91 protein-coding genes, 5 tRNA genes and 2 pseudogenes (1 of these 98 running past the window's edge) are annotated in these 115343 nt (G+C 64.6%); 64 read left to right on the plus strand and 34 right to left on the minus strand.

What is annotated here, in order from left to right:
* From F3J20_RS31795 to F3J20_RS06315, 7 genes and pseudogenes are all read right to left on the minus strand, one after another.
* A pseudogene (locus tag F3J20_RS31795) lies at positions 1 to 492 on the minus strand (hypothetical protein); the annotation flags it as partial.
* Between the two features lie 271 nt (positions 493 to 763).
* On the minus strand, positions 764 to 3658 hold the full coding sequence (locus F3J20_RS06290) for a bifunctional YncE family protein/alkaline phosphatase family protein (RefSeq protein WP_240162715.1): 2895 nt from the start codon (positions 3656 to 3658) through the stop codon (positions 764 to 766).
* A gap of 956 nt (positions 3659 to 4614) precedes the next feature.
* Positions 4615 to 5139 (minus strand): hypothetical protein, encoded by a 525-nt coding sequence (locus tag F3J20_RS06295; RefSeq protein WP_167282549.1) that lies wholly within the window; start codon positions 5137 to 5139, stop codon positions 4615 to 4617.
* Positions 5140 to 5518: 379 nt separating this feature from the next.
* Entirely contained in the window at positions 5519 to 6703 is a 1185-nt protein-coding gene (locus tag F3J20_RS06300) for a porin (protein ID WP_167282551.1), read from the minus strand.
* Positions 6704 to 6921: 218 nt separating this feature from the next.
* The gene (locus F3J20_RS06305; protein ID WP_167282553.1) at positions 6922 to 9354 is read right to left on the minus strand and encodes a glycoside hydrolase family 31 protein; all 2433 of its coding nucleotides are present in this window, start codon (positions 9352 to 9354) and stop codon (positions 6922 to 6924) included.
* 18 nt (positions 9355 to 9372) lie between these two features.
* Positions 9373 to 10659, minus strand: a complete 1287-nt coding sequence (locus F3J20_RS06310) for an MFS transporter (RefSeq protein ID WP_167045082.1) — start codon at positions 10657 to 10659, stop codon at positions 9373 to 9375.
* 212 nt (positions 10660 to 10871) lie between these two features.
* Positions 10872 to 11144, minus strand: a complete 273-nt coding sequence (locus F3J20_RS06315; RefSeq protein ID WP_167282555.1) for a hypothetical protein — start codon at positions 11142 to 11144, stop codon at positions 10872 to 10874.
* Here F3J20_RS06315 and F3J20_RS06320 point away from each other — a divergent pair.
* The 6 genes from F3J20_RS06320 (at position 11144) to F3J20_RS06345 (ending at position 18394) form a co-directional block, all read left to right on the plus strand.
* On the plus strand, positions 11144 to 11476 hold the full coding sequence (locus F3J20_RS06320; protein WP_167282557.1) for a hypothetical protein: 333 nt from the start codon (positions 11144 to 11146) through the stop codon (positions 11474 to 11476). The two genes, F3J20_RS06315 and F3J20_RS06320, sit on opposite strands and share 1 nt — an antisense overlap.
* 325 nt (positions 11477 to 11801) lie before the next feature.
* On the plus strand, positions 11802 to 13697 hold the full coding sequence (locus F3J20_RS06325) for an extracellular solute-binding protein (RefSeq protein ID WP_240162719.1): 1896 nt from the start codon (positions 11802 to 11804) through the stop codon (positions 13695 to 13697).
* A 110-nt stretch (positions 13698 to 13807) separates the two neighbouring features.
* Complete coding sequence (locus tag F3J20_RS06330; RefSeq protein WP_167045091.1) at positions 13808 to 14845, plus strand: ABC transporter permease subunit; 1038 nt, start codon at positions 13808 to 13810, stop codon at positions 14843 to 14845.
* On the plus strand, positions 14845 to 15951 hold the full coding sequence (locus tag F3J20_RS06335; protein WP_167282559.1) for an ABC transporter permease: 1107 nt from the start codon (positions 14845 to 14847) through the stop codon (positions 15949 to 15951). The genes F3J20_RS06330 and F3J20_RS06335 overlap by 1 nt, the downstream gene beginning before the upstream one ends.
* Positions 15948 to 17585 (plus strand): dipeptide ABC transporter ATP-binding protein, encoded by a 1638-nt coding sequence (locus F3J20_RS06340; RefSeq protein WP_167045097.1) that lies wholly within the window; start codon positions 15948 to 15950, stop codon positions 17583 to 17585. Before F3J20_RS06335 ends, F3J20_RS06340 begins: the two co-directional genes overlap by 4 nt.
* Before the next feature lie 137 nt (positions 17586 to 17722).
* Entirely contained in the window at positions 17723 to 18394 is a 672-nt protein-coding gene (locus F3J20_RS06345) for a C40 family peptidase (protein WP_167045100.1), read from the plus strand.
* A gap of 162 nt (positions 18395 to 18556) precedes the next feature.
* Here F3J20_RS06345 and F3J20_RS06350 read toward each other — a convergent pair whose 3' ends face one another.
* Entirely contained in the window at positions 18557 to 19501 is a 945-nt protein-coding gene (locus F3J20_RS06350) for a patatin-like phospholipase family protein (RefSeq protein WP_167045103.1), read from the minus strand.
* A gap of 680 nt (positions 19502 to 20181) precedes the next feature.
* Between F3J20_RS06350 and gltX the strand changes: the two genes are divergently transcribed.
* The 6 genes from gltX (at position 20182) to F3J20_RS06380 (ending at position 22518) form a co-directional block, all read left to right on the plus strand.
* Positions 20182 to 21591, plus strand: a complete 1410-nt coding sequence (gene gltX, locus F3J20_RS06355) for a glutamate--tRNA ligase (RefSeq protein WP_167282561.1) — start codon at positions 20182 to 20184, stop codon at positions 21589 to 21591.
* Positions 21592 to 21724: 133 nt separating this feature from the next.
* Positions 21725 to 21800, plus strand: a tRNA-Ala gene (locus F3J20_RS06360).
* A gap of 170 nt (positions 21801 to 21970) precedes the next feature.
* Positions 21971 to 22046 (plus strand) — tRNA-Glu (locus tag F3J20_RS06365).
* Between the two features lie 91 nt (positions 22047 to 22137).
* Positions 22138 to 22214 (plus strand) — tRNA-Asp (locus tag F3J20_RS06370).
* 60 nt (positions 22215 to 22274) lie between these two features.
* Positions 22275 to 22350: transfer RNA gene (locus F3J20_RS06375), tRNA-Glu, on the plus strand.
* A 91-nt stretch (positions 22351 to 22441) separates the two neighbouring features.
* Positions 22442 to 22518 (plus strand) — tRNA-Asp (locus F3J20_RS06380).
* A gap of 364 nt (positions 22519 to 22882) precedes the next feature.
* On the opposite strand, the gene F3J20_RS06385 is transcribed toward F3J20_RS06380, so the two are convergent.
* Positions 22883 to 23653, minus strand: a complete 771-nt coding sequence (locus tag F3J20_RS06385) for an alpha/beta hydrolase (RefSeq protein WP_167282563.1) — start codon at positions 23651 to 23653, stop codon at positions 22883 to 22885.
* 169 nt (positions 23654 to 23822) lie between these two features.
* On the opposite strand from F3J20_RS06385, the gene F3J20_RS06390 reads away from it, so the two are divergent.
* On the plus strand, positions 23823 to 24428 hold the full coding sequence (locus F3J20_RS06390) for a TetR/AcrR family transcriptional regulator (protein WP_167045374.1): 606 nt from the start codon (positions 23823 to 23825) through the stop codon (positions 24426 to 24428).
* 131 nt (positions 24429 to 24559) lie between these two features.
* On the opposite strand, the gene F3J20_RS06395 is transcribed toward F3J20_RS06390, so the two are convergent.
* Positions 24560 to 24835: a XapX domain-containing protein gene (locus F3J20_RS06395; protein WP_167282565.1), complete on the minus strand. Its 276-nt coding sequence runs from the start codon at positions 24833 to 24835 to the stop codon at positions 24560 to 24562.
* Between the two features lie 315 nt (positions 24836 to 25150).
* Here F3J20_RS06395 and F3J20_RS06400 point away from each other — a divergent pair, with 315 nt between their 5' ends.
* The 7 genes from F3J20_RS06400 (at position 25151) to F3J20_RS06430 (ending at position 31575) form a co-directional block, all read left to right on the plus strand.
* A complete protein-coding gene (locus tag F3J20_RS06400; protein ID WP_167045117.1) occupies positions 25151 to 25837 on the plus strand; it encodes a hydrolase in 687 nt (228 codons plus the stop codon).
* A 4-nt stretch (positions 25838 to 25841) separates the two neighbouring features.
* Complete coding sequence (locus tag F3J20_RS06405; protein ID WP_167045120.1) at positions 25842 to 26009, plus strand: DUF1427 family protein; 168 nt, start codon at positions 25842 to 25844, stop codon at positions 26007 to 26009.
* Between the two features lie 28 nt (positions 26010 to 26037).
* Entirely contained in the window at positions 26038 to 27927 is a 1890-nt protein-coding gene (locus F3J20_RS06410; protein WP_167282567.1) for an amidohydrolase, read from the plus strand.
* A gap of 1 nt (position 27928) precedes the next feature.
* On the plus strand, positions 27929 to 28372 hold the full coding sequence (locus tag F3J20_RS06415) for a DoxX family protein (RefSeq protein ID WP_167282569.1): 444 nt from the start codon (positions 27929 to 27931) through the stop codon (positions 28370 to 28372).
* Positions 28373 to 28412: 40 nt separating this feature from the next.
* Positions 28413 to 29327: a glyoxalase gene (locus F3J20_RS06420; protein ID WP_167282571.1), complete on the plus strand. Its 915-nt coding sequence runs from the start codon at positions 28413 to 28415 to the stop codon at positions 29325 to 29327.
* Complete coding sequence (locus F3J20_RS06425; RefSeq protein WP_167045133.1) at positions 29324 to 29983, plus strand: YoaK family protein; 660 nt, start codon at positions 29324 to 29326, stop codon at positions 29981 to 29983. The genes F3J20_RS06420 and F3J20_RS06425 overlap by 4 nt, the downstream gene beginning before the upstream one ends.
* Positions 29984 to 30126: 143 nt before the next feature.
* Positions 30127 to 31575: an alginate export family protein gene (locus tag F3J20_RS06430; RefSeq protein ID WP_167282711.1), complete on the plus strand. Its 1449-nt coding sequence runs from the start codon at positions 30127 to 30129 to the stop codon at positions 31573 to 31575.
* A gap of 34 nt (positions 31576 to 31609) precedes the next feature.
* Here F3J20_RS06430 and F3J20_RS06435 read toward each other — a convergent pair whose 3' ends face one another.
* A complete protein-coding gene (locus F3J20_RS06435) occupies positions 31610 to 32533 on the minus strand; it encodes a LysR family transcriptional regulator (protein WP_167282713.1) in 924 nt (307 codons plus the stop codon).
* A gap of 359 nt (positions 32534 to 32892) precedes the next feature.
* Between F3J20_RS06435 and F3J20_RS06440 the strand changes: the two genes are divergently transcribed.
* The gene (locus F3J20_RS06440; protein ID WP_167282715.1) at positions 32893 to 33795 is read left to right on the plus strand and encodes a LysR family transcriptional regulator; all 903 of its coding nucleotides are present in this window, start codon (positions 32893 to 32895) and stop codon (positions 33793 to 33795) included.
* A gap of 87 nt (positions 33796 to 33882) precedes the next feature.
* Here F3J20_RS06440 and F3J20_RS06445 read toward each other — a convergent pair whose 3' ends face one another.
* On the minus strand, positions 33883 to 35994 hold the full coding sequence (locus F3J20_RS06445; protein ID WP_240162720.1) for a TonB-dependent siderophore receptor: 2112 nt from the start codon (positions 35992 to 35994) through the stop codon (positions 33883 to 33885).
* Positions 35995 to 36952: 958 nt separating this feature from the next.
* Between F3J20_RS06445 and F3J20_RS06450 the strand changes: the two genes are divergently transcribed.
* The gene (locus F3J20_RS06450; RefSeq protein ID WP_167282575.1) at positions 36953 to 38095 is read left to right on the plus strand and encodes a PepSY-associated TM helix domain-containing protein; all 1143 of its coding nucleotides are present in this window, start codon (positions 36953 to 36955) and stop codon (positions 38093 to 38095) included.
* Between the two features lie 285 nt (positions 38096 to 38380).
* Positions 38381 to 38845, plus strand: a complete 465-nt coding sequence (locus tag F3J20_RS06455; protein ID WP_167045142.1) for a GNAT family N-acetyltransferase — start codon at positions 38381 to 38383, stop codon at positions 38843 to 38845.
* Between the two features lie 161 nt (positions 38846 to 39006).
* Here F3J20_RS06455 and F3J20_RS06460 read toward each other — a convergent pair whose 3' ends face one another.
* Positions 39007 to 39906, minus strand: coding sequence for a helix-turn-helix transcriptional regulator (locus F3J20_RS06460; RefSeq protein WP_167282577.1), 900 nt, complete (start codon positions 39904 to 39906; stop codon positions 39007 to 39009).
* A gap of 406 nt (positions 39907 to 40312) precedes the next feature.
* Between F3J20_RS06460 and F3J20_RS06465 the strand changes: the two genes are divergently transcribed.
* Positions 40313 to 40714, plus strand: a complete 402-nt coding sequence (locus tag F3J20_RS06465; RefSeq protein ID WP_167045146.1) for a gamma-glutamylcyclotransferase family protein — start codon at positions 40313 to 40315, stop codon at positions 40712 to 40714.
* Positions 40715 to 41040: 326 nt separating this feature from the next.
* Here the strand turns inward: F3J20_RS06465 and aceB are convergent, their stop codons facing one another.
* Positions 41041 to 42633 (minus strand): malate synthase A, encoded by a 1593-nt coding sequence (gene aceB, locus F3J20_RS06470; RefSeq protein ID WP_167282579.1) that lies wholly within the window; start codon positions 42631 to 42633, stop codon positions 41041 to 41043.
* Between the two features lie 105 nt (positions 42634 to 42738).
* A complete protein-coding gene (locus tag F3J20_RS06475) occupies positions 42739 to 43614 on the minus strand; it encodes a (S)-2-haloacid dehalogenase (protein ID WP_167282580.1) in 876 nt (291 codons plus the stop codon).
* 159 nt (positions 43615 to 43773) lie between these two features.
* Here F3J20_RS06475 and F3J20_RS06480 point away from each other — a divergent pair, with 159 nt between their 5' ends.
* Together F3J20_RS06480 and F3J20_RS06485 are read left to right on the plus strand one after the other, a co-directional pair.
* The gene (locus F3J20_RS06480; protein WP_167282582.1) at positions 43774 to 44676 is read left to right on the plus strand and encodes a LysR family transcriptional regulator; all 903 of its coding nucleotides are present in this window, start codon (positions 43774 to 43776) and stop codon (positions 44674 to 44676) included.
* A 203-nt stretch (positions 44677 to 44879) separates the two neighbouring features.
* Entirely contained in the window at positions 44880 to 45314 is a 435-nt protein-coding gene (locus F3J20_RS06485; protein WP_167282585.1) for a universal stress protein, read from the plus strand.
* Positions 45315 to 45679: 365 nt separating this feature from the next.
* Here the strand turns inward: F3J20_RS06485 and aceA are convergent, their stop codons facing one another.
* The 3 genes from aceA to F3J20_RS06500 all read right to left on the minus strand — a co-directional run bounded on the left by aceA (position 45680) and on the right by F3J20_RS06500 (position 49835).
* Complete coding sequence (gene aceA / locus F3J20_RS06490) at positions 45680 to 46984, minus strand: isocitrate lyase (RefSeq protein ID WP_205193076.1); 1305 nt, start codon at positions 46982 to 46984, stop codon at positions 45680 to 45682.
* A gap of 466 nt (positions 46985 to 47450) precedes the next feature.
* Positions 47451 to 49046 (minus strand): DEAD/DEAH box helicase, encoded by a 1596-nt coding sequence (locus F3J20_RS06495; protein ID WP_167282587.1) that lies wholly within the window; start codon positions 49044 to 49046, stop codon positions 47451 to 47453.
* A gap of 519 nt (positions 49047 to 49565) precedes the next feature.
* Complete coding sequence (locus tag F3J20_RS06500) at positions 49566 to 49835, minus strand: acyl-CoA-binding protein (protein ID WP_167045161.1); 270 nt, start codon at positions 49833 to 49835, stop codon at positions 49566 to 49568.
* Positions 49836 to 50121: 286 nt separating this feature from the next.
* Here F3J20_RS06500 and tsaB point away from each other — a divergent pair, with 286 nt between their 5' ends.
* The 4 genes from tsaB to F3J20_RS06520 all read left to right on the plus strand — a co-directional run bounded on the left by tsaB (position 50122) and on the right by F3J20_RS06520 (position 53915).
* Complete coding sequence (gene tsaB, locus F3J20_RS06505) at positions 50122 to 50961, plus strand: tRNA (adenosine(37)-N6)-threonylcarbamoyltransferase complex dimerization subunit type 1 TsaB (RefSeq protein ID WP_167282589.1); 840 nt, start codon at positions 50122 to 50124, stop codon at positions 50959 to 50961.
* Positions 50958 to 51452, plus strand: a complete 495-nt coding sequence (rimI, locus tag F3J20_RS06510) for a ribosomal protein S18-alanine N-acetyltransferase (RefSeq protein ID WP_167045167.1) — start codon at positions 50958 to 50960, stop codon at positions 51450 to 51452. Before tsaB ends, rimI begins: the two co-directional genes overlap by 4 nt.
* A complete protein-coding gene (locus tag F3J20_RS06515; protein ID WP_167282591.1) occupies positions 51439 to 52734 on the plus strand; it encodes a uracil-DNA glycosylase family protein in 1296 nt (431 codons plus the stop codon). Before rimI ends, F3J20_RS06515 begins: the two co-directional genes overlap by 14 nt.
* 215 nt (positions 52735 to 52949) lie before the next feature.
* Positions 52950 to 53915 (plus strand): DUF1853 family protein, encoded by a 966-nt coding sequence (locus tag F3J20_RS06520; RefSeq protein WP_167282718.1) that lies wholly within the window; start codon positions 52950 to 52952, stop codon positions 53913 to 53915.
* A gap of 123 nt (positions 53916 to 54038) precedes the next feature.
* Here F3J20_RS06520 and thiD read toward each other — a convergent pair whose 3' ends face one another.
* Together thiD and lplT are read right to left on the minus strand one after the other, a co-directional pair.
* Positions 54039 to 54845: a bifunctional hydroxymethylpyrimidine kinase/phosphomethylpyrimidine kinase gene (thiD, locus tag F3J20_RS06525; RefSeq protein WP_167045173.1), complete on the minus strand. Its 807-nt coding sequence runs from the start codon at positions 54843 to 54845 to the stop codon at positions 54039 to 54041.
* Positions 54846 to 54961: 116 nt separating this feature from the next.
* Positions 54962 to 56269 carry a lysophospholipid transporter LplT gene (gene lplT, locus F3J20_RS06530; RefSeq protein WP_167045176.1) on the minus strand — a complete coding sequence of 436 codons (1308 nt, stop codon included), beginning with the start codon at positions 56267 to 56269 and terminating at the stop codon, positions 54962 to 54964.
* Positions 56270 to 56487: 218 nt separating this feature from the next.
* On the opposite strand from lplT, the gene alr reads away from it, so the two are divergent.
* The 3 genes from alr to F3J20_RS06545 all read left to right on the plus strand — a co-directional run bounded on the left by alr (position 56488) and on the right by F3J20_RS06545 (position 59371).
* Positions 56488 to 57558 (plus strand): alanine racemase, encoded by a 1071-nt coding sequence (gene alr / locus F3J20_RS06535; RefSeq protein WP_167282593.1) that lies wholly within the window; start codon positions 56488 to 56490, stop codon positions 57556 to 57558.
* A 3-nt stretch (positions 57559 to 57561) separates the two neighbouring features.
* Complete coding sequence (gene radA, locus F3J20_RS06540) at positions 57562 to 58938, plus strand: DNA repair protein RadA (protein ID WP_167282595.1); 1377 nt, start codon at positions 57562 to 57564, stop codon at positions 58936 to 58938.
* A 154-nt stretch (positions 58939 to 59092) separates the two neighbouring features.
* Entirely contained in the window at positions 59093 to 59371 is a 279-nt protein-coding gene (locus F3J20_RS06545) for a DUF2866 domain-containing protein (protein WP_167045185.1), read from the plus strand.
* A gap of 189 nt (positions 59372 to 59560) precedes the next feature.
* On the opposite strand, the gene F3J20_RS06550 is transcribed toward F3J20_RS06545, so the two are convergent.
* Positions 59561 to 60622: a CaiB/BaiF CoA-transferase family protein gene (locus tag F3J20_RS06550; protein ID WP_167282720.1), complete on the minus strand. Its 1062-nt coding sequence runs from the start codon at positions 60620 to 60622 to the stop codon at positions 59561 to 59563.
* Positions 60623 to 60724: 102 nt separating this feature from the next.
* Entirely contained in the window at positions 60725 to 62683 is a 1959-nt protein-coding gene (locus tag F3J20_RS06555; RefSeq protein ID WP_167282597.1) for an ATP-binding cassette domain-containing protein, read from the minus strand.
* A gap of 280 nt (positions 62684 to 62963) precedes the next feature.
* Between F3J20_RS06555 and F3J20_RS06560 the strand changes: the two genes are divergently transcribed.
* Positions 62964 to 63443, plus strand: a complete 480-nt coding sequence (locus F3J20_RS06560) for a glutathione peroxidase (protein WP_167045191.1) — start codon at positions 62964 to 62966, stop codon at positions 63441 to 63443.
* Between the two features lie 110 nt (positions 63444 to 63553).
* Here F3J20_RS06560 and cls read toward each other — a convergent pair whose 3' ends face one another.
* The 6 genes from cls to dapC all read right to left on the minus strand — a co-directional run bounded on the left by cls (position 63554) and on the right by dapC (position 69976).
* Positions 63554 to 65044 (minus strand): cardiolipin synthase, encoded by a 1491-nt coding sequence (gene cls / locus F3J20_RS06565; protein ID WP_167282599.1) that lies wholly within the window; start codon positions 65042 to 65044, stop codon positions 63554 to 63556.
* 249 nt (positions 65045 to 65293) lie between these two features.
* Positions 65294 to 66178 (minus strand): 50S ribosomal protein L3 N(5)-glutamine methyltransferase, encoded by an 885-nt coding sequence (gene prmB, locus F3J20_RS06570; RefSeq protein WP_167045197.1) that lies wholly within the window; start codon positions 66176 to 66178, stop codon positions 65294 to 65296.
* A gap of 13 nt (positions 66179 to 66191) precedes the next feature.
* On the minus strand, positions 66192 to 67331 hold the full coding sequence (dapE, locus tag F3J20_RS06575) for a succinyl-diaminopimelate desuccinylase (protein WP_167045200.1): 1140 nt from the start codon (positions 67329 to 67331) through the stop codon (positions 66192 to 66194).
* Between the two features lie 174 nt (positions 67332 to 67505).
* A complete protein-coding gene (locus tag F3J20_RS06580; protein WP_167282601.1) occupies positions 67506 to 67871 on the minus strand; it encodes an ArsC family reductase in 366 nt (121 codons plus the stop codon).
* Entirely contained in the window at positions 67871 to 68698 is an 828-nt protein-coding gene (gene dapD, locus F3J20_RS06585) for a 2,3,4,5-tetrahydropyridine-2,6-dicarboxylate N-succinyltransferase (protein ID WP_167045225.1), read from the minus strand. Before dapD ends, F3J20_RS06580 begins: the two co-directional genes overlap by 1 nt.
* Positions 68699 to 68755: 57 nt before the next feature.
* Entirely contained in the window at positions 68756 to 69976 is a 1221-nt protein-coding gene (dapC, locus tag F3J20_RS06590; protein ID WP_167282602.1) for a succinyldiaminopimelate transaminase, read from the minus strand.
* Between the two features lie 369 nt (positions 69977 to 70345).
* Between dapC and F3J20_RS06595 the strand changes: the two genes are divergently transcribed.
* The 5 genes from F3J20_RS06595 (at position 70346) to def (ending at position 79351) form a co-directional block, all read left to right on the plus strand.
* Positions 70346 to 71281, plus strand: a complete 936-nt coding sequence (locus F3J20_RS06595; protein ID WP_167282604.1) for a DMT family transporter — start codon at positions 70346 to 70348, stop codon at positions 71279 to 71281.
* Positions 71282 to 71542: 261 nt separating this feature from the next.
* A complete protein-coding gene (smc, locus tag F3J20_RS06600; RefSeq protein WP_167282606.1) occupies positions 71543 to 75061 on the plus strand; it encodes a chromosome segregation protein SMC in 3519 nt (1172 codons plus the stop codon).
* 113 nt (positions 75062 to 75174) lie between these two features.
* Entirely contained in the window at positions 75175 to 76479 is a 1305-nt protein-coding gene (locus F3J20_RS06605; protein ID WP_167282608.1) for a cell division protein ZipA C-terminal FtsZ-binding domain-containing protein, read from the plus strand.
* 260 nt (positions 76480 to 76739) lie between these two features.
* Positions 76740 to 78818: an NAD-dependent DNA ligase LigA gene (ligA, locus tag F3J20_RS06610; protein ID WP_167282610.1), complete on the plus strand. Its 2079-nt coding sequence runs from the start codon at positions 76740 to 76742 to the stop codon at positions 78816 to 78818.
* Entirely contained in the window at positions 78818 to 79351 is a 534-nt protein-coding gene (def, locus tag F3J20_RS06615; RefSeq protein WP_167282612.1) for a peptide deformylase, read from the plus strand. Before ligA ends, def begins: the two co-directional genes overlap by 1 nt.
* Before the next feature lie 113 nt (positions 79352 to 79464).
* Here the strand turns inward: def and F3J20_RS32520 are convergent, their stop codons facing one another.
* The 3 genes from F3J20_RS32520 to map form a co-directional block, all read right to left on the minus strand.
* A complete protein-coding gene (locus F3J20_RS32520; protein ID WP_345889849.1) occupies positions 79465 to 80664 on the minus strand; it encodes a pseudouridine synthase in 1200 nt (399 codons plus the stop codon).
* Positions 80665 to 81678: 1014 nt separating this feature from the next.
* Positions 81679 to 84258, minus strand: coding sequence for a [protein-PII] uridylyltransferase (locus F3J20_RS06625; protein WP_167282616.1), 2580 nt, complete (start codon positions 84256 to 84258; stop codon positions 81679 to 81681).
* A gap of 28 nt (positions 84259 to 84286) precedes the next feature.
* The gene (gene map / locus F3J20_RS06630; RefSeq protein WP_167045252.1) at positions 84287 to 85096 is read right to left on the minus strand and encodes a type I methionyl aminopeptidase; all 810 of its coding nucleotides are present in this window, start codon (positions 85094 to 85096) and stop codon (positions 84287 to 84289) included.
* 441 nt (positions 85097 to 85537) lie between these two features.
* Between map and rpsB the strand changes: the two genes are divergently transcribed.
* From rpsB to F3J20_RS06710, 16 genes are all read left to right on the plus strand, one after another.
* On the plus strand, positions 85538 to 86290 hold the full coding sequence (rpsB, locus tag F3J20_RS06635; RefSeq protein WP_167045255.1) for a 30S ribosomal protein S2: 753 nt from the start codon (positions 85538 to 85540) through the stop codon (positions 86288 to 86290).
* Positions 86291 to 86507: 217 nt separating this feature from the next.
* Positions 86508 to 87389, plus strand: coding sequence for a translation elongation factor Ts (gene tsf / locus F3J20_RS06640; RefSeq protein WP_167282722.1), 882 nt, complete (start codon positions 86508 to 86510; stop codon positions 87387 to 87389).
* 221 nt (positions 87390 to 87610) lie between these two features.
* Entirely contained in the window at positions 87611 to 88324 is a 714-nt protein-coding gene (gene pyrH / locus F3J20_RS06645) for a UMP kinase (RefSeq protein WP_074764243.1), read from the plus strand.
* A gap of 98 nt (positions 88325 to 88422) precedes the next feature.
* The gene (frr, locus tag F3J20_RS06650) at positions 88423 to 88983 is read left to right on the plus strand and encodes a ribosome recycling factor (RefSeq protein ID WP_013089702.1); all 561 of its coding nucleotides are present in this window, start codon (positions 88423 to 88425) and stop codon (positions 88981 to 88983) included.
* A gap of 62 nt (positions 88984 to 89045) precedes the next feature.
* Positions 89046 to 89828, plus strand: coding sequence for a polyprenyl diphosphate synthase (gene uppS, locus F3J20_RS06655; RefSeq protein ID WP_167045258.1), 783 nt, complete (start codon positions 89046 to 89048; stop codon positions 89826 to 89828).
* Positions 89822 to 90643, plus strand: a complete 822-nt coding sequence (locus F3J20_RS06660) for a phosphatidate cytidylyltransferase (RefSeq protein WP_167045261.1) — start codon at positions 89822 to 89824, stop codon at positions 90641 to 90643. Before uppS ends, F3J20_RS06660 begins: the two co-directional genes overlap by 7 nt.
* Positions 90644 to 90653: 10 nt before the next feature.
* A complete protein-coding gene (locus F3J20_RS06665; protein ID WP_167282618.1) occupies positions 90654 to 91859 on the plus strand; it encodes a 1-deoxy-D-xylulose-5-phosphate reductoisomerase in 1206 nt (401 codons plus the stop codon).
* 7 nt (positions 91860 to 91866) lie between these two features.
* The gene (gene rseP / locus F3J20_RS06670) at positions 91867 to 93261 is read left to right on the plus strand and encodes an RIP metalloprotease RseP (protein ID WP_167282620.1); all 1395 of its coding nucleotides are present in this window, start codon (positions 91867 to 91869) and stop codon (positions 93259 to 93261) included.
* Between the two features lie 67 nt (positions 93262 to 93328).
* On the plus strand, positions 93329 to 95650 hold the full coding sequence (gene bamA / locus F3J20_RS06675; RefSeq protein WP_167045270.1) for an outer membrane protein assembly factor BamA: 2322 nt from the start codon (positions 93329 to 93331) through the stop codon (positions 95648 to 95650).
* 76 nt (positions 95651 to 95726) lie between these two features.
* Positions 95727 to 96248, plus strand: a complete 522-nt coding sequence (locus F3J20_RS06680) for an OmpH family outer membrane protein (protein WP_205193092.1) — start codon at positions 95727 to 95729, stop codon at positions 96246 to 96248.
* 87 nt (positions 96249 to 96335) lie between these two features.
* A complete protein-coding gene (lpxD, locus tag F3J20_RS06685; RefSeq protein ID WP_167282621.1) occupies positions 96336 to 97436 on the plus strand; it encodes a UDP-3-O-(3-hydroxymyristoyl)glucosamine N-acyltransferase in 1101 nt (366 codons plus the stop codon).
* A 197-nt stretch (positions 97437 to 97633) separates the two neighbouring features.
* Positions 97634 to 98098: a 3-hydroxyacyl-ACP dehydratase FabZ gene (fabZ, locus tag F3J20_RS06690; protein WP_006048683.1), complete on the plus strand. Its 465-nt coding sequence runs from the start codon at positions 97634 to 97636 to the stop codon at positions 98096 to 98098.
* Positions 98099 to 98189: 91 nt separating this feature from the next.
* Entirely contained in the window at positions 98190 to 98978 is a 789-nt protein-coding gene (gene lpxA, locus F3J20_RS06695) for an acyl-ACP--UDP-N-acetylglucosamine O-acyltransferase (protein ID WP_167045279.1), read from the plus strand.
* Positions 98979 to 98981: 3 nt separating this feature from the next.
* Positions 98982 to 100151 (plus strand): lipid-A-disaccharide synthase, encoded by a 1170-nt coding sequence (gene lpxB / locus F3J20_RS06700; RefSeq protein WP_167045282.1) that lies wholly within the window; start codon positions 98982 to 98984, stop codon positions 100149 to 100151.
* The gene (rnhB, locus tag F3J20_RS06705; protein ID WP_167045285.1) at positions 100148 to 100816 is read left to right on the plus strand and encodes a ribonuclease HII; all 669 of its coding nucleotides are present in this window, start codon (positions 100148 to 100150) and stop codon (positions 100814 to 100816) included. Before lpxB ends, rnhB begins: the two co-directional genes overlap by 4 nt.
* A 261-nt stretch (positions 100817 to 101077) precedes the next feature.
* Entirely contained in the window at positions 101078 to 101866 is a 789-nt protein-coding gene (locus F3J20_RS06710) for an RNA methyltransferase (RefSeq protein ID WP_167282623.1), read from the plus strand.
* A gap of 70 nt (positions 101867 to 101936) precedes the next feature.
* On the opposite strand, the gene F3J20_RS06715 is transcribed toward F3J20_RS06710, so the two are convergent.
* A complete protein-coding gene (locus F3J20_RS06715; RefSeq protein ID WP_167045291.1) occupies positions 101937 to 102752 on the minus strand; it encodes a pyruvate, water dikinase regulatory protein in 816 nt (271 codons plus the stop codon).
* 552 nt (positions 102753 to 103304) lie between these two features.
* Here F3J20_RS06715 and ppsA point away from each other — a divergent pair.
* The 3 genes from ppsA to F3J20_RS06730 all read left to right on the plus strand — a co-directional run bounded on the left by ppsA (position 103305) and on the right by F3J20_RS06730 (position 107415).
* Positions 103305 to 105707: a phosphoenolpyruvate synthase gene (gene ppsA, locus F3J20_RS06720; protein ID WP_167045294.1), complete on the plus strand. Its 2403-nt coding sequence runs from the start codon at positions 103305 to 103307 to the stop codon at positions 105705 to 105707.
* A gap of 184 nt (positions 105708 to 105891) precedes the next feature.
* The gene (locus F3J20_RS06725; RefSeq protein ID WP_167045297.1) at positions 105892 to 106347 is read left to right on the plus strand and encodes an NfeD family protein; all 456 of its coding nucleotides are present in this window, start codon (positions 105892 to 105894) and stop codon (positions 106345 to 106347) included.
* 135 nt (positions 106348 to 106482) lie between these two features.
* Complete coding sequence (locus tag F3J20_RS06730; RefSeq protein WP_167045299.1) at positions 106483 to 107415, plus strand: SPFH domain-containing protein; 933 nt, start codon at positions 106483 to 106485, stop codon at positions 107413 to 107415.
* A 265-nt stretch (positions 107416 to 107680) separates the two neighbouring features.
* On the opposite strand, the gene smpB is transcribed toward F3J20_RS06730, so the two are convergent.
* Entirely contained in the window at positions 107681 to 108121 is a 441-nt protein-coding gene (gene smpB, locus F3J20_RS06735; RefSeq protein ID WP_167045315.1) for an SsrA-binding protein SmpB, read from the minus strand.
* A gap of 100 nt (positions 108122 to 108221) precedes the next feature.
* On the opposite strand from smpB, the gene F3J20_RS06740 reads away from it, so the two are divergent.
* On the plus strand, positions 108222 to 108659 hold the full coding sequence (locus tag F3J20_RS06740; protein ID WP_167045318.1) for a type II toxin-antitoxin system RatA family toxin: 438 nt from the start codon (positions 108222 to 108224) through the stop codon (positions 108657 to 108659).
* Positions 108656 to 108988, plus strand: coding sequence for an RnfH family protein (locus tag F3J20_RS06745; RefSeq protein ID WP_167282625.1), 333 nt, complete (start codon positions 108656 to 108658; stop codon positions 108986 to 108988). The genes F3J20_RS06740 and F3J20_RS06745 overlap by 4 nt, the downstream gene beginning before the upstream one ends.
* A gap of 84 nt (positions 108989 to 109072) precedes the next feature.
* Here the strand turns inward: F3J20_RS06745 and F3J20_RS06750 are convergent, their stop codons facing one another.
* Positions 109073 to 110050: a DMT family transporter gene (locus F3J20_RS06750; protein WP_167282627.1), complete on the minus strand. Its 978-nt coding sequence runs from the start codon at positions 110048 to 110050 to the stop codon at positions 109073 to 109075.
* A gap of 406 nt (positions 110051 to 110456) precedes the next feature.
* Between F3J20_RS06750 and guaB the strand changes: the two genes are divergently transcribed.
* From guaB to F3J20_RS06770, 4 genes and pseudogenes are all read left to right on the plus strand, one after another.
* Entirely contained in the window at positions 110457 to 111917 is a 1461-nt protein-coding gene (gene guaB, locus F3J20_RS06755) for an IMP dehydrogenase (RefSeq protein WP_167045326.1), read from the plus strand.
* Between the two features lie 6 nt (positions 111918 to 111923).
* Complete coding sequence (locus F3J20_RS06760; protein ID WP_167282628.1) at positions 111924 to 112688, plus strand: hypothetical protein; 765 nt, start codon at positions 111924 to 111926, stop codon at positions 112686 to 112688.
* Positions 112689 to 112924: 236 nt separating this feature from the next.
* Entirely contained in the window at positions 112925 to 114508 is a 1584-nt protein-coding gene (gene guaA, locus F3J20_RS06765; RefSeq protein WP_167045332.1) for a glutamine-hydrolyzing GMP synthase, read from the plus strand.
* A 330-nt stretch (positions 114509 to 114838) separates the two neighbouring features.
* Positions 114839 to 115343: pseudogene (locus F3J20_RS06770) on the plus strand (Arm DNA-binding domain-containing protein) (its annotated part continues 97 nt past the right edge of the window); the annotation flags it as partial.

The raw sequence follows: 115343 nt of genomic DNA on the forward strand, positions 1-115343 counted from the left end.
GGCGGATGCCGCGGCGGCTGGGGTCGCGGCGGGCGATGGCGTGGCCGCGGCCGCTGTCGTCGCAGCGGGCTCGGCCGCGGCAAGCCTGCCTGGTGAGGGTGTCACGGGTTCATGCGTCGGCGTTGCCGGATGATTCGTTTTACTGATGGTTCTCGGGGTTATGGGCGGTGCCTTGGGCTTCGCCGTCTCGACGGGAACCGCACGCTGCGGGGGCGAGGCAGGGTGCGAAACAGGGGGCGGCTGCACGACCGCGGACGCGGTCATCGGCGCGGGCGGCAACAGTTCGGCGGTGATCGTGCGCGGCTCAGCCAACAACGGCATGGGTTCGTCGCGATGGTTCAGCACTGCCGCGAGCAGCACCACATGAATGCCGACAGCCACGACGACGGCGCTCGTTGCCCGGACGTTCAGCCGCCCGGGCAATGCCGGTGCGCGGACCGAATAAAGGGGATGCGAAATCTGCATGCTGTGGACCCGATTCAGGCGATTCATTCAGACGAACCTTCGCCCCGGCAATCCGGTGCGAACCCAGGCACATCGCTTGACGCAAATTCAAGGTACTCAGGATCAGGATCAGGAACAGCAGGAAGCGGGCATCGGTCATCGCCATGCGCCTATCGGCATGCCGGCTCGTGGCGAGGCGCCGATGGCAACGGGCGGCAGTCCCGAAAGACCGCCGCCCGCCGCTACCCGTTACCGCGTACCCGGCGCGTCGGGGTCATGCAACCCGTCTGCGCCAGAGGCGAACGACAGCGCGACCGACTTAATCGTCGTCGTCGTCCGAGGCGGCGACCGTCTTCGTACCGTCCGCCGCGACCTTCGAATAGATCGAATGCGGCGTCGGATACGGCTTGTCACCCATCACACCCTTCCACAGCACCTGGTTGAACAGCGCCGGCGGAATCAGGTCTTCCTTGGAGAAGTCGAAGTCCTTCGTTGCGTTCGCCCAGTAGGTCGCGCCGTGCAGCGGATGAATGTCCGGACCCTGCGCGTACTGGTTGCCGTCGTTACCGCCCGACGTCGGGCCGGTGGCCACGTTACCCACGTTCGTGCCCTTCAGGATCGTCGAGGCAACGGCCGTGTAGGTCCACGAACCATTCGAGTGCGTGTCGAAGAGGTCGGCCATCGGCTTCGCGTAGGCCGTGTTCAGGTCGATGTGCTGGGTGCCCAGTACATCTTCCATCGTACGGACGGCGCTAACCTGGCTGTACGGCGTGCTGACGATCGCCTGCTTCTTCACATACGCGCCGACGACATACGCCGGAGCGCGGTGCGAGTCGACGTGATCGGAGCCGGCCTGCGAGTCGTCCTCGACCACTACGATCAGCGTATTTTTCGCGTACGGGCTGTTCGCGACCGTTTCGACCAGCTTGCCGACGGCGAAGTCGTTATCGGCTTCTTCCTGCTCGGCCGAGGCCATCTGACCCACGTTCTGCGCATAGTTGCCGGTGTGGTCGGAGCCCATGCGGACGAATTCAAACGACGGGAGATTGCCGTTCGCCACGTACTGCTGGAACTCGCGGTTCCATTCGAGCTCGCGGAAGGTGTCCGGATAGGACTGGTCGAAGCCGCGATAGTACGGGTCCGTCAGATTGACGAGCGTCGGCTTGACCGGGTGAACCTGAATGATGTTGGAGGCGAACGGCGTGAGCAGCGGGCTCGCGATCGTGCCGATCGAGCCCGTGTTGTTGACCATGCCGCCGTAGTCGCGCACCGAGCCGCCGGCTTGCAGCACCGCATCGTAGATGTTGGCCTTCTGGTAGCCGAACGGCGCATCCGGCACCGAGATGTCGGCGATACCCGGCAGCACGTTGGCCGTGCCACCCGGCAGCGACGACGTTCCCGTCGTGAAGCTGCCGCCCGTGCCGGCATCGCGCAAGGCGGTCGTCGCGAGGCCGACCGGCACGCCGCGGTTGCTGCCTTCCGATTCGTACGACATGCCGCGCGTGACGCCCGCATAGTTTTCCTGCTGCGAGACTTCTTCGGTCGGCGTGACGTGCGCGTGCTGGACCCACGACCAGCCGTCCATCGAGCCGTCGCCCGGATCGGTGAAGTTGTCGATCGTGACGAAGTTGCTGGCGATGTTGTGGAAGTTCGGCGTCGTGGCCTTGCCGTACATCGTGAGCGTCGGATCGCCGTTCGAGCCGTTGCCGAGGTCGCCGAGGATCTGGTCGAACGTGCGGTTTTCCTTGACGATATAGATCACATGCTTGATGTGATCGTGCATGAACTGCATCGTCTGACGATCGCTTTGCGACTCTTTCACCGAGTAGTGGTTGTTTTCTTCCACCTGGTTCGTGAGGCGCTCGAGCACTTCGCCGCGCGGAACCGGTGCGCTGATGAGGCTGCTCTGCTCCAGGCCGAACTGGTACTGGGCCGTGGCGCCGCCCGGCGTGTAGAGCGGGTTCGGGCCAGTGTTCGACTTGCCGTTGATGATGTACATCTGCGAGCCGTCGGCGCTCAGCGTGATGTCCTTCGGCGCATAGGCGGTCGGGATCAGGCCGGCGACGTGGTAGCCGTTCTGGCCGTCGAGGTCGATCACGGCGATCGAATTATCGCCGTTGTTGACCGCGTACAGCGTCTTGCCGTCCTTCGACACGGTCACGTTGACCGTATCGCGGCCGCTGTACTTCTTGCTGTTGCCATGGCCGTGGCCTTGATCGTTGTCGTTGCCCCAGCCGTGGCCGTGATCGTTGTCATGGCCGTGATCGTTGCCGTGACCATGATCGTGATCGTCGTCGTCCTGATCGTCGCCGGACAGGCTGGCGATGTCGATCGTCTTCTGGACCTTGCGGCTGGACGTATCGATGACCGCCACCTGGTCGGCGTTCGACACGGCGACGTAGAGCTTCGATTGATCCGGCGAGAGCGTCATGCCGTAGGCATTGCCTTGCAGGGGAATGCGCGTGATGAATTGCGGCGCGGCCGGGTTCGACAGGTTCAGCACCACGACTTCACGGTCGCGCACCGACGAAACGAACGCGGTGCCGTCCGACTTCAGCGAGACGGCCCACGGGTATTCGCCGCCGGCGACGCCTTGCGCGCCCGACGTGTTGAACGGACGCAGGTCGTATTCCGACGTGACCGTGTTCGACGTCGTGTCGATGAGGGTGATCGAGTCGTTGTAGTTGTTGGCCACGACCAGCGTTCTGCCGTCGGCCGACACGGCGAGACCGCCGGCGTTCGGCTTCACGCCCGAACCGATACCCGTGGTGTGATTCAGCGCGATGGCCGCGGTCTGCGACCATTGGGCCGACGGCGCCGCCGAAGCGCGACCGTACACGTAGACCTTGTCGTCGGCGCCGCCGGTGCCGTACAGGGTCTGGTTGCCGTTCCACGCGAGGCCATCGAACGCATTGTTCTGATGAATGGCCTGCACGAGTTGCGGGTTGGCCTTGTTGGCGCCCGACACATCGTAGATGAAGATGTACTGGGTCGAGTCAGCCTTGTCGAGCGTGTTGTTGTTGGTACCCGTGTAGACGGTGTTGTAGCCGGCGGTGATGACCGCGAGCGTATTGCCGTCCGGGCTGAGCTGCGACTTGATGGCGCCGCTGACCACCTGGGTCGGCTTGGCCGACAGCTGCGGATTCAGCAGTTGTTGCGCGGCACCCGGGATGGCCATCGGGGAAATGAACTGGCCGGTGGGCAGAAGCGCCATGTTGCTCTGCGGAGTCGCGAAGGCCACGCAGCTGGTTAATAGGCTTAAAGCAATGCCGGACTGAACGAGCTTTCGATTCATCGTGCTTCTCCAAAGAATTCAAAACAGAATTGTTGATCTGATTCAAACGGAATCATTTGGTAGAGATATCGCCCCTGATTGCTCAGATGTGCTGACGGTCGATTCACGCGAGACGCATAACAGCACTGCTCTTGCGCTGTCAGCACGGCGATATTTAGTCATCGGCAAGTGTCAATCGAATGACGCGTTTAAATCTGGAGTGCGACGAATAAGAATCGTTATCACGTTATGCCGAAATTAATTCTTATATGACTGTCATGTGTTTATCTGTCATCCTGAATTAAATGAAACTTCACGAAATGGTTCGCTATTTCGTCGCGATTGTCAGAGGAATAGGTGGGCGAGACGCGATTCGCGACGCATCGGTGGAGGCGTTCGTTGGTGACATGTATCGCCGCGGACTACGCGTGGTCCGTTCGGTGGGATAGGTGTGAGGGCGAGCGTGGGTGTGGCGAAGGCGTGGGTGGAATGAGAGGCTGTGCTGCGTCAGAGATGCCGCTTGCATGACTCTCTAAACGATCAGAACATCGGATTCTGAATCGGTAAGTCGCACGGCCAAAACCGCGGGTATTGAAATGTTCAATGCCGGTCGATTTTCACAAGAAATCAAGCCTACAACTCTTGCATGACAGAGGGGTGAAATTTATTCGAGAAATGATGATCTCTGTTTGAGTACTTTTTATATGATCTTCCGCCATTTTAGGTATGCATGCCATGCATCGACGCTAGTTTTAACAGGTGACTATTGGCCGATGCATGGCATATTGAGAAGCGACTTGTCTTTCAAATGTATTTTTATATTCTTTCATTTTAATAAAGAGAGGTGATTGGTCCGAACGGATTTCCGCTTAGGCCAGGTATCTGCCGAGTCCCGTTTAGCTGTCGTTGTCATAGGTGCCTTTCCATATGATTTGTCCGGGCATGAGACCCCCGCCTAAGCCTTCCTGTAGTCCCTCGTTAACGCCGCGAACAACGATCACGGCAGGGGCGGCATTGACAGCCAGGGCCATGAACGACTGAATCATGATTGCCATTTCCAGTAGCTCAGGTTTTATGCCACAAAGCAAAACCGTCACATCCGTACCGTAGAGCAGGCCAGCGCTGCCGTCAAAATAGATCGCACCACCTTCCAACTTTTGTGGCGTGAGATTGCCATGACATGCTGCTGTTTCATAGACGATGCCGTTGCTGGGGAAGTCGGTTGTTGATCCGGTTCCAGCGATTTCCCGTCCTTTGAGGGTTATTTGGGGCAAGGTTAGTTTTCTGTGCAGCAGTTTCGGAATCGGGACGGAGATACCCATCCCAAATCCGGCATATTTGAACTGCTGGCGTTTGCCTTCAGGGTCATCCAGAACCAGAAGTCCAACGGATACGAGGAATGCGCCAAGACTATCCGCCACACCATCTCCACTTTGATTTGAGCTTGACCTGTTGTTAGCCAGCAAACGATCAACTATTCGGCGTCGCTCGCGGCGCTTTCACGTACGTCCGTTTCGCGTAGATGTGCCGTGCCAGGCTATGTTCGGAAAGGTCCATTTCAATTGGAATGGGATAACTCCGAAAAGTGGGATTGTGAGATCGGAATCAAAACCAAAGGCCTGCGCGGGATTGCTCCGGCAGGCCCGTCAGTCATTGCAGTTGAAGCTACTATGACAGTGCAAACAGATCGGTTTCGCGACTCGGGCGCGAGCGATCATGCTGCGTCGTCTTATCTAATCGGAAAACCTCGGTCAACCCATGTCATGGACGAAGAGCAGTACCCGCTCCAATGACGTTCAATCAGAACGCGTGCCGCAACCCCACCATCCCGACGAACTGCGATGGCCCCGACGACGGCGTCGTGTTCTGCGAGTCGCCCACCACCGCGACCGCGTCGGCAATGCTCACGCCGCTGCCCGCCGCGATCAGCGCCTTGCCGCTCGCATGCTGATATGCCTCGAGCGCATAGAGCGTCGTGCGTGTCGAGAGGTTGTACGTCTGCTCGAACGAAATCTGCTGGTAGTGCGCGGGATCGTCGATGCCGTTCGCCTTGCTCTGCTGCGTGAAGCTATAGCCGCCGCCGACCGTCACGCTCGGCGTGACCCGGTAGGTCGCAATCACGCCGTAGGTGTTGAACACGGCCTTGTCGAGGAACAGCGAGCCGTTGCCCGGCGCGTACTGCACGTTCGAGTAGTTGAGCCCGACCATCAGATCGTGCCAGCTATAGCGGCCCGCCGCCGCGAACAGTTGCGCGCTGCGCGCGCTCGCATAGCCGTTGTTCACCGGCGAGTTGATCGCGAAGCTGCCGAGCGCCGCGCTCGTCGCGACGTCCTTGAGCTTCACGTAGCCGGCCGCGATCGACACCGGCTGATAATCGTAGCGGAACGCCGCGCTGAAATTGCTGCCGTTCGCGACGCTGCCCGGCACGCCGCCGAGCGCGTATTGCGCGCTCATCTGCAGGCCCGCGATCGTCGGCGATAAGTAGGTTACCGAATTATTGAAGCGCAGCGTCGTGTCGAGCGCGTCGATATCGCCGGGGTGCGCGCCGGTCGCACCGGTCAGCACGCCGGTCGGCCCGAGCGCGCCGACCATGTTGAAGTAGGGCGTGTACTGGCGGCCGAGCGTCACGGTGCCGTAGCGGTCATTGGCGAGGCCGACATAAGCCTGGCGGTTGAACAGATAGCCTGCGGTGCTTTGCGCGCCGGTCAGCGAATTGAAGCCGCTTTCGAGCCGGAAGATCGCCTTCGTGCCGCCGCCGAGGTCTTCCGAGCCGACCAGGCCGAACTTGCTCGCCTGCAGGTTGCCCTGGCTCATATAGAAGTTCGAATGCCCCTTCTGGTTGCTGACATAGCTGAACGCATTGTCGACGACGCCATACAGCGTGACGCTGCTTTGCGCCGATGCGTTGGTCGACAATACGGCGCCCGCGAACGGCAGGCAGCAGAGGACGAACGCGCGAGTACGCGCGTGCTGGATGGGATTCATGATGGACGTGTCTCCAGACTGGATGAATAGGCCTGAGAGATCGATGAGCGCTCAATCAGTTCTCGATCGGAGTGGGTCGGAGTTGATAGGGCGTTCATCGATCTCTCAGGCCGCTGCGGTTGTTGTTTCGTGCTGCGCGGTACTTCGTCTTTTGTACTTCGTACGTCGTTTGTGCTTCGTTTGTGCCTCGTGGTGCTGGCGAGTGTCTCGCGATACCCTCAGTGCGGCAGTGAAACTGTCAGGCAGCGCCAGCCGTCCGCGACATGGTCGTCGGCCAGCGTGCCGTTTGCGCAGACGATCGCGCGCGTTTCGCTCATCGGCACGAAGATGCGAACCTGCGCTTGCACCTGCGATTGCGGCAGCCAGCCCGGACGCTCGACCGCGATGCGCAACGTGCCCGTATCGTCGCTCGATAGCGCGACCTTCCAGCGCCCTTGCTCGCCGTTGCGCCATGCCTCGCTCTCGCCGTCGTCTTCGATCGAGCCGCCTTGCGCGGTGCCCATGCCCGCATACGGCACCGCGATGAACGCGCGTTCGTCGGCGGGGCGGCCGAAGTGCTGCTCGGCAACGTTCAGCGGAATCACGCTGCCTTCGCGCAGCAGGAACACGGGACGCTCGAACGGCGCCGGCAGCGTGACGGTCTGGCCGCCAGCGAACGTCTCGCCGCTCCAGTACGACACCCAGCGCGTGCCGGCCGGCAGATACACGTCGCGCGTGGTCCGGTTCGCGTCGACCACCGGCGCGACCAGCATCGACGAGCCGAGCATCATGTCGTCGCCGTCGGCGAGGCAGCGCGGATCGTGCGGAAACTCCGCGAACATCGGCCGCAACACCGGCTCGTAAGCGCTGTGCGATTGCCACAGCAGTTCGTACAGGTAAGGGATGAGCCGGTAGCGCAGCTTGATCAGATCGGCGACCTGTTGCGTGACCTCGGGGTACATCCACGGCTCGTTGACGGTGCCGTCGTCGTTCCACGAGTGAATCGAAAAGCGCGGCAGGAAGATGCCGAACGCGACCCAGCGCGCGAACAGTTCCGCTCCAGGCGCCGGACCCGCGAAGCCGCCGATGTCGTGTCCGCTGTTCGAGATGCCGGACATCGCGAGTCCGAGGCCCATCTTCAGATTGAAGCGCAGCGTTTCCCACGACGTGTAGTTGTCGCCCGACCATGTCTGCACGTAGCGATGCATGCCGACGCCGCCCGAGCGCGACACGAGGAACGGCCGTTTGTCTGGCGCATGCTCGCGCTGCGCGTCGTGCGACGCGCGCATCATCAATTGCGTTTGCAACACCTTGGCCTGATGCGCCGGATAGGCACGGCCGAAGCCATGCGCGAGCGCATTCGGCGTCCAGATCTCGAACTCGTTGTTGTCGTTCCACGTGGCCGCGATGCCGTACCGGAGCAGCGCGTCCTTCACGCGCGCTTTCCACCAGTCGATCGTTGCCGGATTCGTGAAGTCGAGATAGGCGCCCACTTCGTCCCAGAACTGCACCCATGCGGGTTCGCCGTCGGATGCTGCGATCAGCAGACCGGCTTGCGCGACTTCCCCGAACTTCGGATGGTCTTGCAGCAAACACGGCTTGATATTGGCGCACAGCCGCACGCCGTGATCGAGATAGCTTTGCACGAAGCCGTCGATGTCCGGAAACTTCTCGTGATTCCAGTTGAACACGTAGCGCTTCGGCCCGATCGACGTATAGCCCGAGGACAGATGGAACGAATCGCACAGCACGTCGTGCTCGCGGCAGCGCTCGATGAATTCGCCCATCTGCTGCTGCGCGTCCGGCGCGTCGGTGTAGCTCATCGTCGAGCCGGAGTAGCCGAGGCCCCACTTCGGCATCCACGCGGGACGGCCAGTGAGCCACGTGAAGCGGCGCACCGCGTCGAGCGGCGTGCCCGGCGAGGCGATGAAGTAATAGTCGAGATCGCCATGCTCGGCGATGAAATGGCGATAGTGGCCGTGATAGTTGTCGAGCTCGCGGCCCATGTCGAAGCGGCAATCGGCGAGCGTGTCGTAGAAGAGCCCGAAGCCCGTCGACGTCTGCGGCTGCCATGTCACGTAAAACGGAATGTGCTTGTAGAGCGGGTCCGTGGTGCGCGCGCTGTAGCCCATCGCGTCGATGTTGCGCATCTCGTAGCTCTGCTGCGCGCGATCGAGCGAGCCGGCGCGCTCACCGAGGCCGACGTACATTTCGTCGCGGCGCCGTTCGAGGTAGTGATAGACGCGCGAGTCCCACCAGCCGAAGTTGTACGCCTGCGTTTTGCGATCGCTCATGACGCGATGCCACGTGCCCTCGTGCAGGATGTCCCATGCGCAGGTGCCGCCTTCGAGCGCCACGCTCACGCGCACGCGCGCGGTTTCGATCACGACGTGGCCGGCCTGTTCCGAGACCGTGAACGGCGGCGGCGTGAAGCCGCTCAGGTCGTGCCGTTCGCGGCCTGCGAGCGGCACGTCGTCGGCGCCGGGCGCGATCGCCCACGTGCGTGGTCCGCGCGTTTCGCCGTCCGGCAGCACGAGCACGCGGATGATGTCGTCCGCGAGCACGAACAGTTCGATGCGGCAGTTCGGTTGCGCGGTCAGCACGATCGGGTTGCCGGCCGTGGACGACAGCGCGAAGCGCGGCGGATGCCTGAGAGTGGTCGATGAGGGCATGATGGGTCTCGAGGAAGGTTACGCGGCCGTGCCGGCGTTGAGTTCGGCGCGGCGCGCGCGGCCATGGCGCGGCACGCCGCGCATCAGGATAATCAGCAGCGTCGCGCCGATGATGTCGAATACGCCGAGCGCACCGAACAGCGGCGTATAGCCGATCGAATCGGCCAGCGCGCCGACCATCAGCGAGAAGCCGAGGCCGCCGATCCACGCGGCCATGCCCGCAAAGCCGGCGACGGTGCCGACCTCGCCCGGGTCGAAGACGTCGGCGGCGAGCGTGTTGACGAGCGCGGAGAGCATCTGGTGCGCGAAGCCGCCCACGCAGAACAGCGCGATGGCCTGATACGGCGACGAGACGAAGCCGATCGACGCCGGCCCGAGCATCATCAGCGCGCCGAGCACGACGCCGGCGATGCGCGACCAGATCAGCGGCACGCGCAGATGCTTCATCAGGAACGGCGACAGGTAGCCGCCGAACAGGCCGCCGAGGTCGGCGGCAAGGAACGGCAGCCAGGCGAACATCGCGATCTGCTTCAGATCCATATGACGCTGCGTGGCGAGATAGAGCGGAATCCAGAAGCTGAACGTTTGCCAGGCGGGCTCGGCGAAAAAGCGCGCCTGCGCGATCGCCCAGAAGCGGCGCGTGCGCAGCACCTCGCGCACGCTCGCGCGCTGCGCGGCGGGCGGCGCCTGGCCGTCGAGAATCATGCTGCGTTCGGCATCGCTGGCGCGCTTGTGTTCGTTGGGCGAGCGATACATCAGATACCACATGGCGGCCCACACGAAGCCGAGTGCGCCGGTGACCGCGAACGCGCTCTGCCAGCCGTAGCGCAGCGACAGGAACACCACGAGCGGCGGCGCGAGCAGCGAGCCGAGCGAGGTCCCCATATTGAAGTAGCCGACCGCGACCGATTTTTCGCGGTCGGGAAACCATTCGGCGACCACCTTCATGCCGGCCGGAATCGCGGCCGCTTCGGAGAGGCCCATGAAGCCGCGCAAGGCCGCGAGCGAAAACCAGCTGCCTGCGAAACCGTGGAACACGCCGGTCAGCGACCACAGGCAGGCGAACAGCGCAAAGCCGAGCCGCAGGCCGATCATATCGATGATGAGGCCGCAGATCGGCTGCATCACCGTGTAGCCGACCTGGAACGCGCCGACGACATACGAATATTGCTGTGTGCTCATGTGCAGCAGCTTCATCAGCTCGGGGGCCATCACGCCGAGCGCGTTGCGCGACAGATAGTTGATGATCGTCCCGAGGCAGACGAGGGCGATGATCCACCAGCGCAATCCCTTGATCGTTTTCAAAATCAGTCTCCGTGGCGCGGCGAAACGCCACGCGGGTGGCGGCGCTCGCTGATGCGCGAATTCGAACATTTGTTGATTTTCGGTGACAGTCATCCTACCACTTGCAATGGGCCGAGATACCAGGGAAAACCATGTCGATTTCTCAAAATTTCCTTGATTTTCTGGGATAATTTGGAGATTTCTCATTTCAGATCGTAATGTGATCTGATGACTTATTTTTTTGTTAGATCGATTTCTATGTTCTTTCGAACATAGAAATGTTCGTTTTCGGTGTCGGTAAAACGAACCGGTTCGAAGCGCCGCAGGCGGCGGGCGAGGCCATTTTTTGCGGCCTTCTTCACCGCTTTATGTCCGATGTAACCAGACGTTACCTGTTGCGTGAGCACGCGATTTTCAGCATCAGTTATTACAAAGTTGAAATACGCGCGACGCGACCTTGCGTTATATTTCCGCCAACAAAACGTGTTTCCATAAAGGGTGATCAATGAAGTCCGCTCGTCTTGTTCCGCTTGTGCTCGGGGTGTTGACGTTGGCCGCGTCGGGTGCGGCGATGGCCGGTGGCCTCAACGTCGGCGTCAATATCGGCATTCCCGCTCCGGTCTACGTTGCGCCGGCTCCGGTCTACGCACCGCCGCCGCCCGTCGTCTATCAGCCGGCGCCTGCTTATTACGGTGGTCCGCAGATCGTGATCGGCTGGCATGGCGACCGTTACTGGGACGGCCATCGCTACTGGGCGCGTGACGACTGGTATCGCCACCATCCGCCGGGACGCGGCGGCTATGGACACGATCGCGGCAATCATCGCGGTTGGCACTGAGTCAGCGCCGCCTGGTGCTGCGGCGTTGAGCCGGTGTCAGGCATCACGCTGCGTGTTGCGCAGCTCATTACGCTCCTTAACCGGCAGCGCAAAACGGAAACCGCCCGCAAGGGCGGTTTTTCTTTGGTGCGAGCGTTCGTAACCACAACGCATGGCCTTGCACGAGTCGAGCAGATTGCGCGGATTAATTGGGTAGAATGCCCCGCACCGCCATTGCCCACTCATCAGCAAGACCTCTATGACAACTGGCTCGCGACGGGTTCGAACGCCTCATGTATTTCTGCACCACGTGATTCATGGACCCTTGCGCGCCGCGCTCGCTGCCATGCTGGCCTGTGCGGGTCTGCTCGCGGCGGCGCCAGCGCAAGCGGTCCATGCGATCGCGCAATACGGCGAGCCGAAATATCCGGCCGGCTTCAAGCACTTCGACTATGTGAATCCCGATGCGCCGAAGGGCGGCACGCTCGTGCTCGCGAACCCGAGCCGCCTGACGAGCTTCGACAAGTTCAATCCGTTCACGCTGCGCGGCAATCAGGCGCCGGGCCTCGAAATGATGTTCGAGAGTCTGACGACCGGCAGCGGCGACGAAGTCGCATCGGCGTACGGGCTGCTCGCCGACGACATCGTCGTCGCGCCCGACGGTCTCTCGGTCACGTTCCACATCAACCCGCACGCGCGTTTCTCGAACGGCGACCCCGTCACCGCCGACGACGTCAAGTTCTCGTTCGACACGCTGAAAAGCCCGCAGGCCGCGCCGCAATACGCATCGATTTTCGGCGAGATCACGCGTGCGGTCGTCGTCGATCCGCAGACGGTGCGCTTCGAGTTTCGCGACCGCAATCGCGAGTTGCCGCTCGTCGCGGGCAGCATGCCGGTGTTCTCGCGCAAGTGGGGGATGAAGCCGGACGGCCGCCGGATTCCGTTCGACCAGCTCGCGTTCGAAAAACCGATCGCGAGCGGCCCGTATCTGATCGAGAGCTACGACAACGGCCGCACGATCACGTTTAAACGCGACCCGCACTACTGGGGCGCCGATCTGCCGGTGCGCGTCGGCACCGACAACTTCGAGCGCATCGTCTATAAGCTCTACGCGGACAGCACCGCGCGGCTCGAAGCGTTCAAGGCCGGCGAATACGATGCACTCGTCGAATACATCGCGCGCAACTGGGTGCGGCGCGACATCGGCAAGAAGTTCGACAGCGGCGAGCTGGTCAAGCGCGAATTCGCGCAGCACAACGGCTCCGGCATGCAGGGCTTCATCCTCAACACGCGGCGGCCGTTGTTCCAGGATGTGCGCGTGCGCAAGGCGCTCGATCTCGCGCTCGACTTCCAGTGGCTGAACCGGCAACTGTTCTTCAACCAGTACACGCGTATCGACAGTTATTTCGCCAATACCGAATGGCAGGCGAAAGGGTTGCCGTCGCCGGGCGAACTCAAGCTGCTCGACCCGTTTCGCGACAAGCTCGACCCAGCCGTGTTCGGTCCGATGCCGACGCAGCCCGATACCGATCCGCCCGGTTCGCTGCGCGCCAATCTGCTGCGCGCGCGCGATCTGTTGCAGCAGGCCGGCTGGGTCTATCGCGACGGCGCGCTGCGCAACGCCAGGGGCGAGCCGTTCCGCTTCGAGATTCTCGACGATTCGGGCTCGGCGTCGTCGATGGAGCCGATCATCGCGACCTTCACGCGCAATCTGCAGAAGCTCGGCATTACCGTGACGTTCCGCACGGCCGATTTCGCGGTCTACCAGAAGCGCCTCGATGCATTCGATTTCGACGTGACGACGCTGCGTATGCCCGATGTTCAGGTGCCCGGTTCGGAGCAGGTCAACCGCTACGGCAGCAAGGCCGCCGATACGCCCGGTTCCGACAACGCGATCGGCGTGAAGTCGCCGGCGGTCGATGCCGTGCTTGACGCGCTCGTGCATGCGCAAACGCGCGAGCAACTGACCGACGCCACGCACGCGCTCGATCGTCTGCTCATGCATGGCTATTACGTCGTGCCGCACTGGTACAGCGGCACGCACCGGGTCGCGTTCAAGCGCGGGCTCGCCTGGCCGAAGACCTTGCCACTGTACTATGGCGCGGAAGGCTGGATCACGTCGATGTGGTGGTACGAAGACCCGCGGGCACGTGGGCAAGCGGACCCGCAAACGGATCGGCCGGCACCGGCACAAACGCCACCGTCCGCCGGCGCGTCGCCGAAGCCGCAGCCGAAACCGTAGCCGTAGCCGTAGCCGCCTCGTCGCAGCGCCGCGTTGCTCGCGCCTCGCCGATTTCGATTTCATCACCGACTGTCCGTTCACCTCAACGCTGTCGCACCGGAACACCGCCTATGTGGAGCTACATCCTCAAACGTCTGCTGCTGATGATCCCGACCTTGCTCGGCGTGCTCACGCTGACCTTCGCCGTGATCCAGTTCGTGCCGGGCGGACCGGTCGAGCAGATGCAGCACGAGCTGCGCAAGGGCGCGGAGGGCGCCGCGCCGTTCGGCCTGCGCGCGCATAGCGGCGTCGACGCGCAACAGGTCGCGCAACTGAAGCAGCTCTACGGTTTCGACAAACCGCCGCTCGAACGCTATGTACTGATGCTCAGACGCTTCGCGAGCTTCGATCTCGGGCAAAGCTACTTTCGCCATCAAAGCGTGTGGTCGCTGATCGTCTCGAAGCTGCCGGTGTCGATCAGCATCGGCTTGTGGACGTTCTTCCTCACGTATCTGATATCGGTGCCGCTCGGCATCGCGAAAGCCGTGCGCAACGGCTCGCGCTTCGACATCGCGACGAGCCTCGTCGTGCTGATCGGCTATGCGATTCCGGGCTTCGTGCTCGGCGTGCTGCTGCTCGTGCTGTTCGGCGGCGGCACGTTCCTGCAGCTGTTTCCGCTGCGCAACCTCACGTCCGACAACTGGGACCAGCTGAGCCTGTTCGGCAAGATCCTCGACTATCTATGGCATATCGCATTGCCGATCACGGCCTCGGTGGTCGGCAGCTTCGCGGTCGTCACGATGCTGACGAAGAACGCGTTCCTCGACGAAATCCGCAAGCAGTACGTGCTGACCGCGCGCGCCAAAGGTTTGTCGGAACGGCGCGTACTGTGGAAGCACGTGTTCCGCAATGCGTTGCTGCCGTTGATCGTCGGCTTTCCGGGCGCGTTCATCGGCGCGTTCTTCACCGGCAGCCTGCTGATCGAAACGCTGTTTTCGCTCGACGGGCTCGGGCTGCTGTCGTATGAATCGGTGATGCGGCGCGACTACCCGGTCGTGCTCGGCACACTATATCTGTTCACGCTGATCGGCCTCGTCACGCGGCTGATCTCCGACCTTTGCTATGTGTGGGTCGATCCCCGCATCCAATTCGAACAACTGGAGCGCTGATGAATCGAGCCCGCCTTTCCGCCGATGCGACGGCGCGCAGCGAACTGCCGCGCGCGCTCGTGTCGCCCACGCCCGCGCGCCGCGTGTGGCGGCGTTTTCGCCAGCAGCGGCTCGGCTACTGGAGCCTCGTTATCTTTCTCGTCGCGTTCGCGGCGAGCCTCGCCGGGCCGCTGTGGTCGAACGACAAGCCGTTCGTTGCGCGCTATGACGGCCACCTGTATTTCCCGATGTTCAAGACCTATGCGGAAACCACTTTCGGCGGCGACTTCCCGACGCCGGCCGACTATCTCGACCCGTACATCAAACATCGCTTCGACGCGCCGGGCAACTTCGCGCTGTATCCGCCGAACCATTACTACTACGACACGCTGAACTACTTCTCGACGTCGCCGAACCCGGCGCCGCCGTCGCGCGAAAACTGGCTCGGCACCGACGACCGCGGCCGCGATCTGTTCGCGCGGCTGCTATACGGCTTTCGCGTGTCGGTCGAATTCGGCCTCGTGCTCACGGTAATCAGCACGATACTCGGCATTGCCGCCGGCGCCGTGCAAGGTTATTTCGGTGGACGAACCGATATCGTCGGGCAGCGCCTCATCGAAATCTGGAACGCGATGCCGCAGCTTTATCTGCTCATCATCTTCTCGTCGATCTTCGAACCCGGCTTTGCGTTGCTGATCGTGCTGCTCTCGCTGTTCAACTGGATTGGCCTGTCCGATTACGTGCGCGCCGAATTCCTGCGCAATCGCCAGCAGGACTACGTGCGCGCCGCGCGCGCGATGGGCCTCTCGCACTGGCAGATCATCTGGCGTCATGTTCTGCCGAATAGCCTCACGCCGGTCATCACGTTCCTGCCGTTCAGCATGAGCAGTGCGATTCTGGCGCTGACGAGTCTCGACTTTCTCGGTCTCGGCGTGCCGGCGCCGACGCCGAGCCTTGGCGAACTGCTCGCGCAAGGCAAGGCGAATCTCGACGCGTGGTGGATCTCGGTGTCCACCTTCGGCGTGCTCGTGGCGATGCTGCTGTTGCTGACCTTCATGGGCGACGCGCTGCGCAATGCGCTCGACACGCGCATCTCCGATGCGATGCGTGCCGGAGGTCAGCAATGAGCGCCACGTTGCCAGGTAATCCGCAAGACGCGGCGGCGGAGAAGCCGCTGCTCGAACTCGATCATCTGCGCGTGACGTTCGGCGATACCGTCGCGGTCAACGACGTGACGCTCGCGATCGGACGCGGCGAGCGCGTCGCGCTGGTCGGCGAATCGGGCTCGGGCAAGAGCGTGACCGCGCTGTCGGTGCTGCGGTTGCTGGCCGACGCGCAGGTGAGCGGCACGATCCGCTTCGACGGCGAGGACCTGCTCGCGAAAAGCGAGCGCGCGATGCGCGGCCTGCGCGGCTCCGACATCGCGATGATCTTCCAGGAGCCGATGACGGCGCTCAATCCGCTCTACACGATCGGCGACCAGATTGCCGAGACGATCGTCGCGCATGACGGCGCGAGTGCGAGCGAGGCGGCGCGACGCACGGTCGAGCTGCTCGCGCGCACGGGCATCGCCGAGCCGGGCAAGCGTGCGAACAGCTATCCGCATCAACTGTCGGGCGGCCAGCGGCAGCGCGCGATGATCGCGATGGCGCTCGCGTGCCGTCCGCGTCTGCTGCTCGCCGACGAGCCGACCACGGCGCTCGACGTGACGATCCGCGCGCAGATCGTCGAGCTGCTGCTCGAACTGCAGCGCGACGAAGCGCAGAAGCGCGGTATGGCCGTGTTGCTGATTACGCACGACCTGAACCTCGTGCGCCACTTCGCGCAGCGCGTCGCGGTGATGGAGCAGGGCGTGCTCGTCGAGAGCGGGCCGGTCGAACAGCTGTTCGAGGCGCCGCGGCATCCGTATACGCAGCGCCTGCTCGCGAGCCGGCCGCAGCGCTCGGTCGTGCCGGTGATGCCGATCGCGCCCGTGCTGCTCGAAGCGCGCGAGGTCTCGGTCGATTTCAGAACGAAGCTGCCGGGCTTGCGCGGCTGGTTCGGCTCCGGCCATTTTCGCGCGGTCGACGCGGCGAACCTGTCGGTGCGCCAGGGCGAGACGCTCGGGATTGTCGGCGAGTCGGGTTCGGGCAAGTCGACGCTCGCGATGGCGCTGCTCGGCCTGCAGCGCACCGCGCACGGCGAGATCGAATTTCAGGGCAGGGCGCTCGGCAGCTATCGCGGCGCGGAAAAGACCGCCTTGCGCTCGACTATGCAGGTCGTCTTTCAGGATCCTTTTAGTTCGCTTTCGCCGCGGCAGACGATCGAGCGCATCGTCGGCGAGGGGCTCGCGCTGCATCGGCCGACGATGACGCCCGAGGCGCGGCGCGACAAGGTGATTGCGGTGCTGCGCGAAGTCGGCATCGACCGTACGGCGTTGTATCGCTATCCACATGAATTCTCGGGCGGCCAGCGGCAGCGCATTGCGATTGCGCGGGCGCTGGTGCTGGAGCCGCGCGTGCTGATCCTCGACGAACCGACGAGCGCGCTCGACGTGTCGATCCAGCAGCAGGTGCTGAAACTGCTCGCCGGTTTGCAGCAGAAATACAATCTCGGCTTCGTGTTCATCAGCCACGATCTCGAGGTGATCGGGGCGATGGCGCACCGTATCGTGGTGATGCAGAACGGTTCGATCGTCGAGAGCGGGGAGGCCGAGAAGGTTTTTGCGACGCCGTCGCACCCTTACACGCGAAAGCTGCTGAAAGCAGCGCTTGACCGTTGATTTTTCACTCCTTTAACAATTGGGAGTGTATCTCGATTGAATTTTTCTATTTCTTTTGACACACAAATACTTACTGGCTACTATCGACCAAACTTTTTTTCGCAGTCCACTGATTTTTAGGCAAAAACTACTGACCAATGCAGCAAGGAAATCTAACCCAGGCTTGCACGCGCGTCGTCGCCGGGATGTTCATTGGCGTCCTGATGGCAGCAGCTCCCGGCGCGTTCGCCGACGAACCCGGCAGTTTCAATCAGAACGCCTCCTATTCGACCACCAGCGGGTCGAATTCTTCCTCCCTCTCCACTCCCCAGACTCAAAGCCCAGCGGCCGACAGCGATAGCGGCAGCACCCGGTCGTTCCTTTCCGGCATGGCCGGCAAAGCGGGCGACGTGGTGGTCGGCGCGCTGAACATGATCGGCGTTCGCTACCGCTGGGGCGGCAACACACCGGATTCGGGGCTCGATTGCAGCGGTTTCGTGCGCTACGTGTTCCAGGACACGCTGGGCCTCGCGCTGCCGCGCCGTGCTGAGGAAATGAGCCGGGTGGGCGAAAAGGTGCGCGTGAGCGACCTGAAGCCGGGCGATCTGGTGTTCTTCAATACGATGCGCCGTACGTTCTCGCACGTGGGCATCTATATCGGCGACAACAAGTTCGTGCATTCGCCGTCCACCGGCAGCACGATCCGCGTCGACGACCTGGATGACGGCTACTGGGAAAAGCGCTTCACGGGTGCACGCCGGATCGAGACCTCGTATGACGGCGACGATCTGCGCAAGCGCGTGAACGCGACGATCGGCGGGAATAACTGATTCCGCGCCGCATTGGCGATAAAAAAGCCTGCTTCGTCTGAAGCAGGCTTTTTGCATTTCATGTGCGCATTTTGCGATGGGGATGCGGTCTCGCCCGCCGGTACACCGGTATGCCGGTACGATCGTACGCGGCGACTCGTACCGGCTTTTAACCCGAACCGCTTACGCCCCTAGCCGGCGTGCGGCGAGCTTGCGCTGCAACTCCGGCATCATCTTCGCCACGGCTTCCTCGCCCGCGAGGATCGCCGCATTGCGCTGCGAGAAGTCGCTGCCGCTCATCGCGGCGAGATTCGGGCGGATCACGATGTCGGCGTACTTGTCGAGCTCGTAGGCCTTGATCGTCTGGCCCATGATCGTGAAGGTTTGCATCAGCACGTCGAACGAACTCGTGGTGACGCCGGTTTCAGGGCGCTGCGAGATGTCGACCGCGATCACGAAATCCGCGCCCATCTTGCGTGCGAACGACGCCGGCACCGGGCTTACGAGACCGCCGTCCACATACTCGTGACCGCCGATCTTCACCGGCTCGAAAATCGACGGCACGCTGCACGACGCACGCACCGCGATGCCGGTGTTGCCGCGCTGGAACAGGATCGGCTGACCGGTTTGCAGATCGGTCGCGACCACGCCCAGCGGCTTGACCATCTTTTCGATCGGGCGATTGTGCAGCGTCGTGTTCAGGTAGTTCTGCAGCGCGACGCCTTGCAGGAAACCGCGCGTGCGAAACGGCATGGCCCAGTCGCTGATCGAGGCTTCGTCCATCGCGAGCGCGAGCTTGTTCAGCGCAAAGCCGTTCATACCCGACGCGTACAGCGCGCCGACGACCGAACCGGCGCTGGTGCCGGCGACGAGATCGATCTGGACATTGCGTGCCTCGAGCGCCTTGATCACGCCGATATGCGCGAAGCCGCGCGCGGCGCCGCCACCGAGCGCGAGCGCGACGCGCAGAGGCTTCTCGGCTTTTTCGGGCGGCGGGGGAGTGGTGGGCGTGGCGGCGACCGGTGTGCTATCGACTGTGCTGCCGGTCGTGGTGCAGGCGGCGAGCACCGCGGATGCGGCCGCCAGCGAGAAGTTGCGGCGGCTCAAACGGAGGGATGACGGTTTCAACAGGATTCTCCAGCAACGGCGCGGGCAGCGCGGTGGCGCCGCGCGTGCCGCGATCAGCCCGAGGGGCGAACTGGGTTCAGGCGAGCTTGCCGCCGGACCTCGGGCGCAACGGATCGCCGACGGCGATTGCGCGCTGCGTGATGACGTCCAATCGAGCTTTTCCGACTGGGTGTCCGATTGCAGCGCGCACATCATAAAGCAAAGGATCGGCTCGCGCGGCGCGCTGTAATGAAACGTTGCAGAGGAAGTATTCGGGTGCGGTGGGCGAGGTGAGCAGCGCGGTTTTCGGGGGAGTCTCGCGTGTGGAGGCCGGGGCATGCGTAGCATTACCCGGATTCGCAATGACCGCTGATGGCCTGCGTGGACGCACGGTTTTGTCTTGCACGCAGGCCGCGATGTCCGCGCCCGAGCCGGCAGCTCGCCGTCAATCGCAAATGCTTCGAACTATCCTCCGGCAGGGGCTTCCGAGCGCTCGGAAACCTCTTCGGACAGCTTCTGCGCAAACGCCCCTGGCCATTCGGACGAGGGCGGCAACGCGTGTGCGGAAGGTATAATTCGACCCTTGCACTTATTTCCTTCGTGTTCATGCGCAGCGTCGTGCGCCGCATGGGCACGGTCCGCTGCCGCGCCTTGCGGGCTGTTCGCTCGGGCGCTGGCGCCTGTTTTCCGAGTAATCGCTAATGACCACCTCCGTTCGTACCCGTTTCGCACCGAGTCCCACCGGCTTCATCCACCTCGGCAACATCCGCTCCGCGCTCTATCCGTGGGCGTTCGCGCGCAAGATGAAAGGGACCTTCGTGCTGCGGGTCGAGGACACCGACGTCGAGCGTTCGACCACCGAATCCGTCGACGCGATTCTCGAGGGTATGCAATGGCTCGGCCTTGATTTCGACGAAGGCCCGTTCTACCAGATGCAGCGCATGGACCGTTATCGCGAAGTGCTCAAGCAGATGCAGGATGCGGGGCTCGTCTACCCGTGCTACATGTCGACCGAAGAACTCGATGCGCTGCGTGAGCGGCAGCGTGAAGCCGGCGAAAAGCCGCGCTACGACGGCACCTGGCGCCCGGAGCCGGGCAAGGTGCTGCCGCAGCCGCCCGCGGGCGTGCAGCCGGTGCTGCGCTTCCGCAATCCGCTGGCGGGCATGGTCGCGTGGGACGACGCGGTGAAAGGCCGTATCGAGATTTCGAACGAAGAACTCGACGACCTCGTGATTGCGCGTCCGGACGGCACGCCCACTTACAACTTCTGCGTCGTGATCGACGACCTCGATATGCGCATCACGCACGTGATTCGCGGTGACGACCACGTCAACAACACGCCGCGCCAGATCAACATCCTGCGCGCGCTCGGCGGCGAGCCGCCGGTCTATGCACACCTGCCGACCGTGCTCAACGAGCAGGGCGAAAAGATGAGCAAGCGGCACGGCGCAATGAGTGTGATGGGGTATCGCGACGGCGGGTATCTGCCGGAAGCGGTGGTCAACTATCTCGCGCGCCTCGGCTGGTCGCATGGCGACGCGGAGATTTTCACGCGCGAGCAGTTCGTCGAATGGTTCGATCTCGAGCATCTCGGCAAATCGCCCGCGCAGTATGACCACGACAAGCTGAACTGGCTCAACGCGCACTACATCAAGGAGGCGGACAACGCGCGCCTCGCCGAGCTTGCGAAGCCGTTCTTCGCGGAACTGGGTATCGACGAAGCCACGCTCGCGCAGGGGCCGGATCTGACAGCCGTGGTGGGGCTGATGAAGGACCGTGCATCGACCGTGAAGGAGATCGCGCAGAATGCGGCGATGTTCTATCACGTGCCGGCTCCGGATGCCGAATCGCTCGCGCAGCATGTGACCGAGGCGGTTCGTCCGGCGCTCGCAGAACTCGCCGCCGCGTTGACGACCGTCGAATGGAGCAAGGAGGCGATTGCCGCCGCGCTGAAGGCCACGCTCGGTGCGCACAAGCTGAAGATGCCGCAGCTCGCGATGCCGGTTCGTCTGCTGGTGGCGGGCACGACGCATACGCCGTCGATCGATAGCGTGCTGATGCTGTTCGGGCGTGACGCTGTCGTCAGCCGCATTGAAAAGGCGCTCGCCTGAGCGGTTGGTGAGCAGACGCGTTTCGGCGCGCGTGCAAGGTTTTGCGTGCCGGCGAAAAAATCGCATGTAATTGCTCAAAGGGTATTTACAAAGCGCAGATCGCCCTCTAAAATCTCGTTTCTCTGATCTGCAAGGGGGTATAGCTCAGCTGGGAGAGCGCTTGCATGGCATGCAAGAGGTCAGCGGTTCGATCCCGCTTACCTCCACCAACAGAGCAGAGAAGTTAAAGTGGTTACGAAGTCTGAAAGTTGTAGAAAAAAAGACTTCACAAATCACTGAAACGTAGTTAAAGTAGCGGTCTTCGCAGTTGACGAAACGAAATAACTGAGCAAGTTAGCGTAAGTTGGCAGCGAGTTAAAGACAGATCTGAAAAGATTATGTCCCCTTCGTCTAGAGGCCTAGGACATCACCCTTTCACGGTGAGTACAGGGGTTCGAATCCCCTAGGGGACGCCAGACATCAGCGTCGCTTTAGTATTCGAGTAATAGTAAAGTGGCGCAGCTTGCAGAGAATTAACCGACGCTCGCAAGCTAGGGTGTAAAGACTGGAGTGGTAGTTCAGTCGGTTAGAATACCGGCCTGTCACGCCGGGGGTCGCGGGTTCGAGTCCCGTCCACTCCGCCAGACAAAGCCCGTTCAAAAAATCTGAACGGGCTTTTTCATTAAAGATGTAAGCAGTACGTTGTCCCCTTCGTCTAGAGGCCTAGGACATCACCCTTTCACGGTGAGTACAGGGGTTCGAATCCCCTAGGGGACGCCAGACATCAGCGTCGCTTTAGTATTCGAGTAGTAGTAAAGCAGCGCAGCTTGCAGAGAATTAACCGACGCTCGCAAGCTAGGGTGTAAAGACTGGAGCGGTAGTTCAGTCGGTTAGAATACCGGCCTGTCACGCCGGGGGTCGCGGGTTCGAGTCCCGTCCGCTCCGCCAGAAAAAGTCAAAGGGTTACGTCGAAATCGGCGTAACCCTTTTGTCGTTTGTGGGCATCGTGTGATGGTTGTGTCCTGAGTTTCTCGCGCGCAATCTGTCTTTCGCATTGCGTCTCGTAAGCGCATTGTCCGTATCGGCTAGGCTAGGCTGCTGCATTGCTGCCGGCCATGGCAACTTATTCGATCGCGGCAAGCGACATCGGCCCGCATTGCCTACGACCGGACCAGCGCAATCGCCTCCCACGGTTCTTTCGTAACCGCCTCTCGCACAAGCCAAAGAACAATCTCGCTCACCAGGTCGATGTCGACACTGTGATAGGCCGCCTCGCTCAATGCCGTGGCTGAAGGCGGCATGCGACGTTTCATCATTCTTTGCCGGCCTGCGCCGCGGCTTGCTCGATCAACTTCGCGACCTCGGTCGGGTGCGACATGTAGGCCACGTGGCTCGAGTTGATCTCAATGGTCTTGCTGCCTGCGCGCTGGGTCATGAAGCGTTCCAGATCAGGGTTGATCGCGCGATCGGCGGTCGCCACGACGGCCCAGCTCGGCTTCGTTCTCCATGCGGCATGTGTGATTGGCACACCGAACGATTGTGCCGCGGGCGTCACCTGCGAGATAGCCATGAAACCGGCTTCGGCGGCGGGGAGATCGGCGGCGAAATCCTGGCGGAAGTTGGCCGGATCGATGTACAGATGGCCGTCGGCGGTCGCCTTGATGGCCTTGGTCGCGGGCGGCATCTTTTTGGTCAGTTCGAGTGGGCTTTCTCCGGTGTCCGGCTGGAACGCGGCCACGTAGACGAGCCCCGCGACCTTGTCGTCGTTGCCGGCTTCGGTCACCACCGCGCCGCCGTAGCTGTGGCCGACGAGGATGCTCGGGCCGTCCTGCGCATCGATGACGCGGGTGGTTGCCTTCACGTCGTCGTCGAACGAGGTTTCCGGTTCCTGCACGACGGAAACCTTGTAGCCGTCATGCGTGAGGATTTTCGACACGGCTTGCCAGCCCGAGCCATCGGCGAAATACCCGTGGACGAGGACGACGTTTCTGATCGGCGCAGCCGTGGCGGCCTGCGAGCCAAGAGCGGCGGCGGAAAGGGCAACGGCGGCGGCGATGCGGGTGACGTATGAGGCAATCTTCATTTTCATGCTCCAGAGGATGAGGTAACGGAGAAATCGACAGGGTTTTGCCTGTTCGATGTAGCCATCCTACTAGTAGGATGGAAGAGATGCAAGAAAATCTTTGCAACTGGAAATTGCGTTTCTCTCCGCGTAAACTTCCTGACAACAAACCGACTAGATGGTAGGCAAAATGACAGTAACAGGCGACCTGACGGCAAACAGGATCATGGCAGCGGCACGGCAACTCATCATGCGACGCGGCTACAACGGGTTTAGCTATGCCGACATCGCGGAAGCGATCGGCATTCGCAAGGCGAGCATTCACCATCACTTCCCCGTAAAAACGGACCTCGTGATCGCCGTGCTGAACGAATGGCAAGAAGCGTTCGACGCCGACGTGGCGCTACTTCAGGAAAGCGGCGCCGATGCCATGGCGCAGTTGCGTGCCTATATCGGTCATTGGGAGCGCTGCATTGCGGACGACACGGCTCCGTTCTGCGTAGCGGGCATGCTTGGCGCCGAACGTCCATCGTTGCCTGAAGAGGTGGCGCAAGTGGTGACAGCGTTCTTCGATAATCTGACTGTGTGGCTCGAACAGGTGCTCGAGTCGGGCGTGAAAAGCGATCTCATCAAATTGGGCTCGTCGTTTCAAACCGAGGCGGCCATGCTCGTCTCGCTGGTCTACGGTGCGATGCTTGCCGCGCGGGCCTATGGCAACGTTGAGTTATTCAAGGACGTGACCGGGAGCGCGGTGGAAAGACTGGTGAAGACGCGCAAACGCACGCGATCTGCCTGAGGCGAGGCCCATGTCTGCCGCCGCGATGCAGGCAGGAGTCGCCTCGTTTTTTCCGTGGGGGGATGAGTTGCTTGCGGTGATGTAAAGCGCGTCCAGATATCGACTCGCCGCGGCCGGCACATGACGGCGTATCACGATGGCGGCCGATCTTTTGCGATCGCATCTGGCACGTGAGCACCGGGCAGGGTACCGAACATGTGTTGATTGCATTTCGCTTCGCCCCACGCCGCTTTCAGCTTGAGACCCGCACGCATGCGGCGTGAGACTGGCAGGATCTGTTCGCCGGCCAGCATGCCGAGCAGGCCGATTAGCGCAATGGCGGGCGGAGCCGGCGACTGCACGCCAATCGCGTAGTAGACGAAACCGGCGAGCATGCCGGCGAGCAGCGAGAATGCATACGGTTTCATGACACGAATCTCATTGACGCCCGAGTGGCGGCGTCCACTGGCGTGTGGGCACCTGGTGTGTGGACACTGTTACGCCGCGATTTTTTTTAAAGCGTATCGGCTTTGCGCGAATAAGAAAAGAGTCAGCACGACGATTTAATACGCAATTTCTGGAATAGTTTCGATTCCATTTGTTCGATGTTCTTTTGCCGGATTTGCGTGTTAAATGATTGGGGCTGGATGACGGAATTTCCCGGCGCATCACCTCTTCGGCTCCTCTCTATCGTTACGGAGAGGCGGTCTTCTTTTATCTCCGGATCAGAGGACAAACACGTCATGAGTAATCCGAAGCTTGAAGTACTCACTCCGCAGAACAGCCAGCTCATCATTATCGACCAGCAACCGCAGATGGCCTTCGGCGTGCAGTCTATCGACCGGCAGACGTTGAAGAACAACGTCGTCGCCCTGGCGAAGGCGGCCAGGGTGTTCGGTATTCCGACCACGATCACGACAGTCGAGTCGGAGAGCTTCTCGGGATTCACGTATCCCGAAGTACTCGACGTATTTCCAGGCCAGAAGCTGCTCGAGCGCACGTCGATGAACTCGTGGGACGATCAGAAGGTCCGCGACGCGCTGGCCGCCAACGGCCGCAAGAAGGTGATCGTGTCGGGCCTGTGGACGGAGGTTTGCAACAACACGTTCGCCTTGTGCGCGATGCTCGAGGGCGGCTACGAAATCTACATGGTGGCCGATGCCTCGGGGGGAACCTCGAAGGAAGCGCATGACTACGCGATGCAGCGCATGATTCAGGCGGGCGTCGTCCCGGTCACCTGGCAGCAGGTCATGCTCGAATGGCAGCGGGACTGGGCGCGCCGTGAAACCTACGACGCCGTCATGAAGATCGCAAAGGAGCATTCGGGCTCCTATGGCATGGGCATCGACTATGCCTACACGATGGTCCACAAGGCACCGCAGCGCACGGCGTCCACCCACGAGGCGCTGCCCGCCGTGCCGGCGAAGTGATCGCATGGAACCGTATCTGGTGTCACTGGGTGCGGGCGTGTTGATCGGCGTGATCTATAGCGCAATCAAGGTTCGCTCGCCCGCGCCGCCACTGGTTGCGCTCGTCGGCCTGCTCGGCATGTTGATCGGCGCGCACGCTGTCCCGGTTTTCAAGCCCTTGCTGGGCCTTTAGTCGGAGTGAGCGAAGCGAGGATACGCACATGAGCACAACTGGCAGCCAACCTGATCTGATTCTGCATAACGGACGCATCACCACGCTCGATCGCTCGAACCCAAGCGCGAGCGCGGTGGCGATTGCAGATGGCCGCTTCGTCGCGGTCGGCAGCGATGCGGACGTGATGCCGCTCGCGGGCCACGCGACGCAGGTTATCGATCTCGCCGGGCGGTCCGTGTTGCCGGGTCTGATCGACAATCATCTGCATCTGATTCGCGGCGGCCTGAACTACAACATGGAACTGCGCTGGGATGGCGTGCGCTCGCTCGCCGTCGCGATGGAGATGCTCAGGCGGCAGGTCGCGATCACGCCTGCGCCGCAATGGGTGCGGGTGGTCGGCGGTTTTACCGAGCATCAGTTCGAGGAGAAGCGCTTGCCGACGATTGCGGAGCTCAACGAGGCGGCGCCCGATACGCCCGTGTTCATCCTGCATCTATACGACCGTGCACTGCTCAATGCCGCCGCGCTGCGCGTGGTAGGTTATACGAAGGATACGCCGGAGCCTCCCGGCGGCACGATTCAGCGCGACGACATGGGCCATCCCAGCGGCTTGCTGCTGGCCAATCCGAACGCCGCGATTCTCTATGCGACGCTTGCGAAAGGGCCCAGGCTGCCGCCCGAGTATCAATACAATTCGACGCGCCATTTCATGCGCGAGCTCAATCGCCTTGGCGTGACCGGTGCGATCGACGCGGGAGGCGGTTCGCAGAATTATCCGGAGGATTACGAAGTTATTCGCAAACTGCACGATGCAGGCGAAATGACCGTGCGTGTCGCGTACAACCTGTTTACCCAGAAGCCGAAGGCCGAGAAGGAGGACTTCGTGAACTGGACCCGCGCAGTCCGGTATCACGACGGCACGGATTATTTTCGCCACAACGGCGCGGGCGAGATGCTGGTGTTTTCGGCGGCCGACTTCGAGGACTTCCGCGTTGCGCGTCCGGAATTGCCAGCCGGGATGGAGGACGAACTCGAAGGCGTGGTGCGCGTGCTTGCGCAGAATCGCTGGCCGTGGCGGCTGCATGCCACCTATGACGAAACCATTGGCCGTGCGCTCGACGTGTTCGAAAAGGTCGCGAGAGACATTCCGCTCGACGGCATCCACTGGTTCTTCGATCATGCGGAAACCGTCTCCGAACGTTCGATGGAGCGCATCGCCGCGTTGGGCGGCGGCATCGCGGTGCAGCACCGGATGGCCTATCAGGGCGAGTATTTTGTCGAGCGCTACGGTGCGCAGGCGGCGGAGGCCACGCCGCCCATCGCGAAGATGCTGGAGAACGGCATCAAGGTGTCGGCCGGCACCGACGCGACGCGTGTGGCGTCGTACAACCCGTGGGTCTCGCTCGCATGGCTGGTCAGCGGCAAGACGATCGCCGGCCTGCGCATGTATCCCCGGCGCAATTTGCCTGATCGCGAAACGGCGTTACGCATGTGGACGGAGTACGTGACGTGGTTCTCGAACGAAGAGGGCAGAAAAGATTGCATCGCGCCCGGACAGCTTGCCGATCTGATGGTGCCGGACCGCGACTTCTTTTCGTGCGCCGAGGACGATATCGCCGACACCACCGCCTTGCTGACGGTCGTGGGCGGCAGGATAGTCTGGGGGGCGGGGCCGTTCGCTTCGTACGATGCGCCGATTCCGCCGGCGATGCCCGACTGGTCGCCGGTTCGCCAGTATGGTGGTTATGGCGGCTGGGGCGCTGCGTTACGCGGCGGCGCGCCGTTGCAACGTGCCGCCGCGGCGGCGCTGTGCGGCTGCGCGAGTGCCTGCGGGGTGCACGGCCATGCGCATGCGCGCGCATGGAGCAGCGCCTTGCCGACTTCGGACGCGAAGGGCTTCTGGGGGGCGTTCGGCTGTTCCTGCTGGGCGGTCTGATATGGCGGCAACGAGCGGGCGCGGCAACCCCGCCTGGGTCCGCGCGCTTCTTGAGCCGCCGTGGATCGGATTGCTCGTGCGGATGGCGCTCGTGTCGGCGTGGCTGATCGGCGGCGTCGACAAGGCGCTGCACTTCGACAGCGCAATCGCGGAGCAGGCGCATTTCGGCCTGCATCCGCCTGCACTGTACGCGGCACTGGCGGTCGTCGTGGAAATCGCCGGTTCGTTGTGCGTGATATTTCGCCGATATACGTGGCTCGGCGCGGGCGGCCTCGGCATGTTGACGGCCGTGGCGATGCTGGTTGCGAACGACTTCTGGAATCAAACGGGCGCTGCGCGCTTCACGGCGCTCAACAGTTTTTTCGAGCATTTTGGCCTGATTGCTGCCTGCGTGCTCGTGGTCATGTCCGGCGGTTCCGCAAGCGCCGCTGTAAAGGACACCTGACCGATCGAACATCTCGACACGACAACAAGGACATTCCGTTATGAAAACCCTTCGCTCGACGTTGCCTGGCATGATGCTCGTGTGCGGACTCGCTGCCGCGTCGGTGTCGTTCGCGAAACCACCGGCGATGGAGGCCGAGACACCGTCCGTCGCCGTGGCGCCGCAGTACGACACGACGCACGTCTACGTCGCGCCGGAAGATTTCGACCGCTTCACCGACAGCTTCGTGGCGACGTTCGGCGGCAGCAAGTCGCAGCAGGGCGTTTTTCAGGTCACGCCAACGCCCAGTCAGACCATGTCGCAGCTCGTGTTCACCCCGGTGGGCACGATTTCCGTATTCGGCTTCAAGACACCCATCCCGTCTCCTTTCGGCGCGGAGCGTACCGGTTATCTCGTGACCGACATGGATGCGGCCGTGAAGGCGGCGCGCGCGCATGGCGCGGATGTGATCGTCGATACGTTCCCCGATCCGATCGGCCGCGACGCGATCCTGTCGTGGGCGGACGGCGTGAACATGCAGATCTATTGGCATACCCAGGCACCTCACTACGCGGCGTTGCAGACCGTGCCCGAGAACCGTGTCTACGTTTCTCCGCACAGCGTGCACAAGCTGGTGCACGATTTCGTGAAATTTTCGCACGGCAAGGTGGTGTCCGATGAGCCCAGGGCGCCGGGCGTCGAAATCGGCCGGCCCAACGATACCTACCGCCGCATCCGGATCGAGTCCGGCTTCGGCAAGATGACCGTGCTCGTGACGGATGGTCATCTGCCCTATCCGTTCGGGCGGGAAACGACGGGGTACGACGTATCGAATCTCGACGAGACGGTGGGGAAGGCGAAGGCTGCCGGCGCGACCGTACTCGTGCCGCCGTTCACTTCGGACGGGCGCGATGCCGCGATCGTGCAGTTCCCCGGCGGCTACATCGCCGAAATCCACGCCGTCGCGTCGAAATGAAATACGAGGACACGATCCTTGCCGCCATTGCCGGGTTCGTCGATACGCTAGGTTTCGCCGCGCTCTTCGGGTTGTTCACGGCGCACGTGACGGGCAATTTCGTATTGATCGGTGCCGCGCTCGCCGGCTTCGGCACAGGCGTTCTGCTCAAACTGGCCGTGTTCCCCGCGTTTGTCTGCGGTGTCGTGCTGAGCAGCCTGCTGGTGCGAGCGCTTCCCGCGCGGCATGCCCGACAGGGCGCGCGCGTGCTTCATGCGGTACAGGCCGTGCTCATGTTCGGCTTTTGCCTCGCGGGCGTGTCGGTGGCGCCGATTACCCAGTCCGACAGCTTGCCGGTCATCGCGACGGGCGTGATCGGCGCGCTCGCGATGGGCGTGCAGAATGCGCATTCGCGGCTGATTCAACGCCCCGGTGTGCCCCATACCGTGATGACGGGCAACGTCACCCAGGCGATCCTCGATGCCCTCGACATGCTATCCGCAAGCGCGGACGAGGCCATGCACGCGGCGGTACGAGCGCGATTCGCGAAGACGATGCTGGCGATCGTCGCGTTCGCGGCAGGCGCGCTGGCCGGGGCGATGGGACTGCGCTACGCGGGATTCTGGGCACTGCTCGTACCCGCCTGCGCGCTCGTGGGATTGTCGTTGACGACCTGAGAGCACGAGCGCGTGGCCACGCCGGGGCGCGCATGAGGGAGGGCGAGAGGGCGCGGCGGCGCGGATTCTGGCCGTGGCGTGCACGGCTACGCAACGATAAGCGCGTGGCCGCAATCGTTGCGCCAAGCGTCGAGCCGGCGACGATGCGCAGGCGTTGCCGCGAAACGGCTATCTGTATCGCGGTGATATCAGGACTACTGCTGGTTGCCGCGGACGCGGCATACGCGGATGCCGAGGTCAGTACCGCGGTCAGCGCCGACACATCGGCTGCCGCGTGCGATGTCAAACGGCCGGTCGTGATGTTCAACCGCTGGCAGGAAGACTGGTCGGTACTCGCTAATCCCTGTGTTCCGCGCGAACCGCTCGATACGCTCAAGTACGTCCCGCTCGGCGGAGATCCTGTGTCGTGGCTGACGCTCGGCGCGAATCTGCGCGAGCGTGTCGAAAGCAATAACGCACCCCTGTTCGGCATCGGCTCCGCGCAGGCGGACACGTATCTGATCCAGCGTATCGAGGTCCAGGCCGATGCACGTCTCGCCGAACACTGGCAGTTCTTCGTGCAACTCGAAGACGCACGTGCATTCGGCAAGAACGCGGTGACGCCCGTGGACCAGAATCCGCTCGATCTCGAACAGGCCTTCGTGACCTACACCAGCGTGGTCGGCGGCGGTACGCTCAAGCTTCGCGTCGGGCGTCAACAGATGGCGTTCGACCTGCAGCGTTTCATTTCCGTGCGTGATGGTCCCAATGTGCGTCAGTCGTTCGATGCACTCTGGGCCGATTACGAATACCAGAAGTGGCGCTTCATTGCCTATGCGACGCAGCCCGTGCAGAACCGCGACGCTACGGTATTCGACGATGTGTCGAATCGCCATCTCACCTTCAGCGGCGTGCGTGTCGAGCGGCAATCGGTGGGGCCGGGCGATCTTTCCGGCTACTGGTCGCGCTATGACCGTAGTAACGCGCAGTTCCTCGACGCGAGCGGTGTCGAGCGCCGCGATGTCTGGGATCTGCGCTATTCCGGCACGCATGAGCACTTTGATTGGGACGTCGAAGGCATGCTGCAGACTGGAGCGGTCGGCAGCAACACGATTCTTGCATGGGCGATCGGCTCGATTGCCGGCTACGCGCTCGATATGCCGTGGTCGCCGCGCGTTGCACTGCAACTCGACGCCGCCTCGGGCGACCGGCATCCACGCGATGGCCGGATTGAAACCTTCAATGCGCTGTTTCCGAACGGCTATTACTTCACGCTGGCCGGCTATACGGGCTACGCGAACCTCATTCACGTCAAACCGTCTATCACGCTCAAACCCACGGCGAGTCTCGCGCTACTCGGCGCATTGGGTTTCCAGTGGCGCGAGGCGACAGGCGACGCCGTGTATCAGCAGGCCAATCAGACCGTGCCGGGCACGGCGGGCAGAGGCAGCTTGTGGACCGGGATGTACCTCCAGTTGCGAGCGGACTGGACGATCGTCTCAAACCTGACCGGATCGATCGAAGCCGTGCATTTCCAGGTGGGCAACTCGATTCGCCACGCGGGCGGACACAACGCGGACTACGCCGGCGTCGAACTCAAGTACCAGTGGTAGGCCGCGTAACGCAGGGGGCAACTCGGAGGATAACTCAGGGAACGACGGTGGCCCACGGCGCCGAAGCCAGGCATTCCGCCAGATAGTCCAGCAAGGCGGTAACGCGCGCCGGGCGCAGGATGTTGGGCGGCGTCACGAGGTTCACGTTGATCTGGCTGATTCGCCAGTCCGGAAACACATCGATCAGTTCTCCTCGCGTGAGCGCGTCCCAGACGATGAATTCGGGCTGGAGCGCGAGGCCTTGTGCCGCCAGAAGCGCCGGGCCGATCACATCCGCGTTGTTGCTGCGAATGCGGCCCTTCACCGGCACCGCGCATTTTTCACCGGACACGACATGCTGGAATTGCCATAGCTCGGGGGTCGGCAGATTCGTATAGATCAGACAGGCGTGGTGGGCGAGGTCTCGCGGGTGAGCGGGGCGCCCGTGACGTTCCAGATACGCGGGCGTTGCCACGAGCGGTCGATTCACGACGCAAAGCCGGCGCGAGCGCAGCGACGAATCGGGAAGCTCCGCAATGCGGATCGCCATGTCGAAACCGCCGGCCACCACATCGACGATCTGATCCGTGAGGACGAGATCGATTTCCACTTCTGGATAGCGTTCGAGGAAGGCGGGAATCAACGGCGCGAAGTAACGGATTCCGAATGACATCGGTGCGGTGATACGAACCATGCCGCGCGGCTGAATCACCTGAGCCGATGTCTCGGCTTCCACGGCTTCCCCTTCGCTCAGGATGCGAATGGCGCGTGCCTTGGCTACCTCGCCGGTCGGTGTGAGCGAAAGCTGGCGCGAATTGCGGTAGAGGAGCGCCGTGCCGAGCCTGTGTTCGAGGCGGGAAATGGCTTTCGACACGGTCGGTTGGGAAATGCCCAGCGAGTCCGCCGCCTTCGCGAACGAGCCGGTTTCGAGAACGCGCGCGAAGATGGCCCACGCTTCGAGGTCAGGGAGTGTTGGCATGGAAAAAGAGAGCGGATACCGTTCTGTTCTTTCGGGAAGATGTCGGGAAAGCCATGTCGGGAAAATCACGTAAGCCGATATGGTATCGCGATACCGCGCGATTGCATGCCGACTTTCAGGCGCCGGGGCGGGGTGCTGCGAATGGGTGTGGCGCGCCAGGGTTGCGGGCGCGAAAGCCTTCACCTCGCGACAGATATGGAATGTCTTCTATTCCATTTGTTCTATTTGTAGTTGGCTTCGGGTCCGATAACATTTCACCTGGAAGCGTTTTTCATCTGTTGGCAGTATGCAGTGCCTTCTGTACCCGATTGCCAGGGCGGGCCAATAGAACAAGTGGAATCCACCCTCAGAACAATTGCATGCAAAGTCTTCCCGATCTAGAAGCGTGGGCGATTTTCGCGCGCGTAGCCTCAACAGGCTCTTTTGCGAAAGCGGCCGAAACGCTCGGCATGTCTCAACCCACGGTTTCAAAGGCGGTCATCAGGCTGGAGAAGCGACTCGGCGCGACGCTGCTCTATCGAACCTCGCGTCGAATCTCTCTCACGCCGACGGGCCTCAGCGTGATGGAGCGCGCCAAACACATCGTCCGGGAGTTCGAGTCGATCGAAGCGGAAACGTCGGCGCATGCGCGGGCGCCCAAGGGGCTGCTACGCATCTCGGCGCCGATGTCGTTCGGCCTCAAGTATGTGGCGCCCCTGATACCGGGGTTTCTCGCGCGCTATCCTGAGGTGAATATCGAAGTATCGTTCGACGACGCCGTCGTCGATATAGTCGGGGGCGGTTTCGATGTGGCGATCCGGATTGCCGAGCCGGAAGACGCGTCCATGCGCGCCCGCAATCTGTACCTCATGCGACGCATACTCGTCGCCAGTCCGGCATATCTTGCGCAACACGGGCCGATCGACCATCCGCGGGAAATCGGCGCGCATGCGTGTCTGTGCTACGCGAGTCATTCGACGTCTCTGTCCTGGCGTTTCCAGCATGCATCCGGCGAGGAATGCAGTGTGACGATCGACGGCCGGATGCGGACCAACAATGCCGAGTCGTTGATCCCGGCGCTGCTAGCCGGCATGGGGATAGCGCTACAGCCGGAGTTCGTCGTGGCGGATGCCTTGCGGCATGGCGAGCTGGTCGAACTGCTGCCTGAATGGAAAATAGCGCAGGTCTATCTGAGTCTGGTCACGCCGTCGCAGGTTATCCGCTCCGCGCGTGTTGCGGCATTGCTCGACTATCTGTCGCAAAGTTTGTTGTCCACACCGTAGGCGATCGCTGCCATAGCGCGAGGATGTCGCGCACCGCGATGCCGGCGCGACGGGTCGCGCCGGCATCTTCAGGCATCACGTTCAAGGTCAGTACGAAAGCGACGCCTGCATATAGACCGTGAGCGGCTGCCCCACGTACTTCCCGCCGTTGTTATCGGTCGAGCGCGTGAAGTAGCGGCGATCCAGCAGGTTCTTGACGCCCACCGCCACGTCGAGGTTGTTGAGTTCCTTGCCGAAATGGTAGGCCGCGCGCAGGTTCACCGTCGCATAGCCGGGGATGTCGCCAAGGCGTCCCGTCGGGTCTTCCTGCGTGACGTACGTCGCGCCGGCGTTGGGGTCGCCCGGCGAATGCTGCTTCGTCTGGGCGAAGAGGTCGGCATTGAAGGTCCACTGATTGCGCCGGTAGGTCGCGCCGAGCGTTGCGACCTGCCGGGAGTAGAGCGGCAGGTCGCGTCCGGCAAATACGCCTGCCTTCGCAATCGCCTGCGTGTACGTATAGGTCGCGTAGACCGACAGCCCGTTCAGTGCCGGTACGAGGCTCCCGATGTCGTAGTGCACGGCGGACTCGACGCCGCGATGACGCGTCGCGCCGAGGTCCGTCCATATCCCGTCGCCGACGATCGAGCGGCTCAATTGCAGTTCCTGATCGAAGTCGATATTGAACAGCGTCAGCTCGCCGCCCCACGTGGGCCCGTTAAAGCGCGTGCCGAGTTCATAGGTCGTGGCCTTCTCGGGATGAAGCCCTTGCGTCGTCGAGGCGAGCTGCGAATACTGCTCGGGTCCGAATGACTGCCCGGCATTGGCGAACAGCGACCAGTTGTCCTGCACGCGATACAGCACCGACAGCATCGGCAGCGCCACGTGCGAATCGATCTTCGGATACAGCGCGCTCGTCACGGCGCCGTTGCTCAGGTTCGTCACGTTGTTGAAGGTGCGGATGATTTCATAGCGCACCCCCGGCGTGATGGTCCAGCGCCCGATGTCGATACGGTCGTCGATATAGAACGCGTTGGCGGTCGTGCCGCCCTGGCTCGTTTGATAGGCCTGTGACGCCAGCGTGCGCGCATCGATTCCGCTATTCGGATCGTAATACGCGGTACGGGCGGCCGTCTCCGAACTGGCTTCGTTCAGGAACCGGTAGCCGACGCTGATTTCCTGCACGATGCTGCCCATGTCGATGAGCCGTGAATAGCGTGGCTCGATCGCGAGGGTATGGTAGCCGCGCGGCGCGGAAGTCAGGCGGCGAAGCCCGGCCGTGGCCCCGCTGCCTTCCTGTTCGATATGGCTGCCACGGAACGAGTCCGTGTAATAAGCAAGGAGTTCGAAACTGTTGAGCGCATCCTTGTGTGTGTACTTGATCGAACCGTCGGTGCGCCGGCCGGTATAGTCGTCGTAGGGGCGAGTGGACTGGAACGGATCGTCGGCGTACTGCTGCGTGGTGAGGCCGCCGGGCATGCGTCCCTGTCCTTCGAAATGGTGCAGCGAGACGGCGATATCGTCGTTGACCGTGAATTTATAGGCGCCCTTCAGGATCACATCGTCGATATCGATGCGGTCGTTACTCTCGCGATACCCGTTGCCATGCGTGCCGGAGTAGAGAATCGCACCGCCGAGGCCCTTGGCGTTGGTGCCGCCGATAAACGCGCTGGGCATCGTCTTCACGTCGCCGCCGTGGCTATAAATCTCCGTGCCGACCGCGGCGTTTGCGGTGAATTGCTCGGGAATCGGCCTGGTCACGAAGTTGATGATGCCGCCCACGTTCTGCGGACCATAGCGAACCGAACCGGCACCGCGTACCACGTCGACCATCTCCAGGTTGCCGAGCGACAGCGGCGCCAGCGACAACTGCGGCTGGCCATAAGGCGCGTAGGCGAGCGGAATGCCGTCCATCAGAATCGTGGAGCGCGGCGAGAGGCGCGCGGTCAAGCCGCGCACGCCGACGTTCAGTGAAATATCGCTGCCGCCCGTGCCATTGCTATCCTGAACCTGCACACCGGGAATTCCACGCAGGGCATCGCGCACGTTCATGGCGCCGCGCTCTTCGAACTCCTTGCGCTCGACGATGGTGCGAGCCCCAGGATGTTCCAGCAGCTTCTGCTCGGTCGGGCTGCCTAGCCAGTTGCCGGTGATCTTGATGGATTCCAGCACGTTCTCCTTCGCTGGCTCGGGCGCGTCGGCGTCGGCGGCATAGGCGGGCATGCCGAACGGCAACAAAGCCATGGCCACGGTAAGGCGCTTGTAGCGAATCATTCTTCTTTTCCTGAGGAAGTGGGACGTCGGTGGTGAGAGATCGGGTGTGCAGACAGGCGCAAAGTCCGCCGCGGAGTCAGCGGCCGTTCATCGGCAGTCCAGCGAATGGGGCGGGCGAGCATGCATACAGATGAGGCGCCACGACGCGAACGCGGTTGACGCCTGGGTCCGGAACAGCACAGGGAGAGAGGGATGCGCGGGTGCGGAAAGCGGTCCTGCGTTTGGCGCGATGCGGCTAAGCGGCCAGGACTGCGATGAATACCGACGCAAGCCGCTACGCCCTGCGATGTCCATTTCGATCGCGCTATCGCTGCATGACGGGGCGTGCTTCCGCTTGCGTCCGCGATGGACGGCGTTTCACGTCGTGGAGATGGAATTCAGTATGGCTAACTAAATAATGAATCATGTGAAGAACCAGAAACGATGACAACCGCGGAAAGGACCCGCAGTGCCTGACATGCTGGAAGCGCTTCAGGCAAGAGCGCGAGCCACAATTTTCAAGAAAATGCAAATGCGAATGATTTGCATTATTTCACAAGTTGAAAAATTTGTGTAATGATTTCGAGAGGTGTTGGGTAGTCATGGCGAGGGAAAATACGTAAATTTGCCGTATTTTTAAAATTTAAACAGTGAAAATGTCATAATTTTCTGACGAAAAATTACAGTTGAAAATGGAAACCATTCGTATTTATAATGCGCTCGCTTCTGAGGGCGAAACGTTCCGTCGCCACTCACACGCTCAGCGTGAGCCGTGTTCGAGCGACGAAGACAACACGCAACCATGGCCGTTGCTGACTGACGCCGCTCATCGATCGTCAACCCGACACTACACGCGGCGCTTCATAGGCAGGACACTCCTTGATTGACGTAGCGATGAACCTGGCTTTCCTTACGATACGAGTCCGGCATGCGACGGCTGCGTAACCTCTGGCTCAGCGCGCACCGGTGGTTCGCGCTGAGTCTCGGCTGGATGCTCGGGCTCATCGGCCTGAGCGGCGCGCTGCTCGTGATCGCGCCGCCTCTCGACGAACAATTGCATCCGCAACTGTTCAGGGTGCCGGCCTACACCCACGACACCCATGCCCATCGCGAGGCGCTCCCGCTCGAAACGATCAGATCGAAGCTGCGTGCCGGATTCGGCGAGAAGGCGAGCTTCTCGTTTCTGCCGCCTCGCGAAGCGGACGGCAGCCTGTCGGTTATCGTGCGCGGCCCGTGGCGAGGCACGCTCTATCTCGATCCGTTCAGTGGCGTCGAACTGGGGCGGCGTGGCGAGAGCGAAGGGGTCGTCAACTTCCTGTTCAAACTGCACAGTTCGCTGATGCTGGACGATGTGGGCCGGTCGATCCTGGCGATCGTCGCGCTCGGTTATCTGCTGCTTCTGGCAAGCGGCCTCGTCTTATGGTGGCCGCGCGACTGGAGAGTGGGGTGGCGCATCGAGTTGCACAAAGGACTGACTCGCAGCCTTTTCGATCTGCATCGGGTCGCCGGTGCCACGCTCGGGGTCGTGATCGCCGTATCGGTTGCGACCGGCGCTTATATGGGCTGGCAGCCGCTGCGCAAGTTCGTCACCACGATCAGCGGCGCCACGCCGCTGCATGTGCCAGCATTGCCCGTGGCCTCGCGCGGACGCGAGGCCACGCTGCCTCTCGATACGCTCGTGGCGGCGGCGCGCGCGGTGTTTCCGGACGGGCGCGTCTACCTCGTCCAGACGCCGGCGAAGGCGGATCGGCCCGTACATGTCCGGCTGCATCTCCCTGACGATCCGCATCCGAACGGGCGCACGCTGCTCTGGGTCGATCCGGTGACGGGCAAGGTACTGGCTGCGCAGCGCTGGAATCAGGCCGATATCGGCGCGCGGGCTGTCTCGGTGGTTTATCCGCTGCATACCGGCGCGCTCGGCGGTCCGCTGCTCGAAGCGCTCGTGATGCTGGGCGGCCTCGCGCTCGCGGCCATGAGCGGGAGCGGGTTGTGGCTGTGGTGGCGCCGTTCGAGGCGAGTCGCGTCATCGTCGCGCGCCCGTGCGAGTCATCGGGGCGGGGCCGTCGAATGAGGGAGGGCGGCCGTTCATGGCGCCGCCGTCGGCCGATGTGTCCCGGCGCGGGTGCTGACAGCGGTTCGAGCCCCGCACGCCTGGCCGGAGCGGGATCTTCAGACCGGCCAAGCCCGCTTGCAAAAAGCGGCGTTCCCAAGCGGTTTTTTTCGGATTTCCGCCTTCTTCCGCGTATTCTTTTCGCCCGCGCCTTGCGCCGCGCCGCAACCCGCTCGGGACAAACAGCCATTGCCAGCGGGCGCAGCCTGTTTTACCGTTGATCCGACTCATCCTCGCGGTCCCGTCATGTTTGATCCCACCGAAGCCTTGTCACCGTTTCATCTGCGCCACGCTAGCATGGATGATTTCGAGTTTGCCGAGGCCCTGACGCGCAACAACATGGGCGGCTACTATCGCCGGCATCATCTGGTTTGGCGCAGCGATCTGTTTCTCGGCAGCTGGCGCGAGTCGGAGAATTTCATTCTCGAAGTGGATGGCGTGCCGATGGGCGTGCTGCGCATCACGGAAGAAGGCGATTCGCTGCATATCCGCGACGTGCAGATTGCCGAGGGATACCGGCGGCTCGGCGCCGGCACCTATCTGCTCGACATCTCGCATCAATGGGCGCGCGAGCGTGGACTGCACGAGCTGCAACTGCGCGTGTTCGTCGATAATCCCGCGGCGCGGCTGTATCAGCGCAAGGGCTACCGGCTCGCCGGGCCGCGGCTCGCGCAGCTCGGCGCAATTCGTCATCTGGCGCGGCGGGTTTGAGCGCGGCGCGAGACATACGGCGCGCGCTTTATACGTTATTCACACGTTCTTCGGCGACTTCTCAGACGATCCTCACACGCGTGGCGCCGGCGCCGTGGTGCCGGGCTCGCCGCGTCCAATGCGGCGCCGTGCATTCCGGGCATGGGCCGTTGCGTCGCGATTCAGCGTCCGGCCGGCTCCGCCGGATTCGCGCGATCCTGTGCCGTTTCTTCGTCCGCCGACGGTTCACCGGCCTCGCCGTTGTCCACGCGATGCTCGGCGCCTCGTTCGATAAACGCGCGCGGGCTCGCGCCGAACGCACGGCGGAACATCGCGGAAAAGGCGCTCTGGCTCTGATAGCCCAACTCGCGCGCTACGTGCGAGAGCGGCCGTCCCTGGCTCAGCAGCGGAATCGCGCGCGCGAGAATCGCCTGCTGACGCCATTGAGAAAAGCTCACGCCGAGTTCCTGACGGAACAGCCGCGCGATCGTGCGCGTGCTCGCGCCGACGCTCGACGCCCATTGTTCGAGCGACTCGCCATGCGTCGGGTCCGCGATCACTGCCTCGCAGAGCGCGCGCAAGCGCTTTTCGTTGGGCATCGGCACGGACAGCGGCAGCGGCTCGGAGCGCGTCAGTTCGTCGAGCGCGAGCGCGCCGAGCAACTGCTCGCGCGCGGCGGACAGGCCCGGCATGTCGAGCGCGGCAATCACTTCGCGCAGCAGGTTCGACACTTCGACGACGCGCGGCGTGTCGAGTCCGGCCGGCACCGTGCTCTCGGTGATGTAGAGCGTGCGCAGGAACGCGTCCTCGACGGAGAACACCTCGTGCGACACATGCGGCGGCACCCAGATCGCGCGCGAGGGCGGCACCATCCACGTGGTGCCGGTGGTCGCGACGCGCAGCACGCCGCGCGATGCATACGCGACCTGCGCCCAGGCATGCGTATGACGTGGGATGCGCCAGCCGGCCGGCATTGGCCGCGAGCGCACGCGGATCGGATGCGTCTCGGTCGGCGCGGACTCGGGCGGAATGTCGGCGAAGCGGATGCGGCTCAACAGGTCGGAGTCGGCGGACGAAGTCATGGCGAAGCCCGGTACGGATGACGGGAGACGGCCGGCATGCGGGCCGGCCGCCGCGAATCACTGCGAGTGCGGTCATTGTAGAGGGCGGCTGCCTTGCGTTGCGGTCTCGTGGTCGAGAGCGAGGCGGGCGCGCATGAACGGCCTGCGGAAGTCGCAGCGTGACGCGGCCGCGGGGGTTCGCGACCGAGGTTGCCCGTTTTCTGGCGTTGCATAATGTCGCGACTGTCCGGCGTGTTCGTGACGAACGTAGCGCGGGATAAACCACGGGATAAAACGCGGGATTGAAACCGCAGGATTGCAATCACTGCATTGAAATCACCACGGGGCCGTAACCGGATCGCGACACAGCCCGCGACAGGCGCGGCTAACGCGGCCCGACCCCTCACCTCAAGGAGACCCTACGACGATGCAGACCGTCTTTGTCTACGGCACGCTGCGTGCCGGTGAAGCGAACGACATCAGCGAAGCCGCCGCGCGTAACGACATCCCCGCGCCGACCTTGCTCGGCACCGCGAGCGTGCGCGGCCATCTGTTCGACTTTGGCCTGTACCCGGGGCTCGTGGTCGACGAGGCGGGCGTCGACGTATGCGGCGACGTCTACGAAATCGACGATGCGCTCGTTGCCGTGCTCGACGAAATCGAAGCCGTCTATCCCGGCGTCGAGGACCGCTTCCTCGCCCGCGAGGTCATGGTGAAGGTGGACGGCAACGTCGTGAACTGCCGCTTCTATCCGGTCACGCCGGGCGCGGTGAAGGGGCTGCCCGAGATCCGGTCGGGCGATTGGGTCGAGTATCGCCGCACGCGGTGATCGGGAGCGCGAAAGACCGAGTGGGTGAAAGGGCGCGATGTTTGCGCATCGTGTCCTGCCCATCGCGTCCGCGTGGTGGGTCCGCGCAAAGGCGGCACGCGAGAGACGGAGCGCGAAGTACGGCACGAAACATGGCAAGACGCACGGCAAAAAGCACGGCCCGAAACGAGATGTGCAAAGCACCATGGAAAATGGCGCGCTGCTAACCGCGTGGCGCGCCATTCTTTTATCTATCGAGTCGTAACAGCTCGGGCGATCGTCCGGGCCAGACGTACATCGAACCGCGCATCCACCCGTACATCAATCCGGCCACCTGGCCCGCAGCCTCAAATCTCCTCGTAAAGCGGCAACGTCAGAAAGTCGGTGAACTGCTCCGCCGTCGACATCTGCTCGAAAATCTGCGCCGCGCGCTCATACGGCTGCGTGTCGCCGCCCACCGTCTGCTTCACCTTGTCGAGCTCCTGCGCCGCGAGTTCGCGCACGAGTTCGACCGTCACCTTGCGGCCATCGTCGAGCGTGCCCTTCGGCGAGCGAATCCACTGCCACACCTGCGAGCGCGAAATCTCGGCGGTCGCCGCGTCTTCCATGAGGTTGTGGATCGGCACGCAGCCATTGCCCGCGAGCCACGAACCGAGGTAGTGAATGCCGACGTTGATGTTGTTGCGCAGACCCGCCTCGGTGATCGGCGTTTCCGGGCGGAAGTCGAGCAGATCGGCGGCGCTGACGAGCACGTCGTCGCGCTGCTTGCCGATCTGGTTCGGCCGGTCGCCGAGCACCTTGACGAACTCTTCCATCGCGACCGGCACGAGGCCCGGATGCGCGACCCAGCCGCCGTCGTAGCCGTCGCCGGCATCGCGAGCCTTGTCCGAGCGCACGCCGCCCATTGCTTTTTCGTTCGCGGCCGGATCGTTCTTGATCGGAATCAGCGCGCTCATGCCGCCGATCGCCGGCGCGTTGCGGCGATGGCAGGTCTTCAGCAACAGCAGGGCGTAGGCGCGCATGAACGGCGAGGTCATCGTGATCTGCGAGCGGTCGGCGAGACAGAAGTCGCGGTCGCTCTTGAACTTCTTGATCGCCGAGAAGATGTAGTCCCAGCGGCCCGCGTTGAGGCCCGAGCTATGTTCGCGCAGCTCGTACAGGATCTCGTCCATTTCGAACGTGGCGAGGATCGTCTCGATCAGCACCGTCGCGCGGATCGTGCCGCGCGGCACGCCGACCGCTTCCTGCGCGGCAATGAAGAGGTCGTTCCACAGACGCGCTTCGAGATGGCTCTCCATCTTCGGCAGATAGAAGTACGGACCCGAGCCGCGCGCGACCAGCTCCTTCGCGTTGTGGACCATGTACAGCGCGAAATCGAAGATGCCGCCCGACACGCGCTTGCCGTCGACCTTCACGTGCTTCTCGTCGAGATGCCAGCCGCGCGGACGCACGATCAGCGTCGCGGTCCGCTCGTTGAGCTTATAGGACTTGCCGTTCTGTTCGAGCGAGATCGTGCGGCGCACCGCGTCCTTCAGATTGATATGGCCGGTGATCTGGTTGTCCCAGCTGGGCGCATTCGAATCCTCGAAGTCGGTCATGTAGGAATCCGCGCCGGAGTTCAGCGCGTTGATGATCATCTTGCGCTCGACCGGCCCCGTGATCTCGACGCGGCGGCATTGCAGGTCTTGCGGCAGCGGCGCGATCTGCCAGTCGCCGTCGCGCACGCTCTGCGTGGCGGCGAGGAAGTCGGGCCGCTCGCCCGCGTCGAGCCGCCGCGTGCGTTCGACGCGCGCTTGCAGCAACTGCTGGCGGCGCGGCTCGAACGTGCGATGCAGCGCGGCGACGAGTTCCAGCGCTTCGCGTGTGAGGATCGCTTCGAAACCGGGCTTGATCTCGCCGGTGATTTCCATGCCTTGCGGCAGCGACAGCGAATTCGTCATGTTTTCTCCTTGGTCGGTCAGATTGCAGAAAGTCGGATTGCGGAAAGGTGGAGGTTGAAAAGCAGTGAGTGGATGGCGCTGGCCGGATCGCCGCGCGGGTGCTCGTCAGGCGCGCGGGCCGGCGCGCTTGCGGGTGCCGCCGCCGCGCGGTTTTTCAGGCTGGCCGATATGGGGCGAGGGCGAATCAGGCGCTCGCAGGAACGCCAGCAGATCGTTCATGCCGCTGCCCGTGCCATGCGGCGTGACGCCGAGTTCTTCGAGCGGCGCGTTCTGCCGGTTGAGCCAGAACGTCGTGAAGCCGAACCACGTCGCGCCGGCCACGTCCCAGCCGTTCGACGAGACGAACACGATCTCGCGCGCGGCCACGCCGAACGCGGCCGGGCCGAGCGCATAGGCGGCGGGCGAGGGCTTGTAGGCGCGCACGGCGTCGACGGACAGCACGTGATCGAAGAGCGCGCTCATGCCCGCGCTCTTGACCGCGATGTCGAGCATCTGCGGATTGCCGTTCGAGAGGATCGCGAGCCCGACATGAGGCGTGGTTGCCGCGGCTGTGGTGCTCGCGGAGCTTGGGGCTGGGTTCTGATCTGGGTTCAGACTCGGGTTCGGGTTCGACGCCGCCTCGCGCAACGCGCGCAGCACCGGCACCGCATCGGGAAAGGCGGACAGGCACGCGTATTCGTCCATCAGACGCTTTTCGGCCACGCGCCCGAGCGTGAGCTGCAGTTTTTTCGCGGCGAAGCGCAGGGCGTCGAGCGTGATATCCCAGAACGGGCGGTAGTGTTCGCCGGGAGCGTCGGTGCGCGCGGCGAGTGTGCGCAGTTGCGTGTATTCGATCTGCTTCTGGCGCCACAACTGCGAGAGCGCATTGCCGTGGCTGGGGAACAACTGCTCGGCGGCGGCGATCACCGAATGCACGTCGAAAAGCGTGCCATAGGCGTCGAAGATCACTGCTCGCGGGAAAGGTGTCGTTGTGGCCGACATTGCCGTGCGCTCCTGTCAGAGGTCGGGATCGATTGTATTGGTGACCTTAGGTGCTAAAAAATAGGCTAAAGATCACTTGATCTTTTACTTTCATATACCTAATCTGACGCCCATCGCCCCATTTCCGCCTCTTGCGCCTGCTCGCGGCGCGCACCGTTCATGGACCGTTTCAAGCAGATCGAGACTTTCGTCACCGTCGCGGCCAAGGGCAGCCTGTCCGCGGCGGCGCTCGCCGAGGGCGTCGCGCCCGCGATCATCGGCCGGCGCATCGATGCGCTCGAAGAGCGCCTCGGCGTCAAGCTGCTCGTGCGCACGACGCGCAAGCTCACGCTGACCTTCGAAGGCTCGGCTTTTCTCGAAGACTGTCAGCGCATCATTCACGACATGCAGAACGCCGAGGCGAGCGTGTCGGCGGGCGGCGTGAAGGCGAGCGGCCATCTGCGGCTGTCGGCGCCGGCCGGCTTCGGGCGCCGCCATGTCGCGCCGCTCGTGCCCGCGTTCACGGTCGGGCATCCGGACGTGTCTATCACACTCGATCTGTCCGACCGCCTCGTCGATCTCGTCAACGAGGGCTTCGACTGCGCGGTGCGGCTCGGCGAATTGCCCGATTCCTCGCTGGTCTCGCTGAAGCTCGCCGAAAACCGGCGCGTGTGCGTCGCCTCGCCCGCGTATCTGAGCCGGCGCGGCGCACCGCATAGCCTCGCCGATCTCGCACGCCACAACTGCCTCGCGTTCGGCGCGAGCGCGAACCAGCAGCGCGGCTGGATGTTCCAGCAGGACGGCAAGGTGGTGTCGATCAAGGTGTCCGGCACGATGGAATGCTCGGACGGCGCGGTGCTGCACGAATGGTGTCTCGCCGGCCATGGGCTCGCGTGGCGCTCGTGGTGGGAGGTCGGCGACGAACTCGCGGCCGGCCGGCTCGTCACCGTGCTCGACGAATTCGCCGCGCCGCCGATCGGCATCCACGCAGTGTTTCCGCAGCGCCGCCATCTGCCGCTGCGGGTGCGGCTGTTTCTGGACTTTCTCAAGCATACGTACGGCGAGCCCGGTTACTGGGACTGAAGGCGGGGACGGACAGCGGAGACCCACTGCGGAGACCAATCGCGGAGACCGACGCGCAAGCGCCCGCCGGTCCCGGCATCGGGACAGACCCTTGGCCGGTCTCCGCCCGTATCGGCACGCACTACAATCATTCGAACAGCCTGCCCGGCGGGCTTCGTTGAACGCTGACGCCGCGCTGCGAGCAGCCGGCGACGGAGGGCATCATGTTCAGGCACATCCTGGTTCCGACCGATGGTTCGGATCTGTCACGCAAGGCGATAGCGGGCGCGATCGATCTCGCGCAGGCCGTCGGCGCGCGCATCACCGCGTACGCATGTCTGCCGCAATATCCGTACTCGCCGTTCTCCGACATCGCGGTCGAGCCGCCGGGCGAGTTTTTGCAGCGCAGCGAGCGCGAGGCGCAGGTGCATCTGCGCGAGGTGGAACTGGCCGCGCACCGGGTCGGCGTACACGTCGACAGCCGCACGAGCGTGCATCCGGCGCCTTACCTCGGCATCATCGAGGCGGCCGAGCAGGGCGGCTGCGACGTGATCTTCATGGCCTCGCACGGGCGGCGCGGGCTCGGCAGCCTGCTGATCGGCAGCGAAACGCAACGGGTGCTCACGCACACGAAGATTCCGGTGATCGTGTATCGCTGAATATCGCGTTGAACGTTGTGCCGGCGTCGAAAAAAAAGCGCGCCAGCGATAAGGCCGGCGCGCTTCTTGTTGCCGCACGATGCGCTGTGCGGATTTCCCCCTGCTGCGAGATTTTTTCCTGCGGAATTTTTCTGTCTTGTCGTGCCCCGGCCGCCGGGAGCCGGTTGCGGGCCGGCTTCGGCTCGACTGTCGGCCCCCGGCGTCGCGGTCCCTCCCTCTGGCGACGGCTCTCTGACGGAGCCGCCTGCCGCCTGCCGTTTGCCGATCGTTGCTGCGATTCCAGGGCCATTCCCGGGCCACGCATGGGACCGGCGACACCGCCCGGTCCGCGTGGCCCGCTGCTTCGACTTCGCGGCGGGTGAGCCTCAGGCCACCTTCTTGTCGAAGAACTGCTCGTTTTCGGTCGAACCGTGCAGCGCGGTCGTCGAGGCTTCGCGCTCGACCGTCTGCGTCACCGCGTCGAAGTAGCCGGTGCCGACTTCGCGCTGGTGCTTCACGGCCGTAAAGCCCTTTTCGGCCGCCGCGAATTCCGCCTGCTGCATTTCGACGAAGGCGGTCATCTGGTTGCGGGCATAGCCGTGCGCGAGGTTGAACATCGAGTAGTTCAGCGCGTGGAAGCCGGCCAGCGTGATGAACTGGAACTTGTAGCCCATCGCGCCGAGTTCGCGCTGGAACTTCGCGATCGTCGCATCGTCGAGGTTCTTCTTCCAGTTGAACGACGGCGAGCAGTTGTACGACAGCAGCTGGTCCGGGTACTCCTTGTGGATCGCGTCGGCGAATTTCTTCGCGAACTCGAGGTCCGGCTTGCCGGTTTCGCACCAGATCATGTCGGCGTACGGCGCGTAGGCGAGGCCGCGCGAGATCGCCTGTTCGAGACCCGGCCGCGTGCGGTAGAAGCCTTCGACGGTGCGCTCGCCGGTCAGGAACGGGCGGTCGTTGTCGTCGATGTCCGAGGTCACGAGGTCGGCGGCTTCCGCGTCGGTGCGGGCGAGCAGCACGGTCGGCGTGCCCGAGACGTCGGCGGCGAGACGCGCGGCGGTCAGCTTGGCGACGGCTTCTCGGGTCGGCACGAGCACCTTGCCGCCCATGTGGCCGCACTTCTTGACCGAAGCGAGCTGGTCTTCGAAGTGCACGCCCGAGGCGCCCGCTTCGATCATCGCCTTCATCAGTTCGAACGCGTTCAGCACGCCGCCGAAGCCGGCTTCCGCGTCGGCCACGATCGGCGCGAAGTAATCGACGTAGCCTTCATCGCCGGGGTTCTTGCCTTCCGACCACTGGATCTGGTCGGCGCGCGTCAGCGTGTTGTTGATGCGCTTCACGACGAGCGGCACCGAGTTGGCCGGATACAGCGACTGGTCCGGGTACATTTCGCCGGCCACGTTCGCATCGCCCGCCACCTGCCAGCCCGACAGATAGATCGCTTTGAGGCCCGCCTTGACCTGCTGCATTGCCTGGTTGCCGGTCAGCGCGCCGAGCGAGTTGACGAACGGCTCGTTGTTCACGGCGGCCCACAGCTTTTCCGCGCCGCGCTTCGCGAGCGTGTGCTCGACCTGCACCGAGCCGCGCAGACGCACCACGTCTTCGGCCGAGTAGGTGCGCTTGACGCCCTTCCAGCGCGGATCGGTTTCCCATTGCTGCTTGAGTTGCTGCACTTGCTGTTCGCGGGTCATGGTCATGATGTGCTCCTTCTAGGCCTGTTATGGGGGATGGGTGACTCTGTCTTCTCGAAGCGTCGGGCCCGGCTGGGCGTTCTGTTTCGTGAAGTCTTATATAAGAGTCTAGGCAAATCGAAGGTCGCGCAACAGGCACCGCAAAGCGTTTTTCCAATATTTATTTTTCAATAAAATCAATGCATTGAACTTGTAATTTCGTATTGAGAAACGATATTTCCCCTATTGCAATAGGCCGTCTTGTGCCTTGCAGCATGATTTTTTACGACACAAAAAATTTTTTCATATCGTGAAATTTTCGGTGGCGAGCGATAGACGAAAAAAAACCGGTGCCTGAGCACCGGTTTTTCCGGACCGACGGACAGCGGGGCGCTGTCCGGGTCCTGCTGCGTGTCCTGAACGGCAAACGCGGGCGGGTTCTTTCGAAACACGCCGCGCCGCGATCAACGACGCTCAGCCCGCCTGTTTAGCCGCCACGGCGCGCCGTACGCGGACCGTCGTTGCGACGCGCGCCGTAGCCGTCACGCGAGCCGTTGTAGCCGCCGTCGCGCGAACCGCCGTAGCCTTCGCGCGAGCCGCCGCCGGCCGACCGGTTGCCCCAGCTGTTGCCGTTGCTATTGCCATTGCCGTTACCGTTGCGCGAGCCGCCGTTGCCGTAACCGCCGGGCTTGCCCGAACCGTTGCCGAAGCGCCGGCCGTTGCCGCCCGGACGGCCGCGGCCGCCGAAGCCAGGACGGCCGTTGCCCGAAGGCGGCGCCTTGCGCGGCTCGAAGCCTTCGACGACGTTGACCGGCAGCGGCGTGCGCACGAAGCGCTCGATGCGCTTCAGCGCACCCTGTTCCGCATGATGCACGAGGCTCACCGCGACGCCCGAGCGGCCCGCGCGGCCGGTACGGCCGATACGGTGCACGTAGTCTTCGGCGAACTTCGGCAGGTCGTAGTTGAACACGTGCGTGATGCCGGGGATGTCGATACCGCGAGCGGCGACGTCGGTCGCCACCAGCACGCGCACGCGGCGCTCGCGCAGCGCGCGGATCGTGCGGTTACGCGCGCCTTGCGGCAGGTCGCCGTGCAGCGCGGCCGATTCGAAACCGGCGTCGGCCAGACGGCCCGCGAGCTGATCAGCGTCCATCTTGGTGGCCGTGAAGACGATGGCCTGGTCGAGGCCTTCGGCGCGCAGCAGATGGTCGAGCAGACGGTCCTTGTGATCGCGGTCGTCGACGTAGTGGACGGTTTGCGCGATGTTGGTGCGCTGTTCCATGCGCTGGACGATCTCGATGCGCTCCGGGTCTTTCAGCAGACGGCCGGTCAGCGAGCCGATCTTGCCGTCGAGCGTGGCCGAGAACAGCATGGTCTGACGCGTGGCCGGCGTTTCGGCGACGATCGTGTCGATGTCGTCGATGAAGCCCATGTCGAGCATGCGGTCGGCTTCGTCGAGCACGAGGATCTGCAGTTGCGACAGATCGATGCGACCGCGCTCGAGGTGGTCGATCAGACGGCCCGGCGTGGCGACGAGAATTTCGGGGTTCTTGGCGAGCAGCATCAGCTGCTGGCCGTAGGCGACGCCGCCGAGAATGCTGACGGTGCGCAGGCGCTTGAGGTGCTTGCCGTAGGTGGCGGCGGCGGTCGTGACCTGCATCGCGAGTTCGCGGGTCGGGGTCAGCACCAGCATGGTCGGACGCGCGACCGGCTGCGGACGGCGGCCGCGGCCACCGTCGGCCGGGCGCGGTTCGCGCGGCTGGTTCGCCTGGGTCTTTTGCAGCTGCGCGAAACGCTCGATGGCGGGCAGCATGAAGGCGGCGGTCTTGCCCGAGCCGGTCGGGCTCGACACCAGCAGATCGCGGCCGGCGATGCCGGCCGGTACCGCGCGCTGCTGCACTGGCGTCGGGTGCTCGTAGCCGGCGGCGGTCAGCGCGGAGACGACTTCCGCGGACAGGCCGAGCGACGCGAAGGTCGGTTTGGCGTCAGCCGGAGCGGCCGCGACGGGAGCCTCGGGGGTAAGACCGAGTGCTTCGTCGGCGATGGCGTTCAACGGGCTGGCGGAGGAATTGCTCGAAGTCATGTGAATCCTTGAAAACGATCCTGGGAAATTCAGGGAGTTAAAACGTCAACGCCAATCGGCATACCCAAGTCGTCGGATTCAGCGAGCAAAGAAGCAGCGAGCAAATCGAAAAACGGGGGCAGCTCGCAGCAATGAAGGCGAGCTTTTCGTTAGAAGCTGTATCGGATGCGACATGCCGACATGGCGTGCCGCCAGCCTTGGACTTGACGCCCGTAGAGGGCCAGGCAGGAGGGGACAGGTTCTAAACTGGATTGGAGCTAAACGCTACGAGGCGCTGCGTCGCCAGAGCCGCTCGGGAAAGCAGCACTAGCGATGAAGTGCAGGCCGCATTATATAGGTATTTGCTGCACTGCGCCACTATTCGGAATCGTCTGATCGGAAAAGTGTGCCGGAACGGGTAGGGCGGGTGAGTCGGCCGGGCGTGGCGTTCGCGGTTCGGGAATCGCCGCGAGGCCGTTTTTCCCGGTCGGGCGGCCTTGTTGCGGCGATTTCGCGGCTCTCGTTGAGGCCGCTGGTGTGTCAGGCCGCCGCGCCGCTCTTCAGCGATTCGACGAGCTCGACGTATTGCTGCTTCGCAGCGTCCTGCGCGGTGCCCTGGAGCGCGGCCCATGCGTCGTACTTGTATTTGCCGACGATGTCGGTGAAGCCCGGCTTGTCGCCGTGCACGTCGCCTTCGCTGGCCTGCTTGAAGAGCGCATAAAGACGCAGCAGCGTGAGATTGCCGGGGCGCTCGGGCAACTGCTTGACGTCTTGCTGGGCCTGGGCGAACTGGGTATCGATGTCGGTCATGGTCGTGTGGCCCGCTGGGCGGGCGTGGATGGGATCGGCCGAAAATCATAACAATTGAGTGCGGCCGCGGGGCCGAGGGCTTATTCCAAACGGCGGCGGGGGGCGGCAAGCGGCGGCAAGGCGCGCGAGGGCGATACCGAGGGGCAACGGGGCAAGGGGCACCAAGCGACACCAAGCGGCGGGTGGCGGGTAGCGAGCAGCGGCGGCCACGCGACCACCCGGCCCGCGCGCGCCGCGAGGCCGCAAACCACCATCCCCGTGCACGGCGCCGATTACAATACGGTCCATGACTCAAACAGTGCTCCTTGCCCTCGATACTTCGACCGAATTCTGTTCGGCGGTGCTCGTGTCCGCGAGCGTCGATACCACTGGCCGGCTCACTGCCGAACCCCGCGTCTGGGTGCGCCACGAACGGACCGGCGCGGTCTCCAGCACGCGGCTGCTTCCCGCGATCCGCGAGCTGTTCGCCGAAGCCGGCCTCGCGCTCGCGGACTGCGACGCGATCGCGTTCGGTGCCGGTCCCGGCTCGTTCACCGGTCTGCGTACCGCGACCGGCGTCGCACAAGGCCTCGCGTTCGGCCTGAATCTGCCGGTCGTGCCGATCGGCACCCTGCTCGCGTGTGCCGAAAGCGCGCGTCTGCGCGATCCTTCGGTGACGCGCGTGCTCGCCGCGCTCGACGCGCGCATGGACGAAATTTACTGGGCCGACTACGCGTGGGATGACGCGCAACACGAATGGCGCGTCGTGCAGACGGCATCGCTCGATGCGCCCGAGCGGCTCGTGCTGCCCGACGCGCCGTTCACGCTCGCCGGCAACGCGGCTGCGGCGTTCGGTGCGCGGCTGCCGGCCGTGGTCGCCGCACGGACGGTCGACGGCGAGGCGCTGCCGCATGCGTTGCCGCTCGCCTACGCGGCGCTGCGCGCGTTTCACGCCGGCCGCACGGTGCCTGCCGATCAGGCCGCGCCCGAATACGTGCGCGACAAGGTCGCGCAGACCACGGCCGAGCGCGTCGCCGAAAAGGCGGCCAAAGCGGCGGCACAGGCAGGGCAAGCGGCGCAGACCGCCGGGAACGCGCCCGACGGCGGCGCGTCCGCACAGGCGCCGCACGGCGAGGCGCGGCGATGAGCGGCGTGCTGCTCGCGGACCGCTACATGTCGCCGATGACCGAAAGCGATCTCGACGAAGTCGCCGCGATCGAGAAGCTCGCCTACGAGTTTCCGTGGAGCCGCGGCAATTTCGGCGATTCGCTGCGCAACGGTTATTTCGGCGTTTGTCTGCGACACGTGACGGGGACGCTGCTCGGCTATTGCGTGCTGATGCCGGTCGTCGACGAAATGCATCTGCTCAATCTATGCGTCGCGCCGCAGGTGCAAGGCGCGGGCGCGGGCCTTGCGCTGCTGCGCGAGGCGGTGCGCATCACGCGCGCCGAAAGACTCGAGGGCCTGCTGCTCGAAGTGCGGCCGTCGAATCATCGGGCGATCCGGCTGTACGAACGTTTCGGCTTCGCGTCGATCGGCCGGCGCAAGAACTATTATCCGGCGCGGCATCGCGGCCGGGAGGACGCGATCGTGATGCGTCTTTCGTTTGCCACGGAGGGCGAAGATGGCGCTGCATGAATCGGTACTCGAAGAATTCGGACTCGCGCCGCTGTGGGTGCGGCGCGGCATGGCGGCGCGGCAGCCGGCGGGCGAGGCGGCTGTCGGACTCGGTGATGCCGGGGGCGCGCACGCACCGCGGGACGAAGGGGGCGAGAGCGTGCATGCTAGGGCGCGCGAGCAGGATGTGCCGGCGGGTCAAACTCAGGCTCAGGCGCAAGGCGAACGGCGTGCGCCCGAGGAGCGCGACGAAGCGATGCTGGCGGAAGATCCACGCCATCGCTCCGACGATCGCGCCGCCCGGGAGCGCGCGGACGAGTTGCAATCGATGCGGGGCGACGTGCGCAATGAGCGCGATGAGCGTCGAGCGGAGCCCGCATCGCGGACCATGCCCGAAGCGATGCACGCGTCGGCGGATCGGGGCGAGCCATCGCCAGCCCGACGCGAACCCGCTCAGCAGGATACGACCGCAGCCCGACGCGAACCCGCTCAGCAGGACGAAGCCGCAGCGCATCGCGAACCCGCACAATCGCGAGCACGTCAGCAGGAGCAACAGCGGGCGCAACCGCCAGCCTATTCTCCCGCGCCGCCCAACTTCGACGCTCCTCCCGACGACGACTTCGCGTGGTTCGACGATCTGCCCGCGCATTCGCGTGCTAGTGAATCCGCTCATGAACCCGTTGAAGCCCGCGGCAACGCTCCCGCACTGCCTGCCGTCCACACGCTCGACTGGGACGCGCTGAGCGAGCGCGTCACCGCGTGCGAGTCGTGCCGCCTATGCGAGAAGCGTACGAACACGGTGTTCGGTGTCGGCGATCGCAACGCCGAGTGGATGCTGGTCGGCGAAGCGCCGGGCGAGAACGAGGACCGCCTTGGCGAGCCGTTCGTCGGCCAGGCGGGCAAGCTGCTCGACAACATGCTGCGTTCGCTCGCGCTGGCGCGCGGCACCAACGTCTATATCGCGAACGTGATCAAGTGCCGTCCGCCCGGCAACCGCAATCCGCAACCGGACGAAGTCGCGCGTTGCGAGCCGTATCTGCAGCGCCAGGTCGCGCTCGTCAAGCCGAAGCTGATCGTCGCGCTCGGCCGCTTCGCCGCGCAAAGCCTGCTGAAGACCGAGGCCAGCATTTCGTCGCTGCGCGGCCGCGTGCATCGGTACGAGGGCGTGCCGGTGATCGTCTCGTACCACCCCGCGTATCTGCTGCGCAGCCTGCCCGACAAGGCGAAGGCCTGGGCGGATCTGTGCCTCGCGCGCGATACGTGGCTCGCGGGCGGCGGCGCGCCGTCGAACGAGCCGAAGTGACGACGCCCGAGGGGCCGGCGGCGCACGATGCCGCCGCGCCGATCTCTCGCGCCGGGCTGCTCGATACGCTGCTCGGGGTGTGGCCTGATGAGCGTCCCGATGTGAGCGTTGAAGAACCTGGCAAGGCGCACGCTCACACGCACGCGCAAGCGGTCGCGCCATCCGCGCCGCAATCCAGCGCGCCACTCCACTCGTCATCCGAGTCGTCACCCGACATAGCCGCCGCTCCCTCGCACAACGATCCGTTGCGCGACCCCGCCGTGCGCGATCTCGCGTGGTTGCTGCTGAGTCCCGATCTGTTGCGTCCGCAATTGCCGGTCGGCGTGCTGGCGAATCCCGTCGAAACGCCGCAGCAACGGCAGGCGACCGTCGCCTGGCTGCGCGCGCTCGATGCCGCGCCTGAGCCGCTCCATCGCGATCTCTCGGCGACGCGCATCACGCGCCTGGGCCGCTATGCCGAGCGGTTGCTTGGCTGGTTTCTGCAGCATGGGCCGGCCGCGCAACTCGTCGCCGCGGGCGTGCCGTTGCGGCGCGCAGGCGTCACGCTCGGCGAATGCGATTTTCTCGTGCAGACGCACGAAGGCGCGCGGCTGCATTGGGAACTGGCGGTGAAGTGCTACCTGCACGCGGGAGCCGCGCGCGAAGCGCAGGCGGGACGTCTCGCCGATTACGTCGGCCCCAATCTGAAAGACCGCTTCGACATCAAGCTCGCGCATCTGCTCAATCATCAGTTGCCGTTGAGCGCGCGCGAGGAGTTCGTGCTGGCCGGTTATGCGGGGCCGTGGACGCCGCAGATGTTCGTCAAAGGCTGGCTGTTTTACCGGCATGGCGAGACACCGCTCGATCCGCTCGAGCTCGATCCCGCGCATGGGCGGGGCTGGTGGGTCACGCGCGGCGACTGGCTCGGGTTCGCGGCGGCGCATGCGCGGATCTGGCGGGTCTTGCCGCGACTGGAATGGCTTGCGCCGCGACGCGTAGCGGCTCTGGAAGAGCAGGGCGACGACGAACGCGCGTCATACGTCGATGCGCCTACGCTCGCCGTACAGACTTCGCATCAACACAGCCCGGTGATGGTCGCCGCGTTCGTCGAAGACGGGGCCGGCCATCTGTTCGAACGCTCGCGCGGCTTTATCGTGCCCGACGACTGGCCCGAGCAGGCGCGGCATTACGCCATGCAATAGCCGCAACGCAGTCGTGCGGCAGTAGTGCGGCATTCGCGGCGTGCGATCGCGATCGAGTTTGCGACGCATCGCGAACACAGGCGCATACGCACGCATCTGCGCACACGCGCAACGATAAATCCCTCACCACCAGCGGTGAAAATGATGCACCGGCCCCACGCCGTGACCGACTTCGAGACGGTCGCTCGCCTGCAACGCGCCGGTCAGATAAACCTTCGCATCGGCCACCGCGCTTGCGAGATCGCCACGCTGCGGAATCAGCGCCGCAATCGCCGACGACAGCGTGCAGCCCGTCCCATGCGTATTCTTCACCGGCACGCGTGGCCCGCCGAGACGCAAGGCGCCGCTGGCCTGCACGAGCCAGTCGGGGCTGTCCGCCGCGCTCAGGTGGCCGCCCTTCATCAGCACCGCACGCGCGCCGAGCGCGCGCAGCGCTTCGCCCTGGCCGGTCATGCCGGCTTCGTCGGTGGCGGGCTGCATGCCGAGCAATGCGGCCGCTTCCGGCAGATTCGGCGTCAGCAGATCGGCGAGCGGCAGCAGTTCGTCGCGCACGACCGCGACCGCATCGGGCAGTAGCAAAGCGTGATGGCTCTTCGAGATCATCACCGTGTCGAGCACGATGTGCTTCGGCTTGTGACGGCGCAACGCATCGGCGACCGCGCGCGCGATCGGCGCGTTCGCGAGCATGCCGATCTTCACCGCGTCGATGCGGATGTCGTCGAACACCGCGTCGAGCTGCGCACTGACGAAGCCCGGGTCCGGTGCATGAATCGCGCTCACGCCGCGCGTGTTCTGCGCGGTCAATGCGGTGATGACGCTCGCGCCATAGGCGCCGAGCGCGGAGAAAGCCTTCAGATCGGCCTGGATGCCGGCGCCGCCGCCGGAGTCGGAACCGGCGATCGTCAGCACATTGGGAATCGGTTGAGTCATGGTCAGGCGAGGAAGAAGGCGCGCGCGCGGGGAGCGCATGCGCATCGTCGAAACAGCCGGCTCGCGGAACGAAACACGCGGCCGGCCCGGGGGGCCAGCGCCTGTTCAGCGCTGGCTCAGTGTTTAGCTTCGCCGATCAGCGCGACCGAATCGAACGCGCGCTGGTTTGCCTGGTGGCGCCGCATCACGAGCCACATCATCAGGCAGACGAAGGTGCCGAACAGCACGATCACGGCCGCGACCGGCACGTCGAGCCACACGAGCACCGCGTACAGGCACAGCATCACGAGCACCGAGAGATTCTCGTTGAAGTTCTGCACGGCGATCGAGTGTCCCGCCGACAGCAGCACGTGCCCGCGATGCTGCAGCAGCGCGTTCATCGGCACGACGAAGAAGCCCGACAGACCGCCGACGAGCATCAGGAAGAGATACGCGACGATCAGATAGCCGGGCATGTGCATGCGGCCGAAATAGATGCCCCAATGCGAGGGGAACAGATCGCGCGTATAAAACGCCATCAGCATCACGGCGATCCCCATCATGATGCCGACCGGCAGCACCGAGAGCGACTTCTTCAGCGGCACGCGCGAGGCCGCGAAGATCGCGCCGCCCGCGACGCCGACCGCCACCACCGCCTGCAGGATCGCCGCTTCGGACAGCGACATGCCGAGCGACACCTCGGCCCACTTCAGCACGATGAATTGCAGCGTCGCGCCGGCACCCCAGAACAGCGTCGTGACCGCGAGCGAAATCTGTCCGAGCTTGTCGCGCCACAGCACGAGAAAGCAGTCGGCGAAATCGGTGATGAGGCGGATCGGCCCGTGTTCCTGCTTCGGATAGCGCGCGCCGGTATCGGGAATGCGCAGATTGAAGAGCGCCGCGATGACGTAGATGCCCATGATGACGAGCATCGCGGCTTCCGAGGGCGTGTTCACGGTGGGAATGCGCAGGTGCAGGATGGGCGCGGCGATATGCGGACTGATCAGCGCGCCGCCGAGCACGGTGCCGAGAATGATCGAGCCGACCGTGGTGCCCTCGATCCATCCGTTCGCGGCGACGAGCCGGTCAGGCGGCAGCAGTTCGGTGAGGATGCCGTATTTGGCGGGCGAGTAGGCCGCCGCGCCGAAGCCGACGATGCCGTAGGCGATGAGCGGATGCGCGCCCATCAGCATCGTGATGCAGCCGAGAACCTTGATGGTGTTGGTGACGAACATCACGCGCCCTTTCGGACGGGAGTCGGCGAAGGCGCCGACGAAGGCGGCAAGAACGACGTACGACAGCACAAAGAACAGCTTGAGCAGCGGCGTCATCCAGTTCGGAGCGTGAAGATCTTTCAGCAGTGCGATAGCGGCGATCAGAAGCGCATTGTCGGCCAGCGACGAAAAAAACTGCGCGGCCATGATGGTGTAAAAACCTTTTTTCATCTGATGCGATGCTGTCCTCGCTGCGGTCTGTCCGCCCCGGCCGTTTGCAGTGCGTCCGGGCTTATGCCGATCGAAATGGGTTGTGCGCACGGCTTTATATCACGAAAATAGCTGGATTCGGACTAGCAGAATCCTTGATCGCACCGCCCAGCGGGCCGCCGAGCGCCGAAAACGCCAGGTAAGCCGCTGATTCGCAAGTGTCTTTACGAAAAAATCCCATGCCGCGCCCCCTCTCAGCCACGATACATACCGCCGCTCTCGCCAATAATCTCGCCGTCGCCCGGCGTTATGCGTCGAAGTCCAAAATCTGGGCCGTCGTCAAGGCAAACGCGTACGGACATGGCCTCGCGCGCGTGTTTCCGGGCTTGCGCGCAACGGACGGCTTTGGGTTGCTGGACCTCGAAGAAGCGGTGAAGTTGCGTGAATTGGGCTGGGCGGGCCCCATTCTTTTGCTCGAAGGCTTTTTCCGACCGACCGATATCGACGTGATCGACCGCTACAGCCTGACCACCGCGCTGCATTCGGACGAGCAGTTGCGCATGCTCGAAATGGCGCGCCTGTCCAAACCGGTCAACATCCAGTTGAAGATGAACACCGGCATGAACCGGCTCGGCTACACGGTCGAGAAATTCCGTGCCGCATGGGAGCGCGCGCGCGCCTGCCAGGGCGTCGGCCAGATCACGCTGATGACCCATTTCTCCGACGCCGACGCCGAGCGCGGCATCGCGCATCAGATGGAAGCGTTCGAGCGCGGCGCGCAAGGCATTGCCGGCGCGCGCAGCCTCGCGAATTCGGCGGCCACGCTCTGGCATCCGGAAGCGCATTTCGACTGGGTGCGCCCCGGCATCATCCTGTACGGCGCGTCGCCCTCGGGCGTGACGGCCGCGATCGAGAGCACCGGCCTGCAGCCCGCGATGACGCTCGCCTCGGAACTGATCGCCGTGCAGACGCTGAGCGCGGGCAATTCGGTCGGCTACGGTTCGACGTTTACCGCGCGCGGCGCCATGCGTATCGGCGTGGTCGCGTGCGGTTACGCGGACGGCTATCCGCGCGTCGCGCCGGAAGGCACGCCGGTGATCGTCGACGGCGTGCGCACGCGGATCGTCGGGCGCGTCTCGATGGACATGCTGACGGTCGACCTCACGCCGGTGCCGACCGCCAACATCGGCTCGCGCGTCGAGCTATGGGGCACCGCCTTGCCGATCGACGACGTCGCGCAGGCCTGCGGCACGATCGGCTACGAGCTCATGTGCGCGGTCGCGCAGCGTGTGCCGGTCCGTGCGGAGTAACGCGTGGCGAAAGCAAAGACGTTGTACATCTGTAGCGAGTGCGGCGGGCAATCGCCGAAGTGGTCGGGCCAATGCCCGTCGTGTCAGGCGTGGAACACGCTCGTCGAATCGGTGGCCGAGGGGCCGGCCACGCATCGTTTCCAGTCGCTCGCGAAGAGCACGCCGGTGCGCCGTCTCGCGGACATCGAAGCATCCGACGTGCCGCGCTTCACGACCGGCGTCAGCGAATTCGACCGCGTGCTCGGCGGCGGTCTCGTGCCGGGCGGCGTGGTGCTGATCGGCGGCGATCCGGGCATCGGCAAATCGACGCTGCTGCTGCAAGCGCTCGCGGAAATCGCCGCGCACAAACGCGCACTGTATATCAGCGGCGAAGAGTCCGGCGCGCAGATCGCGTTGCGCGCGCAACGGCTCTCGCTGCTCGAACCGGGTTCGACCGCGAGCGAGCTGCAACTGCTCGCGGAAATCCAGCTCGAAAAGATTCAGGCGACGATCGCCGAGCAGCGTCCCGACGTCGCCGTGATCGACTCGATCCAGACCGTCTATTCGGATGCCTTGACATCGGCACCGGGCTCGGTCGCGCAGGTGCGCGAATGCGCGGCGCAACTGACGCGCATCGCCAAGCAGTCGGGCACGACGATCATCATGGTCGGCCACGTGACCAAGGAAGGCGCGCTCGCGGGCCCGCGCGTGCTCGAACATATCGTCGATACGGTGCTGTACTTCGAGGGCGACACGCACTCGTCGTATCGCCTCGTGCGCGCGATCAAGAACCGCTTCGGCGCGGTCAACGAACTCGGCGTGTTCGCGATGACCGAGCGCGGCTTGCGCGGCGTCGCGAATCCGTCGGCGTTGTTCCTGTCGCAGCACGAGCAGTCGGTGCCGGGCTCGTGCGTGCTGGTCACGCAGGAAGGCACGCGGCCGCTGCTGGTCGAGGTGCAGGCGCTCGTCGATGCGGCTAACGCGCCGAATCCGCGGCGTCTCGCGGTCGGCCTCGAACAGAACCGGCTTGCGATGCTGCTCGCGGTGCTGCACCGGCATGCGGGCATCGCCTGTTTCGATCAGGACGTGTTCCTCAACGCGGTGGGCGGCGTGAAGATCACCGAGCCCGCCGCCGACCTCGCGGTGCTGCTCGCGATCCATTCGTCGATGCGCAACAAGCCGCTGCCGAAGGGGCTCGTCGTGTTCGGCGAAGTGGGCCTCGCCGGTGAGATCCGGCCGTCGCCGCGCGGCCAGGAGCGTCTGAAGGAAGCGGCCAAGCTCGGTTTCTCGGTCGCGGTGATACCGAAGGCCAACGCGCCGAAACAGCCGATCGAAGGCTTACAGGTCGTTGCGGTCGAACGGATCGAACAGGCCATCGATCGGGTCCGCACGCTCGAATAAACAGGGACTTGCGGCGCGCGGGCGCCGTGGGTGCGCCTTGCATGCCGTAATGCACGGTAAATATCTCGTTCCTGGCTGTAACCTGGCCGCCACGCCTTTTTTCTAAGCTGTAAGGGTCTATGTCTCTTCTGATGCCCGAAAAAAGGATCGCGCTTTGAAACAGTCACATGAAACCGCAGCAGAGCGTTCTATCCAGGTGCGTGGTTGCCGGGTCTCCGCACCGATTCACCAGCCTTGGGGCGGCGCCTGCCGGATCGTCGAATGGATCGACACGGCGGGGCAGATATCGCGGCGGGTGGTGGCCGAGGACGTGACGCCCGCCGAGGTGCGCGCCACGATCAGCCGCCATGTGGAAGGCCGCAAGCATCTGCTGTACGACGACGAGAAGTCGCCGCGTCAGACGCTGCCGAGACAGACGGTGGTGCGGCGTTGAGCGTGGGGTCTGCACGCCTCTTTTGCACGTTTGTATTTCAAGCTTGTTTTCCGCGCCTTGCCTGATGCGTTTGTTCTCGTCATGCGACGGCCGCCGAGGTCCATCGTATTGCGGTATTGCGGTATTGCGCGAGGCCGCGCATTTGATTCTCGTGGAATCCGTCGCGCAGCCGCCGTGGCGGCATCCTCGCTAACCCGCGAAGTTTTCCTCATCGCTACCGTTCAGGCCATCGCCGGCCGCCGCATACGCCTGCGGATCGAACAGCGGATGCCGCGCGGCCTCGGCCGCCGTCAACACCGGCGACACGCAGCAGTCGAGCGCTTCGAGCGACTGCATCCATTCCGCTAGCGTGCGCGTGCCGATCACGGCGCCCAGTTCCTCTGTGAGCGCAAGCGCATCCGGACCGCCGATCGCCTGACCCAGACTCCAGTGACGCGTCGCCCATTCGGGCCGGTCGAGCGCCATGCACAGCGTTTCCCAGAACTTCAGTTCGAGCGCGCCGACCGCGAGCCAGCGGCCATCGCGTGTGCGATACAGGTTGTAGCAGGGCACGCCGCCGTTGAGCAGGCCGGCGCCGGCGGCGGGCGCCGCGCCCTCGTTGGCGAGCGAGACTTGCGCGATGACGTTGTGCGCATACGAAGCGTGCGTCATCGAGACATCGACGAAGCGGCCTTCGCCGCCGCGCGCCACCTGCCAGAGCGCGGCGAGAATCTGCGTGACGGCGGCGAGTGCGCCGCCGAGCAGGTCGGCGATCTGGAAGTTGGGCAGGATCGGCGTGCCGTCGCGCGCGGCGAGCTGATCGAGCACGCCCGCATAGCTGATGTAATTCAGATCGTGGCCGGCGTGCTGCGCGAACGGACCGCTCGCGCCATAGCCGCTGATCGCGCAATAGACGAGCCGCGGATTCGCCGCGCGCAGCGTCTCGTAGCCGAGGCCGAGACGCTCCATCACGCCGGGCCGGAAGCTCTCGATCAGCACGTCCGCGTCGGCCGCGAGGGCGCGCAGCACATGGCGCCCCGCCTCCGATTTGAGGTCGAGGCGCGTTTCGCGCTTGCCGCGATTGACCATCCGGTAGAACGCGCCGGGCCGTCCCGCGACGCGGTCAGCCGACGATTGCAGCATCGTGCGGGTCGGGTCGCCCGCGCCGGGCGCTTCGATTTTCAGCACGTCGGCGCCGAGTTCGGCGAGCCGCAGCGCGGCCACCGGGCCGGGCAGCAGACGCGTGAGGTCGAGCACGCGCAGTCCTTGCAGCGCCGGGGCCGCCGCCGATGTGGACGATAAGGTGGACGATGAGGTTGCGAATGACAAGGCCAGGCTCCCATCGATGCCGGCGCGGCCCGGCGCTGCGTGCCGCTAGCCGATCTGTTCGAGTTCCTCGTGCGTCTCGAGCCATTCGGCTTCGAGCGTGTCGAGGCGCGCATTCACATCTGCCTGCCGGCGGATCGCGTCCGTCAGCTTGCTCTTCTGCTCGGGCTCGTAACTCGCGGGATCGGCGACGAAGGCGTCGAGCGTCGTTTTCTCCGCGTTGAGCGCGTCCATTTCCTTTTCGATCTTCGCGATACGGCTTTGCAGCGGCTTTTTCAGATGCGCCAGCTTCTGCCGCGTTTCCGCTTCGAGACGGCGCTGTTCCTTGCGATTGACGTTGCCGTCGGCATTGCCTGCCGCGCCGTTGGACGCCGCCTCGGCCGCGCCCGAGGCATTCGCCTTCAGCGCCGCGCGCTGCTCGGCCGCATGCTGCAAGAGCCAGTCGCGATAGTCGTCGAGATCGCCGTCGAACTCCTGCAGACGGTGCTTCGCGACCAGCATGAACTGGTCGGTCGTCGCGCGCAGCAGATGGCGGTCGTGCGAGACCAGAATCAGCGTGCCTTCGAATTGCGCGAGCGCCATCGTCAGCGCGTGGCGCGTTTCGAGGTCGAGGTGGTTGGTCGGCTCGTCGAGCAGCAGCAGGTTCGGCTTCTGCCAGATGATCAGCGCGAGCGCGAGGCGCGCTTTTTCGCCGCCAGAGAACGGCGCGATCTTCGCGGTCGCCATGTCGCCGGAAAAATTGAAGCTGCCGAGGAAGTCGCGCAGTTCCTGCTCGCGCGTATCGGGCGCGAGGCGCGCGAGATGCTGCAACGGCGTGTCGTCGGGGCGCAGCGTTTCGAGCTGATGCTGCGCGAAGTAGCCGATGCGCAAGCCCTTGCCTTCGCGCACGTGGCCGGAGAGCGATTCGAGCGTGCCCGCGAGCGTCTTGATGAGCGTCGACTTGCCCTGGCCGTTCGCACCGAGCAGACCGATGCGCTGACCGTTCTGGATCGACAGCATGACGCGCTCGACGATCGGAATCTCGCTGCCGTCTTCGGCGCGATAGCCGCAGCGCACGTCTTCCATGACCATCATCGGATTCGGCGCGGAGTCGGGCGTGCGGAATTCGAACGTGAACGGCGAGGCGACGTGCGCGGGCGCGATCAGCTCCATCTTCTCCAGCGCTTTCACGCGGCTTTGCGCCTGGCGCGCCTTGGTGGCCTGCGCCTTGAAGCGGTTGATATAGCTCTGCAGATGCGCGACCGTGCGCTGCTGCTTCTCATACGCGCTCTGTTGCAGCGCGATCTGCTGCGCGCGCAGCACTTCGAATTGCGAGTAGTTGCCGCCATAGCGCTTGATCTGCTGGTTTTCCAGATGCAGCGTGACGTTGCAGACCGAATCGAGAAACTCGCGGTCGTGCGAGATCACGATCAGCGTGCCGGCATAGCGGTTGAGCCAGTCTTCGAGCCAGACGATCGCGTCGAGGTCGAGGTGGTTGGTCGGTTCGTCGAGCAGCAGCAGGTCGGAGCGGCACATCAGCGCCTGCGCGAGATTGAGCCGCATGCGCCAGCCGCCCGAGAAGCTGCTGACCGGCTCGCGCGTCTGGTCGAGCGTGAAGCCGAGGCCGAGCAGCAGCGCTTCGGCGCGTGCCGGCGCGGTGTAGCCGTCGGCGTCGGCGAACGCCGCGTGCGCTTCGGCTTCGGCCGCGCCGTCGTGGGCCGCCGAGGCGGCGGCGATGCGCGCTTCGATGTCGCGCAGCGCGGCGTCGCCGTCGAGCGCGTAGGCGAGCGCGGTTTTGTCGACGGCGGGCGTTTCCTGCGCGACGTGCGCGATGCGCCAGGTCGGCGGGATCGAGAAATCGCCGCCGTCCGCGTGCAGCTCGCCGAGCAGCACGGCGAACAGCGTCGATTTGCCCGCGCCGTTCGCGCCGACGAGCCCGGCTTTTTCACCGGGGTTCAGCGTGAACGTGGTGTTGTCGAAAAGCGGCTTGGTGCCGCGCGCGAGGCTGAACTGATTGAAGCGGATCACGACGTGGCCGGCTGAAGAAAACCGCTATTTTAGACTGCCCCGCGTGGCACCGGGCGCATGGCCGCGACGATTCGCGGCGGCGGGGCTTGCCAATGGGGCTCGCCTCGTGCCGCGGTGTGCCGCCGGGCGGCGGCCGCGTATCGCTGTGCGTTGCCGCGTATTGCCGCGCCGCCTCGCGCGGTTCGTCTCGTGTCATGCGCGGCGCAGCCGGCATCGGCCATCCGGCCGACTGTATTCGCGTGTCTTTTGGCATAGACTGACGGCTTTCACGGGAGAGCACATGACATCGATCTATTCGTTTTCGGCGCGCACGCTCGGCGGTGAGGAAGCGAGTCTCGCGACGTATGAGGGTAAGGTTCTGCTGATCGTCAACACCGCGAGCGAGTGCGGCTTCACGCCGCAATACGCGGGCCTGCAGAAGCTCTACGACACCTACGCGGCACGCGGGCTCGCGGTGCTCGGCTTCCCCTGCAACCAGTTCGGCAAGCAGGAGCCGGGCGATGCCGCGCAGATCGGCAGCTTCTGCGAGAAGAACTACAGCGTGACGTTCCCGATGTTCGACAAGATCGAGGTGAACGGCGCCAACGCGCATCCGCTGTTCCGCTATCTGACCGGCGAAGCGCCCGGGCTGCTTGGCCTCGAGGCGATCAAGTGGAATTTCACGAAGTTTCTGATCGGCCGCGACGGCAACGTCGTGAAGCGCTATGCGCCGCTAACCAAGCCCGAGACGATGACCGAGGATATCGAAGCGCTGCTGTGAGCGTGCCGTCGCGCGCTGAGGGTTTGATTTGCGGTTTGATTCGCGGCTCGATTGGCTACTTGATTCGCTGCTCGATTCGCGCGGCTTGAGCGTCGCTGGGTACGAGAGGGCTACAGGATCGGCGAAAAGAGTCGCGCCACGTGCATCAGCATGCGCCGCAGCGGGCCGGCCTGACGGTACTCGCTGCGATCGATTTCGCGCGACTCGGCGAAGTCGTCGAGCAGCATCGTTTCGACTTCGAGCGCGAAGCCGCGGTCCACGGTCAGCACCATGATTTCGAAGTTGAGGCGAAACGAGCGGTTGTCGAGATTGGCGCTGCCGATCGCGGCGGCCGCGCTGTCGATCAGCACGACCTTCTGATGCAGGAAGCCGGGCTGATAGCGGAAGATGCGGATGCCCGCGCGTAGCGAGTCGTACGCGTAGAGTTTCGAGGCGGCGAACACGACGAGATGATCGCGCCGGCTCGGAATCAGGATGCGCACGTCGACGCCGCGCAGCACCGCGAGCCGCAGTGCGGAGAACACCGCTTCGTCGGGCACGAGATAGGGCGTCGTGATCCAGATCCGCTCGCGCGCCGCGTTGATCGCCTCGACGAAAAAGAGCGAACAGGTTTCCTGCTTGTCGGCGGGGCCGCTCGGCATCACGAGGCAGTGCATGCCGCTCGCGGCGGAGTCGGCGCCAGGGGCCGGCGGGTCCGGCGCGTCGCTTGACACGGCGGCGGGCACGCCGGCCGGCACGTCGAAATCGGGCAGTTGCTGCGTGGCCCAGTACCAGTCTTCGATAAAGACGAACTGGATGCTCGCGACCGCCGGGCCGCGCACCTCGATGTGCGTATCGCGCCACGGCGAGAGCGGCGGTTTCGCGCCGAGGTATTCGACGCCGACGTTATGACCGCCGACAAACGCGCGCTCGCCGTCCACTGACACGATCTTGCGGTGATTGCGGAAGTTCAGTTGCAGCCGGTTGACGAAGCGCCGGTTCGTCGCGAACGGATGCACCTCGACGCCGGCCGCGCGCAGCGCCGCGATGTAGCGATGCGGCAGATCGAAGCTGCCGATGCTGTCGTACAGGAAATAGACGCGCACGCCTTGTTGCGCCTTCGCGATCAGCGCGTCCTTGAGCATGTCGCCGAGCGCGTCGTCGCGCACGATGAAGAATTGCACGATCACGTAGCGGCGCGCGTTTTCGATCGCCGTGAAGATCGCCTCGAAGGTCGCCGTGCCGTTGACGAGCGTGCGTACGCTGTTGCCCGGCAGAAACGGCATGCCGCCCAGACGCGTGAGCGACTGCACGAGCCGCGCGCCGAGTTGCTGCGTCGGCACGCCCGCCGACGACGACTGCGAGTCCCATATCCGTGGATGCGCGCGCGTACGCAGCAGTTCGTTCTCGACGCGGCGCGCGTCCGCGTAGCCGGCGAACTTGCTGCGGCCGAGAAACAGGTAGGGGATGAGCGTCAGATACGGCATCGCGACCAGCGACACGGCCCACGCAATCGCGCCTTGCGAGGTGCGCGTGTGGAGAATCGCATGGCAGGCCGCGATGATGCCGAGAATATGGGCAAGGGCAACCAGCGGGCCGACGTGAAGCAGGTCGAATTGCATAAGCTCGCGAATAGTGGGCGAAGCGCGGCGTTTCAGGGCGCGGGAGTGGGTAGCGAGCCCGCTCCGTGATATGCCGCGAATAGGCCGGGCAACGCTTTCAGGCCGGCGTGCCGCGCCATGCGGCGCACCGTGGCGGCAAACCGTTGCCAGCTTGCCTGAAAACCCCGCATGAAACCAGGCTCCAAACTCGGCTTGAAACCAGGCTCGGGGCGAGGCTCCGAGCGATGCCAAGCCGACATCATGTCAGGCTCAGACCGGCAAGTCGCAGGCCTGGATCAGGAACACGTTGTCGTCGCCGGCGCTGGTCGGCAGCCATACGAGATCGAGCCCGCCGAATGCCGCCTCGACGTGCTCGCGCTCATTGCCGATCTCGACCACGAGCACGCCGTCGTCGGTCAGCCAGTGGCGTGCCTCGGCGATGATCCGGCGCACGATGTCCATGCCGTCCGCGCCGCCCGCGAGCGCCATTTCTGGCTCGTGCCTGTACTCGGCGGGCAGCGCCTGCATCGAGGTGGCGTTCACGTACGGCGGGTTGCTGATGATCACATCGTAGCGGCGCTCGGCGAGCGGCGCGTACAGATCGCCTTCGAACAGCGCGATGCGCTCGTCGAGGTGGTAGTCCGCCACATTGCGCCTCGCGACTTCGAGCGCGGGCGCGGACAGGTCGACCGCATCGACATCGGCGTTCGGAAACGCGTGCGCGGCGAGAATCGCGAGGCAGCCGGAGCCGGTGCACAGTTCGAGCACCGCGCCGACCTGCTCGGGGTCTTCCACGTACGGTTGCAGGCCGTCCTGCAGCAGCTCGCCGATGAACGAGCGCGGCACGATCACGCGCTCGTCGACGTGGAAGCGATAGCCGTGCATCCACGCTTCCTGCGTGATGTAGGCGGCCGGCACGCGTTCGGCGGCGCGCCGCTCGATCACCTTGAGCAGCGCGTCGATTTCGGCCGTGGTCAGACGTGCATCGAGGAACGGATCGAGCAGATCGAGCGGCAGATGCAGCGTGTGCAGCACCAGATAAGCGGCTTCGTCGTAGGCATTGGCCGAGCCGTGGCCGAACGACAGTTTGGCCTCGTTAAAGCGCGACACCGCGTAGCGCAGCAGGTCGCGAACGGTGGAAAACGGCAGCGTCATCGTAGGTCCCTCGTTACGCGATCAGTTGTTCGAGCACGCGGCGATACACGTTCTTCAGCGGCTCGATATGGGCGAGTTCGATATGTTCGTCGATCTTGTGGATGCTCGCGTTGAGCGGCCCGAACTCGATCACCTGCTTGCAGATGCGTGCGATGAAGCGGCCGTCCGAGGTGCCGCCGGTGGTCGACAACTCGGGGTCCACGCCGGTTTCGTCCTTGATCGCCTGCGCGAGCGCGTTCGACAGATCGCCGCGCGGCGTGAGGAACGGCAGGCCGCTCACGGTCCAGTGCAGATCGTAGTCGAGGTCGTGTTTGTCGAGAATCGCATGCACGCGTTGTTGCAGTCCCTCGACGGTGCTGGCGGTCGAGAAGCGGAAGTTGAACATCACGTCCGCATGGCCGGGAATCACGTTGGTCGCACCGGCGCCGCTGTGGACGTTCGAGACCTGCCAGGTGGTCGGCGGGAAGTATTCGTTGCCCTCGTCCCAGTGCTCGGCGACGAGTTCGGCAAGCGCGGGCGCGAGCAGATGCACGGGGTTTTTCGCCAGATGCGGATAGGCGATATGACCTTGCACGCCCTTGACGACGAGCTTGCCCGACATCGAGCCGCGTCGGCCGTTCTTGACCGTGTCGCCGAAACGCACGCTCGACGTCGGCTCGCCGACGATGCAGTAGTCCATGCGCTCGCCGCGTTCCTGCAGCGCTTCGACCACCTTGACGGTGCCGTCGGTGGCGGGGCCTTCCTCGTCGCTTGTGATGAGGAAGGCGATCGAGCCGCGGTGTGCAGGATGCGCCGCGACGAATTCCTCGCTCGCGACCACGAAGCCCGCGATCGACGCTTTCATGTCCGCCGCGCCGCGGCCGTACAGCTTGCCGTCGCGCTGGGTCGGCTCGAACGGCGCCGAGTGCCACTGTTCGAGCGGGCCGGTCGGCACGACGTCGGTGTGGCCGGCGAACGCGAGCAGCTTGCCCCCGCTGCCGTCGACGCCGCGCTTGACGGCCCACAGGTTGGTCACGCCGTTGGATTCGATCGTCTCGTGCTCGAAGCCGAGCGCGGCGAGGCGCTCGATCAGAAGACGCTGGCAATGCTGGTCGTCGGGCGTGACGGAAGCGCGGGCGATCAGTTGTTCGGTAAGGGCGAGGGTGCCGGACATGGATTCAGTGCAAACCACTTTGAAATGAAAAAATGCCGGCTGGCGGTGTTTCACCGCAGCCGGCAACAGCCTTGGAACGACGCGGCGCGCGGCCGCGCGTTCGACTATCGGGTGCCCGGTTGTGCCTGGACATGGCGCGTGAGCCTCGGGCAGCCGAGGCAAGCGCCAGCACATTCAGGCAAACAGCGCCGCGTAGTCGTCCGCCGAAAAGCCGAGCGATTTCACGCGCCCGTTGACGACGAGCACGGGCCGCTTGATGACCGACGGCTTGTGGATCATCAAGGCAATGGCGCCCGGCTGCGTTTCCGCAGCCGCCTTCATGTCGTCGGACAGGCCGCGCCACGTCGTGCCGCGGCGGTTCAGCAGCGCGTCGAGCTTGACGTCCTTCAACCAGTCCTGCACGAGCGGCTCGGTGACGCCGGCCTTCTTGAAGTCGTGAAACTCGAACTCGACGCCGTGCTCTTCGAGCCACACGCGCGCTTTCTTCACGGTGTCGCAGTTCGGAATGCCGTAGACGACGGTTTTGTTGCCGCGCGCCATCAGTCGCCTCGCAGCAACTCGTTCAGGCCGACCTTGGCGCGCGTCCTGGCGTCGACCTTCTTGACGATGACCGCGCAGTACAGGCTGTGCGTGCCGTCCTTCGACGGCAGGTTGCCCGCCACCACGACCGAGCCCGCCGGAATGCGGCCGTACGTGACTTCGCCGGTTTCGCGGTCGTAAATCTTGGTCGACTGGCCGAGGTACACGCCCATCGAGATCACCGAGTTTTCCTCGACGATCACGCCTTCGACGACTTCCGAGCGCGCGCCGATAAAGCAGTTGTCTTCGATGATGACCGGGTTCGCCTGCAGCGGCTCGAGCACGCCGCCGATGCCGACGCCGCCCGACAGGTGCACGTTCTTGCCGATCTGCGCGCACGAGCCGACGGTGGCCCACGTGTCGACCATCGTGCCTTCGTCGACGTAGGCGCCGATGTTGGTGTACGACGGCATCAGCACGACGTTCTTCGCGATGAACGAGCCGCGGCGCGCGATCGCGGGCGGCACCACGCGAAAGCCGGCGGCCGCGAAGTCTTCAGCGGTGTAGTTCGCGAACTTCGAGGGCACCTTGTCGTAGAACTGCGAGTAGCCGCCGGCCGGCATCGGCGCGTTGTCTTCGAGGCGGAACGACAGCAGCACGGCCTTCTTCAGCCACTGGTTGACGACCCAGTCGCCGTCCTTCTTTTCGGCGACGCGCAGCGCGCCTTTATCGAGTTGCTCGATCGCGTGGGCGACGGCTTCGCGCACTTCAGTGGGCGCGGCTTTCGGCGACAGCTCGGCGCGGTTGTCCCAGGCGGTGTCGATGATCTGCTGAAGTTGTTGCGACATAGGCGTGATTTTCTGAAGGGTTGAAGTCTGAAGAAGGGGATGCGGCTCAGGCTGCACTCAGTGGCCGCCGAGCGACCGGCAAAATTCGACGATCCGCTGCGCGCCTTCGGTGCATTCGTCGACATCGGCAACGAGCGCGAGGCGCACGAAATTGCGGCCGGGGTTCACGCCGTGCGCGGTGCGCGCAAGGAACGAGCCCGGCAGGACCGTCACATTATAGTCGGCGTAGAGGCGCCGGGCGAACTCGGTGTCCGAGAGGCCGGTGCGCTCGACGTTGGCCCACAGGTAGAACGCGGCGTCGGGCAGGTGCACGTCGAGCGCCTCGGCGAGCATCGGCGTAACCGTGGTGAACTTCTGCAGGTATTTCGCGCGGTTCTCGCGCACGTGCGTCTCGTCGTTCCAGGCGGCGACGCTCGCGCTCTGGAACACGGTCGAGAGCGCCGCGCCGTGGTACGTGCGATACAGCAGGAAGGCCTTGAGAATCTGCGCGTCGCCGGCGACGAAGCCCGAGCGCATGCCCGGCACGTTCGAGCGCTTCGACAGGCTCGACAGCATGATGAGGCGCTCGAAGCCGCGGCCGAGCTGGTGGGCCGCTTCGAGGCCGCCGAGCGGCGGTTTTGCTTCGTCGAAATAGATTTCCGAGTAGCACTCGTCCGAGGCGATCACGAAGCCGTAGCGGTCCGACAGCGCGAACAGCTCGCGCCAGTCGTCGAGCGTGAGCACGGCGCCGGTCGGATTGCCGGGCGAGCAGACGTAGAGCAGTTGCGTGCGGGCCCAGACCTCGGCGGGCACCGTCGAGTAGTCGCAGGCGAAGTTGCGCGCCGGGTCGCTGTTGACGAAGTACGGCTGCGCGCCGCCGAGCAGCGCCGCGCCTTCGTAGATTTGATAGAACGGGTTCGGACAGAGTACGATCGCAGGCTCTCCGCTGGCATCGCGGCGCGGATTCAGCACCGTCTGCGCGAGCGCGAACAGCGCCTCGCGCGAGCCCGACACCGGCAGCACTTCGGTGGCCGGATCGAGCGGCGGCAGGTGATAGCGCCGCGCGACCCATTGCGCGATCGACTCGCGCAGCGGCGCCGAGCCGAGCGTGGCCGGATAGGCGGCGAGGCCGCCGAGCGAATTCACGACGGCCTCGCGGATCAGCGCGGGCGTCGGATGTTTCGGTTCGCCGATGCCGAAGCTGATGTGCGCGAGGCCGGCCGGCGGCGTGACGTCCTTGAAAAGCGCGCGCAGCTTTTCGAACGGATAGGTCTGAAGGGAGTCGAGTAGCGGATTCACGAGCGGGTCGGGCCTGGGCGAAGATGAACGCGGACGGATGGAAAGCCGGGCACGCGCGCCGGAAGACGGGCAGCGCATGAAAAAACGTGTTTCATGCACCCGGCGAGCAGGCCGCGATGGACAGCGACGGCGAAGCGCCGATTATAGCGTGGCATGTCGGCGGCGCGGCGGCCGGCGGGCAAAGCGGGGCGCTCACGGGCGCGGACGGTTTGCGCCGCAACAGGAACGTCGCGAACCCCTTACGGTTCGCGCAACAGAACACGCAGGAACAGCCATGTACTCAGCAATCGCAGCAATGCACGCAGCCATTCACGAGGCCGCCGGACGAAACCGGCGCGCCGCCAGCCGAATCACCCGGAGCCCCGCCGTATGAGCAACTGGCTTCGCAACGGCTGGCCGACCCTCGCGATCATGCTGGGCGCGTCGGTATGGGGCATGGTCTGGTATCCGCTGCGCATGCTGGCCGCGCTCGGCGTGACCGGCAGCGCCGCGAGCGCGCTCACGAGCGGCGCCGGCTGCCTGTTCGTGTTGCTCGTGCGGCGCCGCGCGCTGAAAACGGTGCGCTGGCACTGGCTGCTGCCCGCGCTCGCACTTGCCGCGGGCATCACGAATCTCGGCTTCGTCTGGGGCGCGATCCACGGCCAGGTGATGCGCGTGCTGCTGCTGTTTTATCTGACGCCCGCGTGGACCGCGCTGTTCGCGCACTTCATCCTGCATGAGCGGCTCACGTGGCCGGGCGCGGCGCTCGCCGCGCTGTCGCTCGCCGGGGCGATGGCGATGCTGTGGTCGCCGCGGCTCGGCATTCCGCTGCCCGGCAATCCTGCCGAATGGGCGGGTCTCGCGGGCGGCATGGGCTTCGCGATGAGCAACGTGCTGATCCTGAAGACGAGCCGCGTGCTGCCGGACATGAAGCCCGAAATGCGCACCGCGACGATCTTCGGCGGCGCGGCGCTGCTCGGTGCCTGCGCCGCGCTGTTCGAGCCGATGCCGGCGCCGCCCGCCGGCGCCCATCTTGGCACCGTGGCGTTACTGGTGCTCGGGCTCGGTCTGCTGCTCGCCTCGAACAATATGCTCGTGCAATACGGGCTCGCGCGCGTGCCGGCCAATCGCGCGTCGATCATCATGCTGTTCGAACTCGTCGTGACGGCGCTTTCGGCGTGGCTCTTCGCGGGCGAGGTGCCGGGCCCGCGCGAATGGGCCGGCGGCGCCTGCATCGTGCTGGCCTCGGTGCTTTCCAGTTGGGTGCATCGCCCGAAGACGGCGCCGCCCGATCCGGCCATCGCGGACATGAGCGCGCCCGGCTAGCGCAACGGCCATCACGATTGCGACGGCCGTGCCGGCTAGCGCGGGGGCGGTAGAAGGCGGTAAGAATCGTCCACGTGCGATGGTATGATTCCCCCTCATTAGCCGGCGCGCGCTCGAACCTGAGTACTCGAGCACATGCAGCCGGCACCCGTATCGCGAAGGCATCGCGAGGATGCACGGCCTGTTCCGCCCCGGCGGCGAACGCTCCGTGCCGCGCCGCGAGCCACCTATCACTTCTCCTTTTCAAACAGCGAAATCGCCGTGCGTCTGACCTCGATCAAACTCGCTGGCTTCAAATCCTTCGTCGATCCCACGCATTTCCAGGTTCCGGGCCAGTTAGTTGGCGTGGTCGGGCCGAACGGGTGCGGCAAATCCAACATCATCGACGCCGTGCGCTGGGTGCTCGGCGAATCGCGTGCCTCCGAGTTGCGCGGCGAGTCGATGCAGGACGTGATCTTCAACGGCTCGACTGCCCGCAAGCCCGGCAGCCGCGCGAGCGTCGAACTCGTGTTCGACAATGCGGACGGCCGCGCCGCCGGCCAGTGGGGCCAGTATGCCGAGATCGCCGTGAAGCGCGTGCTGACGCGCGACGGCACCTCGAGCTACTACATCAACAATCTGCCGGCGCGCCGCCGCGACATCCAGGACATCTTCCTCGGCACGGGCCTCGGGCCGCGCGCCTACGCGATCATCGGCCAGGGCATGATCGCGCGGCTGATCGAGGCGAAGCCCGAAGAGCTGCGCGTGTTCCTCGAAGAAGCCGCGGGCGTCTCGAAGTACAAGGAACGCCGCCGCGAGACCGAGAACCGTCTGCACGACACGCGCGAGAATCTGACGCGCGTCGAGGACATCGTCCGCGAACTCGGCTCGAACCTCGAAAAGCTCGAGGCGCAGGCGGTCGTCGCGACGCGTTATCGCGAGCTGCAAAGCGACGGTGAGGAAAAGCAGCGTCTGCTGTGGCTGCTGCGCAAGAACGAGGCGGCCGGCGAGCAGCAGCGCCAGCAGCGCGCGATCGAACAGGCGCAGATCGACCTCGAAGCGCAAACCGCGAAGCTGCGCGAAGTCGAGGCGGAACTCGAAACGCTGCGCGTCGCGCACTATTCGGCGAGCGATGCGATGCAGGGCGCGCAAGGCGCGCTCTACGAAGCCAACGCCGAGGTGAGCCGGCTCGAAGCGGAGCTCCGCTTCATCGTCGAATCGCGCAACCGCGTGCAGGCGCAGATCGCCGCGCTGACCGCGCAGCGCGAGCAGTGGCAGGCGCAGGCCGGCAAGGCGCAGGACGATATCGCCGACGCCGAGGAGCAACTGGCCGTCGCCGAAGAAAAAGCCGCGCTCGCCGAAGAGGACGCCGCCGCGAAGCACGACGCGCTGCCCGCGCTCGAAGTGCGCTGGCGCGATGCGCAGGCCGAACTGAACACCGAGCGCGGCGGCATCGCGCAAACCGAGCAGGCGCTCAAGCTCGAAGCCGCGCATCAGCGCAATGCCGATCAGCAGTTGCAGCAGTTACAGCAGCGTCACGAGCGGCTCAAATCGGAAGCGGGCGGTCTCGGCGCGCCCGACGAAGCGCAGCTCGAAGAGTTGCGCATGCAGCTCGCCGAGCACGAGGAAATTCTGCACGACGCGCAAGGCCGTCTCGCCGAGGCGCAGGAAACACTGCCGCGTCTGGATGCCGAGCGCCGCGCCGCGCAGGAGCGCGTGCAGGCCGAAAGCGCGCAGATTCATCAGCTCGACGCGCGTCTCGCCGCGCTCAGGCAATTGCAGGAGAACGTGCAGACCGAGGGCAAGATCCAGCCGTGGCTCGACAGGCACGAACTGGGCGGCCTGCCGCGTCTGTGGAAGAAGCTGCACGTCGAAGCGGGTTGGGAAGCCGCGCTCGAAGCGGTGCTGCGCGAGCGTCTGGCCGCGCTCGAAGTGTCGAACCTCGACTGGGTCAAGGCGTTCGCCACCGACGCACCGCCCGCCAAGCTCGCTTTCTACGCGCCGCCGGCGGCCAGCCATGCGGCCGCCGCGCCGGCCGCGCTGCGGCCGTTGCTGGCGCTCGTGCGGATCGACGATGCGGGCATCCGCGCGGTGCTCAACGACTGGCTCGGCCTCACGTTCGTCGCCGACGACCTGCAACAGGCGCTTGCGATGCGCTCGCAACTGCCGGAAGGCGGCGCGTTCGTCGTCAAGGCGGGGCATGTGGTTACGCGCGTCGGCGTGCAGTTGTATGCGGCCGATTCCGAACAGGCCGGCATGCTCGCGCGTCAGCAGGAAATCGAAAACCTCGGCCGCCAGGTGCGCGCGCAGGCGCTGCTCGCCGACGAGGCAAAGGCCGCCGCGATCCGCGCCGAAGCCGCGCATACGCAGGCCGCGCAGGCGCTGAGCGACGCGCGCCAGCAGGCCGAGCGCGCGACGCAGCGTGTCCACGCGTTGCAGATGGACGTGCTCAAGCTCACCCAGGCGCACGAGCGCTACACGCAGCGCAGCACGCAGATTCGCGAGGAACTCGAAGAGATCGCCGCGCAGATCGACGAGCAGCGCGCGCTGCGCGCGGAATCGGAAGCGAATTTCGAGCGTCACGACGGCGAACTCGCCGAGTTGCAGGCGCGCTTCGAGGATCATCAGCTTGCGTTCGAAGCACTCGACGAAACGCTCACGAGCGCGCGCGGCGACGTGCGTGATCTCGACCGCGCCGCCACCGACGCGCGCTTTGCCGCGCGCAACATGGCGAACCGCATCGACGAACTGAAGCGCAGCATCCAGGTCGCGCACGAGCAGAGCGAGCGCGTCGCGGGCTCGCTCGAAGACGCGCGCGCCGAACTCGAAACGATCAACGAGCAGACCGCGCATACCGGCCTGCAGGATGCGCTCGACATCCGCACCGCGAAGGAAGAGGCGCTGCGCGCCGCGCGCATCGAACTCGACGACCTCACCTCGAAGCTGCGCGCGGCCGACGAAACGCGCCTGAGCACCGAGCGTGCGCTGCAGCCGCTGCGCGACCGCATCAACGAATTGCAACTGAAGGAGCAGGCTGCGCGGATCAACGGCGAGCAGTTCGTCGAGCAACTGGTCGCGGCCGGCGTCGACGAAGCCGAGTTGCAGACGAGGCTCACGCCGGACATGAAGCCGTCGTACCTGCAGGGCGAAGTCACGCGCATCAACAACGCGATCGTCGCGCTCGGGCCCGTCAACATGGCCGCGCTCGACGAACTGAAGGCCGCGACCGAGCGCAAGAGCTTCCTCGATTCGCAGTCGGCCGACCTGACGAGCGCGATCGAAACGCTCGAAGACGCGATCCGCAAGATCGACGCCGAAACGCGCACGCTTCTGCAAAGCACCTTCGACGAAGTGAACCGTCATTTCGGCGAACTGTTCCCGCGTCTGTTCGGCGGCGGTCAGGCCAAGCTCATCATGACCGGCGACGAAATTCTCGATGCCGGCGTGCAGGTGATGGCGCAGCCGCCGGGCAAGAAGAATTCGACGATTCACCTGCTGTCGGGCGGCGAGAAAGCGCTGACCGCGACCGCGCTCGTGTTCGCGATGTTCCAGCTGAATCCGGCGCCGTTCTGTCTGCTCGACGAAGTGGACGCGCCGCTCGACGACGCCAACACCGAGCGTTTCGCGAACCTCGTGCGCGCGATGTCGGACAAGACCCAGTTCCTGTTCATCTCGCACAACAAGATCGCGATGGAAATGGCGCAGCAACTGATCGGCGTGACGATGCAGGAGCAGGGCGTGTCGCGGATCGTCGCGGTCGACATGGAAACGGCGGCCGGTTTCGCCCAGAATATCGTTTAAGTTAAAGCCTGCGCGGGCGTCCGCGTTCAGCGCAGCGGCTTGCAGTGCAAGCCGCGCGGAACGGGCAGCGGACGCAGGGCCGCGCGGATAGAAGAATTGCTGATGGAGCATGCATGGACGAGTTGACACTCGGTTTGATCGGCGCGGGTGCCGTGGTGGTCGGGGGCGTGGTCGTATACAACGCGTGGCAGGGCGCGAAGGTGCGCCGCAAGATGCCGCGGCCCATGCCGGCCGAGACCGCCGAGAGTCTCGCGCGGGACGAGCATGAGGAGCAGAGCCCGTTCATCGAGCCGGCGCGCCCGGCCACGCGGCGCGAACCGACTGTGAATACGGAGGCGGCGGCCGATCCGGCTGCCGCGCGCGTCGAGCCGACGTTCGGCGTGAGCGCCGCGCCGCTCGATACGCCGGCCGATATCCAGGCCGAGACGACCTCGCCGAACGGTTATCCGGCCGCCGAGGGCGAGACCGAAGGCGAGCACGCCGCGGCCCAGGGGCAGGACGGCGAGCGAGCCGCCGAGGCGCCCGCGGCCCAGCCCGCGCCCGCCGCGCAGGAGCGCGTCGAGCCGGTCCTGCCGGCCGCCACGACGATTTCGTCGGCGCCGCCTGCGATCGTCGATCGGCGCATCGACTGCATCGTGCCGATCCGTCTGAACGGCCCGGTGGCCGGCGACAAGGTGATTCCGCTCGCGCAGCGTCTGCGCCGCGCCGGCAGCAAGCCCGTGCATATCGAGGGCAAGCCCGAAGGTGGCGCCTGGGAGCTGCTGCAAAACGGCACGCGCTACGAGGAACTGCGCGCGGCCGCGCAACTGGCGAACCGCAGCGGCGCGTTGAACGAACTCGAGTTTTCCGAATTCGTGACCGGCGTGCAGCAGTTCGCCGACGCGCTCGACGCGTCGCCCGAATTCCCCGACATGCTCGAAACCGTGGCGATGGCGCGCGAGCTCGACGGCTTTGCCGCGCAGTGCGACGCGCAACTGTCGATCAACGTGCTGTCCGACGGCGCGCCGTGGTCGGCCAACTACGTGCAGGCGGTTGCCTCGCAAGACGGCCTGCTGCTCTCGCGCGACGGCACGCGCTTCGTCAAACTTGATTCGCGGCAAAGCCCGGTGTTCATGCTGCAATTCGGCGACACCAACTTCCTGCGCGACGACCTCACGTACAAGGGCGGCGAGATGATTACGCTCGTGCTCGACGTGCCGGTTGCCGACGAAGACATCCTGCCGTTCCGGCTCATGTGCGATTACGCGAAGTCGCTCGCCGAGCGCATCGGCGGGCGCGTGGTCGACGATGGCCGCCGGCCCTTGCCGGAGAGCGCGCTGCTCGCCATCGAAAAGCAGCTGATGACGCTCTACGCGAAGCTCGAACAGGCCGGCATTCCGGCGGGTTCGCCGGCCACGCGGCGGCTGTTCAGCCAGTAAGCCGGCGCGCCATCCGCGTTGGGGCGAGACGGCCGCACGATGTGCGGCCGTTGTCGTTTGCGGCTTGGGCAGCGTGCGGCGATGCGTTGCGCCGGTGCGTGCGGGTGCGTGGCAGGTGCGCGGGTCTTTACGGCACCCGCAAAGCGCCCGAAGCAGCCATTCGAAGTACCCCTTCGACGCACCCATTCGGCCGATGTAAAGGGGCACGCTTCCTGCGATAATCCAAGGTCTGAATTTCACGTTGAGAAGCCTCCGACAGCATGGCCCGAACTCCCGTCCCCCCTTCTGCAACCAGCGCTCCGGCGGAGCGGGCCGCGTGGCTGCGCGCGGAACTCGAACGCGCGAATTACGCGTACTACGTGCTCGATCAGCCGGACCTGCCCGATGCCGAGTACGACAAGCTGTTCAAGGAACTGGAGGGCATCGAGGCCGAACATCCGGAGCTGATTGTGCCGGATTCGCCAACGCAGCGCGTCGGCGGCGAAGCGGCGAGCGGCTTCGAGCAGGTCGTGCACGATCAGCCGATGCTGTCGCTGAACAACGGTTTCACCGATGAAGACATCGTCGCGTTCGACAAGCGCGTCAGCGACGCGCTCGGCAAGAACGCGAGCGAGCCGCCGGTGCCGGTGGCGCATGTACTCGTCGAATACGCGGCCGAACTGAAGTTCGACGGTCTCGCGATCTCGCTGCGCTATGTCGACGGCGTGTTCGTGCAGGCCTCGACACGCGGCGACGGCACGACCGGCGAGAACGTCACAGGAAACGTCCGCACGATCCGCTCGATTCCGCTGAAGCTGAAGGGCAATCGCGTGCCGCGCGTGCTCGACGTGCGCGGCGAGGTGCTGATGTTCAAGCGCGATTTCGAGCGCCTGAACGAACGGCAGCGCGCGGCCGAACAGCGCGAATTCGCGAACCCGCGCAATGCGGCGGCGGGCAGCTTGCGCCAGCTCGATTCGAAGATCACCGCGCAGCGGCCGCTGTCGTTTTTCGCCTATGGCATTGGCGTGCTCGACGGCATCGAGATGCCGGCCACGCATAGCGAACTGCTCGACTGGTACAAGGAGATGGGCCTGCCGGTCAATAGCGAGCGCGCGGTCGTGCAGGGTGCCGAAGGACTGCTCGGCTTTTTCCACGCGGTCGGCGAGAAGCGCGACACGCTGCCGTACGACATCGACGGCGTGGTCTACAAGGTCAACCGGCGCGACGAACAGGACGCGCTCGGCTTCGTGTCGCGCGCGCCGCGCTTCGCGCTCGCGCACAAATTCCCCGCTCAGGAAGCGCTGACGAAGCTCGTCGCGATCGACGTGCAGGTGGGCCGCACCGGCGCGATCACGCCGGTCGCGCGGCTCGAACCGGTGTTCGTCGGCGGCGCGACGGTTACGAACGCTACGCTGCACAACGAAGACGAAGTGCGCCGCAAGGACATCCGCATCGGCGATACGGTGATCGTGCGGCGTGCCGGCGACGTGATTCCCGAAGTGGTCAGTGCGCTGCTCGACCGGCGCCCGGCCGATGCGAGCGAGTTCGTGATGCCGACGCAGTGCCCGGTGTGCGGCTCCGCCATCGAGCGGCTGCCCGACGAGGCGATTGCGCGCTGCACGGGCGGGCTTTTCTGTCCGGCGCAGCGCAAGCAGGCGCTCTGGCACTTCGCGCAGCGGCGCGCGCTCGATATCGACGGCCTAGGCGAGAAGATCATCGATCAGCTGGTCGAGCAGAATCTCGTGCGCACGCCGGCCGACCTGTTCAATCTCGGTTTCGCGACACTCGCGGAACTCGACCGCTTTGCCGACAAATCGGCGCAGAATCTGCTCGACTCGCTCGAAAAAGCCAAGCACACGACGCTCGCGCGTTTCATTTACGCGCTCGGCATCCGGCACGTCGGCGAATCGACCGCGAAGGATCTCGCGAAGCATTTCGGCTCGCTGACCCCGATCATGGACGCGCCGCTCGAAGAACTGCTCGAAGTCAACGACGTCGGGCCGGTGGTCGCGGAATCGCTGCGCCAGTTCTTCGCCGAGGAGCACAACCGCACGGTGATCGAGCAGTTGCGCGCGCCGGGCAAGGTCACGTGGCCCGAGGGGCCGCCCGCGCCGAAGGCGCCGCAGGGCGTGCTGGCCGGGCAGACCGTGGTGCTGACGGGCACGCTGCCGAATCTGTCGCGCGAGGATGCGAAGGACATGCTCGAAGCGGCCGGCGCCAAAGTAGCGGGGTCGGTATCGAAGAAAACCAATTACGTGGTGGCGGGCGCCGACGCGGGCAGCAAACTTGCGAAGGCCGAGGAACTCGGCATCCCCGTACTCGACGAAGATGGTATGCGCAAGCTCCTGGAGGGGCACTGATGATTCGCGAAATTCTCAAGATGGGCGATCCGCGTCTGTTGCAGATCGCCGAGCCGGTCGATCATTTCGACACGCCCGAGTTGCATGAGCTCGTGAAGGACATGTTTGAGACCATGCACGATGCCAATGGCGCGGGGCTTGCCGCGCCGCAGATCGGCGTCAACCTGCAGGTCGTGATTTTCGGCTTCGGCAAGAACGAACGCTATCCGGACGCGTCGCCGGTGCCGGAGACGGTGCTGATCAACCCGACCATCACGCCGGTCTCGCTCGACATGGAAGAGGGCTGGGAAGGCTGCCTGTCGGTGCCGGGGCTGCGCGGCGCGGTGAGCCGTTTGACGATGATCCGCTATCACGGCTTCGATCAGTTCGGCAAGCCGATCGAGCGCGTCGCCGAGGGTTTTCACGCGCGCGTCGTGCAGCACGAATGCGATCACCTGATCGGCAAGCTGTATCCGATGCGGATCACCGATTTCTCGAAGTTCGGTTTTACCGAGATCCTGTTCCCGGACCTCGATCCGAATAGCGACGATTGAGGCTGTATCGCGCGGCGCGGGCGGCGGTTGCCGACTGCGAATAAAGCGTCGCCGGAAACGAAAAACCCCACGCGAAAGGCGTGGGGTTTTCGTTTGCGCGGGCACCCGCGGCGTCAGAACGACTCGTCTTCCGACAGATAGCGCCATTGGCCCGGCGGCAGCGCGCCGAGCACCACGCGGCCCATGCGCACACGCTTGAGGCCGATCACTTCGAGGCCGACCAGCTCGCACATGCGGCGAATCTGGCGCTTGCGGCCTTCGCGCAGCACGAAACGCAACTGCTCGCCGTTCTGCCAGTTCACCTGCGCGGGCTTCAGTTGCACGTCGTCGAGCGACAGGCCGTGGCATAGCAGCGCAAGCTTGTCCGCCGGGAAATGGCTCTCCACGTCGACCGTGTGCTCGCCATAGGCGACGCGCACGAGGTACTCCTTGTCGACATCCGAATGGCCGCCGATCAGCTGTTTCGCGATGCGGCCGTCCTGTGTCAGCACGAGCAGGCCTGTCGAGTCGATGTCGAGCCGTCCGGCCGGCGCGAGCTGACGCAGATGCGAAACCGCGAAGCGGATGTCCGAGCGGTCGCCTTCCCAACGGTTCTCGGGCGTGACGAGCGTGATGGCCGGCTGATAACCGTCTTCGGCCTGACCCGACACGAGACCGACCGGCTTGTGGATCAGTACCGTCACCTGGCTCGATTGCGCGGCTTCGGCAGCCGGATCGATGTCGATGCGCTGATCCGGGAACACCTTGGTGCCGAGCGTATCGATGCGCTCGCCGTCGACCATGACCCAGCCTTTCTCGATCCATTCGTCGGCTTCGCGGCGCGAACACAGGCCGAGCTTGGACATCAGCTTCGACAGGCGCAGCATGCCCGGCGCGTCTTCCTGGTCGCGACGCGGGCGGCGCGGGGCGTCGCCCTCGGCGGTCGTGTCGAGGTCGTGGTCGTGATGTTCGCTGCGCGTGGCCGAGGCTCGCGCGGCTTTTTCGGGCCTGGCGGCGCGTGCGGGGCGGGCGTCGCTGAAGCGGCGTGTCGCCGACGGCACGGCTTTGTCGAAACCGCGCTCGGCGTTGCGGGCAGGGCGTTCGCCATACTCGCGCTTCGTCGGTGCCCGCTCATCGCGCTCATCGCGCGGCGTGCGCGCCGGACGTTCGGCATAGCCCTCTTTTACGGGCTTGGCGAAGCGGCGCTCGCCGCGCTCGAACGTGCCGCGCTCGCCTTCGAAGCGGCGCGGGCCTTCGCCGTCGCGGCGGGCCGGCGAACCGGCACGGTCGCTGCCGAAACGGGGGCGATCGGACGCATCGCGTTCGCGTCGCATCGGACGATCGTCGCGGGCTCTGCCTTCCGGCGCGCGGCCGGCGTTGTCCGCGCGTGAACCGCCGAATGGGCGGCGTTCGCCGTCATCGCGGCGCGGCGGGCGGTCGCCGAAACTGCGCGGGGCGCGACCCGTGCTGCCTTCGAAGCGGCGTGGCGCGCGTTCGGCGCGGTCGCCACTGCCTTCGAACCGACGCGGTGCGCGTTCGGCACGATCACCGGCGTCGCGGCGGGGACCGCGCTCGCCACGATCGCTCGCACCTTCGAAGCGGCGCGGAGCCCGTTCGGAGCGCTCACCGCTGCTTTCAAATCGACGCGGAGCCCGTTCGGCACGATCGCTGGCGTCGCGGCGGGGGCCACGCTCACCGCGATCGCTCGCACCGTCGAATCGGCGTGGAGCCCGTTCGGAGCGCTCACCGCTGCCTTCGAAGCGACGCGGTGCACGTTCAGCACGATCACCGGCGTCGCGGCGGGGACCACGCTCGCCACGATCGCTCGCTCCTTCGAATCGGCGCGGAGCCCGTTCGGAGCGCTCACCGCTGCTTTCAAATCGACGCGGCGCACGTTCGGCACGATCGCCGGCGTCGCGGCGGGGACCACGCTCGCCACGATCGCTCGCTCCTTCGAATCGGCGCGGAGCCCGTTCAGTGCGTTCGCCACTGCCTTCAAATCGACGCGGTGCGCGTTCAGCACGTTCGCCCGCACCCTCAAACCGGCGCGGCGCCCGTTCACCCTCACTACGACGCGGCCCACCGGCCCCTCCTGTATTGCGCTCGCGCGCAAAAGATCCTTCGGCCCGCAGCGCACGCGCGCCGCCCGCTGCGGGCTTGCCGCCAACCGGCCGCTTGCCGCTCGTCGCCGCAGCGCCTTCGCGCGCCGCGCCGAAACCGGCCGCTGCGGGTTTCGGTCCCGCCGGGCGCGTCGGTTTGCGGGCCGACGGGCTGCCGGAACGCACAGGGGCGCGTTCGGACGAAGCCGGCCGCGGATGCTTGGCTGTTAACTTGGTTCGCATGAAATCTCACACTGCGATCGCGCGCAGCAACTCGGTTTCGACCTGAATTTGCAGGCGGTTGTCCGACAGGCCGTGCCCTTCGAGCAGAAACACGTCCTCGACGCGTTCGCCGAGCGTATTGATCCGCGCCGAGGCGACGCCGACCCGGTGCTCGGCCAGCACGCGCGCGATCGAATAAAGAAGGCCCGGCCGGTCGTTCGCCGACACGGACAGGATGTAGTATTGGCCGCGCTCGTCGGCCCGCAGGTCGACGCGCGGCGTGATCGGGAAGGTGCGCGACAGGCGCGAGAGCCGGCCTTTCGACGGCCCCGGCAGCAGCGTGCCGTGGCCCGCGAGCCGCGCGGTCAGTTCCTGCTCGACCAGATTGGCGATGTCGCGGTAGTGCACGTCCTCTTCGGTGTGCGCGACGAGGAAGTTGTCGAGCGCATAGCCGTGACGCGTCGTGCTCACGCGCGCATCGAGCACCGACAGGCCGTTGCGGTCGAAATACGCGCAGATGCCCGCGAACAGATCGGGCTGGTCCTTCACGTAGACGAGCACCTGCAAAGCCTCGCCGATCGGCGACGGCCGCGCGCGCACGAGCGGCGTCGGCGTTTCGACGTGACGGTACAGCACGCGCGTCTGCCATGCGATATCGGCCGCGTCGTGGCGCAGGAAGTAGCCGACGTCGAGCTTGTCCCACAGCGCGCGTTGCGCGCCTTCCGGCACGGTTTCGAGGCGCAGCAGCGCAAGCGCCTCTTCCTGCCGCGACTTCAGTTCCGAATGCGCATCGGGCCGCGCGCCGCCGAGCACGGCGAGCGTGGCGCGGTAGAGGTCTTCGAGCAGCTTGCCTTTCCACGTATTCCAGACCTTCGGGCTGGTGCCGCGGATATCGGCCACGGTCAGCAGATAGAGCGCGGTGAGGCGCCGCTCGGTGCCGACCAGTTCGGCAAAGCGCTTGATCACTTCGGGGTCGCTCGTGTCCTGCTTTTGCGCGACCTGGCTCATCGTCAGATGCTGCTGCACGAGCCAGACGACCAGGTTCTCGTCCTCGCCGTCGATCTCGTGCTGACGGCAGAAGCGCCGCGCGTCGACCATGCCGAGCGTCGAGTGATCGCCGCCGCGGCCTTTGGCGATGTCGTGAAACAGCGCCGCCACGTACAGCACCCACGGCCGGTCGAAGTTCGCGATCAACTGGCTGCAGAACGGATATTCGTGCACGTGCTCGGCGACCGCGAAGCGGCGCAGATTGCGCAGCACCATCAGGATGTGCTGATCGACCGTGTAGACGTGATAGAGGTCATGCTGCATCTGCCCGACGATGCGGCGGAAATTCAGCAGATAGCGCCCGAGCACGCTGGTCTGGTTCATGAGCCGCAGCGCGTGCGTGATGCCGGCCGGCTGTTTGAGGATAGCCATGAAGAGCCGGCGGTTCTCCGGATCGCGCCGCCAGTGCTGGTCCATCACGTCGCGCGCGTTGTAGATCGCGCGCAGCGTGCGCGCCGACAGGCCCTTCACGCCGGGCGTCTGCTCGTACAGCAGGAACGCTTCGAGGATCGCGTTCGGCTCGCGCTGGAACACGTCGTCGGCGGCGATTTCGAGCATGCCCTGTTTTTCGACGAAGCGCGCCGACAGCACGCGCGTGATGCCGCTCGTGCTCGGGAACAGTTGCGCCTCGACGTTCTGGATCAGGATCGTTGCGAGTTGCGTGACGGCCTTCGCGGCCCAGTAGTAGCGGCGCATCAGCTGTTCGCTCGCGCGCTTGGTCGTCGTCGGCTTGTAGCCGAAGCTCTCGGCGACGGGCGTTTGCAGGTCGAACACGAGAATGTCCTGGCGGCGCCCGGCGGTCACGTGCAGCCGGGCGCGCAGCGCCTTCAGGAAGCCCTCGTTGCGGCGCAGCTCGCGCGCCTCGCGCTCGGTGATAAGCCCGCGCGCTTCGAGTTCGCGCCAGCTGCTGCCGAAGCCGGCCGCCCGCGTGATCCACAGGATCAGCTGCAGGTCGCGCAGCCCGCCCGGGCTCTCCTTGATGTTCGGTTCGAGCGCGTAGGGCGTGTCCTGAAATTTCGCGTGGCGCTGGCGCATTTCGAGCACCTTCGCCGTGAAGAACGCCTTCGGGTCGAGCGCCTCGTGGTAGCGCGCCGCGAAGTCGTCGAACAGCGCGGCGCTGCCGGTGATGCGCCGCGCTTCGAGCAGCGAGGTGCGCACGGTGACGTCGTTGGCCGCTTCCTCGAGGCATTGCGACACGCTGCGCACGCTGCTGCCGAGTTCGAGCCCGAGGTCCCACGCGAGGCTGATGAAGCGCTCGATACGTGCTTCGGCATGTTCGAGCGGCGCGTCGGGCAGCAAGACCAGAATGTCGATGTCGGAATGCGGCGCCAGCTCGCCGCGTCCATAGCCGCCGACCGCGACGAGCGCGAACTCGCCGGGCAGCTCGCAGGTCTCCCAGGCGGCGCGCAGCGAGCCGTCGGTGGCGCGCGCGAGGGCGGCCATCAGCGCGTCGACGTTGGTGGCCGTCCGGAAGCGCTCCAGCAACTGGGCTTTGGCCACTTTGTAGTCCGCCTTGAGCGACGTGGCATGGGATGGGGTGACGGCTGGAACGCTGCTCATTGGCGGGCGGCGGTGAGGGCGGGCCCGCTCAGGCGGTCGCGGCGACGACGGGCGGCCGCGCGGGCGTGCCGGCCGACACGGTCAGCACGTCGTAGCCGGTTTCCGTGACGAGCACCGTGTGTTCCCACTGCGCCGACAGGCTGCGGTCGCGAGTCTTGACGGTCCAATGATCCGGCATCGTGCGGATGTCGCGGCGGCCCGCGTTGATCATCGGCTCGATCGTGAAGATCATGCCGGCCTGCAGTTCGATGCCGGTGCCGGGGCGGCCGTAGTGCAGGATCTGCGGGTCTTCGTGGAACACGGTGCCGATGCCGTGGCCGCAATATTCGCGCACCACGCTGTAGCCGAGGCCTTCGGCGTGCTTCTGGATCGCATAGCCGATGTCGCCGAGATGCGCGCCGGGGCGCACCTGGTCGATGCCGAGCCACATGCATTCGAAGGTGGCCTGCACGAGGCGCTTCGCCATGATCGAGCCTTCGCCGACGATGAACATGCGGCTCGTGTCGCCGAAATAGCCTTCCTTGATGACGGTGATGTCGATGTTGAGCGCGTCGCCGTTCTTGAGCGCCTTGTCGCCCGGAATGCCGTGGCAGATCACGTCGTTGACGGAAATGCAGGTGGCTTTCGGATAGGGCGGGTAGCCGGGCGGCTGGTAATTGAGCGGCGCGGGAACGGTGCCCTGTTCCTTCAGCATGTATTCGTGACAGAGGCGGTCGAGTTCGCCCGTCGTGACGCCGGCCTTGACGAACGGCGTGATGTAGTCGAGCACTTCGCTGGCGAGCCGGCAAGCGACGCGCATCTGTGCGATATCGTGGTCGTTTTTGAGGGTAATAGCCATGAGTCGGGCCTGAAATGCGATTTATTGCGGGATTATCGCACCATATTCCGGCTGCCGCAGGCTTTTGCAAGCGGGGAGGCGCGTTTTGCGGGCGCCCCGTGCGATCTTCCGCCGATGGGCGGCGAGGCTGGCGGCGGCCATCGGCGCGGGTTGAGTCGGTCGATAGTCGCGTGCTATAATCTTCGGCTAAGTCGATCCACGCCCAGTTTTTTATTGCATTGACGCGAGTCATGTGAATGATGCAAATAAGGGTGGGGCGGGAAAGGCTTCTCGCGGCGCTGGTTGCTTGTGCCGCGGGTGAGAAAGTAGTTAGTGCAAAAGCAGTGCAGGCAACTCATTCGCAAGCCGGCGCATCCAGGGTGTCGCCGCGTTCCAGCCGGAAGAAGGCGGGCGCGGCCGATACGGCAGCCGGCTTAAGACCCAACCCTCGTGGAGAATTTCATGGCAGTTACGATGCGTCAAATGCTGGAAGCCGGTGTCCATTTCGGCCACCAAACGCGCTTCTGGAACCCGAAGATGGCCCCCTTCATTTTCGGTCATCGCAACAAGATTCACATCATCAACCTCGAAAAGACGCTGCCGATGTACAACGACGCGCTGAAGTACGCGCGTCAGCTGGCATCGAACCGCGGCACGATCCTGTTCGTCGGCACGAAGCGTCAATCGCGCGACACGATCGCCCAGGAAGCGCAGCGCGCCGGTATGCCGTTCGTCAACGCGCGCTGGCTCGGCGGCATGCTGACCAACTTCAAGACGCTGAAGGTTTCGATCAAGCGCCTGAAGGACATGGAAGCGGCGCTGGAAGCCGGTGAAACCGAGCGCATGAGCAAGAAGGAAGCGCTGCTGTTCGAACGCGAAATGGCCAAGCTGCAAAAGTCGATCGGCGGCGTGAAGGACATGGGCGGCATTCCGGACGCGATCTTCGTCGTCGACGTCGGCTACCACAAGATTGCCGTGACCGAAGCGAACAAGCTCGGCATTCCGGTTATCGCCGTGGTCGATACGAACCACTCGCCGGAAGGCGTGGACTACGTGATCCCGGGTAACGACGACGCCAGCAAGGCCGTCGCACTGTACGCGGCTGGCGTGGCCGACGCGATCCTCGAAGGCCGTGCGAACGCGGTCAACGAAGTGGTCCAGGCTGCCCGCGGCGGTGACGGCGACGAGTTCGTCGAGGTCAACGGAGAAGCGTAAAGCTGCCCCGTGTCCGGCAAAAAAGGGGGCTTCTTACAGGCCCCCTTTTTTTAAGCCGCGACGCCTGTAACAAGCGTTGTAACAGGCATCTGGCAGAGTGCTTCAGGCGGCGCCTCGCGCGTCGCTCGCAAAAATTCGCGAAAACGCTGAAACGAATTCCTGCCGCCGGCATCGAAATGCGGGCGGCGTGTGACAGACAGAACCCAAGGAGCAAATGATGGCGGCAATTACCGCAAGCATGGTTGCAGAACTGCGCGCAAAGACCGACGCGCCGATGATGGAATGCAAGAAGGCACTGACGGAAGCCGACGGCGATCTGGCGCGCGCTGAAGAGCTGCTGCGCGTGAAGCTCGGCAACAAGGCGAGCAAGGCGGCATCGCGCGTGACGGCTGAAGGCGTCGTCGCCTCGTTCATCAACGGCAACGCTGGTTCGCTCGTCGAACTGAACTGCGAAACCGACTTCGTTTCGAAGAACGACGACTTCCTCGCTTTCTCGAAGAAGGTTGCGGAACTGGTCGCAACGCAGAACCCGGCTGACGTCGCCGCGCTGTCGGCACTGCCGCTCGACGGCTCGACCGTCGACGCGGTGCGCCTCGCGCTGGTCGGCAAGATCGGCGAAAACCTGTCGATCCGCCGCTTCGAGCGCTTCGATACCGCCAACAAGCTGGCCTCGTATCTGCACGGCACGCGCATCGGCGTGCTGGTCGAGTACACCGGCGCGGACGAGCAGGTCGGCAAGGATGTCGCTATGCACATCGCCGCCATGAAGCCGGTTTCGCTGTCGTCGAACGACGTGCCGGCGGACCTGATCGCCAAGGAACGCAGCATCGCTGAGCAGAAGGCCGCCGAATCGGGCAAGCCGGCTGAAATCGTCGCGAAGATGGTCGACGGTAGCGTGCAGAAGTACCTGAAGGAAGTGTCGCTGCTGAACCAGACGTTCGTGAAGAACGACAAGCAGACGATCGAACAGATGCTGAAGGCGGCGAATTCGAGCGTGCAGAAGTTCGCGCTGTTCGTGGTCGGCGAAGGCATCGAGAAAAAGCAGGACGACTTCGCCGCGGAAGTGGCCGCCCAGGTCGCTGCTGCAAAGCAACAATAAGCCTTACCTAAGCTTCATAGCCGTACCGTTGGACCCGCGGCGAAGCAGGACTTCGCCGCGCTCGGCGGCGCCGCAAGGCCGTGCACGGGTTGACCCCCGCCGCGCGGCCGCCGCCGGCGAACCCCAGGGTTCGTCAATTTGGCGGCGCTTGCCCGAATCAGCGTTTCACCCCTACATTAGTCCCTTGTTGTTGCCCTGTTCTGCGCGATCTGGATACCTCTATGCCCACTGCCTATAAACGCGTCCTGCTCAAACTCTCCGGTGAAGCTCTGATGGGCGACGATGCCTTCGGCATCAATCGCGCGACCATCGAACGAATGGTGGCGGACGTGGCCGAAGTGGTTCGTCTCGGAACGCAGCTGGCCGTGGTGATCGGCGGCGGCAATATTTTCCGTGGCGTCGCCGGCGGCGCGGCGGGCATGGACCGCGCGACGGCCGACTACATGGGCATGCTGGCCACGATGATGAACGCGCTGGCGCTGCAGGACGCGATGCGCCACGCCGGTATCGAGGCGCGCGTGCAGTCGGCGTTGCGCATGGATCAGGTCGTCGAGCCGTACATCCGGCCCCGCGCGATCCGCCAGCTCGAGGAAGGCAGGGTCGTGATCTTCGCGGCCGGCACCGGCAACCCGTTCTTCACGACCGACACGGCGGCCGCGCTGCGCGGCTCGGAAATCGGCGCGGAAGTGGTGCTGAAGGCCACCAAGGTGGACGGTGTCTATTCGGCCGATCCGAAGAAGGATCCGAGCGCGACCCGTTACACCACGATCAGCTTCGACGAAGCGATCGGCCGCAATCTGCAGGTGATGGACGCGACGGCATTCGCGCTGTGCCGCGACCAGAAGCTGCCGATCCGCGTGTTTTCGATCGTCAAGCCGGGTGCGCTCAAGCGCATCGTACAAGGTGAGGACGAGGGCACCCTCGTCCACGTGTAAACTTCGTTTTACGTTACGTGGGCTTTGACGCGAGCCCGGGCCGCCGCATCGCGCGTGCCGGGCGGCTCGCACCGTTTTGAAGGTTCGGAGGTTTAAAAATGTCTGTGGCTGATATCAGGAAGGGCGCGGAGCAGAAGATGCAGCGCTCGATCGACGCGTTCAAGAACGACCTGTCGAAGATCCGCACGGGCCGTGCGCACACGGGCCTGCTCGATCATATCCAGTGCGACTACTATGGCTCGCCGGTGCCGATTTCGCAGGTTGCGAACCTCACGCTGATCGACGCGCGTACGATTGGCGTGCAGCCGTGGGAAAAGAAGATGGTCCAGGTCGTCGAAAAGGCGATCCGCGAGTCGGACCTGGGTCTGAACCCGGCCACTCACGGCGACGTGATCCGCGTGCCGATGCCTGCGCTGACCGAAGAGCGCCGCCGCGAACTGACCAAGGTCGTGCGCAGCGAAGCGGAAACCGCCAAGGTGGCCGTGCGCAATCTGCGCCGTGACGCCAACGAGCAACTGAAGAAGCTCGTCAAGGACAAGGAAATTTCCGAAGACGACGAGCGCCGCGCGGGTGACGACGTCCAGAAGCTGACGGACAAGTTCGTCGCCGAAATCGACAAGCTCGTCACGACGAAAGAAGCCGAGATCATGACGGTCTGACGCCGTTCGGCTCAGTCCCTTCTGGTTTCCACTTCTTTACTGGCATTACTGTCCCGACGGCCATGACCTATACCAGCTCAACCGTGCGCGTGCCTGAAGTCGCCGCGGTGCCGCGACATATCGCGATCATCATGGATGGCAACGGCCGTTGGGCCACCAAGCGGCGTCTGCCGCGCGTGGCGGGCCATACGCGCGGCGTCGACGCGGTGCGCTCGGCCGTCGAGGCGTGCGCGCAGCGGGGCGTCGAATATCTGACGCTGTTCGCCTTCAGTTCGGAGAACTGGCGCCGCCCGAACGAAGAGGTGTCGTTCCTGATGCGCCTCTTCGTCACCGCGCTCGAGCGCGAGATCGGCAAGCTGCACGCGAATGGCATCCGCCTGCGCGTGGTCGGCGATCTCGAGCGTTTCGACGTGAGAATTCGCGACCTGATCAGGCGCGCGGAAACCAAGACCGCGCGCAACACCCGTCTCACGCTGACCATCGCCGCGAACTACGGCGGCCGCTGGGACATCATGCAGGCCACCCGCAAGCTCGCCGAGCAGTCGGCGGCGGCGGGCAAGCCGGTCGAGGTGAACGAAGACTCGTTCGCCGAGCATCTGTCGATGGCCTACGCGCCCGAGCCCGATCTCTTCATCCGTACCGGCGGCGAGCGCCGCGTCAGCAATTTCCTGCTGTGGCAGCTGGCCTACACCGAGTTCTATTTCACCGACACGTTCTGGCCGGATTTCGACGCCGACGCGCTCGCTCATGCCATCGCCTCGTACGGCGATCGCGAGCGCCGCTTCGGCCGTACCAGCGCCCAGCTCGAGCCGCAATCGCAGAACGTCGATTCGCTTCCATGCTAAAGACCCGTGTCATCACGGCGATCGTCCTGCTGGCCGTGTTCCTGCCTGTCACGCTGTTCGCGCCGGTCGGCGCGTTCGGCGCGCTGATCGCTTTCGTCGTCGTGTTCGCCGCGTGGGAGTGGGCGCGCCTGCTCAAGGTCGGCGGCGCCGGCCCGGTGGTCTACGCGCTGCTGGCGGCGCTCGCGCTGGTCGCGAGCACGCGGCTCGGCACGGGCATCGCGGAGGCCCGTTCGCTTTTCAAGGCCGCCGCGATCTTCTGGGTGATCGCCGGTCCGTTCGTGCTGCTGCGCAAGCCCGCGCTCGCGCAGGGCGCATGGCGCACCTTTCTGTTTCTTGCCGGCATTGTCGGATTCGTCGCGTGCTGGCATGCTCTCGTCGCCGCGCGCATGCAAGGCGTGCCGTTCGTGCTGTCGCTGCTGCTGCTGGTATGGCTCGCCGATATCGGCGCATACTTCTCGGGAAAGGCTTTCGGGAAACACAAGCTGGCGCCGGCCATCAGTCCGGGTAAAACCTGGGAGGGCGCGATCGGCGGCTGGCTGCTGGTCATGATCGTCGCGGCGGCGGCGGTCTTTTTGCACGCGTTCGAGCCAACCCTGTATTCTGCGCTGCTGGCGCAATGGGGCGCCGTGCGCACCGTGCTCGCACTGACCTTGCTGGTGGCCTTCAGCGTGGTCGGCGACCTGTTCGAATCGATGCTGAAGCGCCAGGCCGGCGTGAAGGACTCGAGCGGTTTGCTGCCGGGCCACGGCGGCGTGCTCGACCGCATCGACGCATTATTGCCGGTGCTGCCGCTTGCCATGCTGCTGCTCGGCTAGAGAAAGAGATATGCAAAAACGTCTGACATTGCTCGGTTCCACGGGCTCGATTGGAGACAGTACGCTCGACGTCGTCGCGCGCCATCCCGAGCGTTTTTCGATTTACGCGCTGTCCGCGCATCGCAACGGCGACAAGCTCGTCGAGCAATGCTTGCGCTTTGCGCCCGAAGTGGCGGTGGTCGGCGATGCCGACACGGCCGCCAAGGTCGCCGCACGGCTGCGCGAAGCGGGCAGCAGGACCGAGGTCGCCTACGGGCCGCAAGCGCTCGTCGACGTCGCAAAGAGCGACGGTTGCGATACGGTGGTGGCGGCGATCGTCGGCGCGGCCGGTCTCGCGCCGAGCCTCGCCGCGGCCCGCGCGGGCAAGCGCATTCTGCTGGCGAACAAGGAAGCGCTGGTGATGTCCGGCGCGATCTTCATGGACGCGGTGCGCGACCACGGCGCGGTGCTGCTGCCGGTCGACAGCGAACACAACGCGATTTTCCAATGCCTGCCGCACGAGGCATCGCAGCATGGCGGCGTCTCGAAGATCATCCTGACCGCGTCGGGCGGGCCGTTCCGCACGCGCGAGCGGGCCACGCTCGTCGACGTGACGCCTGACGAAGCCTGCAAGCACCCGAACTGGGTGATGGGCCGCAAGATTTCGGTCGATTCGGCCACGATGATGAACAAGGGTCTCGAAGTGATCGAGGCGCATTGGCTGTTCAACCTGCCGGGCGAGCGCATCGAGGTGCTGATCCATCCGCAGAGCGTGATCCATTCGCTCGTGTCGTACGTGGACGGCTCGGTGCTCGCGCAACTCGGCAACCCCGACATGCGCACGCCGATCGCGCATGCGCTCGCGTTCCCCGAGCGCGTCGATTCGGGCGTCGCGCAGCTCGATCTCGCCCAGATCGCCTCGCTGTCGTTCGAAAAGCCCGACTACGCGCGCTTCCCGTGTCTCGCGCTCGCGATGAAGGCGCTCGCGGAGGGCGGCATCGCCAGCGCCGCGCTCAATGCCGCGAACGAGATCGCGGTGGAAGCGTTCCTCGCGCGCCGCATCGGCTTCATGGCGATCGCCGAAGTGGTCGACTCGGTGCTCTCCGCGTTGCCGAACCGCAGCGCGCACGCGCTCGACGACGTCATCGAGGCGGACGCCGCCGCGCGCCACGCCGCGGCCGCATTCATCGCGCGCCTGCCCGATGGCGCCCGTCGCACGGAACGCGCCGTCCAGTGAGGCGTTCATGAACCTGCTGATCGAACTGCTCGCTTTCGCGGTTGCGATTGGCGTACTCGTGGTGGTCCACGAGTACGGGCATTACAGCGTCGCGCGTTTGTGCGGCGTGAAGGTGCTGCGTTTTTCGATCGGCTTCGGCAAGCCGCTGGTCCAGTGGGTGAGCCCGAAGACGGGCACCGAGTGGACGATTGCCGCGTTGCCGCTCGGCGGTTACGTGAAGATGCTCGACGAGCGCGAGACGGGCGCTGCGGCGATTCCCGCCGCGGATTTACCGCATGCGTTCAACCGGCAGTCGGTGTGGCGGCGCTTTGCGATCGTCGCGGCGGGGCCGGTCGCCAATTTCCTGCTCGCCATCGTCCTGTTTGCGCTGGTGTTCGCCACCGGCGTGACGGAACCGTCGGCCGTGCTCGCGACGCCCGCGCCGAATACGCCGGCCGCACTGGCCGGCTTCGAGGGCGGCGAGACGATCGTCGGCGTGCGCGCGGACGGCGCCGATCAGACCGAGCCGGTGCGCTCCTGGTCGGATCTGCGCTGGAAGCTGCTTGGCGCCGCGTTCGATCACAAGCACATCGTGCTCGTCGCGAAGGACGCGCACGGCACGTCCGATTTCCCGATGGACCTGCGCGGCCTCGCCGAGAAGGACGTCGACGACGATTTCATGTCGCACCTCGGCTTCGAGCCCGGTGGCGGCAAGCTTACGGTGGCCGGTATCCAGGCGGGCAGCGCGGCGCAGAAGGCCGGGCTCGCCACGGGCGACCGGCTGCGCGCGATCGACGGCACGCCGGCCGATAATGCCGCGGCCTTCATTGCTTATGTAAAATCGCACGCTGGCGAACCGCTCAGGCTGCAGGTGGAGCGCGGCGGCCGCGGCGGCCATGCGGCGGGCACCCTCGACGAGCTCAGTATCGTGCCGCAGTTGCAGCGCGACGCGGCGACTGGCCAGCAGATCGGCCGCATCGGCGCCGAACTGGCGACCCAGGTGCCGTCGATCGAGGTGCGCTACGGGCCGCTCGAAAGCCTGCGGCTCGGCGCGCGCCGCACGTGGGACCTCGCGGTGTACTCGGTGCGCATGTTCGGGCGGATGATCGTCGGCGAGGCGTCGCTGAAGAACCTGTCGGGTCCCGTGACGATCGCCGACTACGCGGGAAAGAGCGCGCGCCTGGGGCCGTCGGCGTTCCTGTCGTTCCTTGCCCTTGTCAGCATCAGTCTCGGTGTGCTGAACCTGCTACCGATTCCGGTATTGGACGGGGGGCATCTGTTATATTATTTGGTTGAAGCTGTAACCGGTAAAGTTGTCTCTGATCGTTGGCAACTCGTTTTTCAGAGGGCGGGTCTCGCCTGCATCGTCGCGCTGTCGGCGATTGCGCTGTTCAACGATCTGGCTCGTTTAATCCATTTTTAAAGTGTCCGGCGGCGTTCTCGAGGGCGGCCGCCCGGCCTGATGCAGCTATACACACTGGGGAAGCACGTTGTTTAAACCTCATCGCTTTGGTCCGAAGACGGTTATAGCCGCGGCGTTCGCCGCGCATGGGCTGGTTGCTCACGCAACAACGCCCTTCGTGGTGCAAGACATTCGCATTGAGGGATTGCAACGCGTCGAACCCGGTACGGTGTTCGCGTATCTGCCCATCAAGCAAGGCGATACCTTTAGCGACGACAAGGCGTCCGAAGCAATTCGCGCGCTCTATGCGACCGGCTTCTTCAACGACGTCAAGATCGCGACCGAGGGCAACGTCGTCATCGTGCAGGTGCAGGAGCGTCCCGCGATCGGCACGATCGACTTCGCCGGCATTCACGAGTTCGAGAAGGACAACCTGACCAAGGCGCTGCGCGCGGTCGGGCTGTCGCAAGGCCGCTACTTCGACAAGGCGCTCGTCGACAAGGCCGAGCAGGAGCTGAAGCGCCAGTATCTGACGCGCGGCTACTACGCGGCCGAAGTCACCACCACGATCACGCCGATCGACCGCAATCGCGTCGCGGTGCTGTTCTCGGTGGCCGAAGGTCCGAGCGCGAAGATCCGCCAGATCAACTTCATCGGCAACAAGGCGTTCAGCACCGGCACGCTGCGCGACGAAATGCAGCTGTCCACGCCGAACTGGTTCTCGTGGTACACCAAGAACGACCTGTACGCGAAAGACAAGCTCACCGGCGACCTCGAGAACATCCGTTCGTACTACCTGAATCGCGGCTACCTCGAGTTCAGCATCGAATCGACCCAGGTGTCGATCACGCCGGACAAGAAGGACATGTACCTGACGGTCACGCTGCACGAAGGCCAGCCGTACACGATTTCGAACATCCGCCTCGCCGGCAATCTGCTCGACCGCGAAGCGGAACTCAAGAAGCTGATCAAGATCAAGCCGGGCGACCGCTTCTCGGCCGAAAAGCTGCAGGCCACCACGAAGGCGATCGTCGACAAGCTCGGCGAATACGGCTATGCGTTCGCCACCGTCAATGCGCAGCCGCAGATCGACCAGAACAACCACACGGTCGACCTCACGCTGCAGGTGGACCCGAGCCGCCGCGTCTATGTGCGCCGCATCAACGTGGTCGGCAACACGCGTACGCGCGACGAAGTGGTGCGCCGCGAAATGCGCCAGCTCGAAAGCTCGTGGTTCGATTCGAACCGCCTCGCGCTGTCGAAGGACCGTATCAACCGTCTCGGCTACTTCACCGACGTCGACGTGACCACGGTGCCGGTGGAAGGCACGCCCGACCAGGTGGACATCGACGTCAAGGTTGCCGAAAAGCCGACCGGCGCGATCACGCTCGGCGCGGGTTTCTCGTCGACGGACAAGGTGGTGCTGTCGGCCGGTGTCTCGCAGGACAACGTGTTCGGTTCGGGCACGAGCCTGTCGGTGAACGTCAATACCGCGAAGACGTACCGCACGCTGACGGTCACGCAGGTCGATCCGTACTTCACGGTCGATGGCATCAAGCGCATTACCGACGTCTACTACCGCACGTATCAGCCGCTGTACTACTCGACCGATTCGAGCTTCAAGATCGTCACGGCCGGTGCCGACCTGAAGTTCGGTATTCCGTTCTCGGAAGTCGACACGGTGTATTTCGGCGCGGGCTTCGAGCAGAACCAGCTCGACATCGACTCGAACACGCCGCAAAGCTATATCGACTACGTGAACGAGTTCGGCCGCGTGTCGAACAACGTCCCGCTGACGGTCGGCTGGTCGCGTGATGCGCGCGACAGCGCGCTGGTGCCGAGCCGCGGCTACTTCACGCAGGCGAACGCCGAATACGGCACGCCGATCGGCGGCACGCAGTACTACAAGGCCGACATCAACGCGCAGTACTATTACTCGTTCGCGCGCGGCTTCGTGCTGGGCTTCAACTTCCAGGGCGGCTACGGTAACGGCCTCGGCGGCAAGCCTTATCCGATTTTCAAGAACTACTACGCGGGCGGTATCGGTTCGGTGCGGGGCTACGAGCCGAGCTCGCTCGGTCCGCGCGACGGCAAGACCAACGATCCGATCGGCGGCTCGAAGATGCTCGTCGGCAACGTCGAACTGACGTTCCCGCTGCCGGGCACCGGCTACGACCGCACGCTGCGTGTGTTCACATTCCTTGACGGCGGTAACGTCTGGGGCCAGGCAAGCTGTACGTCGAGCGGCTGCGCGAGCACCGGCGCGAACGGCCTGCGCTACGGCTACGGCGTGGGTCTCGCGTGGATTTCGCCGATCGGCCCGCTCAAGCTGAGCCTCGGCTTCCCGCTTATCAAGCATGAAGGCGACCAGTATCAGAAGTTCCAGTTCCAGATCGGGACGGCGTTCTGATCGCGCGGCGGGCGGTTCCGGCCGCGATCGGTTTCCGGCGGCGGCCCGGCCAAACTACGGTATCGAGAGGATGACTTTGCTAACCGGTATGTTTTCGAAACGTGTAGCGTGCGCATTGGCGCTGGCCATGACCTTGGGAGTCGGGGTTGCGCATGCGCAGGAGGCGAGGATCGCCGCGGTGAATTCCGACCGTATCCTGCGCGAATCGGCGGCGGCAAAGGCCGCACAGCTCAAGCTCGAAGCCGAATTCGCGAAGCGCGACAAGGATCTCGCCGACATGGCGCAGAAGCTCAAGTCGATGTCCGATGCGCTCGACAAGAACGGCGCGTCGATGTCGGCGGCCGACCGCGCGCAGAAGCAGCGCGATCTGTCGCAGCTCGACTCGGACTTCCAGCGCAAGCAGCGCGAGTTCCGCGAAGACCTCAACCAGCGCCGCAACGAAGAACTCGCGGCGGTGCTCGATCGCGCGAACAAGGTCATCAAGCAGATCGCCGAGACGCAGCACTACGATCTGATCGTGCAGGAAGCGGTGTACGTGAGCCCGCGCATCGATATCACCGACCAGGTGCTGAAGGCGCTGGCGGCATCGGGCAACTAACGGTCATCGCGTGGCGCATGGCCGTGAGCCTGCGCCGGCGCGTGTCCGCCGATGGCTTGGATTGAACAGGTAGGAGACAGGATAGGCATGGCATTTACGCTCGAGGACATCGTCCGGCGGTTCGGCGGTGAAGTAGTCGGAAACGGTTCGCAGCGCGTGGGCAGTCTTGCGCCGCTCGATCAGGCGGGCCCGGACCAGTTGGCGTTCCTCGCCAATCCGAAGTATCTGTCGCAGGTCGAAACGACCCGTGCGGGCGCGGTGCTGATCAATGCCGGCGACCTCGCGAAGCTGGCTTCGCCCGATGGCCGTAATTTCATCGTCACGCCGAATCCGTACGCTTACTTCGCGCGCATTGCCCAGACCTTCATCGACCTCGCCACGCCGAAAGCGGCGCCCGGCGTGCATCCGAGCGCAACGATCGATGCCTCGGCCCAGGTCGCCGCGAGCGCGGTGATCGGTCCGCGCGTCACGGTCGAAGCCGGCGCGGTGATTAGCGAGCACGTGCGGCTCGACGCCAATGTGGTGATCGGCCGCGGCACGCGCGTCGGCGCCCACTCGCATCTGTATCCGAACGTCACGGTCTACCACGGCTGTCAGCTCGGCGAGCGCGTGATCGTGCACGCGGGTGCCGTGATCGGCTCGGACGGGTTCGGCTTCGCGCCGGATTTTGTCGGCGAGGGCGAGGCGCGCACCGGCAGCTGGGTGAAGATTCCGCAGGTCGGCGGCGTGTCGGTCGCGAACGACGTCGAAATCGGCGCGAACACGACGATCGACCGCGGCGCGATGGCCGACACGATCATCGAGGAGTGCGTGAAGATCGACAACCTCGTGCAGATCGGCCACAACTGCAAGGTCGGCGCATACACGGTCATCGCGGGCTGCGCGGGTATCGCGGGCAGCACGACGATCGGCCGTCACTGCATGATCGGCGGCGCGGTCGGCATTGCGGGGCACGTCACGCTGGCCGACTACGTGATCGTCACGGCGAAGTCGGGCGTCTCGAAGTCGCTGCCGAAGCCCGGCATCTACACGAGTGCGTTCCCGGCCGTGAATCACGCGGACTGGAACAGGAGCGCGGCGCTGCTGCGCAATATCGACAAGCTGCGCGACCGCATCAAGGCGCTCGAAAGCGCCGCCGCAGACAAGGCCGGCGGCGCGACAGGCGAGGCCGCGGGCAACCCGCTCTAAGAAATCCCGGCGGCGCGCCGGCACCGCGTAAAATAGCGGGCGAGCATCATGAAGCAGAGCCGGTTGCCGTGACCGGGCGGCAGGGCCGCCGCCCTTGTCGCAGCGGACCTCGCGGGCGCCGGCCGCGCGCGTTTTCAACCTACCTGCACCAGCATCCGCAGTCATCATCGCGCATTCAACGCGTGAGCAGAAACACCATGAGCACCGAAAAAATCAATCTCGACATTCATAAGATTCTCACGCTGCTGCCGCATCGTTATCCGATCCTGCTGGTCGACCGGGTGCTCGAACTCGAACCGCACAAGAGCATCAAAGCGTTGAAGAACGTGTCGATCAATGAGCCGTATTTCCAGGGACATTTCCCGACGCGGCCGGTGATGCCAGGCGTGCTGATTCTCGAAGCGCTCGCGCAGACCGCGGCGCTGCTGACGTTCTCGGAAGAGCCGAGCGATCCGTCGAACACGCTGTACCTGTTCGTCGGCATCGACAACGCGCGTTTCAAGCGCGTGGTGGAGCCGGGCGATCAGCTGATCCTGAACTGCACGTTCGAGCGTCACATGCGCGGCATCTGGAAGTTCAAGGCGCGTGCCGAAGTGGATGGAGTCGTGGCGGCGGAAGCCGATCTGATGTGCGCGGTGCGGCACACGGACAAGGACGCCTGAGCCGTTCGGCGGGCACGCTGTGGCGCGACGCGCGCGGCCGGCCTGTGGCACGCCCATCCAGACAACGCAACAGAATCAGAAGCGAGGACGCATGAGCAGGATTCATCCCACTGCGATCATCGAAGCGGGCGCGCAACTCGACGAATCCGTCGAAGTCGGCCCCTATGCCGTGATCGGCGCACACGTGACGATCGGCGCGCGCAGCACGGTCGGGTCGCACAGCGTGATCGAAGGCCACACCACGATCGGCGAAGACAACCGCATCGGCCATTACGCATCGGTCGGCGGCCGTCCGCAGGACATGAAGTACAAGGATGAGCCGACGCGACTCGTGATCGGCAACCGCAACACGATCCGCGAATTCACGACGATCCACACCGGCACGGTGCAGGACGCGGGCGTCACGACGCTCGGCGACGACAACTGGATCATGGCCTATGTGCATATCGGCCACGACTGCCACGTCGGCAGCAACGTGATCCTGTCGAGCAACGCGCAGATGGCCGGCCACGTGACGATCGGCGACCACGCGATCATCGGCGGCATGTCGGGCGTGCACCAGTTCGTGCGCATCGGCGCGCACTCGATGCTCGGCGGCGCGTCGGCGCTCGTGCAGGACGTCCCGCCATACGTGATCGCCGCGGGCAACAAGGCGGAGCCGCACGGCATCAACGTCGAAGGCCTGCGCCGCCGCGGCTTCTCGGCCGATGCGATCTCGGTGCTGCGCACGGCGTATCGCGTGCTGTACAAGAACGGCCTGTCGCTCGAAGAGGCGAAGGTGCAACTGCGCGAACTCGCCGCCGCCGGCGGCGACGGCGACGCTCCGGTGCAGACGCTGCTCGCGTTCGTCGAAGCGTCGCAGCGCGGCATCATCCGCTAGACGATGGCGTTGCAACCCAGCCCGCTGCGCGTCGCGATGGTGGCCGGCGAGCCGTCCGGCGATCTGCTCGCTGCGTCGCTGCTCGACGGCCTCGCAAGCCGCCTGCCGGACGGCACGCAGTACTACGGCATCGGCGGTCCGCGCATGATGGCCGCGGGCTTCGACGCGCACTGGCCGATGGAAAAGCTTACGGTGCGCGGTTACGTCGAAGCGCTGCGGCACATTCCCGAAATCCTAGGCATTCGCAACGAACTGAAGCGCCAGCTGCTCGCCGAGCCGCCGTCGGTGTTCGTCGGCGTCGACGCGCCCGATTTCAACTTCGGGCTCGAACATGCGCTGCGCGACGCCGGCATTCCGACCGTGCACTTCGTCTGTCCGTCCATCTGGGCGTGGCGCGGCGGGCGCATCAAGAAAATCGCCAAGGCGGTCGACCACATGCTGTGCGTGTTCCCGTTCGAAACGGCGCTGCTCGAAAAATCGGGCGTCGCGGCATCGTACGTGGGGCATCCGCTGGCCGACCAGATTCCGCTCGAACCCGACACGCTCGGCGCGCGCCGCACGCTCGGTCTTGCCGAAAGCGGTCCGGTGATCGCGGTATTGCCCGGCAGCCGGCGCTCCGAGATCGACCTGATCGGCCCGACGTTCTTCGCGGCGATGGAGATGATGCAGCACCAGGAGCCCGGCGTGCGCTTCGTGATGCCGGCGGCCACGCCCGCGTTGCGCGCGCAGCTGCAGCCGCTCGTCGAGGCGCATCCGGGCCTCGCGCTGACCATCACCGAAGGCCAGTCGCAGCTCGCGATGACGGCCGCCGACGCGATCCTCGTGAAGAGCGGCACCGTCACGCTCGAAGCCGCGCTGCTGAAAAAGCCGATGGTCATTTCCTACAAGGTGCCTTGGCTGACCGGCCAGATCATGCGCCGCCAGGGCTATCTGCCGTACGTCGGCCTGCCGAACATTCTGGCGGGGCGCTTCGTGGTGCCCGAGATCCTGCAGCACTTCGCGACGCCGCAGGCGCTCGCCGAGGCGACGCTGAAACAGCTGCGCGACGAGTCCAACCGGCGCACGTTGACGGAAATCTTCACGGAGATGCACCACGTGCTGAAGCAGAACACGGCGCAGCGGGCGGCGGAAGTCGTGGCGAGCGTCGTCGACCGGCGGGCGGGGCGGGCATGAGCACGGCACGCGTGCCGCGCCGCAAGACCACGGCCCAGGCGGGCCTGAACTTCGAGAGCGCGGACGACATCGTCTGCGGCGTCGACGAAGCCGGGCGCGGGCCGCTCGCGGGCCCGGTCGTCGCGGCGGCGGTAATTTTCGATCCGGACAAGCCGATGATTCGCGGTCTCGACGATTCGAAGGCGCTTACCGCGAAAAAGCGCGAGGCGCTGTACGACAAGATCGTCGAGCGGGCGCTCGCCTACTGCATCGCGTCGGCGACGGTCGAGGAAATCGACTCGCTGAACATCCTGCACGCGACGATGCTCGCGATGAAGCGCGCGGTGGAGGGGCTGTCGGTCGTGCCGACGCTCGTGAGGATCGACGGCAACCGCTGCCCGACGCTCGCCATGCGCGCCGAAGCGGTGATCGGCGGCGATGCGCTCGTCAAAAGCATTTCGGCCGCGTCGATTCTCGCCAAGGTTACGCGCGACCGCATGCTGCTCGAACTGCATGAGGCCTATCCCGTCTACGGTTTCGACGCGCATGCCGGTTACGGCACGCCGCAGCATCTGGCGGCGCTGCGCGAGCATGGGCCTTGCGAGCATCATCGGCGTTCGTTCGCGCCGGTGCGCGAGGCGTATCAGCGATTCGGCACGGGTGTCGTCGTCGTGCCGGTGCGCTGATCCATCCACGGCGGCGCAGGTCGGCGCAAGCGCGATGCCCGGCAAGACACCTGGCTAATTCGCTGCTGTATGAAGTACCGCATGAACGCGGCACGGGCGTCGCGTGAATAACCGCATTTCGGAAGGCACCGGGATGATGCCTAGGTACCGCCTGGTATTTCCTGAGCGCCTTTCAGGCGCTGCTTGTTGAGCACGGCATAAAATACGGCCGGCGCTCTCGCGCTATCCACTCTTTTTCCATTTTCTTCGCCTTCGCTGCCTGTGAAAGCCATCACCTCGCGGGACAATCCGCTCTACAAGCGCCTGAAGGCACTGGCCGGCTCGACGCATCAACAGCGCCGCAGCGGCCATGCGTTGCTCGAAGGTTTTCATCTCGCGAGCGCGTATCTCGATGTCGCCGGTCAGCCGGAACTGTGCATCGTCACCGACGGCGCGCTGCGTCACGACGAAGCGCAGGCCATCGTGTCGCGCATCGAGGATCACCGGCTCGTCACGCTGCCGGATGCGCTGTTCGGCCAGCTCTCGAACGTCGTGCATGGCATCGGCATTCTGCTGCTGGTCGAGAAGCTCGATACGCCGCTGCCCGAGCGTGTCGATCAGAACTGCCTCGTGCTCGACGGCGTGCAGGATGCGGGCAACGTCGGCTCGATTCTGCGCAGCGCGGCGGCGGCCGGCATCGGGCAGGTGTTCTGCGCGCCGGGCACGGCGTACGCGTGGTCGTCGAAGGTGCTGCGCTCGGGTATGGGCGCGCATTTCCTGCTGCACATTCACGAGGACGTCGACGCGAACGCGTTGATCGAACGTCTCGCGGTGCCGATCGTCATCACCGATTCGCATGGCGCCGAGGCGATCTACGATTGCGATCTGGGTGGACCGCTCGCGTGGGTGTTCGGCAATGAAGGGGCGGGCGTGTCGCAGGCCTGGCGCGATGCCGTGTCGCTGCGCGTGACGATTCCGCAGCCGGGCGGGATGGAGTCGCTGAACGTGGCCGCGGCGGCGGCTGTCTGCGTATTCGAGCAGTGCCGTCAGCGGCGCGGGCGGAAGGCGTAGGCGAGGGCGGCGCCGGGCGGTTGCGGGCAAGCCCCGCACTGGCGCCATGCCGCCGCCACGGCGCTCAATATCAATAAGACGAGCGGTCCAGCTTGATCTCCTGCAGGATCGTCGTCGCGATCTCCTCGATCGACTTGTGCGTCGACGACAGCCACTTGATCCCCTCACGCCGCATCATCGCTTCGGCCTCGTTGATTTCGTAGCGGCAGTTTTCCAGCGCCGCGTACTTGCTGCCCGGCCGCCGCTCGTTGCGGATCTCCGACAGCCGCTGCGGATCGATCGACAACCCGAACATCTTCTGCCGATGTTCGAGCAGCGGCGTCGGCAGCTTGCCGCGTTCGAAATCCTCGGGAATCAGCGGATAGTTCGCCGCCTTCACGCCGTACTGCATCGCGAGATAAAGGCTCGTCGGCGTCTTGCCGCTGCGCGATACGCCGACGAGGATCACGTCCGCGTCGGCGAGATTGCGGTTCGATTGACCGTCGTCGTGCGCGAGCGAGAAGTTGATCGCTTCGATCCGGTTCTTGTACTCCTCGGTGTCGGCGTTCTGGTGGCCGCGGCCCATCGCGTGGCTCGACTTCAGTTCGAGCTCCTGCTCGAGCGGCTCGACGAAGGTCTGGAACATGTCGAGCACGAGCGCATTCGAGCCCTTGACGATTTTGTTCGACGAACTGTCGACGAGCGTCGTGAAGACGATTGCACGGCGGCCTTCCTGCACGACCGCCTCGTTGATCTTTTCGAGCGTCGCGTAGGCCTTCTCGGTCGAATCGACGAAAGGCACGCGAACCAGGCGGAATTTCTGGTCGAACTGGGAGAGGATCGAATGCGCGAAGGTTTCGGCAGTAATCCCGGTACCGTCTGAGACGATGAATACGGTGGGCGGCATCAGTGGGGCTTTGAACGTGAGCGGCAAACGGGCCGGGAAGCGTGAGCGGTAAAGCGCGCCCGAATCGAACCGCGCCGCCGCGGGGCGGCGCTCCGGCGGCTGAACCGCGGCGGCCGGCGCAGAGTCTGCCAGTACCACGGCCTCGGGCGGGAAGCGGCGCAGCCTCGCAAAAGCCCGCAGGCCAGGGCCGGGCGCGATTCGAGGCGCAATTCTCGTCCGACTGCCACATTTCAGGAGTCGGCACGGTAGAATAGCGGCAACCTGTTGGATAAGCAATTGCAGGCGATTGGCGTCTAACTCACCGCGAACGGTCGACCAACGCCGCGCTATCCGCCGCGAATGGGCGCTGAACACGGGAGATCGGGCGGCAAGTCCGCTCAATCGTGTGTTTTATCGAGCATCCGCGCGCAGCACGCATGGGGCCGCACGCTCCCGATATCGCGATTGCTTCTCCAACAGGTTGTGCAAGGCACGGGGTCGAGCTTCCAATGGGCCGCCCGTGTTCAAGCCCACTTGCACAGCCGTGAATTTCTTTCACACTTAGGGGCTTGTATGACTAACGCAGTTACCGTCGCAAAGGACAAGGCGTATGTAGTTCCGTTCGAGCAGTTGCGGATGACCGATGTCGAGATCGTCGGCGGCAAGAACGCGTCGCTGGGCGAGATGATCAGCCAGCTCGCCGAAGCCGGTGTGCGCGTGCCGACCGGTTTCGCCACCACGGCGCTGGCTTTCCGCGACTTCCTGCAGCACAACAATCTGACCGAACGCATCGCCAAACGTCTCGAAACACTCGACGTCGACGACGTGAAGGCGCTCGCCGAAGCGGGCAAGGAGATCCGTCAATGGATCGTCGACGCGCCGCTGCAGCCGCAGCTCGAGGCTGACATTCGCGCAGGGTTCGACACGCTGCAAAAGAGCTCGCCCGAAGAGCTCTCGTTTGCCGTGCGTTCGTCCGCGACCGCGGAAGACCTGCCCGATGCTTCGTTCGCCGGTCAGCAGGAAAGCTACCTCAACGTGGTCGGCATCGACGACGTGCTCGACCGCATGAAGCACGTGTTCGCGTCGCTGTACAACGACCGTGCGATCTCCTATCGTGTCCACAAGGGCTTCACGCACGCTGAAGTCGCGTTGTCGGCGGGCGTGCAGCGCATGGTGCGCTCGGACGTCGGCGCGGCGGGCGTGATGTTTACGCTCGATACCGAATCGGGCTTCAAGGACGCGGTCTTCATCACGTCGAGCTATGGCCTCGGCGAGACCGTCGTGCAAGGCGCCGTGAATCCGGACGAGTTCTATGTCTTCAAGACCACGCTCGCGCAGGGCAAGTACCCGATCATCCGCCGCTCGATTGGCTCGAAGCTCATCAAGATGGAATTCACGAAGGCCGGTGAGCCGGGCCGCGTGAAGACCGTCGATGTGCCGCACGAGCAGCGTAACCGTTTCTCGATCACCGACGAAGACGTGATCGAGCTCGCGAAGTACGCGGTCATTATCGAGAAGCACTACCAGCGTCCGATGGACATCGAGTGGGGCAAGGACGGCCGCGACGGCAAGATCTTCATCCTGCAGGCGCGTCCGGAAACGGTGAAGAGCCAGGGCGTGGGCAAGGCCGAGCAGCGCTTCAAGCTGAAGGGCCAGTCGAACGTGATCGCCACGGGCCGCGCGATCGGCCAGAAGATCGGCGCGGGTCCCGTGCGCGTGATCCACGATCCGTCGGAAATGGACCGCGTGCAGCCGGGCGACGTGCTCGTCGCCGACATGACCGACCCGAACTGGGAACCGGTCATGAAGCGTGCCTCGGCGATCGTCACGAACCGGGGCGGGCGCACCTGCCACGCGGCGATCATCGCGCGTGAATTGGGCGTGCCGGCCGTGGTCGGCTGCGGCGACGCGACCGACGTGCTGAAGGACGGCGCGCTCGTCACCGTGTCGTGCGCGGAAGGCGACGAAGGCAAGATCTACGACGGTCTGCTCGAAACCGAAGTCACCGAAGTGCAGCGCGGCGAACTGCCACCGATTCCGGTGAAGATCATGATGAACGTCGGCAACCCGCAGCTCGCCTTCGACTTCTCGCAACTGCCGAACGCAGGCGTGGGTCTCGCGCGGCTCGAATTCATCATCAACAACAACATCGGCGTGCATCCGAAGGCGATCCTCGAGTACCCGAACGTCGATCAGGACCTGAAGAAGGCGGTCGAAAGCGTCGCGCGCGGTCACGCGTCGCCACGCGCGTTCTACGTCGACAAGCTGACCGAAGGCATCGCGACGATCGCGGCGGCGTTCTATCCGAAGCCCGTCATCGTGCGTATGTCCGACTTCAAGTCGAACGAGTACAAGAAGCTGATCGGCGGTTCGCGCTACGAGCCGGACGAGGAAAACCCGATGCTCGGCTTCCGCGGCGCGTCGCGCTATATCGCGGAAGACTTCGCCGAAGCGTTCCAGATGGAATGCGTCGCGCTGAAGAAGGTGCGTGAAGAGATGGGCCTCGACAACGTCGAGATCATGGTGCCGTTCGTGCGTACGCTGAAGCAGGCGGAGCGCGTGGTCGGGCTGCTCGAGAAGTTCGGCCTGAAGCGCGGCGAGAAGGGCCTGCGCCTCATCATGATGTGCGAAGTGCCGTCGAATGCGATCCTCGCCGAAGAGTTCCTGCAGTACTTCGACGGCTTCTCGATCGGCTCGAACGACCTCACGCAGCTCACGCTCGGCCTCGACCGCGACTCGGGCATGGAACTGCTCGCCGTCGATTTCGACGAGCGCGATCCGGCGGTCAAGTTCATGCTGAAGCGCGCGATCGAAACCTGCCTGCGTCTGAACAAGTACGTCGGCATCTGCGGCCAGGGGCCGTCGGATCATCCGGACTTCGCGCAATGGCTGACGGACGAAGGCATCAAGTCGATCTCGCTGAACCCCGACACGATCATCGAGACGTGGCAGCAACTGGCGAAGTCGAAGCAGTAAGCGGCGAAGCCGTGCAGGCCGCCTGTCGGGCGGCGTGCACGGTGTGAGTTGCAGCGCGAGTTATGGCGCGAGCTGCGACGAATCGGCAACGCGCGGACATGCGCGGTAGCGCCCGTTGAACACGCCCGCTTCGTGCTATAAACACCCCGGTAGATCCGGGGTGTTTTGCTTTGTGGAGGTCGACGTGGCGCCTGGTGGACTGTTCTGGTGGATCGGGGCGGGTGTGCTTGTCGTGCTGGAGCTGATGAGCGGCACCTTCTATCTGTTGATGATCGCGCTCGGCTGTGTCGCGGCGGCCTTGGCGCATATTGCCGGCGCGGCCGCCGACGCGCAGTTCGCGATCGCCGCGGTGGTCGCGCTCGCGGCAGTCGTGCTGCTGCGGCGCTCGCGTTTCGGCCGGCGCAAGCGCGAACAGGCGTCGCGCAACCCCGACGTCAATCTCGATATCGGTCAGACGCTGAACGTGCCGGCGTGGCACGAGCGCCGGGCGCGCGCGACCTATCGCGGTGCGGCATGGGACGTCGAACTGGCCGAGGGCGAGCCCGAAGATGCGCAGGTCTACGAGATCCGGGAGTTGCGCGGTAGCCGCCTGATCGTCGTGGCGAGCCGTTCGCAGCCTGCCGGCGCACCGGCGGCCTGAGGGGCGATTGCCATGCGGGGCAATGCGGGCCCGCAAATCTCACTGACAGATCAGCATCAGAAGCATCAGCATCAAAAAACGCCAGCGCATTAACCTGCGTAGAACGATTCAAACCACGGACCGGAGGGTAGCAACATGGATTCAACCATCGTCGGGGCGGTGCTGCTGATCGTCGTGATCGTGCTTGCATCGCAGACCATCAAGATCGTGCCGCAGCAGCATGCGTGGGTGCTCGAGCGCCTCGGCCGTTATCATGCGACGCTGACGCCGGGCTTGAGCTTCGCGTTTCCGTTCGTCGACCGGGTCGCCTATAAGCACGTGCTGAAGGAAATCCCGCTCGAAGTGCCGAGCCAGGTGTGTATCACGCGCGACAACACGCAGTTGCAGGTCGACGGCGTGCTGTACTTTCAGGTCACCGATCCGATGAAGGCGTCCTACGGGTCGAGCAATTTCGTGTTCGCGATCACGCAGCTTTCGCAGACCACGCTGCGCTCGGTCATCGGCAAGCTCGAACTCGACAAGACCTTTGAAGAGCGCGATTTCATCAACCACAGCATCGTGTCGTCGCTCGATGAAGCGGCGGCGAACTGGGGCGTGAAAGTGCTGCGCTACGAGATCAAGGACCTGACGCCGCCCAAGGAGATTCTTCACGCGATGCAGGCGCAGATCACCGCCGAGCGCGAGAAGCGCGCGCTGATCGCGGCGTCGGAGGGGCGCAAGCAGGAGCAGATCAACATCGCATCGGGCGGGCGCGAGGCGGCGATCCAGAAGTCCGAGGGCGAACGGCAGGCGGCGATCAACCAGGCGCAGGGGCAGGCGGCGGCGATTCTGGCCGTGGCCGAGGCCAACTCGCAGGCGATCCAGAAGATCGCGGCGGCGATCCAGTCGAACGGCGGGATGGAGGCCGTGAATCTGAAGGTGGCGGAGCAGTATGTGAATGCGTTCGCGAATCTGGCGAAGCAGGGCACGACGCTGATCGTGCCGGGCGATATGTCGAACATGAGTTCGATGATCGCGTCGGCGCTGACGATCGTGAACAAGGGCAAGGGCGGGCCCGCTTCGGCCTAGCGGGAGTCAGGAGCAGGCACTGGGAGAGCTGGCGGTTTCCCGCAAAAAAATGGCCAGCAATCATCGGGATGCGGGCCATTTTCCTGTTGCGGATTCTCAGCCTTGCTGAAGGCGGGGCGCCGGTGCGCGCGGGGCGGTCGACAAGGCAGCACATGAAGCCGCGAACGAATCGGCAAATGAAGCGGTGAATGAAGCGGTGAATGAAGCCGGCGCGCCGAAGCACAGTCTTTACATGGGCGCAGGTGGCGCGACCGTGCGCCCACGCTCACGAACGCATCAAACGCGCCTTTTCGCGCTCCCAGTCGCGCTTTTTCTCGGTCTCGCGCTTGTCGTGCAGCTTCTTGCCCTTGGCGAGGCCGATCTCGCATTTGACGCGGCCGTTCTTGTAGTGAAAATTGAGCGGCACGAGCGTATAGCCGCGCTGTTCGACCTTGCCGATCAGCTTGCTGATCTCTTCGCTATGCAAAAGCAGCTTGCGCGTGCGGACCGGATCCGGGTGGATGTGCGTCGACGCTTCGGGCAACGGGCTGATGTGCGTGCCGATCAGAAACAGCTCGCCGTTGCGGATCACCACGTAGCCTTCCTTGATCTGGCCGCGCCCGGCGCGCAAGGCCTTGACCTCCCATCCTTCGAGCACGAGTCCGGCTTCGTAGCGCTCCTCGACCGAGTAGTCGAAGAAGGCTTTTCTGTTGTCGATAATGCTCATGAATGGAAAGCGCTCAACTCGTTTAAAATCACGATTTTAGCAAAGCGGGGCAAGGAAAGCCCGCCGCGCTCGTCCACCCTTGCCACGCGTTGTTCAATTTATGGCAGATGTCCAGAAAACCGTGTTGATTCGCCATTCGGCGGAACAGATGTTCGACCTCGTCACCGACGTCGCCGATTACCCCAATTTCCTGCCCTGGTGCGGGGGCGTCGAAATTCGCCGCCAGGACGAAACCGGCATGGAGGCGCGGATCGACATCAACTTCAAGGGCATCAAGCAGCATTTTGCGACGCGCAACTCGATGGAGCGGCCCACGCGCATCGACATGGAATTCGCCGACGGCCCGTTTCGCAAGTTCACCGGCTTCTGGCGCTTCACGCCGCTGCGCGCCGACGCATGCAAGATTGAATTCGCACTGCACTACGAATTCACCAGCATCCTGCTCGAAAAAATCATCGGCCCGGTGTTCAATCACATCGCCAATACGTTCGTCGAATCTTTCGTGAAGCGCGCCGATCAGCGCTACGGCAAGGCATGAGCGCGCGGCTGTCGGTTGAGGTCTGCTACGCGCTGGCCGGTGCGCAAACGCTGATTGCGCTCGAGTTGCCCGAGGGCGCGACGCTGCAGCAGGCGATCGACGCGAGCGGCATTCTGCGGCGTTTCCCGTCGATCGATCTCGCCGCGCAGAAGGTGGGCGTGTTCGGCAAGCTCAGGCCGCTCGACACGGTGCTCGCCGATCATGACCGCGTCGAAATCTACCGGCCGCTGCTCGTGGACCCGAAGGTGTCGCGCCAGCGCCGCGTCGAGAAGACGCGCAAGGCGGGCTCGATCGAAGGGCGCCGCTGGCTGAACAAGGATTCGCGTTAGGCGAGGGCGGCGGCGTGCGCCCGGCAAGGCGTTATCGCCGTCCCTGTATCGCTGTTCCTGTATCGCGGCGGTGCGCGCTTTTTCTCAATGCGCCGAAGCCTGCGCCTTGTCCTCGATAGGCGTCGTTCCGGACGCATCGCCGTCCGAATGCCGGCGCACCGACCAGCAGACTCCCGCCACGAGCAGCAGGATCGCCGCCAGTTCGAGCGGCCGCGGCAGGCGCTGGTCGTAAATGAACGCGTAGAGCAGCGCGAATAGCGTCTCGAACACGATCATCTGGCCGGACAGCGTGAGCGGCAGCCGTTTCGCCGCGGCGTTCCACAGGCCGTTGCCGAGCCACGACGCGCCGACCGCGAGCGCGAGATTGAGCAGCCAGAACGTGTGCCAGCGCGCGGGCGCCGGTTCGCCGAGCGGACCGCCCGACGGCAGCACCGCAATCACGAGCCACAGCGTCGCGCCGAGCGCGCCCGTCACGACACCCCACAGCACCGACCACTCGTTGCCGCTGAAATGCGTCTGACGCTGCAGATAGCGGGCGTTTTCGACCGCGAACCACGTCCAGCAGACGAGCGCGCCGACCGCGCAGGCGACGCCGATAAGCCGTGTCGCGACGCTCACCGGCGTGGCGGCCGCCGCCGTGAACACGTCGACGTTGATGCAGACGATGCCCGCCGTCACGGTCGCGAGCGGCCAGACGAGGCGCGCAAGCGGCACCGCGCCGTGATCGCGCCGGCCCATCAGCGTGACCGTGACCGGCAGCACGCCGACGATCAGCGATGCCGGCGCGATGCCGATCAGGTGGACCGCCGCCGTCAGCAGCAGGTAATAGGCGATATTGCCGACGAGCGCGAGCTTGACGAGCGCGACCAGGTCTTCGCGAGTGAGGCGTTGGGCGAGCGAGCGCGCCGTCGGCAGCACGGCGACCAGCGAAACGAGGCCGTACATCGTGTAGCGGCCCGCGACGATCAGCAGCGGCGAAAAGTCGGGCAGCACGCGCGGCACCAGAAAGATCATGCCCCATAAGGCCCCGGCCATTACCCCATATGCCACACCGCGCTGCATCGACTGCCCCTGCAAGAAAACTGGAATGGTCCGCAGAATAGCCGTTCGGCGGGGGGGCGTCTTGTTCGATCCTGCATTCGGGCGGTCGAGAGCCGTTTTGGGTCGTTCGGGACCGTTGCGGGCTGGCGGGCGGTTTTTTCGGCACGCTTGCGCCGGTTGCTCCGGTCGCTTCGATCGTTTCGCACAGCTCAGGCTGCCGAGGCCATTCGCCGCCACCCGCCGTTTCCCCCTCGCGTGCCTGTGAACGCACAAACGAAACCCGATTGAAACCGGTGCGAACGGGCAAGCGAAATGACCGGCCCCGGAAACCGGAAAAAATCGCCTGAAATTCGCTAAGCTGCTGTTCGCGCAGTGAAATCCGGGGAGGTATCGCGTATAATTCGCTTTTGCGCCTATAGGATTTGCCATGCGTCTGATCCAAACAGCACTCACGTTCGATGACGTGCTCCTCGTCCCGGCCTTTTCCGACGTTCTGCCGCGCGACACCAGCCTCAAGACCCGGCTGACCCGCAACATCTCCCTCAACATGCCGCTCGTGTCCGCCGCGATGGACACCGTTACCGAAGCTCGCCTCGCCATTGCCATGGCGCAAATGGGCGGCGTCGGCATCATTCACAAGAACCTCACGCCGGCCGAGCAGGCGCGCGAGGTCGCCAAGGTCAAGCGTTTCGAGTCGGGCGTGGTGCGTGATCCAATCACGGTGCCGCCGCAAATGAAGGTGCGCGACGTGATCGCGCTGTCGCGCCAGCATGGCATTTCCGGCTTCCCGGTCGTCGAAGGCGCGCAACTGATCGGCATCGTCACGAACCGCGACCTGCGCTTCGAGGAGCGTCTGGACGAGCCGGTGCGCAGCATTATGACGCCGCGCGAGCGCCTCGTTACCGTTAGGGAAGGCACACCGCTCGCCGAAGCGAAGGCGCTCATGCACCACCACCGCCTCGAGCGCGTGCTCGTCGTCAACGACGCGTTCGAGCTGCGCGGCCTGATGACCGTCAAGGACATCACGAAGCAGACCGAGCACCCGGACGCATGCAAGGACGAACACGGCAAGCTGCGCGCGGGCGCGGCGGTCGGCGTCGGCGCGGACAACGAAGAGCGCGTCGAGCTGCTCGTGCAGGCCGGCGTCGACGTGATCGTCGTCGATACCGCGCACGGCCACAGCAAGGGCGTGCTCGAGCGCGTCAAGTGGGTCAAGCAGAACTTCCCGCACGTCGAGGTGATCGGCGGCAACATCGCGACGGCAGCGGCCGCGAAGGCGCTCGTCGAGCACGGCGCGGATGGCGTCAAGGTCGGTATCGGCCCGGGTTCGATCTGCACGACGCGGATCGTCGCCGGCGTCGGCGTGCCGCAGGTCACCGCAATCTCGAACGTATCCGAAGCACTGCGGGGCACGGGCGTGCCGGTCATCGCCGACGGCGGCGTGCGCTTCTCGGGCGACGTCAGCAAGGCGCTGGCGGCGGGCGCGAGCGCGGTCATGATGGGCAGCATGTTCGCCGGCACCGAAGAAGCGCCGGGCGAAGTGTTCCTGTACCAGGGCCGCCAGTACAAGTCGTACCGCGGCATGGGCTCGGTCGGCGCGATGAAGGACGGCGCCGCGGACCGCTACTTCCAGGACAACTCGGCGAATATCGACAAGCTCGTGCCGGAAGGCATCGAAGGGCGCGTCGCCTACAAGGGCTCGGTCAATGCGATCCTGTTCCAGCTGATCGGCGGCGTGCGCGCGAGCATGGGTTATTGCGGCTGCCGCACCATCGCCGAGATGAACGAGAAGGCCGAGTTCGTGCAGATTACCGGCGCGGGCCTGCGCGAGTCGCACGTGCACGACGTGCAGATCACCAAGGAAGCGCCCAACTATCACGTGGACTAAACGCCCATGAAGCCATTGCTGCGCGTTGTACTGATCCTCGATGCGTTGTTGCTGCTGGCGTTCGGCCTGCTGTTCCTGCTGACGCCGTGGACTTCGCTGTACAACGCGCTGCAACTGGTGCAAACGCAGCCGGCGTTGATCGGCCAGGCGTTCGGCGTCGCGCTGATCGGGCTTGCGTGGCTCGCGGTGCATGCGTCGTTCGACGGGGCGATGACGTCGACGGTCGCGAAGGTGGTCGGCCATGTGCACTGGCTGACCGGCGTGCTGATGCTGGTCTGGTTGCTGGGCATGCGTTCGCCGTCGCTGACGGGCTTCGGGCAGATCGTCTCGGTGCTGGCCGGTGTCGTGCTGGTGCTGATCGGCTTGGGCGGCGTGCGGTTGGCGGGCGCGGTGCGGCGGCGCGAGAAGGGGATCGTCGCCAATTCCTCTTCGGGCAAAGCCGATAAATGTGCCGACAAGCGTGCCGACAGGCAGGCGGAGAAAGAGGCCGGCAGCGAAGCCGCACGGCGGCGCGATCTCGAACGTGACAGCGTGCGCGAGCCCGGTGTCTCGGCAGGCTTTCCGGCCTATCGCGCCGAGCCGGTCATCGAGCCTGTGATGCCGGCCACGCGGCCCGTCAATCCCGCGGCTGCCGCATCCGCCACATCGCCTGCCACGCCGGCTGCCGCATCGGCCGGTGGCGCCGCAAGCGCCGTCAATCCCGGCGCGGTCGCACCGGGCGACGCCCGCAGCGACGCGTCCGGCACGTCCCGGCCGCCGTTTCATGGCTGACGCGCCGCGCGCCACGCCGTCCGCCGAAGCTACCGGGTTTCGTTCGCGCGCGCCGCAGGCTGCCGGCAAAGGCGTTGGCCGTGCCAGGGTGTTTTGCAGTGCGCTCCATCGTGGTGTTTCATGTTCGCGTCGCGGTTCCGCCGCTGTTGCGCGGATCGCCTTGAACGCTTTGAATTCGACGCCGCGCCTCGCGCGCGGCATTCCGTATCCGCTCACTTCTGATTCCGTCCGCTGCCATGCATGACAAGATCCTGATCCTCGACTTCGGTTCGCAAGTCACCCAACTGATTGCACGTCGCGTTCGCGAAGCCAACGTGTATTCGGAAATCCATCCGTACGACGTCGACGCGTCGTTTATCCGCGACTTCGCGCCGAAGGGCGTGATTCTCTCGGGCGGCCCGAGCTCGGTCACCGAGGACGACACGCCGCGCGTGCCGCAAGCCGTGTTCGAACTCGGCGTGCCGGTGCTCGGCATCTGCTACGGCATGCAGGCGATGGCCCAGCAGCTCGGCGGCAAGGTCGACATCGGCCATCTGCGCGAATTCGGCTACGCCGAAGTGCGCGCGCGCAACCATACGAGCCTGCTCGAAGGCATCAGCGATTTCACCACGCCCGAAGGCCACGGCATGCTCAAGGTGTGGATGAGCCACGGCGATAAGGTGCTCGAAATGCCGCCGGGCTTCGCGCTGATGGCATCGACGGAGTCGTGCCCGATCGCCGCGATGGCCGACGAACAGCGCCGCTTCTACGGCCTGCAATGGCACCCGGAAGTCACGCACACGGTGCAGGGCCGCGCGATGCTCGAACGCTTCGTGCTGCAGATCTGCGGCGCGAAGGCCGATTGGGAAATGGGCCACTACATCGACGAAGCCGTCGCGAAGATTCGCGAGCAGGTCGGCAACGAGCACGTCATTCTGGGGCTGTCGGGCGGCGTGGATTCGTCGGTGGCGGCGGCGCTGCTGCATCGCGCGATCGGTAATCAGCTGACCTGCGTGTTCGTCGATCATGGTCTGTTGCGCCTGAACGAAGCCGAGCAGGTGATGGCGCTGTTCGCCGATCACCTCGGTGTGAAGGTGATCCACGTCGACGCGAGCGAGGCGTTCCTCGGCAAGCTCGCCGGCGTGACCGATCCGGAAGCGAAGCGCAAGATCATCGGCGCGGAATTCGTCGAGGTGTTCCAGGCCGAGGCCGGCAAGCTGACCGATGCGAAGTGGCTCGCGCAAGGCACGATCTATCCGGACGTGATCGAGTCGGCGGGTAAGGGCAAGAAGGCCGCGCAGACGATCAAGAGCCACCACAACGTGGGCGGCCTGCCCGAGACGCTGAACCTGAAGCTGCTCGAACCGTTGCGCGAACTGTTCAAGGACGAAGTGCGCGAACTCGGCGTGAAGCTCGGTTTGCCGCATTCGATGGTGTATCGCCATCCGTTCCCGGGCCCAGGCCTCGGCGTGCGGATTCTCGGCGAAGTGAAGCGCGATTTCGCGGACCTGCTGCGCCGCGCGGACGCGATTTTCATCGAGACGCTGCGCAACACCATCGACAAGGAAACCGGCAAGTCCTGGTACGACCTGACGAGCCAGGCGTTCGCGGTGTTCCTGCCGGTGAAGAGCGTCGGCGTGATGGGCGATGGGCGTACTTACGAGTACGTGGTCGCGCTGCGCGCGGTGCAGACGCTCGACTTCATGACTGCGCACTGGGCGCATCTGCCGCATGAACTGCTTGGGCACGTGTCGAACCGGATCATTAACGAGGTGCGGGGGATTAACCGGGTTGTTTATGACATATCGGGGAAGCCGCCGGCGACGATTGAGTGGGAGTAGGTGGTAAAAAATTCACAATAAAATCAATGACTTACGCGGATGATCCAAGTGGTTTTCTTTGCCGCGCATTTCGCTGTAAGTCATTGATATAGAAGCGGATTTTTTGATAATTCCAAAGACAGCCGCCCCATTGTGCGTCGCAAAATGACGGTATAGCGGACGGTATGCGCCGAATGCACGATTGCGACTCGATAATCTATCGGCAACGCAATCCGGCATTGACGGTAAAAATTTTGCTAAAAAGCTAGGCGGCATGCGGATCTGTGGGCATCTGGATGCCTCGTGGTTGATGACGGCAAATAGCCGTCCCAACCACGAGAACCCAAAGCGATGCTCACCGAATCTGCACTTCGCAACTTTAAGCCCCGTGGGACTCTGTACAAGATCGCTGACCGTGACGGCATGTATGTCATGGTATCTCCGGCAGGCACCATTTCCTTTCGATACGACTACCGCGTTAACGGGCGGCGAGAAACGCTGACAATCGGTTGCTATGGTCGAGGGGGCATCTCGCTGGCGTTGGCGCGGGAAAAGCTGCTGGACGCCCGTCATGCCGTCCGTGAAGGCAGGTCGCCTGTCGTGGAGAAACAAAGGGAAGCAGCGACGCGCTGTCGCGAAGACCTTTAGTGAATGGGCCGACAGCTGGCTTGATGGAGCCAGAATGGCGGACACGACGCGATCTGTACGCAAGGGCATCGTTGCTCGCGATATCCTTCCGGCTTTCAACGGGAGGCTGCTCTGCGAGGTCTCCGCTGATGATCTGCGTGCGTTCTGCATGCGGATCAAGGAGCGGGATGCGCCGGCTACCGCGGTTCAGCTTCGCGAGTATCGTCAA

This window comes from Paraburkholderia sp. Cy-641, assembly GCF_011752945.1.
In the GTDB taxonomy this organism is placed as follows: domain Bacteria; phylum Pseudomonadota; class Gammaproteobacteria; order Burkholderiales; family Burkholderiaceae; genus Paraburkholderia.

Bases quoted from the DNA above. Each gene is read 5' to 3' on its own strand.
- F3J20_RS06410 (WP_167282567.1), top strand. From the start codon at position 26,038: ATGAGCACAACTGGCAGCCAACCTGATCTGATTCTGCATAACGGACGC.
- dapE (WP_167045200.1), bottom strand. From the start codon at position 67,331: ATGTCCGGCACCCTCGCCCTTACCGAACAACTGATCGCCCGCGCTTCC.
- F3J20_RS06335 (WP_167282559.1), top strand. From the start codon at position 14,845: ATGAATCGAGCCCGCCTTTCCGCCGATGCGACGGCGCGCAGCGAACTG.
- F3J20_RS06425 (WP_167045133.1), top strand. From the start codon at position 29,324: ATGAAATACGAGGACACGATCCTTGCCGCCATTGCCGGGTTCGTCGAT.
- F3J20_RS06340 (WP_167045097.1), top strand. From the start codon at position 15,948: ATGAGCGCCACGTTGCCAGGTAATCCGCAAGACGCGGCGGCGGAGAAG.
- alr (WP_167282593.1), top strand. From the start codon at position 56,488: ATGCCGCGCCCCCTCTCAGCCACGATACATACCGCCGCTCTCGCCAAT.
- aceA (WP_205193076.1), bottom strand. From the start codon at position 46,984: ATGACCCGCGAACAGCAAGTGCAGCAACTCAAGCAGCAATGGGAAACC.
- F3J20_RS06445 (WP_240162720.1), bottom strand. From the start codon at position 35,994: ATGCCCGCCTATGCCGCCGACGCCGACGCGCCCGAGCCAGCGAAGGAG.
- map (WP_167045252.1), bottom strand. From the start codon at position 85,096: ATGGCTATTACCCTCAAAAACGACCACGATATCGCACAGATGCGCGTC.
- F3J20_RS06495 (WP_167282587.1), bottom strand. From the start codon at position 49,046: ATGACTTCGAGCAATTCCTCCGCCAGCCCGTTGAACGCCATCGCCGAC.
- F3J20_RS06300 (WP_167282551.1), bottom strand. From the start codon at position 6,703: ATGAATCCCATCCAGCACGCGCGTACTCGCGCGTTCGTCCTCTGCTGC.
- F3J20_RS06485 (WP_167282585.1), top strand. From the start codon at position 44,880: ATGTTCAGGCACATCCTGGTTCCGACCGATGGTTCGGATCTGTCACGC.
- guaB (WP_167045326.1), top strand. From the start codon at position 110,457: ATGCGTCTGATCCAAACAGCACTCACGTTCGATGACGTGCTCCTCGTC.
- F3J20_RS06450 (WP_167282575.1), top strand. From the start codon at position 36,953: ATGCGACGGCTGCGTAACCTCTGGCTCAGCGCGCACCGGTGGTTCGCG.
- ppsA (WP_167045294.1), top strand. From the start codon at position 103,305: ATGACTAACGCAGTTACCGTCGCAAAGGACAAGGCGTATGTAGTTCCG.
- F3J20_RS06480 (WP_167282582.1), top strand. From the start codon at position 43,774: ATGGACCGTTTCAAGCAGATCGAGACTTTCGTCACCGTCGCGGCCAAG.
- lpxA (WP_167045279.1), top strand. From the start codon at position 98,190: ATGAGCAGGATTCATCCCACTGCGATCATCGAAGCGGGCGCGCAACTC.
- F3J20_RS06745 (WP_167282625.1), top strand. From the start codon at position 108,656: ATGAGCGCGCGGCTGTCGGTTGAGGTCTGCTACGCGCTGGCCGGTGCG.
- guaA (WP_167045332.1), top strand. From the start codon at position 112,925: ATGCATGACAAGATCCTGATCCTCGACTTCGGTTCGCAAGTCACCCAA.
- F3J20_RS06430 (WP_167282711.1), top strand. From the start codon at position 30,127: ATGCGCAGGCGTTGCCGCGAAACGGCTATCTGTATCGCGGTGATATCA.
- F3J20_RS06460 (WP_167282577.1), bottom strand. From the start codon at position 39,906: ATGACTTCGTCCGCCGACTCCGACCTGTTGAGCCGCATCCGCTTCGCC.
- F3J20_RS06715 (WP_167045291.1), bottom strand. From the start codon at position 102,752: ATGCCGCCCACCGTATTCATCGTCTCAGACGGTACCGGGATTACTGCC.
- pyrH (WP_074764243.1), top strand. From the start codon at position 87,611: ATGCCCACTGCCTATAAACGCGTCCTGCTCAAACTCTCCGGTGAAGCT.
- F3J20_RS06420 (WP_167282571.1), top strand. From the start codon at position 28,413: ATGAAAACCCTTCGCTCGACGTTGCCTGGCATGATGCTCGTGTGCGGA.
- lpxD (WP_167282621.1), top strand. From the start codon at position 96,336: ATGGCATTTACGCTCGAGGACATCGTCCGGCGGTTCGGCGGTGAAGTA.
- F3J20_RS06290 (WP_240162715.1), bottom strand. From the start codon at position 3,658: ATGGCGCTTCTGCCCACCGGCCAGTTCATTTCCCCGATGGCCATCCCG.
- F3J20_RS06730 (WP_167045299.1), top strand. From the start codon at position 106,483: ATGGATTCAACCATCGTCGGGGCGGTGCTGCTGATCGTCGTGATCGTG.
- gltX (WP_167282561.1), top strand. From the start codon at position 20,182: ATGACCACCTCCGTTCGTACCCGTTTCGCACCGAGTCCCACCGGCTTC.
- tsaB (WP_167282589.1), top strand. From the start codon at position 50,122: ATGACTCAAACAGTGCTCCTTGCCCTCGATACTTCGACCGAATTCTGT.
- F3J20_RS06395 (WP_167282565.1), bottom strand. From the start codon at position 24,835: ATGAAACCGTATGCATTCTCGCTGCTCGCCGGCATGCTCGCCGGTTTC.
- F3J20_RS06330 (WP_167045091.1), top strand. From the start codon at position 13,808: ATGTGGAGCTACATCCTCAAACGTCTGCTGCTGATGATCCCGACCTTG.
- dapD (WP_167045225.1), bottom strand. From the start codon at position 68,698: ATGTCGCAACAACTTCAGCAGATCATCGACACCGCCTGGGACAACCGC.
- F3J20_RS06475 (WP_167282580.1), bottom strand. From the start codon at position 43,614: ATGTCGGCCACAACGACACCTTTCCCGCGAGCAGTGATCTTCGACGCC.
- rnhB (WP_167045285.1), top strand. From the start codon at position 100,148: ATGAGCACGGCACGCGTGCCGCGCCGCAAGACCACGGCCCAGGCGGGC.
- F3J20_RS06320 (WP_167282557.1), top strand. From the start codon at position 11,144: ATGAAGTCCGCTCGTCTTGTTCCGCTTGTGCTCGGGGTGTTGACGTTG.
- prmB (WP_167045197.1), bottom strand. From the start codon at position 66,178: ATGACGCTGCCGTTTTCCACCGTTCGCGACCTGCTGCGCTACGCGGTG.
- F3J20_RS06750 (WP_167282627.1), bottom strand. From the start codon at position 110,050: ATGCAGCGCGGTGTGGCATATGGGGTAATGGCCGGGGCCTTATGGGGC.
- F3J20_RS06400 (WP_167045117.1), top strand. From the start codon at position 25,151: ATGAGTAATCCGAAGCTTGAAGTACTCACTCCGCAGAACAGCCAGCTC.
- F3J20_RS06345 (WP_167045100.1), top strand. From the start codon at position 17,723: ATGCAGCAAGGAAATCTAACCCAGGCTTGCACGCGCGTCGTCGCCGGG.
- F3J20_RS32520 (WP_345889849.1), bottom strand. From the start codon at position 80,664: ATGCGACGCGAACGCGATGCGTCCGATCGCCCCCGTTTCGGCAGCGAC.
- F3J20_RS06665 (WP_167282618.1), top strand. From the start codon at position 90,654: ATGCAAAAACGTCTGACATTGCTCGGTTCCACGGGCTCGATTGGAGAC.
- tsf (WP_167282722.1), top strand. From the start codon at position 86,508: ATGGCGGCAATTACCGCAAGCATGGTTGCAGAACTGCGCGCAAAGACC.
- F3J20_RS06625 (WP_167282616.1), bottom strand. From the start codon at position 84,258: ATGAGCAGCGTTCCAGCCGTCACCCCATCCCATGCCACGTCGCTCAAG.
- F3J20_RS06605 (WP_167282608.1), top strand. From the start codon at position 75,175: ATGGACGAGTTGACACTCGGTTTGATCGGCGCGGGTGCCGTGGTGGTC.
- F3J20_RS06385 (WP_167282563.1), bottom strand. From the start codon at position 23,653: ATGAAGATTGCCTCATACGTCACCCGCATCGCCGCCGCCGTTGCCCTT.
- F3J20_RS06435 (WP_167282713.1), bottom strand. From the start codon at position 32,533: ATGCCAACACTCCCTGACCTCGAAGCGTGGGCCATCTTCGCGCGCGTT.
- F3J20_RS06660 (WP_167045261.1), top strand. From the start codon at position 89,822: ATGCTAAAGACCCGTGTCATCACGGCGATCGTCCTGCTGGCCGTGTTC.
- F3J20_RS06760 (WP_167282628.1), top strand. From the start codon at position 111,924: ATGAAGCCATTGCTGCGCGTTGTACTGATCCTCGATGCGTTGTTGCTG.
- ligA (WP_167282610.1), top strand. From the start codon at position 76,740: ATGGCCCGAACTCCCGTCCCCCCTTCTGCAACCAGCGCTCCGGCGGAG.
- rseP (WP_167282620.1), top strand. From the start codon at position 91,867: ATGAACCTGCTGATCGAACTGCTCGCTTTCGCGGTTGCGATTGGCGTA.
- F3J20_RS06595 (WP_167282604.1), top strand. From the start codon at position 70,346: ATGAGCAACTGGCTTCGCAACGGCTGGCCGACCCTCGCGATCATGCTG.
- F3J20_RS06455 (WP_167045142.1), top strand. From the start codon at position 38,381: ATGTTTGATCCCACCGAAGCCTTGTCACCGTTTCATCTGCGCCACGCT.
- smpB (WP_167045315.1), bottom strand. From the start codon at position 108,121: ATGAGCATTATCGACAACAGAAAAGCCTTCTTCGACTACTCGGTCGAG.
- F3J20_RS06740 (WP_167045318.1), top strand. From the start codon at position 108,222: ATGGCAGATGTCCAGAAAACCGTGTTGATTCGCCATTCGGCGGAACAG.
- fabZ (WP_006048683.1), top strand. From the start codon at position 97,634: ATGAGCACCGAAAAAATCAATCTCGACATTCATAAGATTCTCACGCTG.
- F3J20_RS06465 (WP_167045146.1), top strand. From the start codon at position 40,313: ATGCAGACCGTCTTTGTCTACGGCACGCTGCGTGCCGGTGAAGCGAAC.
- F3J20_RS06390 (WP_167045374.1), top strand. From the start codon at position 23,823: ATGACAGTAACAGGCGACCTGACGGCAAACAGGATCATGGCAGCGGCA.
- uppS (WP_167045258.1), top strand. From the start codon at position 89,046: ATGACCTATACCAGCTCAACCGTGCGCGTGCCTGAAGTCGCCGCGGTG.
- cls (WP_167282599.1), bottom strand. From the start codon at position 65,044: ATGCAATTCGACCTGCTTCACGTCGGCCCGCTGGTTGCCCTTGCCCAT.
- F3J20_RS06515 (WP_167282591.1), top strand. From the start codon at position 51,439: ATGGCGCTGCATGAATCGGTACTCGAAGAATTCGGACTCGCGCCGCTG.
- frr (WP_013089702.1), top strand. From the start codon at position 88,423: ATGTCTGTGGCTGATATCAGGAAGGGCGCGGAGCAGAAGATGCAGCGC.
- F3J20_RS06415 (WP_167282569.1), top strand. From the start codon at position 27,929: ATGGCGGCAACGAGCGGGCGCGGCAACCCCGCCTGGGTCCGCGCGCTT.
- F3J20_RS06440 (WP_167282715.1), top strand. From the start codon at position 32,893: ATGCAAAGTCTTCCCGATCTAGAAGCGTGGGCGATTTTCGCGCGCGTA.
- F3J20_RS06305 (WP_167282553.1), bottom strand. From the start codon at position 9,354: ATGCCCTCATCGACCACTCTCAGGCATCCGCCGCGCTTCGCGCTGTCG.
- def (WP_167282612.1), top strand. From the start codon at position 78,818: ATGATTCGCGAAATTCTCAAGATGGGCGATCCGCGTCTGTTGCAGATC.
- rimI (WP_167045167.1), top strand. From the start codon at position 50,958: ATGAGCGGCGTGCTGCTCGCGGACCGCTACATGTCGCCGATGACCGAA.
- rpsB (WP_167045255.1), top strand. From the start codon at position 85,538: ATGGCAGTTACGATGCGTCAAATGCTGGAAGCCGGTGTCCATTTCGGC.
- lplT (WP_167045176.1), bottom strand. From the start codon at position 56,269: ATGAAAAAAGGTTTTTACACCATCATGGCCGCGCAGTTTTTTTCGTCG.
- F3J20_RS06560 (WP_167045191.1), top strand. From the start codon at position 62,964: ATGACATCGATCTATTCGTTTTCGGCGCGCACGCTCGGCGGTGAGGAA.
- lpxB (WP_167045282.1), top strand. From the start codon at position 98,982: ATGGCGTTGCAACCCAGCCCGCTGCGCGTCGCGATGGTGGCCGGCGAG.
- F3J20_RS06500 (WP_167045161.1), bottom strand. From the start codon at position 49,835: ATGACCGACATCGATACCCAGTTCGCCCAGGCCCAGCAAGACGTCAAG.
- F3J20_RS06580 (WP_167282601.1), bottom strand. From the start codon at position 67,871: ATGGCGCGCGGCAACAAAACCGTCGTCTACGGCATTCCGAACTGCGAC.
- F3J20_RS06405 (WP_167045120.1), top strand. From the start codon at position 25,842: ATGGAACCGTATCTGGTGTCACTGGGTGCGGGCGTGTTGATCGGCGTG.
- thiD (WP_167045173.1), bottom strand. From the start codon at position 54,845: ATGACTCAACCGATTCCCAATGTGCTGACGATCGCCGGTTCCGACTCC.
- aceB (WP_167282579.1), bottom strand. From the start codon at position 42,633: ATGACGAATTCGCTGTCGCTGCCGCAAGGCATGGAAATCACCGGCGAG.
- F3J20_RS06325 (WP_240162719.1), top strand. From the start codon at position 11,802: ATGCTGGCCTGTGCGGGTCTGCTCGCGGCGGCGCCAGCGCAAGCGGTC.